Source organism: Streptomyces sioyaensis (assembly GCF_004122735.1).
GTDB lineage: Bacteria > Actinomycetota > Actinomycetes > Streptomycetales > Streptomycetaceae > Streptomyces > Streptomyces sioyaensis.
Window position 1 is genome coordinate 1 of sequence record NZ_SDIF01000010.1, and the last position, 115,343, is coordinate 115,343.

Consider the following 115,343-nt stretch of genomic DNA (forward strand, 5'->3'; position numbering starts at 1 on the left):
GGGCGTCGGTGGCCGGGGCGCCCGCACGGCTCCCCGCCGTCCCACCGCCCGCCTTCCCGCCGTCAGTGCCCCGACGTCGCCTTGAGACCGACGACCGCCACCAGCAGCAGACCGATGAAGAAGATCCGGGCCGCGGTCACCGGCTCGCCGAGCAGCGTCATACCGGCCACCGCCGCACCGGCCGCCCCGATGCCGACCCACACGCCGTAGGCGGTACCGATCGGCAGGGTCCGGGCCGCGTACGAGAGCAGCAGCATGCTGGCGACGATGCCCGCGCCGGTGCCCACACTGGGCCACAGCCGGGTGAACCCGTCGGTGAACCGCAGGCCGACCGACCAGCCGACCTCCAGCAGACCGGCGACCAGAAGCAGGATCCATGCCATGACGGCACCTCCGTGAAAAGAGCTTCAACAGGGGTGCGTCGTCTTGTCCTGACCCGGTACGGCGCGTCTCGTCGGGTATGTCCCGACGTTAGCAAAGCGCAGCACGGCGGGCGGTGACCGAGGTCACCGCCCGCCGCCGCCCCGCTTCAGGGGCCCTGCCGGAACTACGGGAGCACAGAGACGGAATCAGAGATACAGCCCGGTCGCGTCCTCCGCGCCCTCCAGGCGCTCCGCGGCCACCGCATGCAGATCGCGCTCGCGCATCAGCACGTACGCCACGCCGCGCACCTCGACCTCGGCCCGGTCCTCCGGGTCGTACAGCACCCGGTCGCCCACCTCGACGGTCCGCACGTTCTGCCCGACCGCGACCACCTCGGCCCAGGCCAGGCGACGGCCGACCGCCGCGGTCGCGGGAATGACGATGCCCCCCGACGAGCGGCGCTCGCCCTCGGGGATGTCCGTCCGGACCAGCACACGGTCGTGCAGCATCCGGATCGGCAGCTTGTCGTGGGTGTCCTTGGTGTTATTCGGGCTCACGGCATGACCGTACCTGCCCGGCGCCGTCCGTCCCGCACCACGGGCGCCGCGGAGGCGCTCCGGTCGGCGTCCGCCGGACGGGGCCTACCGGCGCCGCCGCGTGCGCAGGACCAGCAGGCCGACCACGGCCACCCCGATCATCGCCACCGGAACGACCCGCTCCAGCCGCGGCGTCCCGTTCTCCGACACCAGCTGCGCCCGCACGTCCGACACCGCGCGATTGGCGGCCACATAGGCCCGCCCCGCCGTGCGGTCCACGGCCTCCGCCGCCTTCGCCTTCGCCTCATCCATGATCGTCTTCGGGTGCAGCCGCACACCGATCTCGTCGAGCGTGACGGCGAGCTCCTGCCGCCTGCGGACGATATCCGCCTCGATCTGCGCCGGGGTCCTGGCTTCCGCCACCGCGCTGCCTCCGTCGTCTCGCGCCGATGCGTACGGGGGTCGGGCACGGGGCCCCGTACGGAACCGGCCACATCGCTGACTGCCGATTCGTGATGGACAGTCTGTCAGCTCCCACCCCTGGGTGCCCCACAGCACCCCCGTTTCGCGCCGCCCGGACTCCCGGGCCCGCACCGTCCGGCGGGGCTGGCTAATGTCGGAGCGTACGGATCCATGCCTGAGGAGAGACATGAGCGAGCGACTCCAGCCCGGCGACACCGCCCCCGCCTTCACCCTCCCCGACGCGGACGGCAAGCAGGTCTCGCTCGCCGACCACCGGGGCCGCAAGGTCATCGTGTACTTCTACCCGGCCGCCCTGACCCCCGGCTGCACCAAGCAGGCCTGCGACTTCACCGACAACCTCGACTTCCTCGCCGGCCACGGCTACGACGTCATCGGCGTCTCCCCCGACAAGCCGGAGAAGCTCGCCAAGTTCCGCGACAAGGAGGACCTGAAGGTCACCCTGCTCGGCGACCCGGACAAGACCGTGCTGACGGCCTACGGCGCCTTCGGCGAGAAGAAGCTCTACGGCAAGACCGTCACCGGCGTCATCCGCTCCACCGTCGTCATCGACGAGGACGGCACGGTCGAGCGCGCCCTCTACAACGTCAAGGCCACCGGCCACGTCGCCAAGATCATCAAGGATCTGGGGCTGTAGGCACCACACCCGGCCGGGGCCGGCCGGGGGACGCGGGCCCCGGCCCCGGGCCTCACGGACTCCCTCACGGATCGGTCGGGCACACCCTGCCCGCCCGCTCGGGCAGCTCCAGCACGGCCTCGGCGCCGCCCTCCGCGGCGGCGCCGAAGTCCAGCCGCGCGCCCAGCACTTGAGCCTGCCCGGCCGCGATCGTCAGCCCCAGACCGTGCCCCGTCCCGCGCTCCGGCGCCGCCGTACGGAACCGCCGCGGCCCCTCCGCACACAGCTCCGCCGGATAGCCCGGACCGTGATCGCGCACCACGATCCGCGCACCCGCCACCACCACCTCGATCGGCGGCTTTCCGTGCTTGGCCGCGTTCGCCAGCAGATTCACCAGCACCCGCTCCACCCGGCGCCGGTCGGTCTCCACGATCCGCGGCTCGCCCTCCACGGTCACCGACACCTCGTCGGCCTCGTCGACCCCTCGCTGCCGCGCCGCCCGCTGCACGATCCCGCGCACCAGCGACGGCAGCTCACAGGCGTCCAGATCCGCCCGCTCCACCCCCGCGTCGAGCCGGGAGACCTCCAGCAGATCCTCCACCAGCCGCCGCATCGCCTGCGCCCGGTCCCGCACCAGCTCCACCGCCCGCGGCTGCGGCAGCAGCTCCGCCGCCGCCACCAGACCGGCCACCGGCGTCCGCAGCTCATGCGCCACGTCCGCGGTGAACTCCCGCTCCGCCTCCACCCGCGCCGCCAGCGACATCGCCATGTGGTGCACGCTGCGGCCCAACTCGGCCACCTCGTCACGCCCCTGACTGGCCAGCGCGTCCGCGTCCGGCTCCGCACCCGCCGCGATCCGCCGCGCCGCCGCCGCACTCAGCCGCAGCCGCCGCGACAGCCGCTGCGACACGAACCACGACACCACCGCCATCAGCACGACCGTGCCGCACCCCGAGATCAACAGCGCCCGGTCCAGCGACTGCTGCGACGGATCGTCGTCCGGATACGGCGCCGACACCGACAGCGACCGCAGCGGGCCGCTCCCGTCGCCGTCACCGACCCCGGTCGCCGCCCACACCCGCGGGTCCTCACCGCCGCTGACATACGTCCCCGACTTCTTCTTGAACACCGCCTCACGCAACGGCGACGGCAGCGTCCCGTCGTCCAGCTTCGCGCCCAGCGCCAGCGTGCCGTCCCGCTCGTAGATCTGCAGCGCCGAACTGAGCCGGTCGTCCTGATACGCCCGCGCCGACCGCTCCCGCTCCAGATCCGCTATGTGGTGCACGGAAAACCCGAGCACCACCACGGCCAGAGCCGTCATACAGGAAATGGCCAGGGCGATCCGGCCTCGAATGCCCATCACGCGAGGTTGTACATCTCCGTCGTGTCCCCGAGCGGCGTCGAGCCCTCGTACGTCACCTCCAGGCTGGTGAAGGCCAGCCCGCCGTCGACCCGCTTCGGACCGTAGAGACGGAAGGTCGCCGGGAACCCGGTGTCCGTCTCCGCTCCGGCGGCGGTCTTCTCCACCTGCACCACACCGACCCCCAACGCGTCCTTCGCGCCGTACTTCTTCCAGCTGATCTCGGTCGCCACCATCCCGACATCCGTGCAGGTCAGCGTAATCACCCGCGGCTTGACCTCGGGCGCACCGATGCCGCAGTCACGCACGGTCGGCAGACCGTCCGAGGGCTTGCCGTCCTCCTTCACGTCCTGCACCGCCGCCGACGTCTTCGGCGCGGCATCCACCGCCGACGCCCGGTCCGAGGTCTGGCCGAGCCACACCCCGCCGGCCGCCAGCGCCGTCACCACGGCAAAGGCCACCAGCGCCGTACGCCCCCGACCCCACCGGGGCCCTCCGCGGTCCGTCATCACGATCTCCTCCCGAGGACCAGGCCCCGTACCCCCACCAGCAAACACGAATGCCGCGCCCGGCGCTGCCACTCTTCCGTCCCCTGGACACAAGCTGATTGCCCGAACACGGCGGTGACCGCGCGGCTGTGTACCAGTCCTGTAACAAGCCCTGTGAAACCCCTGGCGTGCCCCCGTGACGGCACTTCCGACCTCACACCGCGGTGCCCCGTACGGCGCAGCCGCGCGTGACGTACCTCGCTTCGTCCCGCCAGAGTGGTTTGATCCGCGCGCGATTGTGCAGGCGCACCTGTCGTATCCCGCGCGCGCCCGCGCGCTGACAGACCGAGAGGACCGCCTCGTGCCGACCGGCAGCACTGACGCCGCTCCCGACCAGGACCGGGAAGCGCGCAAGCGCCACCGGGTGCTCTTCCGTGCCGTCGCCCGGCGCAAGAACCCCAGACTGCGGCGCACCGACATCACCGTCACCGACGAACGCGTCGTCCGGCGCGCCGTGAAGGCGGCCGCGCTCGGCAACGCCATGGAGTGGTTCGACTTCGGGATCTACAGCTATCTCGCGGTCACCATCGGCAAGGTGTTCTTCCCCGGCGGCAGCGACACCACCAGCCTGCTGTCGTCCTTCGCGACCTTCGCCGTGGCCTTCCTCGTACGCCCCCTCGGCGGCGCCTACTTCGGCCCCCTCGGCGACCGCATCGGCCGCAAGAAGGTCCTCGCCCTCACCATGATCATGATGGCGCTGGGCACCCTGTGCATCGGGCTGATCCCGTCCTACGCCGCCATCGGCTTCTGGTCCCCCGCCCTGCTCATCCTCTTCCGCCTGGTCCAGGGCTTCTCCACCGGCGGTGAGTACGGCGGCGCCTCCACCTTCATCGCCGAATACGCCCCCGACAAGAAGCGCGGCTACTTCGGCAGCTTCCTGGAGATGGGCACCCTCATCGGCTACACCGGCGCCGCCGGCATCGTGCTGCTGCTCAACACCACCCTCGGCGACGACGCCATGCTCAACTGGGGCTGGCGCCTGCCCTTCCTGATCGCCGGCCCGCTCGGCCTGGTGGGTCTCTACCTCCGGGTCAAGCTCGACGAGACCCCGGCCTTCCAGAAGTTCGAGGCCGCGCACACCCACAGCGCCACCGGCTCCGCCGTCGAGGCCGAGGCCGAGTTCTCCCACCTCTCCGAGAACGCCCCGAAGAAGAAGATCAGCGAGATCTTCGCCCAGCAGTGGCCCACCCTCATCCTCTGCATCGCCCTGGTCGGTGCCTACAACATCGCCGACTACATGCTGCTGTCGTACATGCCGACCTACCTGACGGACACCCTCCACTACGAGGAGACCCACGGCCTGCTGATCCTCCTGGGCACCATGGTCGCCCTGATGTGCGTCCTCAGCACCGTCGGCAAGCTCAACGACCGCTACGGCCGCAAGCCCCTGCTGATGGCCGGCATGGCCGGCTTCTTCGTCCTGGCGATCCCGTCCTTCCTCCTGGTCAAGCAGGGCAGCATCCCCGCCGTCTGCGGCGGCATGGCCCTCCTCGGCCTCTCCCTGGTCTGCCTCCTGGGCACCATGTCCGCCGCCCTCCCCGCCCTCTTCCCCACCAACGTCCGCTACGGCTCCCTCTCCATCGGCTACAACCTGGCCGTCTCCCTCTTCGGCGGTACCACCCCCCTGGTGATCACCGCCCTGATGGACGCCTTCGGCCAGAACGTCATGGTGCCCGCCTACTACACGATGGGCGCCGCCCTCGTCGGCGTCATCGCCGTCGCCTGCATGAAGGAAACCGCCCAGCAGCCCCTCGAAGGCTCCCCACCCTCCGTGGCCACCAAGGAGGAAGCCGTCGAACTCATCACGTCCCAGACGGCGGAGCCGCGCTTCTGATCTGCGGGCCGTTGGACGAGCAGGGCCTCGGGGATTCCTTCCCCGAGGCCCTTTGCTCTTGCTCCATAACCCGCCGTAACCGCCCCCGCGTTCGATCGTTGTTCAGTTCGAGAGAGCGCACGGGGTGGGCCTGGTGCGCGGGACGGGGAAGCATGCCGGTCAAGTACACCCGCGAGCGGCTCGCGGAGGCAGCGCGGGCATCGTTGTCGTACGACGAAGCCGTGCGACGGCTCGGCGGCACACCAACACCGGGCAGCAGACGGTACCTACGCGCCAAGCTCCTCGAAGCAGGCATCGACACCACCCACTTCACGCCCGCCGGCGTACGCCACACCGAGGCGAGACTCCGCGAACTGGTGGCCTGCTCGCACAGCGTCGCCGAGGTCGTGCGCCGTCTTGGCATCAATCCGGTCGGCGGCAATCAGGCACACATCGGCCGCCGCATCGCCGAACTGCGCATCGACATCTCCCATTTCACGCCCATGCCTCGACGGAATTTCAACGCCGCCGGACGCCATGGTCTGATTCTGGGGTCGCCGTCCGACGGGCGCGTCGGGAGGCGGCGCCTTCGTCGGGAATTACTGCGGCTGGCAGTGCCAGAACGGTGCGCGATGTGCCACGTGGGCACAGAATGGCACGGCAAGCCGTTACACCTTGAAGTCGACCATCTCAACGGCAATTGGTGGGACAATCGTCCGGACAACTTACGTTTCCTGTGCCCCAACTGCCATGCGGTGACAGATACTTACCGTGGCCGCAAGCCTCGGCGGAAGTGACGTATCGGCCATGACCCAGCGCATCTCATACACCAGCGAGTTGCTCGCCCATACGGCAGCCGCCTCAACCAGTCTGGTCGACATGCTGCGCAGACTCGGCACTCCTGTGGGTAGCGGTCCTCACCGGTATCTACGCGACCGGCTGAAGCACTACGGCATCGACACCGCGCACTTCGTCGACGAACCGCTTCCACGTCGTCAGCACCGTTCATACACAGAAGCCCTGCTGAGAGAGGCCGCCGCTCAGTCCCACAGCATCCGGCAAATGTTGGACTACATGGAGGTTCCGCCGTACGACAGCGCATACACCCACCTCCGCAGGAAGCTGGATCAATTCGGCATCGACACATCGCATTTCACAGGCCGCAGAAACGGCTCTCTCCTGCTCCCGCGCGACGAACTGGCAGAGGCCGTAGCAGCCTCGCGGAGCATTGCAGATGTCCTCAGGCGTCTCGCGCAGGCCGACAACGGAACATCCCGGAGAGTCGTGAAACGGAGCATCGAGGCGTACGGCCTCTCGACAGCGCACTTCACCGGCCAGGGACACGGGCGTGGCCATCCCTCCCCGAACCGCAAATCGGCGGACGATATCTTGCGGCGACTCGATCCAGGATCGCGGCGGGAAAGGACCGTGATGCTGCGCCGCGCACTCGACGAGCTGGGCGTACCCCGTCAGTGCGCCGTGTGCGGACTAGGGGACACCTGGCAGGGCAGGCGGCTCGTCCTGGAGATCGACCACATCAACGGTGACCGTCTGGACAATCGCCTGGAGAACCTGCGCTACCTGTGCCCCTCCTGTCATAGCCAGACCAGGACGTTCTCCCGGGGATCGCTGCATATGACCATCCCCTCACAGCCGCGCAGTCCTGCACAGTAGAGTGGGCGCCGCGGGCCCGTACCCCAGCTGGCCAGAGGGCGCCGGTTTAGGTCCGGTGTGTCGTGGGTTCGAGTCCCACCGGGCCCATTTGCGCATACGGCCTCCCCTGTCCATGGACGGGGGAGGCCGTTCTGCTGCGTGGGCCTCAGCCCAACAACTCCCGCACCACCGGTGCCAGTGCCCGGAAGGCCTTGCCGCGGTGGCTGATGGCGTTCTTCTCGTCGGGGGTCAGTTCGGCGCAGGTGCGGGTGTCGCCGAGGGGCTGGAGGATCGGGTCGTAGCCGAAGCCGCCGGTGCCGGTGGGGGTGTGGCGCAGGGTGCCGTCGAGGGTGCCCTCGACGACGCGCTGGGTGCCGTCGGGGAGGGCCAGGGCCGCGGCGCAGGCGAAGTGGGCGGTGCGGTGGTCGTCGGCGATGTCGGCGAGCTGGGCGAGGAGCAGATCGAGGTTGGCGCGGTCGTCGCCGTGCCGGCCGGCCCAGCGGGCGGAGAAGATGCCGGGGGCGCCGCCGAGGACGTCGACGCAGAGGCCGGAGTCGTCGGCGACGGCCGGGTGACCGGTGGCCTGGGCGAGGGCATGGGCCTTGAGCAGGGCGTTCTCGGCGAAGGTGACGCCGGTTTCCTTGACGTCCGGGACGTCGGGGTAGGCGTCGGCGCCGACGAGTTCGACGCGGAGCTCGGCCGCGTCGAGGATGGCGCGGAGCTCGTTGATCTTGCCGGCGTTGCGGGTGGCGAGGATCAGGCGCTGGGGTGCGGGCTCAGGGCCGGTGTGAGGCTGCATGGGCAGTGATTATCCCGGTGTGCAGATCCCGGCCATGTGCCCGGCCCCGTCGGTGACCGGCCGGGTATCGGGGGCCTGGTGGCGGTCGAGGGCCCGGCGGGCGTCCGGTGTCCTTGTTCACACGGCCTCCGAGGTCAGGAGCGCGAACCGGCCGGGCCGCCAGGCCTCAGGCCGTCAGGCCTCACGCCGTCAGGCCTCACGCCGTCAGGCCTCAGGCTGCCAGGCCTCACGCCGTCACGCCGTCAGACGAGGCCGGTCTGGGTGAGCAGCATCGCGAGGACGAGGACGAGGGTCCAGCCGAGGAGGTGCTCCAGGAGCGGGGAGTCTCCCTGGGGCCCGCCGGTGCGGGCGCGGGGCGCGGTCGCGGCAGTTGTGGGCATGGGTCCACAGTGCCCGCGCCGGGGCGACTTTCCCAGAGAGGGAGCTCCCGTGAGAAAAGGGTCACAGGGGAAGCGGGTCGCAGGGGGCGGGTGCGGGCCCTCCCCTCCCCCCTGCGGCCGTGCTTCAGAGCGTGCGGGCCAGCGCTTCCCGCTGGGTGGCGTCGAGCGTGGCGCAGCCGGCGACGGCGAGGTCGAGGAGGGCGTTGAGCTCGTCGCGGGCGAAGGGCTCGGCCTCGGCGGTGCCCTGGACCTCGACGAAGCGGCCGTCGCCGGTGCAGACGACGTTCATGTCGGTTTCGGCGCGGACGTCCTCTTCGTAGCAGAGGTCGAGGAGCGGGGTGCCGTCGACGATGCCGACGCTGACGGCGGAGACGGTGCCGGTGAGGGGCTTGCGGCCGTGGCGGATGAGCTTTTTGCCCTGGGCCCAGGTGATGGCGTCGGCGAGGGCGACATAGGCCCCGGTGATGGCGGCGGTGCGGGTGCCGCCGTCGGCCTGGAGGACGTCGCAGTCCAGGACGATGGTGTTCTCGCCGAGGGCCTTGTAGTCGATGACGGCGCGCAGCGAGCGGCCGATGAGGCGGCTGATCTCGTGGGTGCGGCCGCCGATCTTGCCGCGTACGGATTCGCGGTCGCCGCGGGTGTTGGTGGAGCGGGGCAGCATCGAGTATTCGGCGGTGACCCAGCCTTCGCCGGTGCCCTTGCGCCAGCGGGGGACGCCTTCGGTGACGGATGCGGTGCAGAAGACTTTGGTGTCGCCGAAGGAGATGAGGACGGAGCCTTCGGCGTGCTTGCTCCAGCCGCGTTCGATGGTGACCGGGCGGAGTTGTTCGGGGGTGCGGCCGTCGATGCGAGACATGGCGTAGACCCTATCGGCAACGCGAGGGCCCCACTCCGGGCGGTGGATCCGTCCGGTGCGGGGCCTTCGGGGGAGGCGCGCTGAGCGGGGCTCAGGTCCTCACATCAGGTCTTCGATCTCGGCGGCGATGGGGTCGGCGTCGGTGCCGATGACGACCTGGATCGCGGTGCCCATCTTGACGACGCCGTGGGCGCCCGCGGCCTTGAGGGCGGCCTCGTCGACGAGGGAGGGGTCGACGACCTCGGTGCGGAGGCGGGTGATGCAGCCCTCGACCTCTTCGATGTTGTCGAGTCCGCCGAGCCCGGCGACGATCTTCTCAGCCTTGCTGGCCATGTCCACTCCTGCTTGTCTCGGCCGCCGACGGTTCCGCCGGGCGGTTTCACACCGTAACGCACGTTCGGCCCAACTATGTGGGCGTTTGTCCGCTGTGTAACGAAGGATGGCGATCACCGGAGTGCGCACCGGACAGCCCGGACGGACCTGCCGGAACGCACCCACAAGTGGTCTACACCACCAGTATGCGGCAAGCACCAGGGCGGTTGTCGACGGGCCGACTGCCGGGAGGACACCGATGAGTTCGAACGCAGCGGCGGCGGCACCGAAGAGGAACTGGGGAGCGCACCTCTTCCAGGGGCTGCAGAAGATGGGGCGCAGTCTGCAGTTGCCGATTGCCGTACTGCCCGCTGCGGGCATTCTCAACCGTCTCGGACAGCCGGATGTGTTCGGCGCGGACGGGCTGGGCTGGGACGCGGTCGGCAAGGTCTTCGCGGCCGCGGGCGGCGCCCTGCTGGATTCGGGGCTCGGGCTGCCGCTGCTGTTCTGCATCGGTGTGGCCATCGGTATGGCCAAGAAGTCGGACGGGTCGACGGCACTCGCGGCGGTGGCCGGATTCCTCGTCTACTTCTCGGTGCTGCACGCGTTCCCGGCGGGCTGCTCCGCGGGCCAGACGTACTCCCAGGCGGGCCTGTGGAGCGGGGTGTGCGTCGACAAGACCAATACGGTGACGCAGGCCGCCTACCAGAACCCCGGGGTGTTCGGCGGCATCGTCATGGGGTTTCTGTCCGCCTGGCTCTGGCAGCGCTTCCACCGGGTGAAGCTGGTGGACTGGCTGGGGTTCTTCAACGGCCGCCGGCTGGTCCCGATCATCATGGCCTTCGTCGGGCTGGTCTTCGCGGTCCTGTGTCTGTTCGTCTGGCAGCCGATCGGTGCGGCGCTGACGAGCTTCAGCGAGTGGCTGTCGGCGCTGGGGTCGTGGGGCGCGGGGCTCTTCGGCGTCGCGAACCGTGCGCTGCTGGTGGTCGGCCTGCACCAGTTCCTGAACACCTTCGTCTGGTTCCAGTTCGGCAGCTTCACGAAGCCGGACGGCACGGTCGTGCACGGCGATATCAACCGGTTCCTGGCGGGTGACCCGACGGCGGGGCAGTTCACCACGGGGTTCTTCCCGATCATGATGTTCGCGCTGCCGGCCGCGGCGCTGGCGATCGCGCACTGCGCCAAGCCGCACCGCCGCAAGGAGATCGCCGGCATGATGCTGTCGGTCGGCCTGACCTCGTTCGTGACGGGCGTGACCGAGCCGATCGAGTACTCGTTCCTGTTCGTCGCGCCGGTGCTGTACGTGATCCATGCCGTGCTGACGGGTGTGTCGATGGCGGTGAGCTGGGGTCTGGGCGTGCACGACAGCTTCAGCTTCTCGGCGGGCCTGATCGACTACGTCATCAACTGGGGGCTGGCGACCAAGCCCTGGCTGATCATTCCCATCGGCCTGTGTTTCGCGCTGGTCTATTACGCCCTCTTCCGCTTCGTGATCACGAAGTTCAATCTGTCGACGCCCGGCCGGGAGCCGGATGAGGTGGGGGACGCGATGGAGCGGGAGAACGTGAAGTAGGGGCCGGCCGGGGTCACCCGGGGAGGCGAGCGAAGAGCACGTAAGGGCCAGGAACCCCATCCGGTCGTCAACTTTCCTGGAAGCGGCGGGAGTTGCGCGGGTGCGCCCCCGGCTGCCCGGCCCGTCCCGACGTACCGAACGGCCCGAACGAGCCCGAACGGCCCGGAGCCGGTACCGCTGCCCCGTCCCGTCCTGGTGCGTCACAGTGCGGCGGACGCCGCTGCCGTCACCCGCAGCCCGCCGACACCCCGGCCGTTACCGGTATTGCGGGCGCTTCACGGGGATTCCGTTGCGGCGAACCACCGTGTAAGAATGGTCTAAACCACTGACCGGTATAGACCAGGAGACCAGTGGCCCCCCACCGAGTCCCCGCCTCACCAGGAGGAATCCGATGAGTTCGGCCACCGCGACAGCGGCCCCCGAGAAGAAAGGCCGCGGCGCCGGCGCCATGGCAGTGGCCCAACGCATCGGCCGCAGCCTGATGCTACCGATCGCCACCCTGCCCGCGGCCGCGCTGATGGTGCGGCTCGGCCAGCCGGACATGCTCGGCCGGGATGCGTTCCCCGCGTTCCTGAACAAGATCGCCGAGTTCATGGCCGCCGGTGGCGGCGCCCTGCTCGACAACATGCCGATGCTCTTCGCCGTGGGCATCGCGATCGGCTTCGCGAAGAAGTCCGACGGCTCCACCGCCCTGGCCGCGGTCGTCGGCTACCTGGTCTTCAGCAAGGTCCTCGGCACCTTCCCGGACAGCAACCTCCCCACCGTCCAGAAGATCGTCGACGGCAAGATAACCGATGCCGCCCCGCCGGTGGACGCGGGAGTGCTGGGCGGCGTCGTGATGGGCATCGTGGTCGCGCTGCTCTACCAGCGCTACAGCCGCAAGAAGCTTCCCGACTGGCTCGGCTTCTTCGGCGGCCGCCGCCTCGTGCCGATCCTCGCCGCCTTTGCCGGCCTGATCATCGGCATCGTCTTCGGCTACATCTGGCCCGTGCTCGGCGCCGGTCTGCACAGCTTCGGCGCCTGGCTCGTCGGCTCGGGCGCGGTGGGCGCCGGTATCTTCGGTGTCGCCAACCGTGCCCTGATCCCGGTCGGCATGCACCACCTGCTGAACTCCTTCCCGTGGTTCCAGGCCGGTGACTACCACGGCAAGCACGGCGATATCGCCCGCTTCCTGGCCCATGACCCCTCGGCCGGACAGTTCATGACCGGCTTCTTCCCGATCATGATGTTCGCGCTGCCGGCCGCCTGCCTGGCGATCGTGCACTGCGCCCGGCCGGAGCGCCGCAAGGTCGTCGGCGGCATGATGCTCTCCATCGCGCTGACCGCCTTCGTCACCGGCGTCACCGAGCCGATCGAGTTCACCTTCATGTTCATCGCCCCGGTGCTGTACGCCATCCACGCGGTGCTCACCGGTGTTTCGATGGCGCTGACCTGGGCCCTGGGGATGAAGGACGGATTCGGCTTCTCGGCCGGCGCGATCGACTTCCTGCTGAACCTCGGTATCGCCACCAAGCCGTGGCTGCTCGCCCTGACGGGGCTGGTCTTCGCGGCGCTGTACTACGCGGTGTTCCGGTTCGCGATCATCAAGTTCAATCTCCCGACCCCCGGACGCGAGTCCGAGGAGGAGATCGCCGCGGAGGACAAGGCCCAGTACAAGGGCTGACCCCGGCAGTTCCACAGCGCAACGGTGAGGGCCCCCGGAGACCGTACGGTTTCCGGGGGCCCTCGCCGCGCTTCGTGGAATTCCCTGCGCTTCGTGTTGCCTGGTCGTCGAATTCCCGGCGTCGTGAAATGCGGCGACATCGTGAAATGCCCGGCGTCGTGGAATTCCCGCGAGGGGCCCCGCCCGCTTCAGATCTCGTAGATCGCGCCGGCCTTGGCGACCTCGACCGGCCCGTCGTAGACCTTCTGGGCGTCGCGGATGCTGATGTCCGGGTCGGTCCACGGCGGGATGTGGGTCAGCACCAGCCGCCCCGCGCCGGCCCGCCGGGCGGCCTCGCCGGCCTCCCGCCCGTTGAGGTGCAGATCCGGGATGTCTTCCTTGCCGTAGGTGAAGGACGCCTCGCACAGGAAGAAGTCGGTGCCCGCGGCGAGGATCTCCAGCGCGTCGCAGGGTCCGGTGTCCCCGGAGTACGTCAGCGACCTGCCGCCGTGTTCGACCCGGACGCCGAAGGCCTCCACGGGGTGGCTGACCCGCTCCGTACGGATCGTGAACGGCCCGATGGTGAAGGTGCCCGGAGACAGGGTGCGGAAGTCGAAGACCTCGCTCATCGCGCCGTCGTACGGCAGATCGGCGTGCGCCACGGTCAGCCGGCGCTCGGTTCCGGCCGGGCCGTAGACCGGCATCGGCGCGCACCGTCCGCCGTCCGGACGGTAGTAGCGCACGACGAAATAGCCGCACAGGTCGATGCAGTGGTCGGCATGCAGGTGCGACAGGAGTACGGCATCCAGGTCATAGAGGCCGGTGTGGCGCTGCAGCTCACCCAGGGCGCCGTTGCCCATGTCGAGGAGCAGCCTGAAGCCGTCGGCCTCCAGGAGGTAGCTCGAACAGGCCGATTCCATCGAAGGGAACGACCCCGAGCATCCGACGACAGTGAGCTTCATACGGGCGTGAACCTCCGTGGGCGGGGGCGGCGGTCAGGCGCCTCCCTTCGCTCTCGCGCGGTGGAGAGCTTGAGGAAGGATCCATGCGGGGCTTCCCGGCGGGCCCTGCCGGGTTTTGCCGGGTCCTTGGCAGTCTGTGCGGTGCCCACGAGCGTAAGGCGCAATGGGGGCTGTGGCTCCTCCAGCGGGGCGAGCTGTGGGCGGAATCACCAGTCCGGGCTGACGCCCCGTACGCCCGTACGCAGTGGCCGCTGTCACTGCCCCGTCCACCGTCCGCCGTCCCCCGGCTACCGGCCACCGCGGGTGCCCGGGATCACCGGGGCACCTGGGGGCTCGCACGCGTTCCGGCACGCCCGGGATGTCGCCCGTCACCCGGCGTGCCGCGTCCCCGCTCCGCGGGCCTGTCCGACCCTGACCCGTCGGACAGGCCCAGGGGCCTCGTCGGACACGCCCAGGGGCCCTACGCCCAGAGCTGCCCGTGGAGCGTTTCGATCGCCGCTTCGGTGGACTCGGCGGTGTACACGCCCGTGGAGAGGTACTTCCAGCCGCCGTCGGCGACGACGAAGACGATGTCGGCGCTCTCCCCCGCCTTGACGGCCTTCTTGGCGACGCCGATCGCGGCATGCAGTGCCGCGCCGGTGGAGACGCCCGCGAAAATGCCTTCCTCGGCGAGGAGTTCGCGGGTGCGGCGGACCGCGTCCTCGGAGCCGACCGAGAAGCGGGTGGTGAGCACGGACTCGTCGTAGAGCTCGGGGATGAAGCCCTCGTCGAGGTTGCGCAGACCGTAGACCACGTCGTCATAGCGCGGCTCGGCGGCGACGATCTGGACGCCCGGGACGTGCTCGCGCAGGTACCGGCCGACGCCCATCAGGGTGCCGGTGGTGCCCAGACCGGCCACGAAATGGGTGACGGAGGGGAGGTCGGCGAGGATCTCGGGGCCGGTGGTGGCGTAGTGCGCACCGGCGTTGTCGGGGTTGCCGTACTGGTAGAGCATCACCCAGTCGGGGTGCTCGGTGGCCAGCTCCTTGGCGACCCGTACGGCCGTGTTGGAGCCGCCCGCCGCGGGCGAGGAGATGATCTCCGCGCCCCACATGGCGAGCAGCTCCCGCCGCTCGGACGAGGTGTTCTCCGGCATCACGCACACGATGCGGTAGCCCTTGAGCTTGGCCGCCATGGCGAGCGAGATGCCGGTGTTGCCGCTGGTGGGCTCCAGGATGGTGCAGCCGGGGGTGAGCCGGCCGTCCTTCTCGGCCTGCTCGACCATGTGCAGCGCGGGCCGGTCCTTGATCGAACCCGTGGGGTTGCGGTCCTCCAGCTTCGCCCAGATACGGACGTCGTCGGAGGGCGAGAGGCGCGGAAGGCGGACGAGAGGGGTGTTCCCGACCGCCGCCAGCGGGGAGTCGTACCGCACGTCAGACCAGCCCAACCCGTCGCCCGACCGCCACCCCGGCCGGACGCGGCTGCGCCGCGGCAGATCCACCCGCCACCGCCGGGAGGATCGTCACGTTGTCGCCGTCGGCGAGCTTGGTGGAGATGCCTTCCAGGAAGCGGACGTCTTCGTCGTTGAGGTAGACGTTCACGAAGCGACGCAGCTGCTCGCCCTCGACGAGGCGCTCACGGATGCCGGTGTGCCGGCTCTCCAGGTCGCTGAAGAGGTCGGCGAGGGTCTCTCCGCTGCCCTCGACGGCCTTCTGGCCGTCGGTGTAGGTGCGCAGGATGGTCGGGATTCGGACCTCGATGGCCATGGAGTGCTCCAGTCGGAGTGCGGGGTGGGGGCTGTGCTCCCGGGTGCACGGCGTACGGCGTGCCGGGAGGGCGTCGGGTGACGCGGGAAGTGCGGGGTGCCGAGACGCGCGCCGCGCCCGGGGCAGGCCGGGTCAGGCGGCGGCGCAGCGCGGACAGATCGCGCTGGAAAGGCGGCACAGATCGACGTGCAGCCGTGCGGCTCCGCAGCCGAACGCGCCCAGCAGAGCAGATGCGGAGCGACGCGTGGCGAGCGGAGCGAGCAGCAGCATGCCCGGCCTCTTTTCGCTCACGTCAGGGTCAACCATGCGGTCATCGTATCGATTCCCGGTCCGGGTATTGGAACCTCGTCCCATGATGCGGACGATTGGTGTACGCCAGGTGGGACGCGCTCAGGCGTACGCCGCCACGACCTCGACCTCTTCCTCGGTCACCGTGCCGTCGACGATACGGAACGACCGGAACTGGAACGGCCCGGCATCGTCGGTGTCAGCGGTGGATACCAGGACATAGTGGGCAGCCGGCTCGTTGGCGTAGGAGATGTCGGTGCGCGAGGGGTAGGCCTCGGTGGCGGTGTGCGAGTGGTAGATGATCACCGGCTCCTCGTCCCGGTCGTCCATCTCCCGGTAGAGCTTGAGCAGGTCGGCGGAGTCGAATTCGTAGAACGTGGGCGAGCGGGCGGCGTTCAGCATCGGGATGAACCGCTCGGGGCGGCCGCTGCCGGCCGGGCCCGCGACCACGCCGCAGGCCTCGTCGGGGTGGTCCTGCCGGGAGTGCTCGACGATCTGGTCGTACAGGGCCTTGGTGAGGGTCAGCATGGCGCCAAGGATAAGAGGAGCCCGCGGAGCCCTCGGCCGAGGGTGGCGGCGGGCGACGGACAGGCAGCGGGCCCGTACGTACCGAAGACTGGTACGTACGGGCCCGCATGCTGGACCGACGGGGGTTTACCCGTTCCTTCCGGGGTGCTGCCTCAGCTCTTGGCGTCCTCGCCGGGGGCCTCCTGGGCCGCCGTGCCGGCCGCCAGGCCGGCGTCCCGCCGCTTGATGCAGAGGTAGCCGACGCCCAGGATCAGCGCCCAGAGGGGAGCCGCGTAGAGCGAGATCCGGGCGTCCGGGTCGGCGCCCATCATCACGATCACCATGGCGATGAAGGCCAGCGCGAAGATCGAGGTGTACGGGCTGCCGGGGGCCTTGAACTCGGACTCCGGCAGCTCACCGCGGTTCGCCTTGGCGCGGTAGCGCAGCTGCGAGGCCAGGATGACGATCCACGCCCACATACCGGAGATGGTGGCGAAGGAGACGACGTAGTTGAACGCGTCACCGGGCCACTGGTAGTTGATGTAGACGCCGAACAGCATCATCGCGACCGAGACGCCGGTGCCCCAGGTGGGCAGGCCGTTCTTGCTGAGCTTGGTGAAGAACTTCGGGCCCTGGCCGTTGAGCGCGAGGTCGCGCAGCATGCGGCCGGTGGAGTACATACCGGAGTTGGCCGAGGAGAGCGCGGCGGTCAGCACGACGAAGTTGACGATGCCGGCACCGGCCGGCAGGCCGATCTGCTGGAAGGCGGCCACGAAGGGGCTGACGCCCGGCTTGAAGACCGTCCAGCTGACGACGGACAGGATGATGATCAGCGCACCGATGTAGAAGAGGCCGATCCGCCACGGCACGGTGTTGATCGCCTTGGGCAGGACCTTCTTCGGGTCGGTCGCCTCGCCCGCGGTGACACCGACGAGCTCGACGGCGAGGAAGGCGAACATCACGATCTGCAGCGTCATCAGCGTGCCGCCGATGCCCTTGGGGAAGAAGCCGCCGTGGGACCACAGGTTGGTGAAGGACGCGGTGTCACCGGCGTTGGAGAAGCCGAGGGTGATCACGCCGAGGCCGATCAGGATCATGCCGACGATCGCGGTGACCTTGACCATCGAGAACCAGAATTCCAGCTCACCGAAGATCTTCACGGAGATCAGGTTGATACCGAAGAGCGCGACGGTGAAGACCAGCGCTGCGGCCCATTGCGGTATGCCCTTGTTCCAGTACTGCACGTACGTGGCCGCGGCGGTCACTTCGGTGATACCGGTGACGACCCAGAACAGCCAGTACGTCCAGCCGGTCACGAAGCCGACGAAGGGGCCGAGGAATTCCCGCGCGTACTCCGAGAAGGAGCCGGAGACGGGCCGGTACATGAGCAGTTCGCCCAGGGCCCGCATGATGAAGAAGATGACCAGACCGACGATGGCGTAGGCGAGGATGATGCTCGGCCCGGCCATCGAGATCGCTTTACCGGCCCCGAGGAAGAGACCCGTGCCGATGGCGCCGCCGATGGCGATCATCTGGATCTGACGGTTTCCCAGTCCCCGCTGATAGCCCTCTTCGGGGGCCTGATCAGCTGCCTCGTTGCCGTCGTGCTGCTTGTCGACCTGCACAGAGGTCATGTGTGGTGCGCCTTTCTCCATACCGACCCGGTCTGTCCGGATCGGGTCCCGATCCCCCCGGATGGAGTCCTGCACGCCGACGGTCGGCCGGCCGAGCGCTCCCGCAGCGACAGGGGTGGCGTCACTCACGGCAGGTCGTGAACATCTAACACGACGCCCAGAAGATCGCCTAGGGATGGCGTGAACCGCACCACGAGGAAAAGGGGACAAACCCAGCAAGTGACCGCAACTCGCCGGGTGGTGGTGATGCGATCGTTATGCGGATTTGAGCATCCGCTGAGCGAACAGTGCGTGAACTACCGGGGAGATATGCCCGGATTTCACCCCATCAGTGACTCGACCAGAGTCTCCTGGAGGCCGCCGAGCCAGAGGTAGGCCATCACCATCGGCTTGCGAGGATCACTGTCCGGCAGCCGCAGCAGCTCGCCGCCGTCCTCCTCATCGGTCACTTCAAGCCGCGTCCCGATGGCCAGCCTGAGGTCGTTGAGGGCCCCCAGCCACTGCCGGCACTCCTCGGGCTTCAGCCGCAGCTCGGCGCTGCCGCCGCCGGTCGGTGCCAGCGTGTCCAGCGCGCGGATCAGCGCGAGGGCGTCCTCGCGCTTGCGGGAGCGCAGGTCGTTCTCGGTGTAGCGGCGGAATTCGGCGGAGGCGGCGCGGACGTCGTCGTCGGGGACGAGGTCGGGGCCGCCGTAGGCGTCGGGGAAGAGCCGGGCCAGGACCGGGTCGGCGGGCGGTTCGCTGGGTCCGTCGTTGAAGATCGACGCCAGCAGGTCGTCACCCTCGCGCTCCCCGGTCTCCTCGCCCGGGCCGATCAGCTCCATCAGCTGGACGGCGAGGCTTCGCAGGATGGAGATCTCGACCTCGTCGAGGGGGACCGATGCACCGCCGTCGGGCAGCGGCTCGAAGTGCCCGGTCATCGGCGGTCCTGCTGAAGGGTCGCCCACAGGCCGTAGCCGTGCATGGCCTGCACGTCGCGCTCCATTTCCTCGCGGCTGCCGCTGGAGACCACCGCGCGCCCCTTGTGATGGACGTCGAGCATCAACTGGTGTGCCTTGTCCTTGGAGTAGCCGAAGTACGTCTGGAAGACGTAGGAGACATAGCTCATGAGGTTGACGGGGTCGTTGTGGACGATCGTGACCCACGGGAGGTCGGGCTCGGGGACCTCGAAGGGAGCCTCGCTCGACTCGGGACGCTCGGTCTCGACCGGGACACTGAGGGTGCAGTGGTGCGGCCGGAGCGTGTTCGTGGGTGACGGGTGGGCGCTCACAGGCCCCATGCTGCCACCCGGGGACCTGCGACGCACAAATGCCCCTCGCGCGGGCCGCGTCGGCGGCCCGCGGTCGCCCGCCGACAGGGGTCCCGGGAGGCCCGCACCCCACTATCGTCAAAGTGACGAGTATTGGGGGTAGCATCATCTCCATGAACACAGCAGACCTGGGGCTGCCGGTGGCCGTGCCGTCGACTGCGCTCTTCACCGACCAGTACGAACTCACCATGCTGCAGGCCGCGTTGCGGTCCGGCACCGCGGACCGGCGCTCGGTCTTCGAGGTCTTCACCCGCCGGCTGCCCGAGGGCCGCCGGTACGGCGTGGTGGGCGGCACCGGCCGGGTGCTGGACGCGGTGGAGAACTTCCGCTTCGACGAAACGATCCTCGGCTTTCTGCGCGAGCGCGGCATCCTCGACGAGCCGACCCTCGACCGGCTGGCCGGCTTCCGCTTCCGCGGCGACATCTGGGGCTACCCGGAGGGCGAGGTCTACTTCCCCGGCTCCCCCGTCATGCGGGTCGAGGGCACCTTCGCCGAGGCGGTGCTGCTGGAGACGGTGATCCTCTCGATCCTCAACCACGATTCGGCGGTGGCCGCGGCCGCCTCCCGGATGGCGGTGGCGGCCGGCGACCGCCCGCTGATGGAGATGGGCGCCCGCCGTACCCACGAGCTGGCGGCGGTGGCCGCGGCCCGGGCCGCCTACGTCGGCGGCTTCCACACCACCTCCGACCTGGCCGCCGGCTTCCGGTACAACATCCCCACCGTCGGCACCAGCGCCCACGCCTTCACCCTGCTGCACGACACCGAGCGGGACGCCTTCACCGCCCAGGTCGACACCCTCGGCAGCGGCACGACCCTGCTCGTGGACACCTTCGACGTCGCCGAGGCGGTGCGCACCGCCGTGCAGGTGGCCGGGCCCGGCCTCGGTGCCGTACGGATCGACTCCGGCGATCTGCTGCTGATCGCCCACCGGGTGCGCCAGCAGCTGGACGAGCTGGGCGCCACCAAGACCAAGATCGTGGTCACCAGCGATCTGGACGAGTACGCCATCGCCTCGCTGGCCGCCGCCCCGGTGGACGCCTACGGCGTCGGCACCCAGCTGGTGACCGGCAGCGGGCACCCGACCTGCTCGATGGTCTACAAGCTGGTCGCCCGCGCCGACAGCGACGAGCCGGGGGCCCCGCTGCGGCCGGTGGCGAAGAAGTCGATGGGCGCCAAGAGCTCGCTCGGCGGCCGCAAGTGGGCGGCGCGCCGGCTGGACGCGGAGGGTGTCGCCGAGGCCGAGGTCATCGGCACCGGGCCGGTCCCGGCGGAGCTGGCGGAACGGCAGCTGCTGGTGCCGCTGGTGAGCGGCGGCACCGTGGTGGCCCGCGAGCCGCTGGACGCCGCCCGCGACCGGCACATCGCCGCCCGCGACCAGCTGCCGCTGTCGGCGACCCAGCTCTCCCGGGGCGAGGCCGTACTGCCCACCGAATACGTCTGACCGCGGGCGTCCGGGCCGCCCGCGACGGAGCGCCGGCGGCCGCGGTGCGCCGGGGCGGCGGCCCGGCTCCGCCCCACTCCCGCAATCCCCCGCCAGTGGCTACCCTCGGTCACACCACCACACCACACTCCGGGCCGGTCCCCCGATTCCCAGCCGGAAGGCACGCACCATGCACCGGGCATTGATCGTCGTTGATGTGCAGAACGACTTCTGTGAGGGCGGCAGCCTCGCGGTGGCGGGGGGTGCGGATGTCGCGGCGGCCATCACCGATCTGGTGGGCCAGGCGGCCGGCGGCTGCTACCGCTACGTCGTGGCCACCCGTGATCACCACATCGACCCGGGCGACCACTTCTCCGACCACCCGGACTACGAGCGCTCCTGGCCGGTGCACTGTGTGGCCGGCACGGAGGGCAGCGGCTTCCACCCCAATTTCGCCCCGGCGCTCGCCTCGGGCGCGATCGACGCGGTCTTCGACAAGGGCACCCACTCCGGGGCGTACAGCGGCTTCGAGGGCCGGGACGAGAACGGCACCCCGCTCGCGGACTGGCTGCACCGGCACGACGTGACCGAGGTCGACGTGGTCGGCCTCGCCACCGACCACTGCGTACGCGCCACCGCCCTGGACGCGGTCCGCGCCGGGCTGCGCACCCACGTCCTGCTGGATCTGACGGCCGGCGTGGCCGCGCACACCACCGAGCGGGCGCTGGCGGAGCTGCGCGCGGCGGGCGCCGAGCTGACCGGGAAGCCGGTGGTCCTCGGCGGCTGACACCCACCGGGGCGGTGCCCCGGCGGGTGTCGCAGCGGGTGTCACGGCGGCCCTCCGCGGGCGCCCTCCGGGCCGCGCGCCCTACCCCGCGGCCCGGTAGTCGGCGGCGGGCGCCGGGGGGATCTGTGGTCGCATCAGCGCCCGTATCGGGTGCCACGACTCGGTGTCGTCCTCCGGGGTCTCGCGCCAGACCACCCCGTCGGGGTGGTGCAGGACGGCCGTGATCTCGTCGGGCGTGGGCGGCTCGGTGTTGCCGCGCAGGTAGACCCTGCGCAGCCCGAGGTTGCGCAGCCTGGTCAGGGCGCGCTGGCGATTCACCGCATGGACCAGCACCCGGACCCGGCACCCGCAGTCGTACGGGCCGGGCCGCGGGCCGTGCGCCGGCCTGGGCAGTGAGAGGGCGACCACCACGCTCCCTCCAGGGAGCCTGATGTAACCGCCACCGGACTTGGTCATTTCTCCCCCGTGAGACTTCGCGTCAACAAGGAACTGTAGAACGCATCTAAACGCTAATCGGCCGCCGCCCGCTAGGGGGCAACGGCCGAATAGCGTCTGACCTGCTATTTTACCTTTTACTTACCTGCCGGACCCACCTGAATCGTCACCGTGGAGCCGTCCCGGGCCTCCTTGAGGATCTTGATCCGGGTGTTGGTGTCAGGAACGATCACGCCACCGGTCGGGTTGGTCTTGTCGTAGTAGACCCCGTGCCGGTCGTCGAAGAGCGTGACGCCCTTCTTCGACGCGATCTTGACCGGCGTGCCGTCCCGGTGGAGGGTCAGCGCGTCGGTCGGGAACCGCGTGAAGGTCGAGTCGTAGCTCTGGAAGCGGTTGCGCATCAGCTTGCCGTCGGCCCAGTGCTCGGCCTTGGGGTGCGCGTCGACCGGCAGGATCTGCCCGTAGCCGGGGTGCTGGCCGACGTTGTTGTCCGGCTGCGAGGTGTCCCACAGCCAGATCAGCACACCGTTCTGGTACGGGAAGTGCTCCACCCAGTCCGGCTTGGCCGTGGTCCAGCCGAAGTTGTACGGGCCGACCTTGAGGGTCTTGTCGTACGACACGTACTGGCGGTTCTCGGCGATGTAGTACTGCGGGTAGTCCTTGGTGAAGGACGCACCGATCCGCGAGAAGCCCTTGCTGGTCCAGCCGTTGTCGCCGCTCTCGGCGTTGTCGCTGAACAGCGGCTTGCCGTCCGCGGTCACGCTGACGACGTCGGCCGCGAAGCCCTTGCCGTTGGTGCCGCCGTCGGTCTGGTAGCGGAAGCGCAGGTCGATCTTCTTGCCCGCGTAGGCGTCCAGCGGGTAGGCCAGGTCCTGGTAGGCGGCCACGGTGCCGGTCAGCGCGGGCTTGTCGCTGCCGTCGCGCGAAAGGGGCTTGCCGTTGGCGGTGCCGTCCAGCGCGGTCCAGTTGTTGCCGCCGTCGGTCGAGACCTCGGCGTAGAGGTAGTCGTAGTCCTTCTCGATGTCCCACCAGCCCTTGAGGCCCAGGGACGCCTTGGACTTGCCGGTGAGGTCCACCTGCCGGGTCAGGGTGTTCTTCAGGTCGTCGCCCCTGCCGCTCCACCACTGGTGGGAGCCCTCGGCGGGCTGCACGACGTCGGTCTTGACCTGCTTGGCGGGCAGCGTGACGACCACGGCCTGCTTGTTCTTGGTGTTGTACTCCGCGACGCCCAGCTTGTAGGAGGACTTGGACGCGGCCTTCGCCTTGCCGTAGTTGAGCCAGCCCAGCTGCAGCTTGTCCCAGGCGCTCATGTCGCCGGGCAGGTTGCCGATGCTGTCCTTGCCGGTGCCGAGCCAGGAGCCGCCCGACATCAGCGACCAGAAGTCCACGGAGGATTCGCCGGTGCCGGAGGTGTCGTACTCGTCCGGCAGGCCCAGGTCGTGACCGTACTCATGGGCGAAGACGCCGAGTCCGCCGTTCTCCGGCTGCATGGTGTAGTCGCCGACCCAGATCCCGGTGTCGCCGATCTGGGTGCCGCCCGCCTTGTTGGCACCCGGGCCGGTCTTGCCCGCGTCGGTGCCGTAGGCGTACCAGCGGTGTGCCCAGAGAGCGTCGGCCTTCTGGACGCCGCCGCCGGCGGACTCGTCCTCGCCGGCGTGCACGATCTGGAAGTGGTCGATGTAGCCGTCGGGCTCGTTGAAGTTGCCGTCGCCGTCGTGGTCGTAGCGGTCCCACTGGTCGTACTTGGCGAGGTCGGCCTTGATCTGGGCGTCGGTACGACCCTTGGCCTTCTGGTCCTTGGCCCACTGGTTGACGCCGTCGCGGATCAGGTCCCAGACGTTGTTGCAGTTGTGCTGGCCGCAGTAGTTGGAGCCGTAACGGGCCTCGTTCGAGTCGACCTTGACCCAGTCGGAGACCTCGCCGTTGACCGAGTAGCGGCCCGAGGACTGCTTCTCGTAGTACTTCGCCAGCGACTGCTTCTTCTTGTCGTGGGAGAAGTACAGGTCCTGGAAGTGCTTCTGGTTGAAGTCCTTCTGCCAGGCCGTGCTGTTGTCCTTGGCACGGTCCGGCTGGGCTATCTGGTTGTGCGCCGGGCCGGGGGCACCGCCGTACTTCTTCACCGGCGGCTGGGGGCCGTCGCCGTCCGGGTCGTACATCGTGGTGTTGTCGACCTTGTCGCCGAAGTCCACCAGGATCGTGAAGATCTTGTCGGTCTTCTTCCGGGCCAGCTCGACGTACTTGCTCTTGCCGAGCTTGACGACCGCGGAACCGCCCCGCTCGGTCGGCTTGGCGTCACCGGCGAGGACCTGCTGGAGGGCTTCCTTGCGCTCGGCCGCCTGCCGGTCGCTGAACGGGCCCTTGAGGTCGTGGGCCACGGTCCGCTCAGGGGCCGGGTCATGGCGCCTGGCGACGGGCGACGGACCCTGCGGGTCGGCCGAAGCCACCCCCGAAGACAAAGCGGCCGCCCCGATCGCAGCAATTGCCGTGGCCAGGGCGGCCGATCTGAACACCGTTCTCTGCTGTCTCACTTGGCGCTGTCCTCCCCTTAGACCGGTCACTGTTCGAGGGCATTCGACCGGAAGTACGGGGAAAAAGACAGATCTTGACTTGAGCACGACAGCGAAGTACGTTACTCGGTCCGCCAGTTGCGGCTATCGAACAGCGGACGGCGCCGCGGTGGCGGAGGTCACCTCACGCCACCACCGGGGCAGGGACCGGGCGTATATGCCCGCTGGGCATGCGCCCCCGCCGCCAGCTGGCATGACTCCACGCCCCCCGCGCGCCGCAGGCCGTTCCGTGCGCCCCTGTGCTTCGGAACCGTGGGTTAGGTCACGCTTACTTGGCGTTCCGCCCGGGCAGTCAGGACCGTAGGCTCCTTCGATGGCGCGTGCTTGACCGACACCCCCCTACCGACCCTCCGAGGACGGATTCCGCCATGCCTCGTCCGACTGCCGCACAGCTCGCCTACGGTTCGGCCACCGTCTTTTTCTCCACCCTCGCGATGCTGCTGCTGTCGCAGACGCAGACCGGGATCGGGATCGCGGTCATCGCCATCGCCGGACTCGGGCTCGGGCTGCTGGTCGCCATGACGGTGCCGATGCCCGAGGTGCCGCGGGTGGTCCGCCGGCGTGCCGGACGGGCCAAGTCGCCCGCCGTACCCGCCCCTTTGCGGGCCGTCCCGTCACCGTCCGGACGCATCCGGCGGGCGGGTTCCGCATCCCGTGGCGGCTGGGGGAAGGTCACCGAGCCGGCCGCGGCCGCCCGGGGCCGGCTCGGCGAGCACTCACGCTGACGGGGGCGGGGGCGGGGGCGGAGCCGGGGCCTGCTCCGTGGACACCACCACGGTCTTTGCCGCCTTGTCGTGCAGACACTGCTGATACGGCTTGTCCCAGGTGCACCACAAGACGTTGATCAGCCAGAAGACGAAGCCGCAGCAGGGCACGATCTCCGGCAGCGTGTAGACCGCGGCCCGGGTCCAGCCCGCCTGGGGCGTGGGGATCGAGCCGTTCGAGAGCATCGCCACCCGGATCTTCATCGCCATCTTGCCGAGGGTCTGCCCCCGGCTGCTGAGCATCAGCCCCTCGTAGATCAGATACGCCAGCATGGTGACGCCCGAGACCGTCCACTGCGCGCGGGCCTGGTCGCTGTCGGTACTGAAGTAGTTCACCCCGCCGACGATCACGGACATGATGATGCCCACCGGAACCCCGATGATGATCGCGTCGATGATGCGCGCGACGAGCCGGCGGCCGCGGTTGGCCAACGGCGGCATCCCGGCCAGCGGATCGGCCGGCTGCCCGTACTGCCCGCCGTAGGGATCGCCGGCATACGGGCCGCCCGGGTAGGGACCACTGCCGTAGGGACCACCGCCGTACGGGCCGCCTCCGGGGGGCGGGGTCCCGCCGGGAGGCGGCGGGGGCTGCTGGCCGCCCGGGGGTGGTGCGGCCCCCTCGCCGCCGCCCGAACCGTTGGCGTGGTTGTTGCGCGGGGAGCCGTTCTCGCGGGAAGAGCTGTTGCGGGGAGCGCCGCCCGCCGGGGGCTCCTGCGGCTTCTTCAGGAACGGCTCGTCCTCCGGCGGCTCACCGGCGCCGGGCCCGGGCTGGTCGGTACTCATGGCCCGAGTCGACCGCTTGTCGCGGCCCGCCGCATCCGGCGAAGTCCGTTCGGGGGACCGGCGCCCGCCGGACGGGAACGCCGCCGGCCGCACCCGGACCGCGCCGGCGCACGAGGACCGGCCACCCGGACGGCGGGCAGCCGGTCCCGCGCGCACGCTCAGCCGGACGCGACGAACGTCCGCGCCAGCTTGTCGTGCCAGCACTGGCGCCACGGCCGGTCGAACAGACACCAGGCGGCGTTCAGCACGCCGACCGCGAGGACGCCGAGCACGCCGTAGACGAACCAGCGCTTGAGCGCGGCGCCGAGGGTCGGGGTGTCGTGGCTCTCGATGTCGAGGACCCGGACCCCGCACAGCTTCTTGCCCAGGGTGCGGCCCCACTTGAGGGTCGGCAGCGCCTCGTAGAGCGCACCGCCGATCAGCAGCACGGCCAGGATCGTGGCGAAGACCGGGATGGTCGTGCCGTCGATGAGATAGACCGTCACCTGGCGGCCGGACTGCTTGGCGGCCTCGACCTTGGCGGCGATGTGGTCCGTGACGGTGCCCCACATGGGAACGGCCACCGCGGCGGTGACCGCGCCCAGCACCAAGGTGTCGATCAGCCGGGCCGCGAACCGGCGGCCGAGGCCCGCCGGGTGGCCCTGCGCCGCCTGGAGTGCTTCGTAGAAGGGGTCGGCGGCGGCCGGCGGCTTCCAGGGGATGACACCGTCGGCGTCGGCACCCTGCGGGCCGGACGCGGCCGACGCGGCACCGCCCTGCGCCGGGAAACCGGCCGCGGGCGCCTGCTGACCGGCCGCCTGCTGACCGGGCGGCTGCTGCGCCGGGGTCTGCGGGGCGGGCGCCTGCGGGGCCGCAGCCTGCGGGCGGGAGGCCTGCTGCTGCGGGGGCTGTTGCTGCGGTGCCGGGCGGTTCTGCTGCTGGGGTGCGCCGACGGAGGGGAGCGCCTGCGGGGACCCGGCACCGGGCGACGCGGAGGCCGTGCGGCCGGTGCCCGCGGCGCGGAACGTCATCGTCTCGTGGGCCTTGGCGGGCTCACCGGCGTCCGGCCGGACCGCGCGGATCGCGGTGGTGCCCTGGTCGCCGGAGCCCTTGCCGCGGCGGGCGGCCGGGTTCACCGCGCGGATGGCGACCGTCCCGTCGGACGGGGGCTTGGGGGCGGACGCCTCCGCGGCCTCCACACCGGCCGGTTCCGCGCGCTGCGGCGGCACCGCACCCCACGCGGGGGCGCCCGACGGGGTGCCGGGAGGCGCCTGCTCCGGCGAACCCCAGGAGACCCGGTGGTCGCTCTCGCCGGCGAACCCGGCCTGGCGCGAGGCGTCGGCCCCCCAGGCGGCGCCCGCTTCGGGGCCGGCGCCGTGCAGCCGGGCCGTGTCGTCCCAGTTCGCGGCGGGCGGGGCCGCGAGCTCGCCGCCGCGGCGGACGACCGGCAGCGCGGAGCCCCCGGCCGCGTCCTCCTCGTCGAAGAAGACCGGGCCGGTCTCCTCGACGGCGGGGGCCGCAGGCGGGGCCGCGCCGGGCGGCGGGGCGGGCATGGCCTCGCCGTCGGCCGGGGCCGGCCGGCTGGTGCCCGGCACCCATGCGGCACCGTTCCAGTACCGGATGTAGCCGGGGATGGACGGGTCCGGGTAGAAGCCTGGCGTGGGGCTACCGCCGGCGGATCCTGAGGTAGGGGCGCTCATGTCCGAAGTCCCGTATCTGTACTCGGCCTGTGGAATGTGGAGTGCAGTCTGCCGCAACGCGGCGTCCACATCTATCAGACCCCGGGTTGTGCGGTGCCCATGCCCGCCCACGACCACCTGGAAGAGGCGCGGGAAAAAAGTTGTACGAAGTCGCGTAATGGTCCGGCTCCCTGCGGCTCTCCTACCCTGCGGGCCGCGTTCCGGGCGTCCGCAGGGAACGAGGAAAGGCGGACGTCATGTACACCGTGGTGGAGCGAGAGCTGGAGTTGGTCCTGGTCCGATCGCCGGAGCGAAGCATTCCGGTGCCGGCCCGGCTGACGTACCGGACGGACGACCCCTACGCCGTCCATGTCACCTTCCACATCGGCTCGGACTCCCCGATCCGGTGGACCTTCGCCCGCGAACTGCTCGTCGAGGGCGTGTTCCGGCCGTGCGGTGACGGCGATGTGCGGGCCTGGCCGACCCGGGTGGACGGGCGCAGCCTGGTCTGCCTGGCGCTGGCTTCGCCGGACGGCGAGGCGCTGCTCCAGGCGCCGGCCGCGGCGGTCTCCGCATGGCTGGAGCGCACCCTGCGGGTGGTCCCGCCGGGGTCCGAGCAGCAGCATCTCGCGCTCGACAAGGGGCTGAGCGACCTGCTGGCCCTGGCGCCGGGGGACGAACTGCGGCCGGGCGGCGCCGCGTCGGAGGAGTCCCCGGACCCCGGGGCGGCGTGACGGGTGAGGTACGGGGACGCGACAGGTGCGGGCCGCCCGGCACCGCACCGCCCGGCGCCCGGCGGTCAGCCGCGGTACGCCTCCAGCAGCCGCAGCCAGACCTCGCTGATCGTCGGGTAGGAGGGCACCGCGTGCCACAGCCGCTCGACGGGGACCTCGCCGGCCACCGCGACCGTCGCGGAGTGCAGCAGCTCCGCGACGCCGTGGCCGACGAAGGTGGCGCCGAGCAGCACCTCGCGGTCCAGGTCGACGATGATCCGGGCCCGGCCGCGGTAGCCGTCCGCGTAGAGGTACGCCCCGGAGACGGCCGCCAGGTCTTGGTCGACCACCCGGACGCGGTAGCCGGCCCGCTCCGCCTCGGCGGCGCTCAGCCCCACCGCGGCGGCTTCCGGATCGCTGAAGACGACCTGGGGGACGGCGCGGATGTCCGCGGTGGCGGCGTGCGCGCCCCAGGGGTCGGACTCCAGGATCGGGACGCCCCGGGCGCGGGCGGAGATCGCGGCGCCGGCGATCCTGGCCTGGTACTTGCCCTGATGGGTCAGCAGGGCACGGTGGTTGACGTCGCCGACGCCGTAGAGCCAGCCGCCGGTCACCCCCTGCACCCGGCAGCTGTCGTCGACGTCCAGCCAGGAGCCGGGCCGCAGACCGACCGTCTCCAGACCGATGTCCTCGGTGCGCGGGGCCCGGCCGGTGGCGATCAGGAGCTCGTCGGCGACGATCTCCTCGCCGGAGTCGAGCACGACGGTGACCGGCCCGCCGGGTGCCTCCCGGCGCACCTCCCGCACCTCGACGCCGGTGCGCAGGAACGCGCCCGCCTCGGCCAGCGACTCGGCGACCAGATGGCCGGCGAACGGCTCCATCCGGGGCAGCAGCCCGTCACCGCGCACCAGCAGGGTCACCGACGCGCCCAGGGCCCGCCAGGCGGTGGCCATTTCGACGCCGACCACGCCGCCGCCGACCACCACCAGACGGCCCGGCACGGTCTTCGCGCTGGTCGCGTCGCGGCTGGTCCAGGGCCGGGCCTCGGCGAGGCCGGGAATGGGGGGCAGCACCGCGCGGCTGCCGGTGCACACCGCGACCGCATGGCGGGCGGTGAGCACCCGGCCGCCGTCGACGACGACCCGGCGGGGCCCGGCCAGCCGGCCCTGGCCGCGTACGAGGTCGACACCGGCCGAGTCCAGCCAGCGGACCTGGCCGTCGTCCTTCCAGTACGAGACGACGGCGTCACGGTGGCCGAGGACGGCGGGGGCGTCCAGGGGGCCGTCGGCCGCGTCCTTGAAGCCGGGGACCCGGCGCGCCTCGGAGCGGACGGTGACCGGGCGCAGCAGGGCCTTGCTGGGCACACAGGCCCAGTAGGAGCATTCGCCGCCGACCAGTTCGCTCTCCACGATCACCGCGCTCAGGCCGGCGGCGTGCGCCCGGTCGGCGACGTTCTCGCCGGTCGGCCCCGCGCCCAGCACGATCACGTCATACGCCTCATCGGCGGCGTTGGTCGCTTCGGTGGCTGCCATCGGCTCTCGCTTCCTGCGTGGGCATGAGGTGGCCCGGTGGGGCCCGACGGTCCTTCTGGCCATCCTCTGCCCAACTGGCCGTCAGCGCATCCGGCGTTCGACCGCTTCCTTGGCCTCGGCGAGCCCGGAGCCGGTGAGCTCGCGGTGCACCTTGATCGCCTGGATCTTCTTGCCCTGGGTCAGCAGCTCGTCGATCTCGGCCATCCGGGGGTCCTCCGGCTCCGCGATCCCGGCGTGTGCGAGCAGCAGGTCCGCCTTCTTCTCCAGCCGCTGGAGCCGGCGCTCCAGGGCCTTGGAACGGCGGTCGGTGGCCGAGGCCACCATGCCGATGGCGAGCACGAGCAGGGCTATTCCGGGGAGCAAGGAGTCCATGGCGGAAAATGTTACGAGGCCGGGGCACGTGCCATGGACACGGCGAGCTGAAAACGGCGTTGCGGGGGCGGGTCCCGCGCGGGTCGGCGACGTGCGTGACGCCGCGCGGCAACTCCGCGCCGGCCGGCCCCCGTTCGCGGGCCGGCCGTTCCTCGCTTCCGCCCGTTCCCCGGTGCCGGGCGCGCCGCCGTCGCCCCCGGTGCGCCCTTACCCGACGTGGACCGCGGTCCAGGCCTTCGCGACGGTCCGGTACTCGGTGCTGCCCTTGCCGTACAGGGCGGCCGCGGCCTTCAGGGTTCCGGCCCGGGCGCCCCTGTAGTCGGTGGTGGCGGTGAACTGGGTGGTCAGCGCCTTGTACCAGATGCGGGCGGCCTTGTCCCGGCCGATGCCGGTGACCTTCGAACCGTCGTAGGTGGGGCTGTGGTACGTGGTGCCGTTGATGACCTTTGTGCCGCTGCCTTCGGACAGGAGGTAGAAGAAGTGGTTGGCCACCCCGGCGGCAAGGTGGGGGTTGTCGAGGCGGCCGATGCCGGGCCGGTAGAAGTCGGGGGACTTGCCGTCCCTGGACGGCTTGTCCATGAAGCGAAGCGGCTTGCCGTCGCCGTAGTAGTTGGCCTTCTCGCCGATGAGGTAGTCGGGAGTGTCCGCCGGGATATCGGCCTGGAACTCCACCATCGTGCCGAAGATGTCCGAGGTCGCCTCGTTGAGCCCGCCGCCTTCGCCGCTGGAGGCGAGCCGGGCGGTGGCCTGGTTGAGGGAGTGCGTGTATTCGTGCGCGACGACGTCCAGCGTGGTGACCGGGTTCTTGCCGTCCTTGCCGTCGCCGAAGAACGAGCCGTTGTCGTCCGAATAGGCGTCGGCCGCATTTCTGCCGTAGTGGACGGTCATGACCGGGCCCTTGCCGTCACCGTGGACACCGCTGCGGCCGAAGGTGTTCTTGAAGTAGTCCCAGGCCTGCTCGGCGGCGAAGTGCGCGTCGACCGCCGCGGACTGGCGGTTTTTCATGGTGCCGTCGCCCCACACGTTGTCCTTGTCGGTGAGGGGTTGTGCGTTGTCGTCGGCGAAGAAGTCGTGGGTGGACAGGCCGCCTCGGGTGGGGTCGACCAGCTCGTAGGTCCCGTTGTGCTCCCGCGTGGTGAGGGTGACCGTGCCGACGCGTACGCCGTGGCCCACGCCGGTCCGGGCCGGGGAGGCCGCGGCGCTCGCGGTCTTCGCCGGGCCGCTCCCGCGGGGTGGGGCCTCGGCGCGGCCGGCGGCGGCCGCCACTCCTTGTACGGCGTGTACGGCGATCAGCGCCGCCGACACTCCCGCCACAGCCACCAGCGCCGGCTTCTTCCGCATCATGCGTGCCTCTCTCCTCAGGTGCTGTCCGCTGCCTCGTACGCTTCTGAAGAGTGCGGAAGGGGCAGGGGCGTGCCGCGGCATCGCGACGCTGTTGCAGAATCGGCAAATTCGCGAGACCGTCGGCGGGTCCGCGGAACGTGGTGCGGCCGCCCGGGACCCGGTCACCGAGCAGTGCGGCCCCGGGCACCGGCGGCAGGTCGGGCCAGAACGGCCGGGCGGGTCAGAACAGCTTGCCGGGGTTGAGGATGCCGAGCGGGTCGAAGACCTGCTTGATGCCGCGCTGCAACTCCACGCCGACCGGCCCCAGTTCGCGGGCCAGCCACTCCTTCTTCAGGACGCCGACGCCGTGCTCCCCGGTGATGGTGCCGCCCAGGTGAAGGCCGAGCGCCATGATGTCGTCGAAGGACGCGCGGGCCCGGCGCGACTCGTCCGGGTCGGCGGCGTCGAAGCAGACGGTGGGGTGGGTGTTGCCGTCGCCGGCATGGGCGCAGACGCCGATGGTCAGGTCGTACTTCTCCGCGATGGCGGCGGTGCCGTCGAGCATCTCGGCGAGGCGGGAGCGCGGTACGCAGACATCGTCGATCATGGTGGCGGAGGCGACCCGTTCCAGCGCGGTCAGGGTCAGCCGGCGGGCCTGCAGCAGCAGTTCGGACTCGGCGGCGGTCTCGGCGGGCACGACCTGGGTGGCACCCGCTGTGGTGCACAGCGCGCCGACGGCGGCGAGGTCGGCGGCCGGATCCGGGGTGTCGAAGGCGGCCAGCAGCAGCGCCTCGGTGCTGTCCGGGAGGCCCATCTGCGCCATGTCGTTGACCGCGCGGATGCTCGTACGGTCCATCAGTTCCAGCAGCGAGGGGGCGTGGCCGCGGGCCATGATCTCGCAGACCGCCGCGCAGGCGGCCGCGGTGGAGGCGAACTCGGCGGCCAGCACGAGCTGCCCGGGCGGCTGCGGCTTGAGGGCGAGGACGGCGCGGACGACGATGCCCAGGCTCCCCTCGGAGCCGACGAACAGCCGGGTGAGGTCGTAGCCCGCCACTCCCTTGGCGGTGCGGCGGCCGGTCGTCAACAGCCGCCCGTCGGCGAGGACGACGTCCAGGCCGAGGACGTACTCGGCGGTGACGCCGTATTTGACGCAGCACAGGCCGCCGGAGGCGGTGCCGATGTTGCCGCCGATCGAGCACTGTTCCCAACTGGAGGGATCGGGCGGGTAGCAGAGGCCGTGGGCGCCGACCGCGCGGGACAGCGCGGCGTTGATGACGCCGGGTTCGACGACCGCGATCCGGTCGACGGGGTTGATCTCAAGGATCCGGTCCATCTTGACCAGGGAGAGCACGAGGCAGCCGTCGGAGGCGTTGGCGGCGCCCGACAGTCCCGTGCGCGACCCCTGCGGGACGACCGGGACCCGCAGCTCCGTGGCCGTCCGCATGACGTGCTGGACCTCTTCGACGGTGCGCGGCAGGACGACCACGGCGGGCGTCCCGGCCTCGCAGAAGCTCGCCATGTCCGTGGCGTAGGAGCCGGTGACGTCCGGGTCGGTGAGGATCGCTTCATCCGGGAGGCCGGCGCGCAGCCGTGCGATGAGGTCCATACCCTCAAGCCTCGCATTCGTGGGCCGTACACGGAAGCGCGTGTACGGCCCACGGCGGCGTGCGGCGCATGCGGCTCAGAGGTTGCCGCGGCGCTCCTGCTCGCGCTCGATCGCCTCGAAGAGGGCCTTGAAGTTGCCCTTGCCGAACCCCATGGAGCCGTGCCGCTCGATCATCTCGAAGAACACGGTCGGCCGGTCCTGGACCGGCTTGGTGAAGATCTGCAGCAGATAGCCGTCCTCGTCGCGGTCGACAAGGATCTTCAGTTCCCGCAGCGTCTCCACCGGCACCCGGGTCTCGCCGGCCCACTCGCCGAGGGTGTCGTAGTAGGAGTCGGGGGTGTCCAGGAATTCCACACCGGAAGCGCGCATCGCCCGGACGCTGGCGACGATGTCGTTGGTGGCCAGCGCGATGTGCTGGACGCCCGGGCCGCCGTAGAACTCCAGGTACTCGTCGATCTGCGACTTCTTCTTCGCGATCGCGGGCTCGTTGATCGGGAACTTGACCTTGAGCGTGCCGTCGGCGACGACCTTCGACATCAGCGCGCTGTACTCGGTGGCGATGTCGTCGCCCACGAACTCCTTCATGTTGGTGAAGCCCATGACCTCGTTGTAGAAGGCCACCCACTCGTTCATCTTGCCGAGTTCGACGTTGCCGACGCAGTGGTCGATGGCCTGGAAGCGCCGCGGCCCGGTCTCCACCAGGGGCTCGGCGGCCACGAAGCCGGGCAGATAGGGGCCGTGGTAGCCGGTGCGCTCGACGAGGGTGTGCCGGGTCCTGCCGTACGTGGCGATGGCCGCCAGGACGACGGTGCCGTGCTCGTCCTCGACCGTGTGGGGCTTCTCCAGGCCGGTGGCGCCGTGCGCGACGGCGTGCTCGTAGGCGGCGCGGGCGTCCGGGACCTCGATGGCGAGGTCGATGACGCCGTCGCCGTGCGCCGCGACGTGGTCGGCGAGGAAGCGGCCCCATTCGGTCGTGGGCTTGATGACGGAGGTGAACACGAACCGGGCGCCGCCGGATTCGAGCACGTAACTCGCGGTCTCGCGGCTGCCGTTCTCCGGGCCGCGGTAGGCGACGCGCTTCATGCCGAAGGCGGTGGAGTAGTAGTGCGCGGCCTGCTTGGCGTTCCCGACGGCGAAGACGACCGCGTCCATCCCCTTGACCGGGAACGGGTCCGCCTGCCGGGCCGTGTCGGGGGTGACGGGCTGGGGGTGCATCGTGGTGTCTGCCATATCCGCAGAGTCCCTCCGATCCACAAGGTGCGCAATAGTTAGCGAATTTCCTGGGCATTATGCATAGCGAAGCGGCGGATCAGTCGGGCTATCTGTACATGATGACCATTGAAATCCAAGGAGCGGGCGATGGCGATCGATCATTTGGACGGGGAGCTGCTGGAGCTGCTCGCGCGCGAGCCGCGGATCGGGGTCCTGGAGGCCTCCCGGCGGCTGGGGGTGGCGCGCGGGACGGTGCAGGCCCGGCTCGACCGGCTTCAGGCGAATGGAGTGATCCGGGGCTTCGGACCGGAGGTGGACCCGGCCGCGATCGGCTATCCGGTGACCGCTTTCGCCACTCTTGAGATCAAACAGGGGCAAGGTAATGACGTACGTGCCCACTTGACGACCGTTCCCGAAGTGCTGGAGCTGCATACAACGACGGGACACGGGGACATGCTCTGCAGGCTCGTCGCTCGGTCGAACGCCGATCTACAGCGGGTGATCGACCGGGTTGTGGGCTTTGATGGGATCGTGCGGGCCTCAACGGCAATCGTCATGGAAAATCCGGTTCCGTTGCGGATCATCCCGCTGGTGAAACAGGCATCGGGAGACTGAACCGAGGAGACCGAGTGAGCTTCTGGGAGTACGTCGGCACCCGGCACGCCCAGCTGCTGACGGATACGTATCAGCACGCCAGCGCCGTCTTCCAGTGCATGGTGCTCGCCACCCTGCTGGGGGTCTTCATCGGCGTCGCGACCTACCGCAGCGAATGGGCGGGCAACCTCGCCACCACGTCCACCGCCACCATCCTGACCATTCCGTCCCTGGCCCTGATCGGTCTGCTGATCCCGATCGTCGGCCTGGGCGTCCCGCCCACGGTGATCGCCCTGACCCTGTACGGACTGCTGCCGGTGGTCCGCAACTGCATCGTCGGGCTGCGCGGGGTGGACCCGGCGCTGGTCGACGCGGCCCGGGGCATCGGGATGTCGCGCGGCGCCCAGCTCTTCCGCGTCGAACTGCCGCTGGCCTGGCCGCCCATCCTCACCGGCATCCGGGTGGCCACCCAGATGCTGATGGGCATCGCCGCCATCGCCGCCTTCGCCTCCGGCCCCGGCCTGGGAAATGAGATCTTCCGCGGGATCGCCTCGCTGGGCAGCGCCAACTCCCTCAACCAGGTGCTCTCCGGAACCCTCGGGATCGCCATCCTCGCCCTGCTCTTCGACGCCGCGTACGTCCTGATCGGACGCCTGACCATCTCCAGGGGGATCCGTGCCTGAGACGCCCGAGACCACCACCACCTCCGGCGCGAGCATCCGGCTGGAGAATCTGACGAAGGTCTATCCGGGGAGCTCCGCCCCCGCGGTGGACAACGTCAACCTGGAGGTCAAAGCCGGCGAGATCGTCATCCTCGTGGGGCCCTCCGGCTGCGGCAAGTCCACCTGCCTGAAGATGATCAACCGGCTGATCGAGCCGAGCTCCGGGCGGATCCGGATCGGCGACGAGGACGTCACCGACATGGATCCGGTCAAACTGCGCCGCACGATCGGCTACGCCATCCAGGCGTCCGGCCTCTTCCCGCACATGACGGTCGCCCAGAACATCGCGCTGGTCCCGAAGATGCTCGGCTGGTCCAAGACGAAGGTCAAGAACCGGGTCGAGGAGATGCTCGACCTGGTCGGCCTGGACCCGGGCGAGTTCCACGGGCGCTATCCGCGCCAGCTCTCCGGCGGTCAGCAGCAGCGCGTCGGAGTGGCTCGCGCGCTCGCCGCCGACCCGCCCGTCCTGCTGATGGACGAGCCGTTCGGCGCGGTCGACCCGATCACCCGCGACCACCTCCAGGACGAGCTGATCCGGCTCCAGCACGAGCTGCACAAGACCATCTGCTTCGTCACCCACGACTTCGACGAGGCCATCAAGATCGGCGACCGTATCGCGGTGCTCCGCGAGCGCTCGCACATCGCCCAGTTCGACACCCCCGAGGCCATCCTCACCAACCCGGCCGACGACTTCGTCTCCGGCTTCGTGGGCGCCGGAGCGGCACTCAAGCGGCTGAATCTGACCCGCGTACGGGACGTGGGCGTGGTCGACTTCCCCACCGCGAGCATGGACGACCCGCTGGAGTCCATCTTCGAGCGGCTGCGCTCCGGCCCCCACAACGATCTGCTGCTGCTGGACCACAACGGGCGCCCGTACAAATGGCTGCGCCGCGGCGATCTGTCCCTCGCCAAGGAGTCGCTGGCCCGGGCCGGCACCCTGGTGGCCGACACGGTGACCCGGGACGCGACGCTGCGCGACGCCCTGGAGGCGGTGCTCACCGACAACGCGGGCCGGGTCGCGGTCACCGGGCGGCGCGGTGAGTACACCGGCGTCGTCGACATGGTGACGCTGATGAACAACGTCCACGAACTGCTGGAGGCGGACCGCCTCGAAGCCATCGAGCAGCAGCACCGGCTCCGGGAGCAGCGGGCCCGGCAGACCCAGCTGGCCCAGGAGGGACTGGACGACGCGAGCGCCACCGAAGGCGGCCGGGCATGAGTCCCCGCGACGGGAGCAGCCCCGGCGAAACCGGCCCCCGCCACCGGCACCCCAGCGACCACGAGGCGCTGGCCTTCCGTGACGGGGTCGAGATGGAGGAGCGGGAGCTGGCGGCCGGTGAGGAGCCCGCCCCGTCCGCGCCGCCCGGTGCGCGCCGGATCAGCTGGCAGAAGTGGACCTTCATGCCGGCCTTCCTGGTCGTCGCGCTGCTCCTCACCTGGCTGTGGTTCCGCGGCGCCCGGCTGGACTCGATCGCCCACCAGGCGGTGGACAACGGCAAGGTGTGGCTGGCGCTGCAGCAGCACATCCAACTCACCGCGATCTCCACCTTCTTCGTACTGATCATCGCGATCCCGCTGGGCATCGCGCTGACCCGGGGCAAGCTGAGCCGGGCCACCCCGGTCGCGATGGCCTTCGCCAACCTCGGGCAGGCGGTACCGGCGCTGGGTCTGCTGGTCCTGCTGGTCATCTGGCTGGGTATCGGGGCCCGTTCGGCGATCGTCGGCATGGTCATCTACGCCGTGCTGCCGGTCCTCGCCAACACCATCGCCGGGCTGCGCGGTATCGACCCGACGCTGACCGAGGCGGCCCGCGGCATCGGCATGTCCGCGAGCGGGGTGCTGACCAAGGTCGAACTCCCCCTGGCCGTCCCGCTGATCCTGGCCGGCGTCCGCACCGCGCTGGTCCTGAACGTCGGCACCGCGACGCTGGCCACCTTCGGCGGAGGCGGCGGCCTCGGCGACCTGATCTCGGCGGGCATCGTCACCCAGCGGATGCCCGTCCTGATCCTCGGATCCGTGCTGACCGTGGCGCTCGCCCTGCTGGTCGAATGGCTGGCCTCGCTCGCCGAACTGCTGCTGCGGCCGCGGGGGCTGGAGGTGGGGGAATGACGACGCACCGTCGGCACCCGGCCGTCCGCCGCCCCGGACGGCGCCGGGCCCGCCCGGCCGCCGCACTGCTCGCCCTCGGCGCGCTCGCTGTCCTCGGCGGATGCGGCCTGGTCAGCGGCAGTGCGATGTCCGACACCGTGCTGCCCGGCCCGAAAGCCGACTACCCGGACCGCCCGCTCACCGGCGCGCATCTGACCGTGACCTCCAAGGAGTTCACCGAGCAGATCGTCCTGGGCCAGATGATGGGGCTGGTCTTCGAGGCGGCCGGCGCCCTGGTCATCGACAAGACCAGCATCCAGGGGTCGATCGGCGCGCGGGAGGCCGTCAAGACCGGCACCGCGGACGCCGCGTACGAGTACACCGGCACCGGCTGGATCACCTATCTCGGCCACACCAAGCCGATCGTCAACCCCCGGCAGCAGTGGAAGGCGGTCCGCGACGAGGACCGGAAGAACGGCATCGTCTGGCTGCCCGCGTCGACCCTGAACAACACCTACGCGCTGGCGCTGAACACCGCCAACCAGAAGAAGCTGGGCGTGCACACCCTCTCGGAGGTCGCGGCGCTGTCCCACAAGAACCCCGGCGCCGTGACGATGTGCGTGGAGAACGAGTTCGCCACCCGCAACGACGGCCTGCCGGGCATGGCGCGCGCGTACGGCATGAACGTGCCGTCCGCCAACATCCGCAAGATGACCGGTGGCGTCGTCTACACCGAGACGCAGAAGGGCACCTGTGCGCTGGGCGAGGTGTTCACCACCGACGGCCGGATCAAGGCGATGAATCTGCACGTCCTGGCCGACGACAAGCACTTCTTCCCCAACTACAACGTCGCCCCCGAGATCAACGCCAAGGCCCTGAAGAAGTACCCGGCCATGGCCGAGGTCCTGGCGCCGGTCACCAAGGCCCTCAACAACACCGTCGCCCAGGAGCTGAACCGCAAGGTCGACGTGGACGGCGAGGACCCGCACGAGGTCGCGAAGAACTGGCTGATCCAGGAGGGGTTCATCAAGGCGGGGTGATCAGCCGGCGGGGACAGGGGCGGAGCGCGGGCAGCACGACGGCCCGGTCCCGTCCGCGGCCCGGTCCCGTCCGCGGCTCAGCGGCCGCAGCTGGGAACCTTGCCCCCGGTCTGCAGCGCCTTCAGGGCCTGCACCGCACCGTCGAGCGTGGTGACCGGGATCAGCCGCATCCCCTTCGGCAGCTCCGCCTGTGCGTCCGTGCACTCCTTGCGCGGGACCAGGAAGACCGAGGCACCGTCGCGGTGCGCGGCCTGGGTCTTCAGCGGGACCCCGCCCACCGCGCCCACTGTGCCGCCGGCGGTGATGGTCCCGGTGCCGGCGATGGTGCGCCCGCCGGTGAGGTCCTTGCCCGCGCCGTCGCCGTTCAGCTTGTCGACGATGCCGAGCGCGAACATCAGCCCGGCGCTCGGCCCGCCGACGTCCGCGAGGCTCAGCTTGACCTTGATGTCCTTGGCGGACTTGCCGACCGCCCCGAGCGCGGCGCTGGTGGCGGAGTTCTGGGACTCCCGCATCTGCTGCGCGTTGTGCTCGGCGATCTCCTCGGTGTTGTTGCCCACCGGGTAGACCGCCTCGCGCGGCATCACGGCCTCGTCCGTACGGAACCAGCCCTTGATCATGTCCGGCAGATGGACGGAGGCGTCCGGGCCGGTGGCCACGATCGAGGTCATCCGCAGCTGCCCGCTCGTCTTCCGGGTGGCGGCACCGGTGATGGTGATCACCGGCTTGCCCTTGTCGTCACCGAGGACATTGGCCGTCATGCCCGGATAGGCGATCGAGTACGGCAACGGCGCGAACGCCGCGGTGACGAGGAGGGCGAGAACGAGGGCGCTGCAGACCGCCAGAGCGCGGGCACGTGAAGACACCCCGCCACCCTAATTGACACCTGCCTCACCAGGACGTTAAGGCGCTGCGACCTCACCACACAGCCACCGCGCCTTCACACCCCGCGGTCGGTCGCCGGACCGGCGTGCGCCGGGCCGCCTCAGCGCAGCGCCTCGGACACCTCGCGGGCCGCGTCGACCACCCGCGGTCCGATCCGTTCGGAGACCGTGTCGGCGAGCATCACCACGCCCACGCTCCCCTCGATGCCGCTCACCCCGAGCAGCGGTGCCGCGGCGCCGCTCGCCCCGGCCTCCAACTCCCCGTGTGTCAGGGCGAGTCCGGCGTCGTGGGTACGGCCCTGCCGGGCCTTGAGGATCGCCCGCCCGGCGGCCCCCCGGTCCAGCGGATGACGGAAGCCGGCCCGGTAGGCCACGTGGTAGTCGGTCCAGGTCGGCTCCACCACGGCGACGGCCAGCGCCTCCGTACCGTCGACCAGGGTGAGGTGCGCGGTGGCCCCCACGTCCTCGGCGAGCGCGCGCAGCGCGGGGAGTGCGGCCTCCCTGACCAGCGGATGCACCTGGCGGCCCAGGCGCAGCACGCCCAGCCCGACCCGGGCCCGGCCGCCGATGTCACGGCGTACCAGGGCGTGCTGCTCCAGCGTGGCCAGCAGGCGGTAGACCACGGTGCGGTTGACGCCGAGCTTGTTGGACAGCTCGGTGACGGTCAGCCCGTGGTCGGTGTCGGCGAGAAGTTTGAGGACACGCAGTCCTCTGTCGAGAGTCTGGGAGGTCTCTGCGGTCACGACGCCCCCTCCTGGGTGAGTGGCGGCGCTCCGACGCGACGCGCTGCGAGTCCCGGAACAGCGCGCGAGGGAGGCCGCCGGCCGCATGGCACCGGCTGCGCTCCGCGGCGGCGCTGCCACGGGGCGTGTAGGTGACCGGGACAGTAGCGATCCGGTCCGGTGAGCGGAAGAGTCCGTCCAGAATCCGGTCCCCCCTGCCCGGAATATCCCGATAGGTCCGTCCAGACCGTGCCCTGTGGTGTTTCAGCGATCGCTACGTGTGTTCCAGGGAGGGGTACGCGTGTTCACCGACCGATACGCAAGCGATACGCAGCGGCCACGGGAGCAACGCCGTGCCCTGCCCTGGACCCCGCGGAAACGGGGGTGAGCCGTCGCGCACCCGGAAAACGACCGTGGGCCGGCACCCCGCCACTGCGGAACACCGGCCCACGGGCCACGGGTCGGAAGGGTCGCGGCCCACCGACCACCAGCGGACTCACCGCATCCGCGTGGCCCACTCCCGTACCTTCTTGATCCGCTCGTTCAGCTGCCCGGCGGTGGCCTCCGCGCTCGGCGGGCCGCCGCACACCCGCCGCAGCTCGGTGTGGATCACGCCGTGCGGCTTCCCGCTCTGGTGGACATACGCCCCGACCAGCGTGTTCAGCTGCTTCCGCAACTCCAGCAGCTCCTTGTGCGTGACCACCGGCCGCCGCTCGGCCGGCAGTTCCAGCAGGTCGGCCTCCTCATCCGGCCGCTTCTTGCTGTGCGCGATCTGCCGGGCCTGCCGCTTCTGCAGCAGCATCTGCACCTGGTCGGGCTCCAGCAGCCCCGGGATGCCGAGGTAGTCCTGCTCCTCCTCGCTGCCCGCGTGGGCCTGCATCCCGAACTCGGCACCGTCGTAGAGCACCCGGTCGAAGACCGCCTCCGACTCCAGCGCCTCGAACGAGAACTGCTCCTGCTCGCCGGTGTCCTCGTCCTGCTCCTTGTTCGCCTCGTCCATCTCCTTCTCGGACTCGGCGTACGGGTCTTCCTCCCCGTCCTTCTTCGGCTTGTCGAGGACGTGGTCGCGCTCGACCTCCATCTCGTTGGCGAAGCCGAGCAGCATCGGGACGGTGGGAAGGAAGACCGAGGCGGTCTCGCCGCGCTTACGGGAGCGGACGAACCGGCCGACGGCCTGCGCGAAGAACAGCGGGGTCGAGATGGTGGTGGCGTACACCCCGACGGCCAGCCGCGGCACGTCGACGCCCTCGGACACCATCCGGACCGCGACCATCCAGCGGTCCTGGGAGTGCGAGAAGTCGTCGATGCGCTGCGAGGCACCGGAGTCGTCGGACAGCACGAGGGTGGCGCCCTCGCCGGTGATCTCCCGGATCAGCTTGGCGTACGCCCGCGCCTGCTCCTGGTCGGAGGCGATCACCAGCGCCCCGGCGTCCGGGATCGACTTGCGCACCTCGCTCAGCCGCTGGTCGGCGGCGCGCAGCACATTCGGCATCCACTCGCCGCGCGGATCGAGCGCCGTGCGCCAGGCCTGCGACACCGCGTCCTTGGTCATCGGCTCGCCGAGCCGGGCCGCGATCTCGTCGCCCGCCTTCGTCCGCCAGCGCATGTTGCCGCTGTAGGAGAGGAAGATGACCGGCCGGACGACGCCGTCGCCCAGCGCGTTGCCGTAGCCGTAGGTGTAGTCGGCCGAGGAACGCCGGATGCCGTCGTTCCCCTCCTCGTACGTCACGAACGGAATCGGGTTGGTGTCGGACCGGAAGGGGGTACCGGTCAGCGCCAGCCTCCGGGTGGCCGGCTCGAACGCCTCCAGGCACGCCTCGCCCCACGACTTCGAGTCACCGGCGTGGTGGATCTCGTCGAGGATCACCAGCGTCTTGCGCTGCTCGATGCGGTTGCGGTGCAGCATCGGCCGTACGCCCACACCGGCATAGGTGACCGCGACGCCGTGGTACTCGCGGCCCAGCGGCCCCGCGCTGTACTCGGGGTCGAGCTTGATGCCGATCCGGGCCGCCGCCTCCGCCCACTGCTTCTTCAGATGCTCGGTCGGCGCGACGACCGTCACCTGCTGCACGACGTGATGGTGCAGCAGCCACGACGCGAGCGTGAGCGCGAACGTCGTCTTGCCGGCTCCCGGCGTCGCGACGGCGAGGAAGTCTCTCGGCTGCGTCTGGATGTAGCGGTCCATGGCCGCCTGCTGCCAGGCGCGCAGCTTGTTCGCGGTACCCCAAGGGGCCCGTCCCGGAAAGGCCGGGGACAGGTGATGGTTATTGGTGGCGCTGGTGGTGGTAGTCACGGTCTCCGTCGGCTGAGGTCGGCGATCGGCAACCGCGTCAGCCTACCGGTGCTCCGGTTCACGCTCCGGGGGTACCGCACCGGGTCACCCTGGGGTGGGACCGAGCTCACATTCGTCCGCCGGCCGCGCCGGGTGGTCGTCGGCTCCGCGCCGTCACCCCTGCCCGGGCCGCAGCCGGCCCGCCACCCCGGCTCCGGCCACGGCCACCACCGCCATCGCCGCGAACACGGCCGCGAAGGCCGCCGGGTGGCTCGTCCCGCCGGCCCCGGCGGTGGCCGCGGGCCCGTCCGCCGCGATCGAGCCGCCGCCGAAGGCCACGAACAGCACCCCGCTGACGCCGACGAAGGTGACATTGCCCAGCGCGTCCGACATCTGTAGGGACGCGGAGTTGCTGCCCGCCTCCTCCGGGCGGGACAGCTTCAGCAACAGCACACCGCCGCTGGAGATGTTCAGGCCCATGCCGAAGCCGCCGACCGTCCACGCCGCCGCGACGATCCAGGACGGCACCCCGTCGAGCAGCGCCAGCGGCACCGTCACGATGGCCGCCGCCAGCAGCACCATGCCCAGCCCCATCAGCCGCTCCCGGTACGGCTCCAGCCGCGGCCGGCTCTGTGCGTACGAGCCGAGCGCCCAAGTCAGCCCGCCCCCGGTGAGGGAGAGGCCGGCCAGGGTGGCGGACAGCCCGCGCTGGGTCACCAGCATCAGCGGGACGAAGCTCTCGGCGGCGACCAGCGACCCGGCGGCCAGCCCGCGCATCAGCACCACGGTCGGCAGACCGCGCGCCGCCCGGAACGTGCCGCGGGGCAGCAGCCGCACGATGCCCGGTACCAGCAGGGCCAGTCCGGCGGCCGCGGGCAACAGCGCGAGCCAGACCGGGTGCTGGCCCGCGTACTGCAGCAGGCAGGCGCCCACCGCGACGGCCAGCGCGAGCAGACAGCGCCGGTTGCCCAGGATCTGCCGCACCCCGTTGCCCGGGCCCGGGCGGGTGCGCGGCAGCGTACGCAGCGCGGGCAGCATCACCGCGAGCGGCAGCAGAATCAGCACCGGGATGGAGAGGAACACCCAGCGCCAGCCGAGCTGTTCGGTGACGGTCCCGGCGACCAGCGGACCGACGATCACCGGCATCACCCAGGCCGCCGAGAACGCCGCCATGATCGAGGGGCGCAGCCGCTCGGGATAGGCGCGGCCGACGACCACATACAGCGAGACCACCACCAGTCCGCCGCCGATGCCCTGCACCCCGCGGCCCGCGAGGAACATCCCCATGCTCCGCGCACCGCCCGCGACCAGCAGCCCCACCCCGAACGCGGCGATCCCGGCGAACAGCGGCGCGAGCGGCCCGCGCCGGTCACTCCACTCCCCCGCCAGCGCCATCGCGAACAGGCTCGCCGTGAAGCAGGCCGAGAAGGCGAAGGCGTACAGACCGATGCCGTGCAGGGCGCGGGCGGCAACCGGCATCGCGGTGTTCACGGCAATCGCCTCGAAGGCAACCAACGAAACGACGGAAACGATGCCGAACGTCAGGCCCCGGTAGGCCCGGCCGAACACCCCGCCGCCGGAGACCTCCTGGTGGCGGGCGGACAGGGTGGGGTGGTGATCGGAGCCGCTGTCGCCGGCCGTTCCGGTCTCACTGGTCGTGCCGATGTCGCTGGTCATTCCCGTGCTACTGGTCGGGCCGATGTCGGTGGTGCTGCCGGTGCCGATATCGGTGGTGCTGCCGGTGTCGTGGGGGCGGTCAGCGGTCATCGGGCCAGCGTAAGAGCCATCCGGTGGCTGCGCCCCTGTCGGGGGACGGGAATCGGATCGGTCATCGGTCCTACGCCGCCCGACCCGCGCGGGTCATCCCACTCGGGTCTCCGCCTCTCCCCCTCCACCCCACGTCGGGCAAGCTGTCCGTATGCCGCACTTCCGCACGTATGACGACGCCGAGCTCCACTACCGCGTGCTCGGCCCGGCCGACTCGCCGCTGCCGCCCCTGGTCTGCCTGGCCGGCGGACCCGGTCGGGACGCCGCGTATCTGGGCGACCTCGGCGGGCTGGCCGCACACCGGCAGCTGATCATTCCGGACAGCCGTGGCACCGGCGCCTCCCCCGCCGCCGACGACCCCTCCCGTTACGCCTTCCCGCAACTCGCCGAGGACATCGAGGCGCTCCGCGCGCATCTGGCCCTGGAGCGCTTCGCACTGCTCGCACACGACGCGGGAGCTGCGGTCGCGCAGGCCTACGCGACACGACACCCACAGCGGCTGACCCGGCTGGTACTGGTCTGCCCCGGCTCCCGGCTCCAGGGCGAACTCCCCGACGACGCCCGGGAGATCTTCGAGGCACGGGCACACGAGGACTGGTGGCCGGAGGCCTCGGTGGCGGTGCAACAACTCACCGAGGCCTCCGACATGAGCGACGTACGGGAGCTGCTGTTCGCCGCGGCACCGCTCGCCTACGGCCGGTGGGACGAGCCGCAACGGGCCCATGCCGCCACGGAAGGCGCACAGTTGGGCCCGGTTCCACGGGCCGGCTTCTGGCAGGGCGTGGACGAGCAGCTGCGACGGGCACTGCTGTCCGGGCTGCGCGAAGTGACCTGCCCGGTGCTGGTGCTGACCGGTGACCGTGACGCGGTGGCCGGCATGCGAGCCGGCGAACTCGTGGCCGCGTCCTTCCCCCACGCGCGGGTACGCCCCCTGCACGAGGTGGGCCACTACCCATGGGTGGACGAACCCGACCTGTTCGCCCCGCTGGTAGCGGATTTCCTGCACACGACCTGACCATTCGCACACTCTGCGCATTCTGTGAACCCTGCATTGCCGCCCATTGCCCCGCATTGCCGCACGTTGCCCCGCATTGCAGCTCTGTGGCACCCGGCCCCACACCCTTGCCGCCCACCCGACCCCGCGGCCTACAGTCGGAACACACCGCAACCCGGCCGTGTGCCCGAGTGGTTCAGGGACTCGCCTGCAAAGCGAGTTACGTGGGTTCGAATCCCGCCACGGCCTCCATTCACCGCATGTCGCGTCAGGTCTCACCGGCCGATGCTCAGCGGCGCCACGAAGCGGTAGATGTCACCGGCCTCGCCGTCGTCCGTGGGGCGGCGTAGTTCGACGAGTGCCAGTGGGCGGTCGACGGGCTCGCCTGTGTCCGGGTCGAAGGCTATGTGGCCGCTGATGCCACGGACGCGGGATCTGCCGTTGGTCTGCTCCAGCATGGCCAGGACCATACGGGCGGTGACCTGGTGGGTGCCGTAGACGACGACGGCGTTCCGCGCGGCCTTGCCGATGGTGTACGTGGCGTCATGGCCGAGCATCGCCTGGCCGCTGGCGAGGGCGGTGGTGGGGCCGCCGACCTCTTCGCGGTAGACGCGGGCGAAGTCGGCGAACGGGCCGCTCGGGCCGTTCCCGGTGCCGCCGTAGACCTCCCTGGATATGGCGGGGTGGGTGAAGGCGGTGTAGTAGACCGTCAGTTGGCTGTACTTCCAGCGCTCGGCGAGCATCGCGAGCTCGGCACGGTGCTTGGCGCCTCCGGTGTCGAAGTAGACGCCCAGCGCGCTGGAGCCGGAGAGCACCGTCGTACGGCAGTGCCGGCCGCCCTCGCCGGCCGCCTCGATGAACCGGCGCAGCTCCCGCCCCCGGCCGGCGAAATACACCGCGTCCGGTGGCTTCGGGGAACCGCAGACCTTGTCGGCGACCAGGGACAGCGCGTTGCCCGCCGTCGTCTGCTCGCCCTCCCCGGAGCGGAAGGGGATGACCTCGTCCGCCACCGTCAGGCCGGTGCGCCGCGCCGCCGCGGAGAAGTCCTCGTAGAGGGAGGTGTTGTAGCTGTCCTGCTCGTTGCCGTCCCTGATCACCTGGACGCGGTAGCCGGGGTGCCTGCGCTGCTGTTCCTTGAGGTAGCCGGCGGCGGCCGCGGTCTGGTCGCGGTTGGGGAAGGAGACCCGGTAGAAGCCGGCCATACGGGAACTCAGTCCGTCGGCCGCCACTGTCGCACCGACCATCGGCAGCCCGGCGGCACGCAGCCGCTTGACGGCTCCGGCAGTGCGCTCGTTGCTCTGCCCGAATCCCGCCACGGCGACGAGGTGTTCCTTGTCCCGCATCGCGATGAGCTGGTCGACGACCTGGTTCCAGTGGCGGTCACCGCGGCCGGTGTTGGCGAGCAGCAGCCGTATCTTGGGGATCGTCGAGCGCTCGGCGTTCAGGGCGCGCTGCGCGAGGTAGGCGCCGCTGACGGCCTGCCGGGTGGCCTCCGGCCCCCGGTCGGTGGAACCGCCCGCCATGGCCTCGATGTAGGCGATGGCGACCGACCGCTCCCCGGACTTGGCCACCCTGGCGTTCTCGTCATGGATCTTGCTGCTGAGCCCCTTCATGTTCTCGAAGGCGTACGCGCCGTCCGTGACGCCCACACACTCGCCGCCGGCCACCTCACGGACGCCCTCGCCGCACCGGCCGGCCGTGTCGACGATCCGTACCACGGCCACCGCCACGAGCGCCGCCACCACCAGCGCCGAGACGATCCACAGCCCCCAGCGCCGCGGCGGCCTGGGCGGTTCGAAGAGACGGGTGCTCACAGCCACGGCTCCTTTCCGTACTGCTTCGTCTTCCGCAGCAGCGCCGAGGTCCACGGCACGCTGTCGGCGTGCACCGCCAGGGTGTGGAAGCGGGCCTGGATCTCGCCGTACAGCTCGGCCACCGGGTCGCCGAGCGGATCGCGGTAGGGATCGCCGATCCGGTCCGTACGGGGGTCGTCCGGCGGCTCGGGGCTGATCCAGACCGCCGCGAGCAGCCGGGTGATGGTCCGCAGCCGTTGGTCCACGGCTCCGTCGGCCAGGTGGTCCACCAGTCGTTCGTAGCGCTCCCACAGCGGCTGTTCGAGGGCCTCGCCGGTCTCGGCGAGCGGGGCCCGCCGCAACCGGCACAGCTCCGTGCACCACTCCTCCGGGGCGAGCCGGTCGAAGGCGTCGTCCAGATAGGCGGCAGCTGCCGCGAGCCCGCCGCCCGCCAGCGCGTGGTAGGCCGCGGTGGCCTCGTCCCCGGCGGCGGCCGCCCGGTCCCGCAAGGCGGCATGCACGGTACGCCGCCCGCGGACGCCGGACGCCCCCTCTACGCCTCCGGCCCCGCCCGCCGTCACGGCATCCGGTTCGGGGACCGCGGCGAGCCGGCGCAGCAGCAGAAGACGCAGCAGCGGGTGGGGAGTTTCCGTACGGCCGTCGTACTCCTCGTCGCCGCTGTCGAGATGCATGGTGCGCAGCACGTCCGTACAGAAATCGTTGAACTCCTCCTGGACGCGGGCGCCCGACTCGTCCCACAGCGCCCGGCCCGCCTGCGCCTGGGCCAGGTCGACGGCGGCCGCGGCGCGGGCCAGCGCCTGCGCCAGCTCGCCGCTCGCGTCGATCGGCAACAGCCGCTCCAGCAGGGCGTCGACGAGCTCCGAGGACGGTTGCAGGACCTGCCGCAGCCGCGCCTCCCAACCGGTCTCCGCCGGGCACTCCAGCAGGGCCGCCAGCAGCTGTGCGGTGCCCGCCGGATGGCCCCGGGTGAGTTCGTGCACCACCCAGCCCAGCCATTGCACGCCGTTGTCGGCGGCCGGCGCCGTCACCCGGCGGCCTGCCGACCGCAGCACCTCCTTGGCCTGCTGTTCGACCTCATGCCGGGCGAGATCGCGCAACCGGCCCACCACCAGCCCCTTGACGATCCGCTCGGGGACGAACTTCTCTTCCTCCGCGAGCCATTGGCCGGGCAGTGCCCCGGGGCGCCGCGGCCCGCCGAACGCGAAGCCCTCCAGCGCCGCCGGATAGCTGCCGGCCGTGGCGAGCACCAGCAGCGGATCGGGCGCCTGGGCCTTCCGCCGGGCGTCCAGCAGCGCTTTGAGGAAGTCGTTGCCCAGCGGGCTGTCGACGTTGTCCAGCAGCACCAGGCACTGCGTCGTACGCCGTTTGTCGCCGCCGCGTGAGCCGTACGCCTGCCGCAGGTCGTCCAGGAAGGCGTCGAAGAGCACCGCCTCGGCACGCTGCCGCTCGGCCGCCTCGCGGTCGCCGTAGCGCTGGTTGAGGTCGATCAGGAAGCCGTCGACGGAACCGGCGCCACGGCTGCGGCGCTGGATGCGCGCCAGCCGCCAGCGCACCCGCAGCCGCGCCCAGTGCCGCTGCCACTCCGGCAGCAGGGGGAGCGCGGCGGTCACCGCGGTCGGGGCGCCCAGGACCGTCGCGGCATAGGCGGCGAGGTGATTGATCACCTCCGAGCGGCTGCTCGGCGGCCCGATCAGCGCCGCTTCCATCTGCCGTACGGCGGCGTCCCGGTCGGCCGCTTCCACCCGTGCCGCGACCGCGATGGTCAGCAGCCCGAACGCCGGAAACCGCAGCCGGGCGAAGTCCTTCTTCTTCGCGTTGAGTTGGAAGACCAAAGCGGCCAGCACATCGATCGGCTTACGGCCCTCCTGTCCCAGCGCCGCCAGATCGAGGCGGGCCACCGGGGCCCGCCGGGCCCAGTCCGCCAGATGCCGCAGCACGGTCGTCTTGCCGCTGCCCCGCGGCCCCAGCAGCAGCGTGGCAGGCAACTCGGGCCGGCTGCCCGGCCTGCGTACCAATAACTCCTGGACGTAACGCTCCACGGCCCGGTCCCGACCGGACTCCCCCGCCCATTCCTGCGGCATCCCGCTCCCCCTCGGCCTCGCGCTCCCCGTACACCCTGCGATGCCGCGCTTCCCGCGACCCGCGCTCCTCACGCTCCGGCGGCGCTCACTCCGGCCGCCCCAGGATCCTCCAATCCCCGTGCGCCGCAAGCAGCTTTGGCCCATCAGGCCGCTTCTTTCCCCTCGCTTTCTCTTCCCTCGCCGGGCACCGCCTCACCCATCGGAAATCACTCTAAGTGACCCCACTGACAATTCCCGTGACGGAGGGTGCAATCGCAGGTCAGCGGCCCGGCCACTCGAAAACCGAGGAGGAGCGAGATCGGCCACCCGAAAAGCGAGGAGGGGTGAAAGAGGTCGCGGAAGGGGCGCGGCGACCATGCCCCTTCCACGAACGGACGCCATGGAGCGGGTGAGGCGGCGGAGCACGACGTGACCGTCATCGTCGTTGTCCCGTCGCACGAGACGTTGTCCGTGTCGCACCTGATCTTGTTCGGCTCGCGTGCCGGAGACGACGTCGCCTGGGACGCCGGCCGACACGGCACCGAGGGACCTCGAAGACCGGGCCACCAAGGTCCCGGCCAACGTCCGACCGCCGCCCCGCGCGGGCTCAGGGGGTGGGCAGGCCGCCCGGGCGGGCAGGGCGGCCGAAGCGAACCGGTACGCCGGGGGAGTACAGCACGCTGACCGGCGGCCCGGTCGGCGACGGCAGCCCGGCGGCGGTCACCAACTCATCCTCACAGTGCAGGAGTTCGGCCCGATGAAGGGGCCAGCGCGGGTGGGTATTGGGCAGATACACCGGTCGGTCGAAGAAGGCGTTGTGCATGCCCCAGCGGGCGGTCAGGAAGTGTTCGAGGGCAGTCGGCTCCTCGATCCGCTCGCCGATGCGCACCGCGATCCGACAGCGCGCCCCGCGCGGCCCCGGCCACCGTCGGCTGCTGGTGTAGCTGATGGTGTCCGCGTCACGGTGGATCGCCATCCTGGCCCACATGTAGGGCAGCCGGAAGGCGCTGCGGGCGACGGCCACCGGCAGCAGCCGCGAGGCCTCCAGCGAGCGGAACACCACGCCGCGTCGGCCGTGCCGGTCCACCGAGTAGAGCCGCACGTTGGTCTCGGGAAAGGTGCCGAGGTACGGGACACCCGGCACCCTGAACCAGCCCACCCGGTGCATCCGGAACGCCACCAGGCCGATGTAGGTGAGCCCGTCGTGGGTGTCGGGCACTGTTCCGGCCGGCAGCAACGGCGCCACGTCCGCGGGGTCGGCGGCCCAGTGCAGGAACGACAGGTCGAGCCAGGACTGGGTGAGCAGCGTGTCCGGAACCTCGTGCACCGGATCGGGCGTTATCGGCTCCGCAGGGACAGGGGAGAGCGACATCACGTCAGCATCGCACACGCCTTCGACCGCCGACAGGACCCCGGTCGGCTCGTCACACGCACGCACGCACGGACGAACCGAACCCGAAACCGGGCCACATACACCCGCCCACCCCCCGAAGGGGGGTGGGCGGCGGGGAAACAACCCCTGGCGAAACAACCCCTACGGCGGGGAAACAACCCCCGCGGCGGGAAATCAACCCCCTACTGGCGGGAACTCCCTCCTGGCGGCCCCCTACTGCTGCACCACCTGTGCCACCGCCGCCTGCGGACGGATCGGGAGGCGGCCGATGGGGCGGCCGGTGGCGGCGCGGACCGCGGAGGCCACGGCGGCCGGTGAGGTGACGACCGGGACGGCGCTGGCGGGCTTGGCGCCGAAGGGGGCGACCACGTCCCGCTCCTCGACGAGCTTGACGATGCGGATGTCCGGCGCGTCCAGGGCCGTCGGCAGGGCGTAGCCGGTCAGGTCGGGATGGCGGACCTGACCGCGGGTGGTCCGCAGGTTCTCCATCAGGGCGGCGCCCAGCCCCTGGGTGACACCGGCTTCGATACGGGCCCGCAGCTGGCGGGGGTTGAGCACCCGCCCCACGTCCTGGGCAACGGTCATCTCCACGACCCGGATGGTGCCGAGCTCGATGTCGACATCGGCGACACAGCGGATCGCGCAGAAGGCGAGACCGACGAACGCGTCGCCCTGACCGCTCTCGTCCAGCGGTTCGCTCGGATGCGGCCGGCACTGGGCGGTGGCCCACAGTTCCTTGCCGTCCAGCGCCTCGGCGACGGTGGTGCTGAGCACCCCGTCGTACGAGGTGATCTTGCCGTCGTTGATCTGCAGCAGCTCGGTGGACATGCCGAACTTGTGGGCCAGCGGCTGGAGGAGCTGCGTACGGACCATCTTCGCGGCGCGCTCGACGGCGCCTCCGGAGACCCAGGTGTGCCGGCCGTGGCAGGCCGGGCCGGCCGGCGGCTGGTCGGTGTCGACGGGCGCGACGTGCACCTCCTGGACGCCGAGCGTCTCCTGCACGATCTGCCGCGCCAGGGTGGAGAACCCCGAACCGGTCTCGACGGCGGCGCAGATGACGGTGGCGACCGAGCCGCTGACCTTGACGGTGGCGGTGGAGACCTCGTCGGTGCCCTCCGCACCGAGCATGTGCACCATGCCCAGCCCGTAGCCGACGCCGCGGCGCACCGCGCCCGGCTCCCCCGCGCCCTCGGGTCCGCCCGGCAGGAGCCACTCCGCTTCGGGTGCATCCTTGGGCAGCTCGGGAAGCGGCGCTTCCTTGACGGCATGCAGGAGTTCGGCCACCGGGGCCGGGCAGGTCACCGTCTGCCCCGTGGGGAGCAGGTCGCCGGTGGCCATGACGTTGCGCAGCCGGATCTCGTCGGGCTCCAGGCCCAGCCGGGCGGCCAGCTTGTCCATCTGGCCCTCGTAAGCGGCGCAGACCTGCATCGCACCCTCGCCGCGCACGTGGCCGGACGGCGGGTTGTTGGTGCGCACCGCCCAGCCGTCCACGACGGCGTGCGGGACGACGTACGGGCCGCAGGAGAAGGAGACGGCGGCGGCCAGGGCGTCGGCGGAGGTGTCCGCGTAGGCGCCGGCGTCCATCAGGATCTGTGCCTCCACCTTGACCAGGGTGCCGTCGGCGTCCGCGTGGTGGCGGTAGCGCAGCAGCGTGGGGTGGCGGTGGGCGTGCGTGAGGAAGGACTCCTCACGGGTGGCGGCAAGCTTGACGGGGCAGCCCGTACGCAGCGCCAACAGGCCGAGCGCGAGCGAGACTCCGGGGTCCTCGCGGTCGGCGGTGGCACCGGGGACGCCGGTCACCACGACCTTGACCTGTTCCGGCGCGAGACCGAAGGAGGCGGCCGCCAGGTCGCGGTCGGTGTGCGGGTCCGTGGAGGCGGTGTAGATCTCCACGCCGCCATCGGGGCGCGGCACCGCGAGCCCCGCCTCGGCCCCGATGGGCGCCGGGTCCTGCCGGCCGATCCGGTAGAGCCCCTCGACCATCACCTCGCCCACGGCGTCGGCGTCGCCGAAGCGGAGCGGGATGTGCCGGATGAGGTTGCCGTCCGGGTGCAGCGGCTCGGCCTCGAAGGCCAGCTGGGGGTCGGTGACCGCCTCCTGGACCTCGTATTCGACGGCGATGGCGGCGGCGGCCAGCCGGGCCGTGTCGGGGTGGTCGGCGGCCACCGCGGCGATCGGCTCGCCGTGGTGGCGGACCTCGTCCTTGGCGAAGACCGGGCGGTCGGCGTTGCCGCGGCCGTGCGCCGCGTCGCCGGGGACGTCCTCGTGGGTGACGATGACGCGTACGCCCGGCATCTCCACGGCGTGCTTGGTGTCGATGGACAGGATCCGTGCGCGCGGGTGCGGGGAGCGCAGCACCGCGGCCCACAGCAGCCCTTCGGCCCACAGGTCGGCGGCGTACGGGAAGGTGCCCTCGGTCTTCGCCGGCGCGTCCTCGGACGGCAGGGAGACACCCAGGCCGTGCGGCGGCGGCTCGTCGGGGATCTGGACGCCCGCCGCAGGGGTCGCGGTGACGGCACCCGCGCCGTCGGACGTGCCACTCATGCCGAAACCTCGCTTCGCTCGGCCTCGCATTCGCTCAGCGTGCACCTCTCCCTGCCACTCCCCCGGCCGCCGGCCGGGGGGACCCCCATGCTGCGCTCGCTCATGCGGAGCCTCCCGTGTGCGGATCCTGGTCGTGCGGGGCGTGGCCCATGGGGTCGGCGGGGCCCGCCTGGTGGGGAATACGGGCGGTGTCCGCCGGCGTCTCCCCGTCCGTCTCGCCCTCCGCGGTGTCGGCGGCCTCCGCGCGGGCCTTGACGACCTCCTCGACGGCGTCCAGTACACCCCGGTAGCCGGAGCAGCGGCAGAGGTTGCCGCACAGCGCCTTGCGGGTCTCCAGCTCGCTGGGGGCGTGGTTGCCCTCCAGGAGGTCGTGGACGGTCATGGCCATCCCCGGTACGCAGAAGCCGCACTGCACCGCACCGGAGGCGGCGAGCGCGCGCTGTACGTCGGAGGGCACGCCGTTCTCCGCGAGCCCCTCGACGGTACGGACCTCGCTGCCGGCCGTGGTGGCCGCGGGCACCAGGCAGGACGCCACCAGCCGGCCGTCCACCTGGACCGAGCACGCCCCGCACTCACCCTGCGAGCAGCCGTCCTTGGCGCCGGCCAGGCCGAGGCGCTCGCGCAGGACGTAGAGCAGTGATTCGCCGATCCAGGCGTCGGTGACAGGCCGGTCGATGCCGTTCACCCGCAACACGAAGGAGGCGGCGGGGTGTTCGTCGTGGCCGTCGAGGCCGGAGCCGGACACCGGGGCCGCGGCGACGGCGCCGGCGTCGGCGTCGGTGAGGGGCTCGATGCCGGCGAGGGACTCCCCGTCACCGGCGGTGCCGTCGGCAAAGCGGTCGGCGGCGCTGTCGGTGGTGCGGTCGTCCGTGCCGGCGGCGTCGTCGGCGTCCCTGCCGTCCTCCGGGCCCGCGAAGTCCTCCGCGCCCGCGAGGTCGTCGGGGTCCGCGGAGTCGTTGGTGCCGGCGAAGTCGTCTGGGTCCGGGTGCGCGTCGGGCTCGGTGTGCGCGCCGGGCCCGCTGGTCTCCCGCGGGGCGTCCGGCGCGGCACCCCCGTCGTCCGGCGCGGCGGACTCGGCCGGGGCGTCGGGGTGCGCGAATTCGTCTGAATCCGGCGGCTGTTCGCCGTCGGCTCCCGGGACCGGCCATCCGCGCGTGCCGGTCATGTCGGGCATGTTCGCCATCGCGTCGGACAGGTCGGCCGCCGCGTCCTGCCGCTCCGGCGCCGCGTCGTGCGAAGGCTGTGCCGCCTCGGTGGCCGGCGGCCACTGGGCCAGCGCATCGGCCGGCAGCGACCAGTGCCCGGTCGCCTCGCCGGCCGCGGGGTGCCGGCCGCCGCCCGTCGCGTACGGGTCGGCGCCGCCGGGCAGTTCGGGCTCGGCGCCGTGGCCGGAAAGACCGCGCTCGTGCGCGTACGGGTCGCCCGCGGGGACGCCGAAGGGGCCGTGCGCCTCCCCGTGCACCTCCCCGCCGTGCGCGGAATCCCGCGGCTGCGCGGGGGGCGCCTCCATCCCGCCCGCGGCGTCCGGCCCGGCGGTGAAGTTCCAGTGCCCGGTCCGGGCGGCCTCCTCGGCGTCCGCCGGGCTCGGGGCCCGGTCGTACGCGGCCGGGTATCCGCCGTCCTGGTAGCCGGCGGCAGCGCCGTGCCCCGTAGGACCCGGATGTCCCGGATGCCCGGGGTGACGCTGGTAGCCATGGACGCCCGGATAGCCGCCGGCATGCCCCGTATGCCCTGTGTGCCCCGTCAGTTCGTCGTCGCCGAGCAGATACTCGCCGGACTCCTCCGGTCCGTCGTCCGCCGCCGCGGGGATCGACCAGGTGCCGGTACCGCCCGCCTCCGGGCTGCCCGCCACGGGCCAGTCCACCCGCTCGCCCCACGGCGGGGCCGCCTCGGGGGTGCCGCTGTGGTACGCCACCGAGTGGCCCTGGTGGGGCGCCTGCTCGGCAGGGGCCGGGTATCCGGCGGACGGGTCGGCGTATCCGGCCGAGGGGTCCGCGAACGGCATCGTCCACTGGCCGGTGGCGGCCGGGTCGGCGCCCGCGTCCGGGACCGGTGGTGTGCCGGCGTGCGGGGTGAAGGAGGACGGCGGGGTGTAGCCGTGGCCGGGGGCCTCCAGGGGTTCGGCGCCCGGGGTGCCGTAACGGGGCGCCCGCCCTTGGTAGATCCCGCTGGTGAAGCCTTCCGGGAGCTGTACGAAGGCCGTTGCCTCCGATTCGTACTCGCCGCCCTGCGGCAGCGGCTGCCAGCCCTGTTCGGGGTGCGGCTGGTACGGATGGCGGTTGTCGGCGTCACTCATGCCGAGCCCTCACTTCGCTCGGCCCCGCATTCGCGAGGCGCGCACCCTTCGATGATGATCCCCCGGTCTCCGACGGAGGGGACCCCCATGCCGCGCTCACTCATGAGAGCGCCCTCCCCAGTGCGCGGCGGGCCAGGGCTGCCACCGTACGGCGCAGGTGCAGTGCGGCCGGCGGCAGGGTGGCCGGTTCCGAACCGTCCTCGGGCGGCGCCGGGTCCGGGATGCAGGCGGCGGCGACGTAGTCACCGAAGGCCGTCAGCGCCTCGGGGACCAGGCCGCGTTCACCGTCCCAGTCGATGAGCGAGGCCACCCACTGTTCGGCCTCCAGGGGGCGCAGCGGCATGGCGGCGACCGCGCCCACCGCGCAGCGCACCCCGCGCCGCGCCGGGTCCAGGACGAGCGCCACCGACGCGGTGGCGCGGCCGGGCCCGGTGCGGCCGGTGGCCTTGAGGAAGGTCTGCGGGGCGTGCAGCAGCGGCACCCGTACGAAGCCGACGAGTTCGCCGGGGCTGAGCATCTCGCGGCCGGCCAGGAGGTGGCTGACCGGAATCTCCCGGCGGCCGCCCCCGGGGCCGGCGATGATCACCGTGGCTTCGAGGGCGGCGAGCACCGGGAGGGTGTCCCCCGTGGGCGCGGAGGTCACGATGTTGCCGCCGAGGGTGCCGGCGTTGCGGATCTGCGGTGGGCCGGCCGCGCGGGCGGCCGCGGCCAGGCCGGGGATCAGGGCGGCGAAGTCGGGGCGTCCCATACGGGCGAGGGTCAGACCGGCACCGAGCAGCGCATGGCCGTCCAGGTACTGCCAGCCGCGCATCTCACTGATCCGGTTGAGACCCACCAGGGCTGCGGGTCTGAGGTGTCCGGCGTTGACCGCCGCCATGAGATCGGTGCCGCCCGCGACGGGCACGGCGGTGGGCATGGCGGTGAGCGCCGCCACCGCCTCGTCGAGCGAGGCCGGCAACGTCACCGTGTGCGACGCCTGCGGTGCGTGCGTGGTCAAGCCAGCTGCCCCTTCCCCGGTGTCCCGGCAGTTCCGCTCCGCCGTACGGTACGTGCTCACAGCCCGGACGTGGCAACTCTGGCACATCTTCCCGGGCCCTCGGCGCGAGGGTCCACGAAGCGGCGGTCGGTCCCGGGACAGGGTTCTCGTCCGGTTTCGTCCGCCACCGACGGTACGGGCACTGCGGTGTGGCACGTCGGCGGCGGCGTCCGGCAGGGTGCAGCGGGACGCGCCCGCCGGCACTGCGGTGCTCGGTACGGCGGTGCGGGGGGACCGCCGTACCGCACCACCGTCCCAGGGACCGGCCGCACGGGCGCCCTCCTTGCACCGGGGCTCACACGTTTGGGGGCGCCCCGTCGATCGGGCGTCCGAGCACTCCGGGCCGTTTCAGGGTGCGGACTTGGTCGTTGCCCGCGCCGCCGGGGCACCGAGCCCGCGGCGCTGTACGGGTACGAAGAAGACGACCGGCACGGGGCGGCCCTCACGACCGATGCTGCCATGGCGGGGCGCCTTCCGGCCCCTAACTGCCGTGGTGGCGGAGGGGGTTCGCCGAGGGGAGCCGCGGGGAGGTCAGGGACACCCTGCACGGGCCCAGAACGCCGAGGGGCCCCGGTCCACGAGGGACCCGGGCCCGTACCGAGGCGGGTTCGTCACCGCCGCACGACGCACTGCCGGACGGGCCGCGTCCGCAGCCCGTCACCGTCCTTGCGCCGCGCGCGCACGACCGGCCGTCGCCGGCCGGGAGTTACGGTCCGCGGTGGCTACTTCTTGCCGCCGTCCTTGCCGCCCTTGTCCTTGTCGCCGCCGGCGCCCATGGACTCGAAGATCTCCTTGCACATGGGGCAGACCGGGTACTTCTTCGGGTCGCGACCCGGGACCCAGACCTTCCCGCACAGCGCCACGACGGGCGTACCGTCGAGCGCACTCGCCATGATCTTGTCCTTCTGGACATAGTGGGCGAAGCGCTCGTGGTCGCCGTCGCCGTGCGACACCTGCGGTGTCGGCTCTACGAGGGTGCCCGTACCTGCCCCGCGCTCGGGCTCAACAGTGCTCATAACAGCCAAGGGTACTCACGCGCGCCACAAGCCGGGAGCGTCGGTCCGGTGCCGGTGCCGGGCCGGGCGCACGGCCCCGGGGCACGGCCGCTACGAGGCGACCGCCATACCGCCCCGGTCCCCGGCCGTCAGGCCGAGCCGCACGGCGAAGGCCAGCGCGGCATCCGGCCGGACGTCGTACCAGGAGTCCTTGTCGCAGACCGCGTCCAGCAGCGCCGCGATGTCCGCCGCCCCTACCGTGCGGGCCGCCGCGAGGGCGAGGAAGGCACGGACCGCCGCACCGGGGTCGACCTCCGTCTCCGCCCGTGCCACGAGGTCCTCGACGAGCTTGTCGATCGCGGCGTCACCGGGAGCCGCCCAGTTCATCGCCATCTCCAGGCCGTCGTCCGGCATCTTCGCGGGATAGGGCGCACGGGCCCAGCCGCCGTCCTGCCACCAGTAGACGAACCCGAGGAGATTGCCCTCGGCGTCCTCCCGCAGCCGCTCCCAGGGCAGCCACTCGGGGCCGCCGGCCAGGAAGTCGATCCGCCGGCCCCCGTCGTGGGTGTAGCTGCCGTCCGAGTCCTGGCCGCACAGCAGTGCCCGGCCGCCCTCGAACAGCTGCAGCCGCCACCAGTAGCTGCCGCCGTCGTTCCAGCACTGCAGGCCGTTGCGGCCCCAGCTGTATTCGTCCCCGTCGTCCGCGCCGGCGGCCACCACGGCCAGGGTCGCGGCGCGCGCCCACAGGCGCTCCGGATGGTCGAGGTCCTCGGGCACGCTCGGCCTCTGCATGGCGCTCTCCCCCGTTTGTCCGGCGCGGCCCCGCCGACGCGGCCGCACACCTCGCCTGTTACGTCCGAACCCTAGCGACGGGGTCCGACAATTCCCCATGCCGAAGCCGTCACAATAATCCAGTCGTCAACAAAATTCGGGCCCCCGCGCCGGATTGCGGGAAGCCGCCCGCCCGACGCCCGCCCGCACCCGGACGGGGCTCAGTTCAGCGACGGGTCGTCCGGATACGTGGCCACCATCGCCAGTTCGTTGCGCTGGCGGCGCAGCACCGCGCGCCACAGCTGCTCCGGATCGGGCGAGGAGACGTCGCCGGGCTCGGACTCGACCACGTACCAGGCGCCCTCGACGAGCTCGTCCTCCAGCTGGCCCGGGCCCCAGCCCGCGTACCCGGCGAAGATCCGCAGACTGCCCAGCACCGCCGCGAGGAGTTCCGGCGGGGCCTCCAGATCGACCAGGCCGATCGCGCCGTGCACCCTGCGCCAGCCCAGCGGCTCGTCACCCGATTGGACGTCCGCCCGGTCCGCGGCCGGGGCGGCCGGGGCACCGGCCGGCTCCGCGCCGTCACCGCCCGCCAGCGTGCTGCCGTCCACGGAGGGGATGCCGCCCTCGCCGGACAGCCCGCCGGGCACCACGGCCACCCCGAGCGCGGAGTCCAGCGACACCGGGCCGCCCTGGAAGACCACCCCCGGCTCGCCGGCCAGTGCGGCCCAGGGGGCGAGGATGTCCGCCACGCCGACCGGGGTGGGGCGGTTGAGGACCACGCCGAGGGAGCCCTCCTCGTCGTGGTCGAGGAGCAGCACCACCGCGCGGTCGAAGTTCGGATCGGCGAGCGCGGGTGTCGCGACGAGCAGCCGCCCTGTGAGCGAGGACACCTCGGTCATGGCCACATGATCCCGCACTTCTGCCCGGAGCGGGGAGTCAACGCCGAGGCCCGTGCGAGAGCAGGGCAGGGCGTACGGCGGCAGCACCGGCGCACGACTTCGGAACGGATAGCCCATTCAAGACATTCACCGGCAATTTCAGCCAAAGGTTGATTACAGATCAAAGGCGGAAGGTAGCGGAGCGTGTTGTGGCAAAGCCATTACACGCGCGAAGCCTGCACGGGCCTACGGACTCACCCCCGGCCGCCCTTACCATTTCAGCTTGGCCCCTGCCCGTCTCCAGGAACGCGAGATCCATGACCGTCTCTACTGACGACGTACTGCTTGTCCACGGCGGCACCCCGCTCGAGGGCGAGATCCGGGTTCGCGGCGCGAAGAACCTTGTACCGAAGGCCATGGTCGCCGCCCTCCTCGGCAGCGGCCCCAGCCGGCTGCGCAATGTGCCCGACATCCGCGACGTACGCGTGGTGCGCGGGCTGCTGCAGCTGCACGGCGTCACGGTGCGCCCGGGTGACGAGCCGGGGGAGCTGATCCTCGACCCGTCGCACGTCGAGAGCGCCAACGTCGCTGACATCGATGCCCACGCGGGCTCCTCACGGATCCCGATCCTGTTCTGCGGCCCGCTGCTGCACCGCCTCGGCCACGCCTTCATCCCTGGCCTGGGCGGCTGCGACATCGGTGGCCGCCCGGTGGACTTCCACTTCGACGTGCTGCGCCAGTTCGGCGCGACGATCGAGAAGCGCGCCGACGGGCAGTACCTGGAGGCCCCGCACCGGCTGCGCGGCACCAAGATCCGACTGCCGTACCCGTCGGTCGGCTCGACCGAACAGGTGCTGCTGACCGCCGTCCTGGCGGAGGGCGTCACCGAGCTGTCGAACGCCGCCGTGGAGCCGGAGATCGAGGACCTCATCTGCGTCCTGCAGAAGATGGGCGCGATCATCTCCATGGACACCGACCGGACGATCCGGATCACCGGTGTCGACAAACTCGACGGTTACACCCACCGCGCCCTCCCGGACCGCCTGGAGGCCGCCTCCTGGGCGTCCGCGGCGCTGGCCACCGAGGGCAACATCTTCGTCCGCGGCGCGCAGCAGCGGTCGATGATGACCTTCCTCAACACCTTCCGCAAGGTCGGTGGCGCCTTCGAGATCGGCGACGAGGGCATCCGCTTCTGGCACCCGGGCGGTTCGCTCAACGCCATCGCCCTGGAGACCGACGTCCACCCCGGCTTCCAGACCGACTGGCAGCAGCCGCTGGTCGTCGCGCTGACCCAGGCGTCCGGCCTGTCGATCGTGCACGAGACGGTGTACGAGTCCCGGCTCGGCTTCACCTCCGCGCTCAACCAGATGGGCGCGCACATCCAGCTGTACCGCGAGTGCCTGGGCGGCTCCGCCTGCCGCTTCGGCCAGCGCAACTTCCTGCACTCCGCGGTCGTCTCCGGACCGACCCGACTGCAGGGCTCCGACCTGGTCATCCCCGACCTGCGCGGCGGCTTCTCGTATCTGATCGCGGCGCTGGCGGCGCAGGGCACCTCCCGGGTGCACGGCATCGACCTGATCAACCGCGGCTACGAGAACTTCATGGAGAAGCTCGTGGAGCTGGGCGCCAAGGTCGAGCTCCCGAACGGCGCACTGCGCAGCAACTGACCACGGCACAGCGGTCTTCTCGACAGACGGCAGCGGGCCCCGGCGTACACCGCCGGGGCCCGCTGCCGTGCGGAGTCCCGCATGCCGCGGACAACTCGGCGGGCGCGGCGCACCGTTCGCGCCGTCCGTCCTCGCGGCCCCAGGTCTCACCCGTACGGCGGCCCCGTACGGGACCGGGACGGCACCGCCGAGGTCGCACGGACCGTCCGGCCGACAGCCCCAGGGGCGCCCCGGCGGCGCCGGTTGCGGGCCGCCGGCGCATCTCCGGGCGTACCGGGCGGCGTTTCCGGCCCCTGCGGGGCCCTGGCGGCCTCGCTGGGGGGCGTGCGCCCGGCGGACTTCCCGTTCGGTGCGGCCGGCCGTCTCCGGCCGTCCACCGGCCGCCCGTGCCGTGGGACGCGACAGGGCGGCCACCCCTGGAAGGGATGGCCGCCCTGGCGTGCCGTGCTGAGGGTCTTACTTACCCTTGGCGGCTTCCTTGAGCTTGGAGCCCGCGGAGACCTTCACGCTGTAGCCGGCCGGGATCTGGATCGGGTCGCCGGTCTGCGGGTTGCGCGCGGTGCGAGCGGCACGGTGGGTGCGCTCGAAGGTCAGGAAGCCGGGGATGGTGACCTTCTCGTCGCCCTTGGCGACGACCTCGCCGGTCACCTCGGCGAGGGCGGCCAGAACGGCGTCGGCGTCCTTGCGGGTCACCTCGGCGCGATCGGCCAGAGCGGCCACCAGCTCACTGCGGTTCATGTTTGTACTCCCGTGTTCTTCTTGCCAATGAGGCGTGAGATCGAAGCCGATGCTGCCAGGGTCCTCGGACAGTCCCCGGACCCGGGTCTGGTGCCAGACCCTCGCGCCCGATTACGCATCCTGCCCCTACCTGCGGCGGTAAAGCCAATCCGGCACCCAGGAGGGTCACACGAAAAGCGCCACTGCCTCGTTAGTGGTCACGCTCCGTATCAATCCCGCTCCGGGCCGGCCCCACAGGGCGGCGGTCGCTTGCTGCCCGCCACCCTATGGGCGGCTCAACGACGGTGTTCCAGCGACGCGCCGACTCAGACGCTCGTGGCAGCCGTCACAGCCGCTTCGCCGCTCTTCGCCGCGTTCCGGACCGCGTCGGCCACCGCGCCCGCGACCTTCTCGTTGAAGACGCTGGGGATGATGTAGTTCGGGTTGACCTCGTCCTCCAGGACGACGTCCGCGAGGGCACCGGCCGCGGCCAGCATCATCTCGGTGTTCACCGTACGGGAGTGGGCGTCGAGGAGGCCGCGGAAGACACCGGGGAACACCAGGACGTTGTTGATCTGGTTGGGGAAGTCGGAGCGGCCGGTGGCCACGACGGCGGCGGTCTGCCGGGCGATGACCGGGTCGACCTCCGGGTCGGGGTTGGCGAGCGCGAACACGATCGCGCCGTCGGCCATCTTCGCGACGTCGTCGCCGTCCAGGACGTTGGGCGCGGAGACGCCGATGAAGACGTCCGCGCCGACCACGGCCTCCTTGAGGGTGCCGGTGACGCCCTCGGGGTTGGTGTTGTCGGCGATCCAGCGCAGCGGCGAGTCCGGGTCGGCGTCGACCAGGTCCGTCCGGCCGGCGTGCACCACACCGTGGATGTCGGCGACGACGGCGTGCCGGACGCCGGCCGCGATCAGCAGCTTGAGGATGGCGGTACCGGCCGCGCCGGCGCCGGACATCACGACCCGGACGTCCTCGGCCTTCTTGCCGACGACGCGCAGCGCGTTGGTGAGCGCGGCGAGCACCACGATGGCGGTGCCGTGCTGGTCGTCGTGGAAGACCGGAATGTCCAGGGCCTCGCGCAGCCGCGCCTCGATCTCGAAGCAGCGGGGGGCGGAGATGTCCTCCAGGTTGATGCCGGCGAAGCCGGGGGCGATGGCCTTGACGATCTCCACGATGGCGTCGGTGTCCTGGGTGTCCAGGCACAGCGGCCAGGCGTCGATGCCGGCGAAGCGCTTGAAGAGGGCCGCCTTGCCCTCCATGACGGGCAGCGCGGCCTTGGGGCCGATGTTGCCTAGGCCGAGGACGGCGGAGCCGTCCGTGACGACCGCGACGCTGTTGCGCTTGATCGTCAGCCGGCGGGCGTCCTCGGGGTTGTCGGCGATGGCCTGGCAGACGCGGGCGACGCCGGGGGTGTACACCATCGACAGGTCGTCACGGTTGCGGATGGGGTGCTTCGACGACATCTCGATCTTGCCGCCGAGGTGCATCAGGAAGGTACGGTCGGAGACCTTGCCGAGCGAGACGCCCTCGATGCCGCGCAGCTTGGAGACGATCTCGTCCGCGTGCGCGGTGGACGACGCGGCGATGGTGACGTCGATCCGGAGTTTCTCGTGGCCGGATGCCGTCACGTCGAGGCCGGAGACCGAGCCGCCGGAGGACTCCACGGCCGTGGTGAGCTGGCTGACTGCGGTCCCGCTGGCAGGGACCTCCAGCCGAACCGTCATCGAGTACGAGACGCTTGGCGCCGTTGCCATGGCCGACTTCCTCTGCTTTCCCTGGTTCTCTCTCAGCGGCTCCGTGGCCCGGGGTACCCGGTCCGGAGCAATGTTGACCGATCGTCGCACCTACCAGCCGGTACGCGGTAACCAGCCGCGACTTTCGGAAAGGCGATTTCACCATACGAGACGCGATCAGCAGTGCGGAGCCCCCGGCGAGCGGCTCCGGGGAACGTTGCGGCAACGGTCATCCGCCCGTCGCCCGCCGTTCAGCCGGCACCGAACGACTGCGGGCGCCTCTCCCGCAGGAGAGACGCCCGTAGTCGACGATCAGGCGGCACCGACCCGCCATGCTCGCCTCGCGGCAAGTGGTCGCTCGTAGCGACGATGGTTGGGCCCGGGGGCTTGGATCGAGCCGGTGCCGTCACCCAGGCTAACAAACCATCCCCGGAAGCGAATCCCGTCCCGGGGGGCCGATCTGAAGACCCCTCGTACGGCGGTGCCCGGCGCCCGGCGGGGCCGCCGTACGGGTGCCGGGCGGGGCCGGTCGGGGTCAGTCCCGCAGCAGATCGGGCACCGCGGACGCGTCCGGCTCGTCCCGTTCGGCCGACAGCACGGTCAGCTGCTGGGTGGCCCGGGTCAGCGCCACGTACAGGACCCGCAGGCCGGCCGGGGACTCATCGGCGATCTCGGCCGGCGAGACCACGAGGGTGGCGTCGTACTCCAGCCCCTTGGCCTCCAGGGAGCCCAGCGCCACCACCCGGTCGCCGAGCGGGGCCAGCCAACTGCGGGCCTGCTCGCGGCGGTTCATGGCCACCACGACGCCGACCGTGCCGTCCACCTCGCCCAGCAGCCGCTCGGCCTCGGCGACCGTGGTCCGCGCCAGCGCCTCGTCGCCGGCCGGGCCGCCGCCGTCGGAGGTGAGCGCGAAGCGGGGTTCGAGGCCCGTGGAGCGGACCGCCTTCGGCGACTGCATACCGGGCATCGCCAGCGCCAGCACCCGGGACGCCAGGTCGGCGATCTCCGCGGGGTTGCGGTAGTTCACGGTGAGCGTGAAGCGGCGGCGCGGGCGGGTGCCGAGCGCCTCGTCGCGGGCGACGGCGGCCTCGTCCGGGTCGGACCACGAGGACTGCGCCGGGTCGCCGACCACGGTCCAGGTCGCGTGCCGGCCGCGGCGGCCGACCATCCGCCACTGCATCGGCGTCAGGTCCTGTGCCTCGTCGACGATGACGTGGGCGTAGTCGGTGCGCTCCTCCTCCAGCCGCTCGCGCCGGCTGCGGCCGCCGCCGCCGTTGCGGTCGACGTAGGTCGTGAGCTCCTCCAGGCCGGTCAGATGGTCCAGCGGATCGGCTTCGCGGGGGCGGGCCGGGCGCATCGGAGCGCCGAGGATCAGCTGGAGCTCGTCCAGCAGCGCGATGTCGTGCACCGACAGCGGGCCGTGTCCTTGCGCGTCCAGCCGCTGGAGGGAGCGGGCCAGTTGGCGTACCTCGCGCGGGTTGAGGGTCCGGCGTGCCCAGCGGCCCAGCAGCCGCTCGTCTGCCATCGCGGCCAGTACGCCGCGCGGGGTCAGCTCGGGCCACCAGGCGTCCAGGAACTCCTGGAAGTCGTGCTCGGTGGTGATGTCCTCGTCGAAGCCCTCGCGGGCCTCGGCGGCGAGTTCGGGGTCGGTGTAGCGGCGGGCGGCGCCGGACTTGGCCCACAGCGCGTCCAGGATCAGCCGGCGGGCGCGCGGGCGCAGCAGGTTGACCGGTGCGGTGCCGCCGAGCGCGGACTGCCGGATGGCGTGCAGCTCGTCGGCGTCCAGCTCGATCCGGCCGCCGAAGGCGACGACCCGCAGCCGGGCGGGGGCGGCCGCGGCGGGCCGCGGGGATCTGGAGCGGGTGCGGCGGGCGCGGCGGGTCTCCTGCGCGGCGCCGCTGTCCGGGGGCGGGGCGAAGAGGTCCTCCAGGGACAGCTGGCCGTCCTCGTCCGCCGCGGCGGCCGGGCCGGTGCCGTCCGGCGACGCCGCCGGAGCGGCCAGTTCCAGCGCCCCGCGGGCCGCCTTGCGCAGCAGCTTCTGCATCCGCGCTGAGCCCTTGATCCGGGCGACGGCCTGCGGGTCGTAGGCCGTCGCCTCGGCGCCCTCCACCAGCGAGCCCAGGGCCCGGATGGCGACCTGGCCCTCCTCGCCGAGGGAGGGCAGCACGCCTTCGGTGTACGCGACCAGCAGCGGCGTCGGGGAGACGATCAGGATGCCGCCCGCGTAGCGGCGGCGGTCCTGGTAGAGGAGGTAGGCGGCGCGGTGCAGGGCGACCGCGGTCTTGCCCGTGCCGGGCCCGCCCTCGACCTCGGTGACGGAGGCGGCGGGGGCCCGGATCACCATGTCCTGCTCGGCCTGGATGGAGGCCACGATGTCCCGCATGGTGTGGCTGCGGGCCCGGCCCAGCGCGGCCATCAGCGCACCGTCACCGATCGCCGGCAGCTCCCGGCCGGCCAGCGTCGCGGTGACCTCCGGGCGCATCAGGTCGTCCTCGACGCCGAGGACCTTGCGGCCCTTGGAGCGGATCACGCGCCGGCGGACGACCCGGCCGGGGGCGACCGGGGTGGCCCGGTAGAAGGGCGCGGCGGCCGGCGCCCGCCAGTCGATGACCAGCGGGGAGTAGTCCGCGTCGAGGACACCGAGGCGGCCGATGTGCAGCGTCTCGGCGATCTCGGCGCGGTTGTTCTCGATCGCGCCGTCGGCGGGCTCGACGGAGGTGAAGGCCCCGTCCGGGCCCTTCTTGCCGTCCTTGCCGAGGAGCAGGTCGATCCGGCCGAAGAGGAAGTCCTCGTACTCGGAATTCAGCCGGTGCAGATGGACGCCGGCCTGGAAGACCTGGGCGTCGCGCTCGGCGAGCGCGCCGGGCGTGCCGACCTGGCCGCGCTTGGCGGCGTCGTCCATCAGGAACTCGGCCTCGTGGATCTTCTCCTCAAGGCGCCGGTAGACGCGGTCCAGATGCGTCTGCTCGGACTCGATCTCACGGTCGCGAACGGAATCCGAAGCGTGATCCGGTGCGTGCGTGGCGTTGTGCGCGGCCACCCAGGCCCCCTTCTGCTGTGCGTAGGGCAGCCGTCAACCGTACGCGAACCGGGCATCATGCGCACCTGGTCAGAAGGACAAAGTCGGACGAGTTCGGTCGGAGGGCGACGCGGACCATGCCTCCGGTGGCGACGCGGACCGCGGCTCCGGGTGGGGCCGGTCGGGGGAGGTGGCGGCCCGGCGCGGGGCGGTGCGTGGCCGGCGCCCCGGGCCGCGGCGGGCCCAGGCGCCGGGGACGGGCCTCAGACGTTGACCTTCGCCAGCCGCTTGCCGTCCAGCGTGTTGATCTCGAAGTGGTCGATGTCGCCGCGGTTGAGGGCCGCGCCGCCCGCCGCGTACAGGGGCTCGCGGTTCCACTTCGCGGTGCTGCCCGGGATGCCGTATCCGCCCTTGGGGACGGCCCAGGTGGTGACGGTCTGCCGTTTGCCGTCCTTGCCGACGGCGACCAGATCGCAGGCGAGCGGCCCCTTGACGTTGGCGAGCTCAAGGACGACCTGGGTGCCCCAGGGCTTGGCGGCCATGGAGACGCCCGCCGACACCTTGGTGTCCGGGTCGACGGAGCTCACCTTCTCGCCCGCCGCGTACTGGGCCCGGACGGCGTTCGCCAGCGGCGGCGCCGGAGGGCTCTGCGGCGACTCCGTCCCCTTCAGGGCGAAGGTGGCGAGCGGGCCGCCGACGATCAGTACGACGGCCGCGGCGACCAGGAACAGCCGGCGCCGGGCGCGGCCGCGCCGGGTGGTGGTCACCACGTCCAGCAGCCCGTCCAGCATCGCCGGCCCGGGGACGGCGGTGATCGTCTGCGGGGTGGGGGCGGACTGCTTGAACTCCGCCATCAACGGCGTGAGCCGCATCAGCTGTTCGAGCTCGGCCGCACACCGGTCGCAGCCGACGAGATGCGCCTCGAACCGGTCCGCGTCGGCGGCGTCCAGGACGCCCAGGGCGTAAGCGCCGACGTCGGTGTGCCGGTCCGGCGGCATGGGCGGGGTCACTCCGTTACTCCTCGTTCTTCAAGCGAGAGCAGCGCGTAGAACACCCGGGACCGCACGGTCCCGGCCGGCACCCGCAGCACTTGTGCCGCCTCGCTGACCGTACGCTCCTTGAAGTACGTCTCGACGAGGGCCTCTCGGTGGGCCTTGCTCAGATCGCTCAGCGCCTCGGAGATCGTCATCAGCCGCAGCGCCCGGTCGATCACATCGGCGGCGGGCATCGTCTCCAGGGGCGTCGCGTCGACCTCCTGCGGCCGCGCCTGGCGGCTGCGGTGCCCGTCGATCACGATCCGCCGGGCGACGGTCACCAGCCAGGGCCGGATGGATCCGGTCGCCCGCTGCAACTGATCCGCGTTGCGCCAGGCACGGACCAGCGTCTCCTGCACCACGTCCTCCGCACGATGCCGGTCGCCCGCGACCAAGCGCAGGACGAAGGCGAGAAGCGGGCCCGCATGATCGTCATAGAGGGCTCGCATGAGCTCCTCGTCAGGTGTCGTCCTGTCTGCCACGACGGCATCCTTACGCACTCCAACTCCCGGGTCGATAGCCCAGATCGCCCAAGATCGCCGGGGACCGCGCCATGAATCGGACTTGCGGTGAGGAGTACGGACGGGCCGGGCGGGGTGTTCAGCGGCCGGCGGAATATTTTTCCCGGGCGACGACCGGCAGCCACCGGACCTGCCCGGACGCCAAAAACGTCAGCCCAAAACGGCATCCGTGTCACCACGTCACCAGCCTGGAGAAAGCGCTGCCTGCCGGGGTCTCCGCACTCCGGGATGTGTTACACAGGGCGTAATCAAAGGGGTATTTTGCAGCAGCTCAAGCTCGGAATCATGTCGCAGACCCGCAAAGAGAACGAGCACCGTCTGCCGATCCACCCAGCACACTTCGCACGCATCGACGCCGACCTCCGGCCCAACATCTCTCTGCAGACCGGTTACGGCGAGCACTTCGGTGTCCCGGACAGTCAACTCGCACCGTGGGTCGCCGGTTTCCGCCGACGCCAGGAGCTGATCGCGGAGTGTGACGTCATCCTGCTGGCCAAACCGCTGCACGAGGATGTGGCGGAGCTGCGGGACGGGCAGGTGCTGTGGGGGTGGCCGCACTGCGTGCAGGACGCGAAGGTCACACAGGCCGCCATCGACCGCAGGCTCACCGTGATCGCCTTCGAGGCGATGAACCACTGGACCCGGGAGGGCGCGTTCAACCTGCATGTCTTCCACAAGAACAACGAGCTGGCCGGCTACTCGTCGGTGCTGCACGCCATGCAGCTGACCGGTGCGACCGGTGACTACGGGCGCCGACGGCGTGCGGTGGTGATCGGCTTCGGCGCCACCGCCCGCGGCGCGGTCACCGCACTCAGCGCGCTGGGCGTTCACGAGGTGGACGTGCTGACTGCCCGCGGCGTCACCGCCGTCGGCTCACCGATCCACTCGGCGCGGATCGTGCACTTCGACCACGACGTGGCCGACGGCACGCTCGACCCGCGGCGCAGCAGCGTGGTCACCGAGGGCGGCCCTCAGCCGCTGGCCGAGTTCCTCGCCCGGCACGACATCATCGTCAACTGCGTGCTCCAGGACACCGCGGCGCCGCTGATGTTCCTGATAAAGGAGGACCTGCCGAAGCTCGCGCCCGGCACCCTGGTGATCGATGTCTCCTGCGACGAGGGCATGGGCTTCGCCTGGGCCCGGCCGACCACCTTCGACGACCCGATGTTCACCGTCGGCGACCACGTCCGCTACTACGGCGTGGACCACAGCCCGTCCTACCTGTGGGACGCGGCCACCTGGGAGAACAGCGAGGCGCTGATCCCGTTCCTGCGGCCGGTCCTCGAAGGACCGGCCGGCTGGGACGGTGACGGCACGATCCGCCGGGCGATCGAAATCCGCGGCGGCACCGTCCAGAACCCTGCGGTCCTGGCCTTCCAGCACCGCGCCGAGCAGTACCCGCACGCGCTGCTCTGAGCCGGCGCCGCCCGGTCGACGGCGTACCCGGTGCGGGTACGCCGTCGACCGGACGCTCCCGGCCCGCCGTCAGCCGTCACTCGTGTCCGCCGGACACGTGCCGACCGGTACGAGATCCCCACCCCCGCCGCACGCCAGCCCCGTGACCAGCAACGTCAGGTGGAAACCTGCTCAGTGGGCACGGGCCCCTGACCGGCGCTTCCGCCCTGCTCCCTGCGCACCGTCGTACGCCGGCGGTGCCGCGCCACCCGCTCCCGGTTGCCGCACACCTCGCTGGAGCACCAACGGCGGCGCCGGCCACGGGAGGTGTCCAGGTAGACCAGCGTGCAGCTCTCGCCCTCGCACTGCCGGAGCTGCCGGCGGGCCCCGGTGTCGGTCAGCAGCCCGATCGCGTCCCGGGCCACCGCGGCCAGCAGCCCGGCACAGTCGGGCGGGCCGGGGAGCGTACGGGCCAGGGCGCCGTCCGCGGTCCGTACGGCACATACGGCGGGCGGTACCCCGGCCCCGGCCGCGGAGTTGAGCAGCGCCAGATCGGCGTCGGCCGCCCGGCCCCGCAGCTCGTCGTGCACCACCCGGCGCAGCAGCTCCCGCAGCGCGCGGAAGCGGCCGAGCCAGCGGCCGTCGACACCGTCCAGCGGGGTGCCGTGCGGCACCAGGCCGGCGCCGACCAGCCAGGCCCGCAACTCCTCGGGGCCGGTGAGCCGTTCGGCGGGGGCGCCTTCTGCCGTGGCCGCCAGGTCCAGGCAGATCCGCCCGCAGTCGAACCGCAGGTCGCAATGCACCGCCATGTGCCTGTCACTCCTTAGGGACCACACACCTGTGCCCCCAGAGTGCCCGCCGCACGGTCCGGCCGGAACCCTCCGGAGTCAGCCACTCCGTGACGGGGCCGCACCTGGACACGACGAGTAGACCCTGCATGTATACATCTTGCGTATAGTGCGTGGTGGGTGAGCGGTGAGCCTTCGCCCTCCGCTCCGCCCGCCTTTTGCCTGCCCGTCCGCCCGCCTGCCCGTCTGTCCCGGTCCGTCTGCCTGTCGCCACGCCCTCAGCCACTCCAGGACATCGACATCTCGCCGGACATCCTGATCTCCGCGAAGCGGACCCTGACGACCTACGGGCTCCAGGACAAGCTGCCGCACTTGACGATCACCCAGGACCTGACGCTGGACTTCCTGCCGTCCGCCCATTTCGACATCGTCCATGCGCACAGCGTCTTCTCGCACTCGCCGGCCGAGGTCATCGACGAGTGCCTGGCCCACGTCGGCCGGATCCTGGCCCCCGGCGGCTTCTTCGACTTCACCTTCGACCGCACCGAGGGCACCGAGGGCACCGAACACCAGGTGCTGCACGAGGACTTCTACTACCGGACCGAGACCCTGCTGGAGCTGGCCCGCCGGCACGGCCTGGAGGCGCGCTTCATGGCGGACTGGGAGAAGCGGCCGCACGGCCAGTCCAAGATCCGTGTGAACAACCCGGCGTAGGGCGTAGGGCCTGTCGCCCCCGATCCGCCGGACCGCCCCAGCTCCGCGCGGCCGCTACTCCCCGCTGTACTTGTCCGTGTCCGCATGCGGGTCGAGCGACAGCCGGTAGCCGCGCTTGACCACCGTCTGGATCAGCTTGGGCGCGCCCAGCGCCACCCGCAGCCGGGCCATCGCGGTCTCCACCGCGTGCTCGTCGCTGCCCGCGCCCGGCAGGGCGCGCAGCAGGTCCGCGCGGGAGACCACCCAGCCGGGCCGGCGGGCCAGTGTGCGCAGCAGCGCCATCCCGGCCGGCGGCACCGGACGCAGCGCGCCGTCCACCACCACGGCGTGCCCGCGGATCTCCAGCCGCTGCCCGGCCACCGGCAACGGCCGTACCCGGGACGGGAGTTCGCGGCACAGCAGCTGCACGAGCGGGCCGAGCCGGAAGCGCTCCGGTTGCAGGGTGGGGATGTCCTCCGCCTCAAGAGGGATCGCGGTCACCGGTCCCACGCACACCGTCAGCACCTCCTGCCGCAGCGCGGCCAGCACCTCCTCGCGGATCCCGCGCTCCCCCGCCCGGCGCAGCAGCGACGCGGCGGCCGGCGCGCTGGTGAAGGTCACCGCGTCCAGGCCGCGCGCGAGCACCGCGTCCAGCAGCCGGTCGACCGGACCGATGTCCTCCGGCGGCATCCAGCGGTACACGGGGACGCCGATGACCTCCGCCCCGCCGGCCCGCAGCGCCTCGACGAACCCCGGCAGCGGCTCCCCGTGCAGCTGGACCGCCACCCGGCGCCCGGAGACGCCCTCCGCCAGCAGCCGGTCCAGCACCTCGGCCATCGACTCGGAGGCCGGGGACCACTTCTCGGTCAGCCCGGCGGCCCGGATCGCGCCGCGCACCTTGGGCCCGCGCGCCAGCAGCTCCACCCCGGTCAGCCGGTCCAGCAGCGCCTCGCCCAGCCCCCACCCCTCCGCGGCCTCCACCCAGCCGCGGAAGCCGATGGCGGTGGTGGCCACGACGACGTCCGGCGGGTGGCCGATGAGGTCCCGGGTCACCGCGAGCAGCTCGGTGTCGTCCGGGAGCGGGACGATGCGCAGGGCGGGCGCATGCAGCACCTGTGCGCCGCGCCGTTCCAGCAGGGCGCCCAGTTCCTCCGCCCGCCGGGCCGCCGTCACGCCGACGGTGAACCCGTCCAGCGGCCGGACGGCCGGTGCCGACGCCGACGCCGTCTGCTCCTGCTCACCGTGTTCCTGCTGCTGCTCGTACATGGTCGTCCCGCTTCGCCCAGAGTGGTGTGCTGCCGTCCGGCGCCCGTACCCGTACCGCCGCGGCTCGGGCGGCACACGGTGCCGAGTGCCCAGCGTGCCAACGGCACGTGACAGCTCCGGTCCTCCAGTATTTCCCCGCGGTTACGAGGCGTCGCGCGGGGGCGGCCGCGGGGACCTCCCTGCGGCCGCCCCCGCGCCCCGGACCGCCGCTCACACCTCCGCGTACACCGGGCGCGGCTCCCCGTCCGCGGCCGGGACCTGCGCCGTACGCCGCTCGCGCGCCGCGGGCCGCAGGTATACGGCCCAGGTCACCGCGCCGCACACCCCGTAACAGACCAGGAACGACACGAACGCGGGCGTGCCCGAGCCGGTCGTCAGGAACGACTGCCGGAAGGCGAGGTTGATGGCCAGCCCGCCGACCGCGCCCACCGCCCCGATCAGCCCCATCGCCGCGCCCGACAGCCGCCGCCCGTACGCCGCGGCCGCCTCCCCCGCCAGCCCGCGACCCAGCGCCAGGGCCTGGAAGATCCCCGGGATCATCTTGTACGTGGAACCGTTGCCGAGCCCCGACAGCACGAACAGCGAGATGAACCCGACGAGGAACACCGGCAGCGACTTCATCGCCGACGCCCCGATCACCACCCCGGTGGCCAGGGCCATCGCCGCGAAGGTGCCCAGCGTGATCCGGGCGCCGCCGAACCGGTCCGCCAGCCGCCCGCCGACCGGCCGGATCAGCGAGCCCAGCAGCGGCCCGATGAAGGTCAGCGACGCCGCCTGGAGTGGCGTGCGCGCGAACTGGCTCTGCAGCACCAGGCCGAAGGCGAAGCTGTAGCCGATGAACGACCCGAAGGTGCCGATGTAGAGGAGGGACATCACCCAGGTGTGCGGTTCCCGGGCGGCGTCGACGGCCGCGCCGGTGTCGTTCGTCACCGGCGCGAGATTGTCCATGAACAGCGCCGCGAGCACCGCCGCGAGCACGATCAGCGGCAGGTAGACGGCCAGCACAAGCCGTGGCTGCGCGGCCCCCGCCGTCCCGATCACCAGCAGCCCCAGCAGCTGGATCACCGGCACCCCGATGTTGCCGCCACCGGCGTTGAGCCCCAGTGCGTACCCCTTCTTCCGCAGCGGGAAGAAGGAGTTGATGTTCGTCATCGACGAGGCGAAGTTCCCGCCGCCGACCCCCGCGAGCGCCGCGACCAGCAGGAACGTGCTGTACGAGGTGCCCGGTTCGATCACCACCGCGGCCACCGAGGCCGGCACCAGCAGCAGCAGCGCGCTCAGCACCGTCCAGTTGCGGCCGCCGAACCGCGCCACCGCGAAGGTGTACGGCACCCGCAGCACCGCGCCCACCAGCGTCGGCATCGCCACCAGGAAGAACTTCCCGGCCGGGTCGATCCCGTACTCCGGCCCCATGAACAGCACCATCACCGACCACAGGCTCCAGACGGAGAACCCGATGTGCTCACAGAGCACGGAGAACACCAGGTTCCGCCGGGCGATCCGCTCCCCCGTCTCGGCCCAGAAGGTCTCGTCCTCGGGGTCCCAGTGCTCGATCCACCGCCCGCCGCGCCGCACACGGCCGTCGGTACGGCTGTCGCCACGGCTCTCGGCGGTCGTGTCATCGGGGCTGTTACTACGGGTCTCCGCGGCCTCGGCCGTCATCGCGCCTCCCAAGGGGTCAGGTCCTGCTCCCCGACGCTAGGGACGGCGGATTTCCGTACCGTGCCGCCCGGTGACGCGGACGAAACCTTGCACTCACGTGGTGGGGCGGGGGGTGGTGAGGCGGGGACCACTCCTCGACCGGACGGAAGGGGTCCCCCATCGAAGGGGATCCCCGCATTCCCGCGTCGACCGTCGCGCTGCGTAACTACGCTGCTCCACCAGTCGGACCCGTACTCCTGGTGAGTACGGGCGCACACACGGTCACAGACGTCCGACCACGGGGAGTGGAAGGCCATGCAGCCGCGAATGAAGCCCAGGAACCGGCACTCCGCAGCCATGGAAGTCATCGGCGCACAACTGGCGCTGTTCCGCATCAATGCCGGTCTCACCCAGCGTGGCCTCGGGGAACGGACCACTGCGTCCGAGGAGACCATCGCCTCCATCGAACAGGGCAGGCGCGCTCTGATGCCGCACCTCGCCTCCGAATTCGACCAACTCCTGCGCACGGGAGGGGCGCTGGCGGCGGGCGTCACGAAGCTGCCGCGGAAGGAGAAGTATCCGATCTGGGCGGAGGATTTCATCGCCTTTGAACAGGAGGCCGTCTCGCTCTCTTGGTACGAGCACGGTGTCCTCCCCGGCCTGCTCCAGACCGGGGACTACGCACTCGCCACGTTCCGCAGCAATATCCCGGGGCTCAGCGACGAGACCGTCGAGCAACGCGTCACCGCACGACTGGAGCGCCAGCAAATCCTGCACGGGAAAGGCGCAGTCACCGCCAGCTTCGTCTTCTCCGAAGCCATTGTGCGGAGCAACCTCGGGGGCCGCGAGGTCATGCGGGCCCAACTCGTCCACCTGCGGGAGTGCGCGGAACTCACCGGCGTATCGCTGCAGATCCTGCCGCTGAACCGCGAGCATCACGCCGGTCTCAACGGACCGTTCGTCCTGCTGGAAACCGCCGACCATCAGCACTTCGCCTATACCGAGGCGCAACGCAGCAGCGAGCTGACATCGGACCCCGATGAGGTCAGCATCCTCACCCAGAAATATGGAATGCTGCGAATGCAGGCCCTCAACGCCGAAGAGACCATGGGTCTGCTGGACCGGCTGCTAGGAGAGCGATGACCCATCTGACATGGTTCAAGTCCAGCTACAGCGGCGACGAAGGCGGCAACTGCCTCGAAGTGGCTTACGACTGGCACAAGTCCAGCTACAGCGGCGACGAAGGCGGGGCCTGCCTCGAAGTCGCCTACGACTGGCACAAGTCCAGCCACAGCAGCGACGAAGGCGGCAACTGCCTCGAAGTGGCCGCCCACCCCACCACCATCCACGTCCGCGACTCCAAGGACCCCCAGGGCCCGCACCTCGACTTCGCGCCGGGTGCCTGGGCCGCGTTCACCTCGTTCGCCGCACGCTCCGCTGCCGCCACAACTGCCCCGTAACCGGGGCTACTCGGCCGCTTCGTACGGCGCGCCCATCCATATCGAGGCCGCGCAGACGTTCATCGCCTGGCGCTTGCCCGCCTCGTCGCGGACCTCGACCGCCCGCCGGCCCGGGTAATCGCGCGGCGCGGACACCACGGCGACATCGTTGCTGATCATGAAGGGGTCCGACGCCGCGCCCTTGCGGCAGTCCTTGTAGCGCAGGCTGGTCACGACCGTCCCGCCGCGTCGCAGGTCTATCGGCATGATCCGGCCGTGCCCCTGGGCATCGGACTCCGGCCCCTTGCCGAGGTGGACCTCGAAGGCCGGGAACCCGCGGAACACACAGGGCTTGTCGCCCGTGTTGACGACGGACAGCCGGGCGTCGCGGTGCGGGGTGTGCGGCTTCTTCTTCAGGACGGTGAGCTTCCACCGCAGGCCCTTGGTGGTGCAGTTGGCGTGCAGGGCCGCCATCCGCGGAGAGCCGCAGCCGGTCAGGGCCAGGCCGGCCGTCACACTGAAGATCAGCGCGGCCGCCACCGTCGCAAGAAGTGAACGCCGTTGCACGGATTTCCCCTGTTCGTTGCTCACACACTTCCCTGCCGTTAAGGAAAGCTTCCGGGCGCCCGGGGTTGCCTGGGCCTGCCGTACGTTTTCGCTGCCTCTTACATCATGTCGGGGCGTCAGGCAGCGATGCCCATCGTCCGCGCGTCCGTCTCGGGGAGCCACCATGCGTCGTCGGGCGGCGCGAGCCAGCCGTGCCGCGCGGCCCGTTCGCGGGCGGCCGCCCGCAGGGCGTCCAGCCCCGGATGCCGCAGCCCCCGCCGCCACACCATCGAGACGGGCGACAGCGGTACCGGCTCCACGAGCGGCCGCAGCACCATCCCCGGCACCTCGATGAACTCCTCGCTCGCCAGCACCGACCACCCCCGCTTGCGCACCACCCGGACGAATTCCTGCGAGCCCTCGATCTCCGGGAACGGCGCGGCCATCGCGATGCCGCGCCCCTCGAAGAGCCGCGCGGCCAGCTCCGTCCACTCGGCGGTGCGCGGATTGCCGGCACCCGCGTAGAGCGTCTCGCCGGCCAGCCGCGCGAGCGGGACCACCGGCCGGGCGGCCAGCGGGTGTTCCTCGGGCAGCAGCACCGCCATCCGCTCCAGCCGGACCGGCTGATGGCTCAGCCGCGCCCGGACAGCGGCCGGCAGCGCGGCGATCCGGCCGAAGGAGACATCGAGCCGGCCGTCCGCCACCTCGGACGCCGCCCCCGCCAGCCCGCTGTGGAACCGGGCGACCAGCTCCACGCTGTCCGCCACCCGCTCCCGGGCCGCCGCCAGCAGCCGGTGCGCGGTGCCGACCGGGGCCCGCACGTCCACCAGCAGCGGCCGCTCGGGGGCCGGCCGGAACGCCGCGGCCAGCTCGTCGTGCGCGCTCAGCACCCGCCGCGCGTACGGCAACAACCGCTGCCCGTCCGGAGTCAGGGCGACCTGCCGGGTGCTGCGGACGAACAGCGTGGCGCCCACCTCCCGCTCCAGCCGCCGGATGTCGCGGCTGAGCGCCTGCTGGGCGACGTGCAGCCCGGCGGCGGCACGGGTGAAGTGCAGCGCCTCGGCGACGGCGGTGAACGCGCGGAGCAGGCGCGGATCGATGTCGTACGGCATCGGGCCATCCTGGCAGTGCCGCCGGGTGCCACCATCCGCCGCCCGCCACCAACCGCCTGCCGCCCGCCGCCCATTGACAACTCAGATGCGTCAATGGGCGCTGATCAGGTGTTGGACGGGCCCCGGGCGCGGCCGCGACCGTAGAGGCATGATCCTCTTCCTCGCCGCCCGGCCCGTGACCGCCCCGCCCGTACGCCCGGCCCCACGGCCCGTACGCCCCGCCCCGCGGCCCGTACGCCCGGCCACGCGGCGCAGCGGACTCCGCCTGCCGGCGCCCTACCGCCGGATCTTCGCCCACCCCGGCACCCGCGCCTTCACCGCCGCCAACCTCCTGGCCCGGCTGCCCATGGGCATGCTCAGCGTCAGCGCGGTGCTGATGATCGCGGGCTCGCGCGGCTCGTACGCGCTGGCCGGGGCGGTCACCGCGACCGGGCTGGCGGCAACGGCGCTGGCCGGGCCGTGGACCGCGCGGCTGATCGACCGGCACGGCCAGGCCCGTGCCGCCGTCCCGGCCACCGCACTCGCCGTCCTCGGCTCGCTCTCGCTGCTGCTCTGCGTCCACTACGGAGCACCCGACTGGACGCTCTTCGCCTCGTACGCCGCGACCGCCACCACCCCCAACACCGGCGGGCTCTCCCGTGCCCGCTGGGCCCATCTCCTCCGGGACGACCCGGCCGGCGGGTATCGCGGCCGGCTCCGCCACCGGCGGCTGGGCCGTGGAGCGGCTCACCGGGCCCGGCCTCGGGTATGCGGTCCCGGCCGCGGCCGCCGCCCTGGCGCTGTGCGCCTCGCTCCGGCACCGGGCGTGAGCGGGGCGGCACCCGGCGTGACCGTCCGTACACAAAGCAGCGGCCCGCGAGAATCTCACGGGCCGCTGCTCTACATGGGATGAGTGGAGATGGCGGGAATCGAACCCGCGTCCAACGGTGCAGAATCAGGGCTTCTCCGAGTGCAGTTCGCTGCGATTTTCTCGGCCCCGGAGATCACGCGAACAAGTCTCCGACGGGCTCAGTCACTGTTTGATTTCCTTCTGGGCCCCGTGACCGGACCTAGAAGTTTAGTTCCCTAGCTGATGCCAGGATCCGGGTCGGGAACATCCCCGGGCTGACACTTCGCAAGTCGCTACTTAGGCAGCGAGGGCGAAGGAATCGCGCTTGGTGTTGGCGATTATTGGTTGCGACATATGGTTAACGAGATCATTGCCGCTTCCTCGACTCGCTTCCCCTGCTTCGACATCCGCTGTCGAAACCGATCATCCCCATGTTGATTTATCAAGGTGGTGCCACACCCCTCGTGGGGTGCGGAGCCATCGTACGTGAACAACGCATGCCGTTGCCAGCGTATTCCGTGGCAGCGGCGACGGGGCCCGGGCCGCGGGGGCTCCTCAGGCCCGCTGCCGCCGCCGCGCCGCCGAGATCGCCCGGTCCGTCTCCCGGCGGTCCTGCTGCTCCCGCAGCGTCTGCCGCTTGTCGTACTCCTTCTTGCCCTTGGCCAGCGCGATCTCGACCTTCGCCCGGCCGTCCTTGAAATAGAGGGCCAGCGGCACGATGGTGTGCCCCGACTCCTGGCTCTTGGACTCCAGCTTGTCGATCTCGGCGCGGTGCATCAGCAGCTTCCGCTTGCGCCGGGCCGCGTGGTTCGTCCAGGTGCCCTGGGTGTATTCCGGGATATGTACGTTGTGCAGCCAGGCCTCATTGCCGTCGATCTGGACGAATCCGTCCACCAGCGAGGCCCGGCCCTGCCGCAGCGACTTCACCTCGGTGCCGGTCAGCACCAGGCCACACTCATAGGTGTCCAGAATGTGGTAGTCGTGCCGCGCCTTCTTGTGCTGCGCCACGAGCTTGCGCCCGGGATCCTTGCCCTTGTCCTTAGTCTGCTTGCTCATAGTGTCGCCATTTTCGCACTACGCACCGCCCCCGAGGCCACTCAATACCGTGCGGGCCCGTTTCTCGGCGCCGTGCCCGACGACCAGGTCGGGGGTGATCCCCGCGTCGTCGACGGTCCGGCCGGACGGGGTGCGGTAATGGCCGACGGTCAGCTCGGCGACCGAGCCGTCCGGCAGCCTGCTGGGCATCTGCACCGAGCCCTTGCCGAAGGTCGGGGAACCGACCACGACCGCCCGTCCGCGGTCCTGGAGCGCGCCGGCCAGCAGCTCGGCGGCGCTCATCGTGCCGCCGTCGACGAGGACGACCAGCGGCACCCGGGTGTTGCCGCCGCGCTCGGCGTACAGGGCCCGCTGGCTGCCGCGCACGTCGTAGGTCGCGACCAGGCCGCCGTCCAGGAAGGCGGAGGCGGTGGTGACGGCCTCGGTGACCAGACCGCCGGTGTTGCCGCGCAGATCGAGCAGCAGACCGTGCCGGGGGGAGGCGTGGCGCACCGCACGGCGGACCGCCTTACCGGTGCCCTTCGCGAACGCGCCGACCTTGACGCGGGTCGGGCCGTGGACCCCGTCGGGGTGATCGGTGACGACGTTGCGGGAGCTGAGCCGGGTGCGGTGGACGGTCGCGGTCCACCGGCGGGCGCCGCGCTGGAGGTCCAGCGAGACGGGGGTACCGGCAGCGGCGGCGGAGGCGCGGGAACCGTCGGGGGCCACCCCGCGCAGCCGGCTGACGACCTCGGTGACCGGGGTGTCCAGGGTGGGGTGCCCGTCGACGGCGCGCAGCCGGTCGCCGCGGGCGATACCGGCCCGGGCAGCGGGAGAATCGGACTGGACCCGGGACACCTCGATCCGCCCGTCGTCCGCCTGCCGCACCCAGAGCCCGACGCCGACATAGGCGCCGCCCAACTGCTCCTGGAAGTCCTCGAACTGGCCCGGTGTGTAGATCGCCGACCAGCGGTCGCCACTGCGGCTGACGACGTCAGCGGCGGCCTGGGCACCGGACTTGCCGTCCTCGACGGCCTCGGAGGCGGCGCGTTCGACGGCCTCACGGTCCGCGAAGGCGGAGGCCGGGGCGTGCGCCCGGGAGGCCTTGCCGTCCGGGGCGGTCGGTGCCGCGGCGCCGGCCGCCTCATCGCTCCAGGTGCCGGTCACGGCACCGGTGGCCAGCACACCGGCGAGGAACAACGTCAGGGCCGCCCCGCGGCGAATGCGGCGAGGCCGGTCGTACGAACACGGGCCCGACATGCCGGTGAGTCTAAGGGACAAAAGGGCGCCGTACGGCGAGTTGACCGTACGGCGCCCCTTGGCAAAGCTCACACCTTGAGGTACTTGCGCAACGCGAAGAACGCGGCGAGCGCGGGCATCAGCAGCCCGATCAGAAGGACCAGCGGGAGGACCGCGGCGACCGAGTCCCAGCCGATGAAGTTGATCACCTGGATCTTCTTCGCCAGCCAGTTGTTGACGAGGACGTACTTGCCGCCGACGATCAGCACGCAGGCGAAGGCGGCGCCCAGCAGCCCCGCAATGGCGGCCTCCAGGATGAACGGCATCTGGATGTAGAAGCTGGACGCTCCCACCAGCCGCATGATCCCCGTCTCCCGCCGACGGCTGAACGCCGACACCCGTACGGTGTTGACGATCAGCATCAGCGCAACGACCAGCATCAGCCCCATCACGACGAGGGCGGCGATGTTCATGCCGTTGAGGAGATTGAAGAGCGGTTCGACGGTGTCCCGTTGGTCCTGGACCTCCTGGACGCCGGGCCGCTCGGAGAACGCCGACTTGATGACCGCGAACTTCGTCGGGTCCTTGAGCTTGACGCGGAAGGACTCCGGCAGCTGGTCGGGCGTCACCAGTCCGGCGACGGGGGTGTCACCGAACTGCTCCTTGTAGTGCTTGTAGGCCTGGTCACTGGACTCGTACTGCACGTTCTGCACGAGCGGCAGCCGGTTCAGCTCGGCCTTGATGTCGTTCTTCTGCTGCTGGGTGGCCGCACCCTTGGCGCAGTTGGCACCGGAGTCGGCGTCGTTCTTGTTGCAGAAGAAGATCGAGACGTTGACCTTGTCGTACCAGTAGCCCTTCATCGTGCTGACCTGGTCGCGCATCAGCAGCGAGGCGCCGAACAGGCCCAGTGACAGGGCTACGGAGACGATGACGGCGAAGGTCATCGTGAGGTTTCGGCGGAGACCGACGCCGATCTCCGACAGGACGAACTGGGCGCGCATGGCGTCCTTTCAGTGCTGGTAGCCGTACACGCCGCGCGACTGGTCGCGTACGAGCCGGCCCTTTTCGAGTTCCATGACCCGCTTGCGCATCTGGTCGACGATCTGCTGGTCGTGGGTGGCCATGACCACCGTCGTACCGGTCCGGTTGATCCGGTCCAGCAGCTTCATGATGCCGACCGAGGTCTGCGGGTCGAGGTTGCCGGTGGGCTCGTCCGCGATGAGGAGCATCGGACGGTTGACGAAGGCCCGTGCGATGGCGACGCGCTGCTGCTCACCACCGGAGAGCTCGCCCGGCATACGGTCCTCTTTGCCGCCGAGGCCGACCAGTTCGAGGACCTCGGGCACCGTCTTGCGGATCTGGCCGCGCGGCTTGCCGATGACCTCAAGGGCGAAGGCGACATTTTCCCCGACGGTCTTGTTGGGGAGCAGCCGGAAGTCCTGGAAGACGGTCCCCACCTGGCGCCGCATCTGCGGAACCTTCCAGTTGGAGAGCTTGCCGAGGTCCTTGCCGAGCACGTGGACGTGGCCGTGGCTGGCCCGCTCCTCGCGCAGCAGCAGCCGCAGAAAGGTGGACTTTCCGGACCCGGAAGAGCCCACCAGGAAGACGAATTCGCCGCGCTCGATTTCGAGCGAGACATCCCTGAGTGCAGGACGGTTCTGCTTCGGGTAGGTCTTGGAGACGTTGTCGAATCGGATCACTGATGCACCACGGTCGACCTGGATAGCGGCACGGGTTGCCGAGTTGCGGCTCCCGTCGGTGTGCGTGACCATACGCGAACCTCACGGGGTGGTGCAGTCGGCGTGGAGGGTTGGTGCCTTTCCTCACGGCACCTACGGGACAAAAGGCGCACAATCCCGCGGCCCGGCAGCCGTGCACCGGCCGGGGCGCGCCGTTCCGTGGACGAGCTGGCACAGTGGAAGAGGGAACCAATGCGCCTTCCGGTGCGTTGGTGCAGTGGAGAAGGAGGTCGCATGACGTACGACCGACTGGTGTGCGCCAACTGCGCGGCCCCTGTGAGCGAGGGCCGCTGCCCCGTGTGCCGGGCGAGCAGAGAACGGCTTCAGCAGCAGGCGGGCGGTATCTTCGCCCAGCTCAGCCCCGCAGTGCTGGTGGCGCTGATGATCCTGCTGATCGCGCTGGGCGTCCTGCTCCACCAGGTCGCCTGAGACCGGTGTACGGCTGCCTGCCCGGCAGCCCGGACAACCGCCCGAATGGCGGCGGGACCACGAACGCCGAGGGGCCCGGGACGCTGCCGCGTCCCGGGCCCCTCCAGCTGTTCCGCGCCGGCATCAGGCCGCCGCGGCACCGCCGCCGTTCTTGTTGATCAGGCGGGGCAGCATACGGAAGCCCACGCCGCCCGCGATCATCGTCGCCGCACCGATGAGCAGGACGGTCGTGCCGGAGGAACCGGTCTCGGCCAGCTCCCCGCCCTTGGCCTGCTGCTTCGCCTGGCCGGGCGTGTCAGCGATCTGCTCCTTGCCCTGGCCGGGCTGCTCGATCGGCTTGGAGCCCTCGTTGTCGGTGCCGGTGCCGGTGGAGTCGCCGCCACCGCTGTTGCCGCCACCGCCGTTGCCGTGACCACCGGTGCTGTCGCCACCGGTGCTCTGGCCGCCACCCGTGCCGTGACCACCCGTGGTGTCACCGCCGGTCGTCTGGCCGCCCGTGCTGTGGCCACCCGTGGTGGAACCCGTGGTGTCACCGCCGGTCGTCTGGCCACCGGTGGTGGTGTCACCGCCCGTGGTGGAACCGGTGGTGGTACCCGTGGTGTCGCCACCGGTCGTGTCACCACCCGTGGTGGTGTCACCACCCGTAGTGGTGGAACCCGTGGTCTCGCCGCCGGTGGTGGTGTCACCGCCGATCTCACCGCCGGTGGTCGTGTCGCCACCGATCTCGCCGCCGGTGGCGTCGCCGCCGATCTCACCACCGGTGGCGTCGCCGCCACCGGTCGTACCGCTGCTGTCGCCGCCGGAGTCGCCTCCGCCGATGACGCCGCCGATGATGCCGCCGATGATGCCGCCGTCCTGGCCCGGGGTCTCACCCGGGCTGGCCGCGGAAGCCGCGCCGGCCGCGGTGAGCGACGCACCGGCCGCGATCACCGCACCGGCCGCAATGCGCGCTACGCGCAGCCGCGTCTTCTTCGTCATGTACTGCTACCCCCAGTAGCTGAACTCGTCATTGGAGCACCGCTGTACGGGGCGACGAGCCGATGGGGGTACGCGAGTCACGGCCGCAGCACAGCTGCCGGCCCCTCATCTCCCCGTTGCACCACGCGCCCCATGACATACGCATGCCGCGCTCACCCTTCCCAGTTCGACCATCATCGTCAAGGCCGAATAAAGTCCCGGCGTCCGAATTGGCAAGAGTTGGGCGGTACATGGACATACGACTGTGACCAAACCGCCACAGCAAAAACAACTGCCTCCCCGAGGGAGGCAGTTGTTCGATGCTCAGATCCGGGCCGGGCCCGTTACTTCTCCTGCTGCTTGCGCCAGCGGATCCCGGCCTCCAAGAAGCCGTCGATGTCGCCGTCCAGCACCGCGGTGGGGTTGCCGACCTCGAACTCCGTCCGCAGGTCCTTGACCATCTGGTACGGGTGCAGGACGTACGAACGCATCTGGTTGCCCCAGGAGTTGCCGCCGTCGCCCTTGAGTGCGTCCATCTTCGCCTGCTCCTCCTGGCGGCGGCGCTCAAGGAGCTTGGCCTGGAGGACGTTCATCGCGGTCGCCTTGTTCTGGATCTGCGAGCGCTCGTTCTGGCAGGAGACGACGATGCCGGTGGGGATGTGCGTCAGCCGGACCGCGGAGTCGGTGGTGTTGACGCCCTGGCCGCCGGGTCCTGAGGAGCGGTAGACGTCCACCCGCAGCTCGGACTCGTCGATCTCGATGTGGTCGGTCTGCTCGACGACGGGCAGCACCTCGACGCCGGCGAACGACGTCTGGCGGCGGCCCTGGTTGTCGAACGGCGAGATCCGCACCAGGCGGTGCGTGCCCTGCTCGACGGAGAGCGTGCCGTAGGCGTACGGCACCTGCACGGCGAAGGTGGTCGACTTGATGCCGGCCTCTTCCGCGTACGAGGTCTCGTAGAGCTCGGTCTTGTAGCCGTGCCGCTCGGCCCAGCGCAGATACATGCGCTGGAGCTTCTCGGCGAAGTCGGCGGCGTCCACGCCACCGGCCTCGGCGCGGATGTTGACGACCGCCTCACGGGAGTCGTACTCGCCGGACAGGAGGGTGCGGACCTCCATCTCCTCCACGGCCTTGCGGACCTCTGTCAGCTCGGCCTCGGCCTCGGCGCGGGTGTCCTCGTCGTCCTCGGCCTCGGCGAGCTCGAAGAGCACTTCGAGATCGTCGACGCGGCCGCGCAGCTGCTCGGCCCGGCGCAGCTGGCCCTGGAGGTACGACAGCCGGCTGGTGACCTTCTGGGCACTCTCCGGGTCGTCCCACAGGGACGGCGCCGCTGCCTGCTCCTCAAGCACGGCGACATCGGCCCTCATCTTGTCGAGGTCCAGCACGGCCTCGATCGACCCCATGGTCGAGGAGAGGGACTTCAGCTCTTCGGATACATCCACGACTGCCACGCACCCAGCCTAACGGCTGCCACCGTCCGCGTGACCCGGCCCCGACAGGTCGAACCTGCCGGGAGCCGCCCGCACCGGGCCGGGAAGGGGTGCCGCGCCGTCCGTCCGGCCGCTCACCGCCGGGCCCGGCGCGCCCCCGGCGCCGTCACGGGGCGTCGGGTCCGGACTGGTGGACGCCCGGTGTGGCGTCGCCCGCGTCGTCGTCGCCCGAGGCGAGCCAGCCGCCCAGGCCGGCCGCCACGACCAACGCGGCGGCGGCCGCGCCGAGCCTGATCCGGCGGCGGCGCACCGCCTCCGGCGAGGCGCGGTGCCGGGCCGAGCCCGCCCGGCGCTCGCCGGTGGCGCGCGGGGCGCGGGCGGTGCCGTGGGCGCCGCCCGCCAGCTCGTCCGGGCCCGGGACCCGCATGCTGGTGTGGGTGTCCCGGTTGGAGTCGGGGGCCGTGCCCTGGACGAGCGGGACGGCGCCCCGCGGCGGGGTGGCCTCGCCCGATGCCGCCGGCGGGGGGAACGCCTCGTCACGGGTCCCGGCGGCGCTCTCCGGGGCGTCCTCCGGCTGCTCGTCCTCCGGCTCGTCGATGTCCAGCGGCGGCATGCCCGCCAGAGAGGGCAGCAGCTCGCGCAGCCGGGCGGCGAGCTCGGGGGCGCGCAGCCGGGACGCCGGCGCCTTGGCCAGACACTGCAGCAGCAGCTGCCACAGCTCGTCGGGGATCCCGGGCAGCGGCGCCACGCTCTCGGTCACATGGCGGCGCAGGACCGCCCCGGGGTGGCCGCCGCCGAACGGCGTGAACCCGGCGAGCAGCTCGTACAGGACGGTCGCCAGGGCGTAGACGTCCACGGAGGCGCGGGGCGGCAGGCCCTCGATGATCTCCGGGGCGAGGTAGTCGGGGGTGCCGATGACCTTGGTCGAGCGCAGCGGGACGGTGCTCCCCCCGGCCGGGGTCTGGGGGAGGCGGCGCGGCACGTCGACGAGCCGGGCGATGCCGAAGTCGGTGAGCAGCGCGGGGTGCGCGCCGCCGGGGCCGAGCGGTCCCTGCATGTCCAGCAGGACGTTCTCGGGCTTGACGTCGCGGTGCACGATCCGGGCGGCGTGCGCGGCGGCGAGCCCGTCGGCGACGTCGGCGGCGATCGCGACGGCCGCCGCGGGGGCCAGCCGGCGCTCGCGCTCCAGCCGGGTGCGCAGGTCGGTGCCGCGTACGAGCTCCATGACCAGCGCCAGGTCGTTGCCGTCGACGACGAGGTCGCGGACGCCGACGACATGCGGGTCGGCCAGGCCCAGCAGAGCCGCCCGCTCCTGGACGAAGCGGCCGACGAGCTCCTGGTCGGCCGCGAGATCCTCACGCAACAGCTTGATGGCCACGGCCCCTTCGGGACCCTCGCCCAGCCATACCGTGCCGGCACTGCCGCGCCCCAGGATCTGGTGGGCGGTGTACCGGCTGCCGATCTTCCGTGCCAAGACTGCTCCGACGTGTCGGGCCCCCGAGCGTCCTGCGAGGGCTGAGGTTGGCGTCAAAGCTACGCGGATGCCAGGGGAGTTCGTGCCCCGTACGGCGGCAACCTTCACTTCTCCGGGCGAAATTGCCCGTCAGAAGTCGACAAATCCACTGAGTGGGTTCGGTGCCGCCCGCGGCATCCCCCGCGGGCGGCCGGCGTCAGCCGCCGAGTTTCTGCACGAAGTGCTGCACGCTGGTGAAGACGTGGCCGATCTGTGAGAAGAATCCCCTGGTCGTGCCGATCCACTCCTGGAGCGGGGTGAGCTCCCAGATCAGCCAGGCCGCCACGAACAGCAGAATGATCGTGAACAGACACCCCTTGAGGCAGCCCAGGCCCGGGATCTTCATCGGGTTGGCGCTGCGCGGGCGGGGCTCGCGCCGGGGCCGGGGCTCCCGGGCGGGCGGCCGCTGTGGTTCATAGCGCTGCGGCGGCGGCTCCTGACGGCGCTGCGGCGCCTGCGGCTGCTGCTGGTAGGGCGCCGGCTGCTGCCGGTAGGGGGGCTGCTGCGGCCGCTGGGGGGCGGGCTGGCGCTGCGGACGGCGGCGCAGCGGATCCTCGGTGGGATCCAGATACTGCACCTGGGTCTGCTCGTTGCGGTCGCGGGCGGCCCGCATCTGGGACTCCCACGGATGGGGCCCGTCGGGATTCTGCGGTCCGCCGGCCGGTGCGCCCATGGGCATCGGCGGCATCGCACGGGTCGGGTCGCCCTGCCCGCCGGGGGCGCCCTGGCCGCCCTGGCCGCCGGTGGACGGCAGCACGCTGGTCGCCGCGGCCGGGTCGTAGGAACCGGCACCGGACGGGAGCACCTGGGTGGGGTCGGCGTCGCCGCCGCCGGTCCCGCCGTCGCCGCCCGTCCCGGGGACGGTCGCGGGCGCGGGGTCGGGGGCGAGCAGCGCGGCCACGCCCAGCGCGGCCTCGGCCTGCGCCGGGGAGGCGTGCGGCCCGATGCCGGACGCGACGGCGCGCAGTGCCCGCGCGAGGTTCTCGGCACTGGGCCGCTCCTCGGGGCGCTTGCTCAGGCAGCGCTGTATCACCGTCCACAGCGGCTCGGGGAGCGTGCTGGGACGGCGCGGCTCCTCGCTGAGGTGACGGTGCAGCACCTCCAGGGCGGTCGCCCCGGCGAACGGCGGCCGGCCGGTGACGAGTTCGTACAGCAGGATCCCGGCGCCGTAGATGTCCACGGCGGAGGTCTGCGGGCGGCCCTCGGCGGACTCCGGGGCCACGTACGCGGGGGTCCCGACGAATTCATGAGTGCGGGTCAGGCCCGGGGAGTCGGCGAGGCGGGCGATGCCGAAGTCGGTCAGCATCGGGTGCATCTCGCCGCTGCCGTCCGACCCGGCGAGCAGGACGTTGGCGGGCTTGAGGTCGCGGTGCACCACGCCGTCGGCGTGGCTGGCGGCCAGCGCGTCGGCGATCTGGGCGGTGAGCAGGGCGGCGGCCACCGGGCTGAAGGGGCCGTTGTCGCGGAGGTAGCGGTGCAGGTCGGGGCCGTCGACCAGGTCCATGACCAGGGCCAGCAGATCGCCCTCGACGACGAGGTCGCGGGTGCGGACGATGTTGGGGTGGGCCAGGCGCAGCAGGACGGAGCGCTCCCGCAGGAAGCGCATCACCACGTCCGCGTCGTGCGCCAGCTCCTCCTTGAGGACCTTGATCGCGACCGTCTCACCGGGCTCTCCTGCCACGGCGGCCTCGGCGCCCGCCGTCTCCCGCTGGCGGGCACGCCAGACGGTGCCCGTGGCGCCGCGTCCCAGCGGTTCCTCGAGCAGGTACTTGCTGCCTACCGGCCGCACGTCATGCGCTCCCTGGTCGTGTGGTTCTCGTTGCCTGGCCCGCCGGATCGGATGGTTCGCCTCCGCACGGCCGTCCGACCCACTGTAGTGCCGTCGCACAATCTTTTCGGTCCGGACGGCCCGGTACAGGCTTGTGGGAAAGACGCACCTTCGCGGCGGATGGTTGCCCGCCGCCGCCGGCCGGTGCGCACACCGCCCGCACGTCCGGGCCGGGAACCGTTCCGAGCTGACCACGCCGGTCGAATTCCGGCCGGGCACGGCACGCAAGCAGGCACTTTTTCGCCCTTAGAAGACCAATCAAGATCACTGAACGGCGGTCGGCGGGCGTGTTGTCAGTGCCAGGTGCGAGGATGCACCCAGCACGATGCGGTGGGGGCGGGCGGTCTTTGTCGCGCCGTGCACTTGGGACTTGTCCGTGCCGACGTGCCCGGGTGCGGTGGGGGGATGAGCGGACCCCCTGCGGATCCCGGCAGAAGGGACCGTTGACGGCGATGCAGATCCGGCTGACCGTCCTCGGGCCGCGCAGCGGCCACACCACTCGGGCCTGCGACGTGCTCGTGACGGCCCCCGCCGGGACCGCGCTGGCGGCGGTGGCCGGCTCGCTCGCGGCCTCCGTGGCGGGCTCCGGTGCGGATGTCGGCGGCGCGGGCGGCAGCAGCGCCCCCGTGGTGCTGTATGCCGGGACCGAGCGGCTCGATCCGCAGCGGGCGGCGCTCGGCGAGCCCCCGCTGATCGACGGCGCGGTGCTCTCCCTCCAGAACCCCGGCCCCTCCCCGGCGCACGGCCTGCCGCACGGCTCCGCGCGGCTGCGCGTCGTCTCCGGCCCCGATGCCGGCGGCGTGCATCTGCTGCACGGCGGCCAGATCCGCATCGGCCGCTCCGCCGACGCCGATGTCCCGCTCGACGACCCCGATGTCTCCCGGCTGCACTGCGCCGTGACGGTCGGGCCCGACGGCGCGGTGACCGTGGCCGACCTGCGCTCCACGAACGGCACGGCCGTGGACGGCGCCGACCTCGGCGAACAGCCCGCGCCGCTGCGGCCCGGCGCGCTGCTGCGGATCGGCGAGTCCGCGCTGCGCCTGCAGTCCGCGCCCGGCGCCCCGGACCCGGCCCTGGCGACCGCGCCGGACGGCGAGGGACAGCTGCGGATCGCCCCGGGGGCGGCCGGCGCGAGCGCTTCCGCAGCAGGACCGGCGGCGGCCGGCGGAGGCGGAGGCCACGGAGCGGCACCGGGTCCGCAGGGAGCCACCGCCGCGGCCGGCGGGGCGTATGCGGGAGCCGGGTACGACCGCCCGGCAGCCGCCTCCGCTCCCGTACCGCCGACCCGCCCGGCGGCGGAGAAGGGGCGGCGGGACACCCCGCTGCGCGGCACCCCGGCCGGCGGCGACCAGTCGTGGCACGGCGCGCCGGACCCCGGCCCGGGCGCCTGGCGGGCTCCCGCGGCCGCCCCCTTCCCGGATCTCTCCGGCGGCCAGGTCTACGACCGCACCGACGACGGCGCCCGGACCGACGGCTTCGGCGCCCCGCGCGCCGACGGCTTCCCCGGCGGGGTGCAGGACCCCACGCACGGCGGGCAGCAGGCGCTCGTGCCGGCCGAGGAGTCCTCCCGTAAGGGCGGGCGGCGGGGCGGTATCGGCGCCTGGGCGCGGCGGCTGGCCGGCGGCCGGCCCGCCGTGGAGCGGCCCGAGACCCTCCCGGTGGCGTACCCGCCGGCCGGCGACCCGGCGGCCCCCGCGGACGACGCCGGGGAGACCTGGGCGGCGGACGAGGTGTCCGGGCCCGCCGCGGACGAGCGGTGGCCGGACGCCGCCGCGATCCTGCTCACCGCCCTGGGCCCGGGCCCCCGGCTCTGGGAGCGCGGCCCCGACCACCCCGACGCGCTGACCGTCCGGCTGGGAACGGCCGCCCGCAGCGGCGGCCGGGCCGCGGCGCCGGTGACCGTCGGGCTGCGCCGGGCCGGCTCGCTGGGGCTGGCCGGACCGCGGGCCCGGCTGACCGGGCTGGCCCGCTGCACCCTCGCCCAGCTCGCCGCGCTGCACTCCCCCGGCACCCTCGACATCGTGCTGATCAGCGCGGACCGGGCGCGCTCCGCCGAGGAGCGGGTGGCCGAATGGTCCTGGCTCGGCTGGCTGCCGCACGTCCGCCCGGCCCACGGCCAGGACTGCCGGCTGCTGCTGGCGTACGACAAGGAGCAGGCCGCGGCCCGTACGTCCGAGCTGGTGCGCCGGCTCGACGACGGCCCGCTGGGTCCCGGCTGGGCCGACGCCGGGCGAGCGGAGACCGCCGCCGCCGCGGCCCGCCATCAGGGCCCGTTCACCCTGGTGATCGTGGACGGCGACCCCGGCTCCGCCGCGCTGCGCGAGACCACCGCCCGGCTCGCGTCGGGCGGCCCGGCGGCCGGTATCCATCTGCTGTGTCTGGCCGAGACCCCGGCCGCCTCCCCCGCGTTCCCGCTGTCCGCGACGTACGAGGCGGCCCGGGCGGCGTCCCCCGCCTTCGGGGAGTGCGGGGCGGTCGCGGTGCTCAGCGGCGATGTCGCCACGGCGCTGCGCGTCGTCCAGCCGGGCTCCGGCCCCAATGGCACGGTCGCGACGGTGGACGCGGTCTCCGGTGCCTGGGCCGAGCGGTTCGCCCGGGCGCTGGCGCCGCTGCGCGAGGACGGTGCGCCGGCCGGGGGTGCCGCGGTTCCCCGTGCGGCCGTCCCGCTGCCGGATGCGGCGCGGCTGCTGGACGAGTTGGGGCTGGCCCGCGCCACCCCGGCGTCCCTGATGGCCCGTTGGGCCGCCGCGCTGGACACCGACCGGGCGGGCGCCGTCGCGGTGCTCGGCGCCGGTCCGCACGGCCCGCTGGGCGCCGATCTCGCCGCCGACGGCGCGCATCTGCTCGTGGCGGGCGCGACGGCCACCGGCAAGACCGAGCTGCTGCGGGCGCTGACGGCCTCGCTGGCGGCCGCCGACCGTCCGGACCTGCTGTCGCTGGTACTGGTGGACGGCGGGGGCAGCGAGCGCGGTGAGGGGCTGCGGGTGTGTACGGACCTGCCGCACGTCACGACGTATCTCGCGGCCTCGGAGCCGGTCCGGATGCGGGAGTTCGCCCAGGCGCTGTCCTCCGAGCTGAAGCGGCGCACGGAGATACTCGGCGGCACCCCGTTCGCCGAGTGGCGCAGCCGGCATCTGCCGGCGCCGCGGGTCGTCGCCCCGCGGCGGACGACCGAGGGCACCAGCGGATCGGCGGCCGGTGACGCGGACCCGTCGACGACCGGGACGCTGCGGCTGCGGGCGCGCAGCGGGGCACCCGCGGCGGACGGTGCGCCGGCGGCGGTGCCGATGCCGCGGCTGTTCGTGCTGGTCGACGACTTCGACGCGCTGGTGGCGCCGGCGCTGGGCAGCATGGGCCGGCCGGCCGCCGGTTCGGTCGTGCGGGCCCTGGAGGCGGTGGCCCGGGACGGGGCGGCGCTCGGGGTCCATCTGATAGCCGCGACCGGCCATCCGGACCGTACGGCCGAGACGGCGACGAGTGAACGGGCCGGTCTGCGGGTGCAGTTGGGCGCCTCCGACGGTGCGTCCGAGCCGGTGCCCCCCGGCCGCGGCCGGCTGCACCGCGTGGCGGACGGCTCCTCGACGCCGTTCCAGGCGGGCCGGGTGACCGGGCGGATACCCCGGACGTCCACCCTCCGGCCGACGGTCGTCCCCCTGGAGTGGGCGCGGATGGGCGACCCGCCGGCCCGGCGGCCGCTGCGCGAGCTGGGCAACGGTCCGACGGACCTGGCGCTGCTGGCCAGCGCGCTCCAGCGGGCCGCACAGTCCTCGGGTGCCGCGGCCGCCCCACCCCTACTGTGAGCCCCGACCTGCCGTGAAACCCGACCGCCGTCCGTAACACCACCGTCACGAAAGGTCAGTTGACGCGGAACGCGGTATTGCGGACCCCGCGGCCGGGGCGTAGGACTGTCGCACACCGACCCGCACGACGAGGCGCAGCGCGACACCGCACCACCGCTCGGCACGACGCGAACGGCACCGCAGGGACGCCGCGGCACGACGTGACACGGCGCTCCCTTCGCACCCGGCACGGCAGGCGCAGCGACAAGGGGGCTACGGGGATGCGCAGACGACTCGACCGCACGGCGCTCGGCACCACGACCGCGGTGGCCGCGACCGCGGCGCTCGCCCTGGCGCTGGCCGCCTGCGGCAGCGGCGGCGGCACGGACCACGCGGACGGCGGCGGCACGGGCCGCGGCACCGCCCCCACCGTCCGACTCCCGCACCTCGACGGCCAGAAGGTGCAGGTGACCGCGGTCTGGACGGGGCCGGAGCGGGAGAACTTCGGCAAGGTGCTGGACGAGTTCGAAAAGCGCACCGGGGCCACGGTCGACTTCGTGCCCAGCGGCGACGACATGGCCGGTTTCGTCGGCTCCAAGATCGCCGGTGGCGGACCGCCGGACGTCGCGATGCTCCCCCAGGTCGGTGTGCTCCACGAGTTCGCGCGGAAGGGCTGGCTCAAGCCGCTCGGCGCGGATGCCAAGGCGCAGCTCACCAGGAACTACGCCAAGGGCTGGCAGGACCTCGGCGCGCACCGAGGCACGCCGTACGGCGTCTACTTCAAGGCCAGCAACAAGTCGTTGGTCTGGTACAACGCCCGGGCCTTCGACAACGCCGGCGTCAAGGAGCCGACGACCTGGCGGGAGTTCCTCACGACGGCGCGGACGCTGGCCGACTCGGGCGTCGAGCCGGTCTCGGTGGGCGGCGCGGACGGCTGGACGCTGACCGACTGGTTCGAGAACGTCTACCTCTCGCAGGCGGGACCACAGAAGTACGACCAGCTCGCGCGGCACAAGCTCAAGTGGACCGACCCGTCCGTCACCCGGGCGCTGACCACACTCGGCGGGCTCTTCGGCCACAAGGATCTGCTCGCCGGCGGTAACTCCGGTGCCCTGCAGACGGACTTCCCGACGTCGGTGACCCGGACCTTCAGCGGCGGCGGTGCCCCCAAGGCCGCGATGGTCTCCTCGGCCGACTTCGCCGCCGCCACCATCAGCCAGACCAAGGCCCGGATCGGCACGGACGCCAAGGTCTTCCCGTTCCCCGCGGTGGGCGCGAAGTCCCCGGTGGTGACCGGCGGCGATGTGGCAGTGGCCCTCAAGGACACCAAGGCCTCGCAGGCGCTGCTGACGTTCCTGGCGTCGACGGACGCCGCCAGGATCTGGGCGCGGGCCGGCGGGTTCCTCTCGCCCAACAAGGCGCTCGACCAGGCCGCGTACGCCAATGACGTGCTGCGCACGATCGCCAAGGCGCTGATCGCGGCGGGCGACGACTTCCGCTTCGACATGTCCGACCAGGCGCCCGCCTCCTTCGGCGGCAAGCCGGGCCAGGGCGAGTGGAAGGACCTGCAGGACTTCCTGAAGAACCCCAAGGACGTCGCGGGCGTCCAGAGCCGGCTGGAGAAGGACGCCGCCCGGTCGTTCGGGCACTGACGCCGACCACCTCGACCGGGACCGGGGGACCGTCACGATGAGCGACGCACAGGTCGGCAAGGTCAGCAGCGGGCACGGCGGGAGGCCCGACGGCGGGCGGTCCAGCAGCGGGCGGCCCCGTAGCGGGCGGCCGCGCGTGCCGGGCACCCGGCCGTGGATCGCCGCGGGGTTCCTGCTGCCGGCCCTGCTGCTGCTCGGGGCGCTGGTCGCCTACCCCATCGGCTTCTCCGTCCAGCGGAGCCTGTTCGACGCCTCCGGCAAGGGGTTCGTGGGGCTGGGCAACTACGGCGCGATGTTCTCGGACGACGGCATCCGTACGGCGCTGAAGAACAACGTCGTGTGGGTCGTGGTGGCGCCGACGGTCTCGACGGTGCTGGGGCTGGTCTTCGCGGTGCTGACCGAGCGGATCCGCTGGGGCACCGCCTTCAAGCTGATCGTGTTCATGCCGATGGCGATCTCCATGCTGGCGGCCGGCATCATCTTCCGGCTGGTCTACGACCAGGACCCGCAGCGCGGTGTCGCCAACGCGGTGTGGGTCGGCGTCCATGACACGTTCGCCGACCCGGCGCCGTTCCCGGGCGCCAAGCCGCGGCCCGGGTCCGGCCTCGCGCCGTCCGGCGACGGCGGGTTCACCACGCGCTCGGCCGTCCGTGCGGGAGCCCCGGTCCCGCTGCCGCTGGTCGCCGTCCAGCCGGGCGATGTGCGCGACGCCCGGCCCGCGGCCGCCGCCCGGCCCCGGCCGGGAGCGATCACCGGCACCGTGTGGCTGGACTTCACCCGCGGTGGCGGCGGCCGCCCGAACGTCCTCGACGGCAACGAGAAGGGGCTGGCCGGGCTGACGATCGAGGCGGTCGAGGGCGGCCGGGTGGTCGCCTCGGCGACGACGGCGGCCGACGGCACCTTCTCGCTGCCCGGCGAGCGGGCCGCGGGCGCCCGGCTCCGGCTGCCCGCGGCCGACTTCGCCGAGGCCTACCGCGGCGTCGACTGGCTCGGCCCGGCACTGGTCACCCCGGCCATCATCGGCTCCTACGTCTGGATGTGGGCCGGTTTCGCCATGGTCCTGATCGCGGCGGGGCTGGCGGGCGTCCCGCGTGAGCTGCTGGAGGCGGCGCGGGTGGACGGCGCCGGGGAGTGGCAGGTCTTCCGCCGGATCACCGTGCCGCTGCTGGCCCCGGTCCTGCTGGTCGTGCTGGTCACCCTCATGATCAATGTGCTGAAGATCTTCGACCTGGTCTACATCATCGCGCCGGGCTCCAGCCTCCGGTCCGCCAATGTGCTGGCGCTCCAGCTCTTCCAGTCGTCGTTCGGCACGGATGTCGACGAGGGGCTGGGCAGCGCGATCGCCGTCTTCCTGCTGCTGCTCGTGCTGCCGGTGATGTACGTCAACCTCCGGCGCATACGGAAGGAGCGTCGCCGATGACGACCGCCGACGGAGTCGTACCGGCCGAGCGGCGCCGCGCGGCCGGTCCGGTACGCGCCCGGCAGCCGCTCACGGCCCGGATCGCGGCGCGGGCCGGCGGCGGGGCGCTGCGGATCTTCCTGATCCTGGTCGCGCTGTTCTGGCTGATGCCCTCCGTGGGGCTGCTGCTGTCCTCGCTGCGCGGCCCGCGGCAGATCGCCGAGTCCGGCTGGTGGCGGGTCTTCGCCCAGCCTGCCCAGCTCACCTGGGACAACTACAGCCAGCTGCTGTCCAACGGCAAGGTGATGGGCTCGCTGCTGACCACGGCGGCGATCACCGTGCCGTCGACGGTGCTGGTCGTCGTCATCGGAGCGCTGGCCGGCCATGCCTTCGCCTGGCTGGACTTCCCCGGCCGCGACGGCTGGTTCCTGGTGGTGGTCGGGCTGCTGGTGGTGCCGGTGCAGGTGGCGCTGATCCCGGTGGCCAAGCTGTTCGGCGCGGTGGGGCTCTTCGAGACGACGGCCGGGGTGATCCTTTTCCATACGGCCTTCGGGCTGCCGTTCGCGGTGTTCCTGCTGCGGAACTTCTTCGCCGAGATCCCGCGTGAGCTGCTGGAGGCGGCCCGGCTGGACGGGGCGGGCGAGCTGCGGCTGTTCACCCACGTCGTGCTGCCGCTGGGCGGTCCGGCGATCGCCTCGCTGGGGATCTTCCAGTTCCTGTGGGTGTGGAACGACATGCTGGTCGCGCTGATCTTCGCGGACAGCGGCCATCCGCCGATCACCGTCGCCCTGCAACAGGAGGTGCGGCAGTTCGGCAACAACATCGATGTGCTGGCACCCGGAGCGTTCCTGTCGATGGTGGTGCCGCTGATCGTCTTCTTCGCCTTCCAGCGCCAGTTCGTCTCCGGAGTGATGGCCGGCGCGGTGAAGTGAGACCGCGGGAGACGGGGCGGGGAACCGCACGCCATCTCCTGTTCACCTTCCTCCCCCTACGATGCGGGTCCCGTGAAGCGCATGGTGTGACCCGGCTTCGTCATGGAGACTGCCGGAGCGGCGCGCGCACGACTCTCGCACCGAGCGGTGGCGCCCCCGGCCCGGCAGGGCCGCGCCCGTGCGCAGCGGCCGCGACACCCGGGTACGCCCCGGACCGCGGAGACAACCACAACAGGCAGCACCGAGCAGCACCCGCATATCCACGGCGGACAGGCGCCGGAACATACCGCCCGCATCCCCCTCACCTACGTGTCGTCATTCGTCCTACGTTCCCGACCGTCTGGAGACGGACCGCACATGACTGCCCCCATCGCAGAGAGTGCCGCACTGCCGCGCCCCACCCGGCTGTCCGAGGTCAAGGGCTGGTTCTTCACCGCCGACCAGCTGATGTTCGACTGGTTCCTGGCACACCAGCAGAAGCAATCCGAGCCGGGCGATCTGCTCGAACTGGGCGCGTACATGGGCAAGAGCGCGATCTTCCTCGGCGCCCGGCTGCGCGCCGGCGAGCGCTTCACGGTCTGCGATCTCTTCGACTCCCCCGCCGAGGACGCCTCCAACTCCAAGGAGATGAAGAAGTCCTACGCGACCCTGACGCGGCGGGCCTTCGAGGCCAACTACCGGGCGTTCCATGAGGAGTTGCCCACCATCGTCCAGGGCCTCAGCTCGGTCGTCACCGACCACGTCGACGAGGGTTCGGTGCGCTTCGCCCACATCGACGCCTCACACCTCTACGAGCATGTGCACGGCGACATCCTCGCGGTGCGCACGCTGCTCACCCCGCACGGCGTCGTGGTGATGGACGACTACCGCGCCGAGCACTGCCCCGGGGTGGCCGCCGCCACCTGGCAGGCCGTCGCGAACGAGGGGCTGCGCCCCATCTGCATCACCGGCACCAAGTTCTACGGGACCTGGGGCGACCCCGAGCCGCTCCAGAAGGCGCTGCTGGAGTGGATAGCGGCCCGCGGCGACATCTGGCACGAGGTGCAGTTCGTCAACGACGCCCCGCTGATCCGGCTGAGCGCCAAGGGCGCCAGGGAACCCGCCCAGCCGGCCTCGCGACACCGGTCCGCGGGCGCCTCCGCCCCGCGGCCGGCACAGTCCCCGGCGGCCTCCGCGGCCCGCCCGGCCCCGCGCCCGCCGCTCCCGACGCGCGGCACGGTGCGGCGGCTGGCCCTGGACGTCCTGCCGCCGATCGTCACCCGCGCCCTGGTGAAGGCCCGCAAGCGGGCCCGCGGACGCTGAGGCGCCGGGCCGGGCCGGAGCGCCCCGGCCCGGCCCGCCCTACCGCGGCACCTGCCCCACCAGGACGAACACATTGGACCGCAGCAGCATCCCGGCCGGGCGCGGCAGCGGATGGGAGTACGTCCGCCGCACCGCCAGGCCGGCGGAGGCGGCGAAGGCACGCAGCAGCGCGAAGTCGGTGAAACGCACCGGGGTGGGGCCGGCCCGGTGCCCGGCCTCCTGCGCGGTGATCAGCAGCACCCCGCCGCCCGGCCGGACATAGCGGACGTAGGCCCGCAGCAAGCTCTCGACCTGCTCGTCGTCCAGATGCTCCAGGACGTGCGCGGTCAGCAGCGCGTCGAAGGCGCCGGGCCTGGCGTGCGCGCTGGCCAGGAACGTCTCGGCCGTATAGGCGGTCAGCCCGCGGGCCCGGCAGCGCTCGACGGACTGCGGGTCGTGGTCCACCCCGACGCTGCCGGGCGCGCAGCCGGCGAGGGTGTCGCCGTCGCCGCAGCCGATCTCCAGCACCCGGCCGGTGCCGATCCGCCGCAGCTGGCTGCGGAACGGGGACCGGGCGGGCAGCAGCCGCGCCGGGCCGCCGCGGCCCCGGTCGGCCGGCAGCCGCGCGGTGGAGGCGGACGGCGCGGTCCCCGCGGGGCGAAGGGGGCGCGCGGGCCGGGTGTCACCGCCCGGCGGCCCGGCGTCGAGGCTGTCGGTGGCGGCGGAGCTGTCGGTTCGGCCGGGCATCAGGACGCGGTCACCTTCCCTGAGGAATCGGGGCGCACGGGGCGCCGGCAAGCTGTGAACGGGTCTACGGCATCGAACGCGGCCCGGCACTACGGCGCGCCGACCTTTGCGCACGGAACGTCATCGAGGGAACACGCACCGCCGACGGCGGCTCTCACCCTTTCAGCGCAGAAGCGGTGACCGTGCCGCCACCCGCGAGTTGAACGGACCGGTCTTGTGCATCACCCGTCCGGAAAGGCTTGGTCCACGTATGAAGCCTCGGCTCACCGTCGTCATCCCGGTCCATCGCACCGAGGGATCCGAGCGGAATCTGGAGGAGTGCCTGGAGTCGGTCGCGGCACAGACGCTGACCGCGCTGGATGTGGTGATGGTGGACGGCCCGCCCGCGCAAGGCGGCGAGGACGCCCCCGCACCGGGCACGCCCGCGGCCCTGGCCCGCCGCTTCGCCGAGCGGGACCCGCGGTTCCGGATCGTCCACCACCCCGGCGGCGACCCGGCCCCCGGCTGTGGCGCGGTCCGCAACACCGGTGTCCGGCACGCCTATCCGCACACCGCGTACCTGGCCTTTCTCGACGCCGACGATGTGCTGCTGCCGCGCGCGTACGAGGACCTCACCGGCCTCCTGGACAAGTCCGGTGCGGACCTGGCGACCGGCAACGTCTACCGGCTCGGCGCGGGCGGCCGCAGTCAGTCCGCACACCATCCGGCCGGCCGCGAGACCGTACTGCGCACCCACATCAGCGAGGACCTCACGCTGCTGGCCGACCACTTCGCCCGCAACAAGGTCTTCCGCCGCACCTTCTGGGACACCCACGAACTCGCCTTTCCCGAGGGGGAGTTCTGCCATGACGCGGCGGCGACACTGCCCGCGCACTTCCTCGCCGACGCGGTCGATGTGCTGCATGAGCACGTCTGCTACTGGCGGCTGCCGGAAGGGCCCGACCGGCACCGGCGGCCCGATGCCCGGGGCGTGCGGGACCGGTTCGCGGTGGTGGCCGGCATCCGGCGCTTCCTCGGCGACCCGACCCGCCCCCGGCTCGCCGCCCACCGGCGGGACTACGACCGGGCCCAGCTCACCGACGGGCTGCTCGACCTGGTCGACGCGCTGCCCGGGGCCACGCCCGAGTACCGCACCGCGTTCCTGGACTGCGCCCGCGACTTCCTCTCCGGCGTCGATCCGCGGCTGTTCCCGACGCTCCCCGTGGAGCTGCGGATGCGCTGGTACCTGATCCGCACCGGACGGCTGACCGATCTGCTCGCCCTGCTCACCCATGAGGCCCGCAATCCGGCCGGGTTCACCGTCGCCGGGCCGCCGCTGCGCAAGCGGGCGGTGCTGCCGCTGACGCCGCCGCTGGAGCTGCCGCCGGGCGTGACCCGCCTGGCGGGCGCCGACTTCCCGGTACGCGCCCGGGTCGTGGCGGCGACGTGGCAGGACGGCGTGCTGGTGCTGCGCGGCCACGCCCATATCCGCAATCTGGACGCCGCGGCCCGGCACAGCTACCTCAGGACGGCGGTGCTGTCGTGCGGGCGGCGGCGGGTGCTGCTGCCGCTGCGGCCGGTCCTGATGCCGGAGGCGACCACCGAGTCCGGTCAGGAGCTGCACTGTTACGACTGGTCGGGCTTCGAGGTACGGCTCGACCCGGCCCGGCTGCGCAGGGGCGGGCGCTGGGAGGAGGGCGAGTGGACGGTCGGGGTGCTGCTGGCGTCGGCCGGCGTGCTGCGGACCGCGCCGCTGGGCGCGCCCGAGACCGGCTCCGGCGCCGCCCCGTGCACCCACGAGGTGGCCGCGGACGGCGCGGACGGCGCCGTACGGATCACGCCCCGGTACGCGGACGGGCAGCTGCGGCTGTCGGTGGCCCGGCGTACCCGGTGGCTGGCCGGCCGGCACGCGGCGGCGGCCGGCACCCTGGACCTGACCGTCACCGCGCCCGGCCGGCCGCCCGCCGCGCTGCGGGTGACCCACCAGGGAACCGGCACGGTGGTGTCGTTCCCGGTGGAGACGGAGCCGCCGAGCGAGCCGGACCCCGAGCAGGCGGCCGCCGCGCCCCCCGCGTCCGGCGCCGCGCGCTGCTCCCCCGCCCCCCGGCTGACCTACCGGATCCGTCTCGACGCCCTGGCCGCCGCGCGCCCCACCCGGGACGGGGCGCCGCGGGCCGTCCCGCCGGCGCACACCGAGAGCTGGGTGCCCGAACTGGTCCTGCCCGGCGGCGGCACCGACCCGATCGCCTGCGACCCCTGGCTCGCCCCCCTCGCCTGCCCGCTCCCGCACGGCCGCGAGCTGATCGTCGCGGCCACCCCGGCCGGCGACCTCGTGCTGCACGACCGCATCCCGCAGCCGTACCTGGACCGGGCGCTGTGGCGTCCGGACGGCACCCTGCTGCTGGCGGGCCGGCTGCCGGACGCCGCGCCGCACACCACCGAACTGGTCCTCAAACACGGGGCGCACGCCACCGAGCTGGCCTTCCCCACCACCCACGACGACGGCCGCTTCCACTGCGCGCTGCCGCTGGGCGCGCTGCCCTCGCTCGCCGGGACGGTGCCGCTGCGCGAGGGCCGCTGGACGCTGCACCTGCGCGAACAGGGCGCGCCCGGCTCCCCGTTGGACGCCCCGGTCCGCTGCGCACCGACCGTCCTGGACGGGCTGCCGGCCGCCCGTACGGTCCGCGGCAAGCCGCTCGCCCTCGACCGGCACCGGCACGACGAGGCCCTGGTCACGGCGGGGCCCGCGCTGCCCGCCCCCGACCGCGGCCCCTACCGCCGCCGGATGCTGCGCGAACAGCACTATGCGCTGCACCGCTCCCGCCCGCTGCGCGACACCGTCCTCTACAGCAGCTTCGGCGGCCGCGCGTACGGGGACTCGCCCCGCGCGGTGCACGAGGAGCTGGTCCGCCGGGACATGGACGTCGAGCACCTGTGGGCGGTGCGCGACGCCCAGACCGCGGTGCCGGAGACGGCCCGGGCGGTGATCGTGGGCAGCGCCGAGTGGCACGGCGCGCTGGCGCACAGCCGCTGGGTGGTCGCCAACACCCATCTGCCCCGGTGGTTCACCCGGCGCGGCGGCCAGCGCATCATCCAGACCTGGCACGGCACCCCGCTCAAGCGGATCGGCGCCGACCTGGCCGGGACCCTGTGCGCGGGCCTGGCCCATCTGGCGCCGCGGCCGCGGGTGAGCCGGCAGTGGAGCGTGCTGCTGTCGCCCAACGCCCACAGCACCCCGGTGCTGCGCGCCGCGCTCGGCTACTCCGGCCGGCTGCTGGAGACCGGGCTGCCGCGTACCGACGCCTTCTTCGCCGCCGACCGCGACCGGATCGCGGCCGCGGTGCGCGAGCGGCTGGGCATCGAGCCCGGCCGGAAGGTCGTGCTGTACGCGCCGACCCCGCGCGACGACCTGGCCTACGACGCGGGCCACCACCGGCTGCATCTGCCGCTCGACCTGGAGCTGGCCCGGCAGGAGCTGGCGGACGACCACGTCCTGCTGGTCCGCGGCCATCCGCTGGTCGCCGACCGGCTGCCCGCCCACCACGCGCCCTTCGCCCTCGACGTCTCCGCCCACCCCGACGCCACCGAGCTGCTGCTGGCCGCGGACGTGCTGGTCACCGACTACTCCTCGCTGGCCGCCGACTTCGCCAACACCGGCCGCCCGATGCTCTTCCTCACCCCCGATCTGCCGCACTACCGCGACACCCTGCGCGGCTTCACCCTCGACTTCGAGGCGCGGGTACCGGGTCCGCTGCTCACCTCCACCGGTGAACTGATCGACGCGCTGGGCGACTTGGAGGCGATCGCCGCGGCGGGGGCGGAGGCGTACGCGGACTTCCGGGAGACGTTCTGCCACCGGGACGACGGCGGGGCGGCGGGCCGGGTCGCCGATCTGATGGAGCGCTGAGGCGGGCCGGTCCGCCGCAAGGTGATGGCGGCTGGATCGACATCGTGCGGCGCTCGCGTCGTTACAGCATGTGCAGGTGCTCTTACGGGCCATGCACACCCAACCCCTGACTTCCCGCCGGGTAAGAAGACGGCAAGAGGGCGGGAAAAGCGGAGCGGCGGGTGCAACCGCTCGACGGGATTCGACCTCTCAACCATCGGAAATGGGTTCGGAACCCGCTCGCGCCAAGAGATGCTGTCGACACGAAATGTAGATTCAGTGACTGTGAAAGAAGCCCTTGAGCCACTGCCGGCCGGGCCCAACATCACGCCATCCGCGCAGGTCAGCATCGTTGTCATCGCCTTCAACGATGTCGGCCACGTCTGCGACGCGGTGCGCTCCGCGCTCGCGCAGGGGAATCCTGGCGAAACGGTCACCGAAGTGATCGCGGTGAACGACGCCTCCACCGACGGCACCGGCGCCGCCCTGGACGACCTCGCCCGCACCGAACCGCGCCTCCGCGTCCTGCACCGCGAGCGGAACAGCGGCGGCTGCGGCACCCCGCGCAACGATGGGCTGCGCGCCGCCACCGGGCGCTTCGTGATGTTCCTGGACAGCGACGATGTGCTGCCCCCGGGCGCGGCCCGGGCGCTGCTGGCCGCCGCACTTCAGCACGACGCCCCGGTCGCGGCCGGCGCCTGCGTACGCCGTGAGCTGCCCGCGCACCGCGACATCCCCTGGCAGCCCGCCCTCTACCGCGAGCCGGCCGTGCACGACTCCGCCGAAACCAGCCCGCAGCTGGTCCGCGACACGCTGTGCGTCAACAAGCTCTACGACCGGGCGTTCCTGGACGAGCACGCCGTCACCTTCCCCGAGGGCCGCTTCACGTACGAGGACTTCGTCTTCACCGCGCGGGTGCTGGCCGCCGACCCGCGGATCGTGACCATCCCCGACAGCGTCTACATCTGGCACGTGCGCCGCTCGGCCGCCAAACAGTCGATCTCGCTGGACCGCAACGACGTCGCCAACTGGCAGGCCCGGATCGCGGCGCACCGCGCCAGCGTGCAGATCTTCAAGGACGCCGGCCTCAAGGCGCTGGCGCACGCCGCGCACACCAAGTTCCTCGACCACGACCTGCGGATGTACGTCCGCGAGCTGCACACCCGCGGCGCCGACTACCGCGCCGAGTGGTGGAGCCTGACCCGCGACTATTTGGCCAATTTCGACGAGGTCGATCTGCGCGCGGCCCGCGCCCCGGCCCGCTGGCTGGCCCGCGTCGTGCTGGCCTCCCCCGCCCCGCGGGACCTGGACCGCCTCACCCAGCTGGCGGCCCGCCCCGGCCGGCTGCTGCCGCCGTACGCGGAGGCCGACGGCCGTCCGGTGTGGTCCCCGGACCTGCCCGAGGTCGAGCTGGACGCGGTCGGCACCAAGCCGACGCACCGGCTGCCGGTGACCATCGACGCCGAACCCTCCGTCACCGGCCGCGGTGTGCTCCGGCTGCGCATACACGATCTGTACGGGCGGCTGGCCGCGTCCGAACCGCAGAGCATCGACATCGAGCTGCACCGGCGCCGCGACGAGCAGCGCGGCCCGGTCCACACCGCCTCGCTCACCCGGGCCGCCCCGACCGCCCCCGGCTCCACGGCCAGCTGGACCGCCGAGGTCACGCTGGACCTCGCCGCGCTGGTCGAACCGGACGGGCAGGGCGCCGACCCCGAGCCCTGGGACCTGATGGCGCAGGTCAGCTGCGCGAACGGGGCCGGTTTCCGCGCCTCGCTGCGGGCCAAGGGACCGGGGCTGCGCCGCCGGGTGCTGCCCAGCCGGCAGCATCTCGTCCTGCTGGTGCAGCCGTACGCGACGACCGGCGGAGCGCTGTCGCTCCGGGTCGCCTCGGGTGTGCGCAGCGTATGGCGGATCGCCGCCCGGCGGCTGCGCCGCTGACCGCCGCGGCCCGAACCTCTTTCCTGTCCGACCCCGACCCTAGGATTGACCCATGTCTTACTTGATCACGGGTGGTGCCGGATACATCGGCTCCCATGTCGTACGGGCCCTGCGCCAGGCGGGCGAGTCGGTCGTCGTGCTCGACGACCTGACGACGGGCGTGGCCGCCCGGATCCCGGAGGGCGTCCCGCTGGTCGTGGGCTCCACCCTGGACCGCGCGCTGCTCGACGAGACGATCGACCGGCACGGCATCACCGATGTCGTGCATCTGGCCGCCAAGAAGCAGGTCGGCGAGTCCGTCGAGATGCCGCTGCTCTACTACCGCGAGAACGTCCACGGTCTGCAGACGCTGCTGGAGGCGATGGCCGCGGGCGGCGTCGGCCGCTTCGTCTTCTCCTCCTCGGCCGCGGTCTACGGCATGCCCGATGTCGACCTGGTCACCGAGGACACCCCCTGCGTGCCGATCAACCCGTACGGCGAGACGAAGCTCGTCGGCGAGTGGATGGCCCGTGCGGTGGGCGCGGCGCACGGCATCAGCACCGCCTGCCTGCGCTACTTCAACGTCGCCGGCGCGGCCACCCCCGAGCTGGCCGACACGGGGGTCTTCAACATCGTCCCGATGGTCTTCGAGCGGCTCACCGAGGGCACCGCGCCGCGCATCTTCGGCGATGACTACGACACCCCCGACGGCACCTGCATCCGCGACTACATCCACGTCGCCGACCTCGCCGAGGCCCATGTGGCGGCCGCCCGCAAGCTCGCCGAGCCGGGCCCGGTGCGCGATCTGACGCTCAACATCGGCCGCGGCGAGGGCGTCTCGGTGCGCGAGATGATCGACCTGATCACCGAGATCACCGGCCACGCCGACGTCACCGCCGAGGTCACCCCCCGCCGCGCGGGCGACCCGGCCCGGGTGGTCGCGGCCGCCGACCGGATCACCGCCGAGCTGGGCTGGAAGGCCCACCACGATGTCCGCGACATGATCACCTCGGCCTGGGCGGGCTGGCAGCACCACCACCCGCAGGCCTGACCGGAGCCCGGCCACCGACGCCCCGCCGACCCGCACGGACCCGGCGGGGCGCGGCTCTGCGCACGGGCGGATCCGTACGGGCACGGCGGGGCCCGGCCGGCCCGCAGGGGTCACGGCCCGGCCATCCGCCTCAGTGCAGCGGGTGCGAGGTCCGGCCGGACGCCTCGTCGATCTCGTCGTGCGCCTTGGTCAGCAGCTTCATCGCCAGCTCGTTGAGTGCTCTGGCCCCCGCGACCTCCTCGCCGACCCTCGGCTGATTCGAATCGGCGGGGTGGCGGCTGGCGTAGCCATGGGACCGCACCTCGGTCCCGTCGGAGAGCCGGACCAGGGCCGCGGCGCGAGTGCGGTGGGTGTCCTCGTCGAATTCCAGCTCGACATGCCATCCAACAGCGGTCTGCAGCATCACGATCACCTCCGGAACCCCTGTTTCCAGCGTGCGCCTGCCGCCCCGCGTGTGCACGGCGTGCCGCACGGCGGCCTGAGCCGGAAGCCGGGCCCGCCCACCCCGTACACCCCGCCCGCCCCGTCGTTCACCCGCGGAGCCTGCGCGCGAGCCGCGTCCGGAAGCTGGTGTCGGGCACGTTGAGGGTCAGCGGTATCGGGCCGTCGGGCGGGGCGTCGGCGGGGTGGACCGGTAGTTCGCGGCGGAGGGGGCCCGCGGTCACCCGCAGGGCCACCCGCCAGGTGCCCGGGGGGCCGGTGCGGAGCAGGGAGCGCACGGTGTAGTGGTCGCCGGCGTTCCGGGTGGCCGTGGTGCGCAAGGCCACCGTGCGGGTCGCGTCGCGGAGGATCAGCTGGAGCTCGGCGTCGGCGGGGCAGCCGGGCAGGGTGAGGTGCGCGGTGAGGGTGGCGCGTCCGGAGCGGGTGCAGTCCGCGGTGCCCCGCAGGTCCGCGCCGAGCGGCCGGCTCGTTCCGTCCAGGTCGAGGTTCAGATGGCCGTGCGGCCTGGAGCGGAAGAGGGCGGCGACGGCGGGGCCCGCGGCGCCCCGGCCGACGATCCGCGGGGCGAAGTCCGGGTGGCCCGTCTCGTCCGCCGGGTGCTCCGGGACCAGCCAGGCCTCGCGGCGCAGCGCGGGCCCGGCGGCGCCGCCGGTGCCGTGCGCGGTGAGTGCGATCTTGAAGCCCCAGGTGCCGCCGGGAAGCGGGCCGCCGTCCGCGGCGGTCGCCGGGTCGACGGCGGCCCGCCACGCGCCGTCCTGGTAGCGGGCCGGGACGCGGTGGGTGGTGCCTCCGCGGCGCAGGTGGATCTCGACGGTGTCGCCGCCGAGCGGCGAAAGGGCCGCGGTGCCCCGCAGGTGCAGGACGCCGCCCACCCAGTGCAGGTGGACCAGCCGCTGGCGCAGCGCCACCCGGTCGGTGAGGTCGTAGCAGGCGTCGGGGAGGGCGCGCTGCGGATCGCGGAAGTACGGATAGCCGGCGTAGACCCGCCCGTCGTCGTCGAGGTGCGGCGGGCCCGGCCGGGAGCCGGTGTCGGCCCGGACGACGGCGGTCAGCTCGTCGTCGAGCCCGGCGCGCAGGCAGTGGGCGCGCAGCCGCAGGGCGGGCGGCAGGGCGGCCAGCACCCGGTCGGTGAGGTAGCGCTCGACGAGCGGGCGGGCGGCGGCGGCCATCGCCCGCCGGCCGGCCCCGTCGCGGCCGAGGTAGGGGGCCCCGAAGGGCATGAGTATCTCGCCGTGGAAGTGCCGGACCATCAGCTTGTCGCGGTCGGCGCCGGGCGGGACCTCGGCGGCGACCTGGTCGAGAACGGTGCCGATGTAGGCGAGGTACTCGCACCAGTCGATGTCCTGGCGGGTGGCGTTGCTGTTGTCGTCGCGTCCGTGCAGGTAGTAACAGGTGCGTTCGGCGAAGACGGAGACGACCTCGGCGCGCAGCAGCGCGGTGATGCCGAAGGGGAGGTCCTCGGCCAGCAGCCGGCCCTCGACGAAGCGCAGGCGGTGCTGTTCGAGGAAGGCCCGGCGGAAGAGCTTGTAGGCGGCCAGCGACCAGTAGACCGGGGAGTCGAAGACGGAGACCGCCGCGCTGGTGGTGCGCAGGTCGACGGGGGCCCCGCGGCCGTCGGCGCCGGCTATCCGGCCGTAGACGACGTCCGAGCCGCTCTTCTGGGCCGTGCGGGTGAGCCAGAACAGCGCCTCGGTGTCGAGGCGGTCGTCGGAGTCGAGGAAGAAGACGTAATCGCCGGTGGCGAGGTCCAGCCCGGCGTTGCGCGGCCGGCCGGCGCCGCCGGAGGCCTCCTGGCGCAGCACCGTCAGGTTGGGGTGGCTGCGGGCCTGCTCGAACAGCCATTCCGCACTGCCGTCCGTGGAGCCGTCGTCGACCGCGATCACCTCTATCTGCCGCTGGTCCAGCGTCTGGGCGAAGACGGAGCCGAGGCTGCGGTCGAGGTATCGCCGGGTGTTGTGCACCGGCATGATCACCGAGACGGTCGGCGCCGCGGCATCCGGCCCGGTGGGGACCGCGGCCGCGAGGTCGTCTGAGACGGGCACCCGTGCCCTCCGTTCATTTCTGCAATCCCCCGAAAGACCCGGCGGCGCAGCCAGGCAAAAGGGACTATCTAGACATATAACGTGGGGTGAACGTTCGCCGATCGTGGAGGAGTGCCGGTGGCTCCGACGCCCGCCACCCCACAAGAGGCGGTCCGGCCCCTGGAGGTTGCCCGTCCCGTTCCCGGAAGGGAACGCCCGGCGGCGGCGCGCGGGGCCCTCGGGCGGCTGACGGCACCCGGGCTCGCGGCGGCCCTGGCCATGGGCGCGTACTGCCTCGGGCTCGCCCTCTACGGCAGCTACCCCTTCGGTCCGCACTCCCGCGCCGTCAACGACCTGGGCAATCAGTTCGTGCCGTTCCACGCCCGGCTGTGGGACCTGATGCACGGCACCACCAGCGGCGATCTGTTCTTCAACTGGGGCAGCGGCTACGGCGTCCCGTTCCTCGCCGACTTCTTCAGCTATCTGATGAACCCCTTCTCCTGGCTCGTCGGACTCTTCCCGCGCGGGCTGGTCGACCTCCCGGTCTTCCTGGTCACCCTGCTCAGCATCGGCCTGGGCAGCGCGCTGATGACCGTCTTCCTCGGCCGGCTGAAGCCGGGCTCCGGCACGCTGCGGGCGCTGCTGTCGGTGGGGTACGGACTGTGCGCCTGGGTGCTGAACGACGGTTTCGCCGACCCCATGTGGATGTGGGGCCTGGTCGCGCTGCCGCTGACCGGTATCGCCGCGGACTGGTGCCTGCGCCGCACCCGCTGGGTGGCCGGCACCCTGCTGGTCGCCCTCGCCTGGGCGGGCAACTTCTACACGGCGGCGATGGCCACCCTGGCGACGGCGCTGGTCCTGGGCCTGCGGCTGCTGACGGCCACCCGGATGCCGCGCCGCGACCGCCTGCGGGCGGCGGGCCGCGCCGTCTCGATGGCACTGACCGGCATCCTGCTCACCGCGCCCGTCCTGACCGTCACCTTCCTGGCCGGCCGCGCCGCCCAGCCCGCCCCCGCGGTGTCGTACACCGGCGGGCCGCCCCTGCTCCACCAGGTGTCGCAGCTGCTGCCCGGCGGCCACGACTCGACGCCGGCCCCGAACCTCTTCATCGGGGTCCCCGGGCTGCTGCTGGTGGCGGCCTTCCCGTTCGTGCGCGCGGTGCCGCCGCGGGTGCGCCTGGGCTGGTCCGCGCTGGCGGCGGGTGTCGCCGTCTCGTTCGTCCGGGAGCCGACGATCCTGCTCTGGCACGGCTTCGCGCTGCCCAACGGCAGCCCCTACCGTGCCGCCTTCGTGCTCAGCGGGATCCTCGTGATGATCTCCTGGCTCGCGCTGGCGCACCGCCCGCGGCCCGGCGAACTCGCCGCGGGCGCCGGGCTGGTCGCCGCGCTGGCCTGGCTCTGCCGGCACCAGGCCGCGGTCGGCACCGCCACCTGGGTCCTGGTGGCCGGCGGCGGCGCCGTGACCCTCCTGGCGCTGACCGCGCGCACCGCGGGTGGCCGCACCCGGGCCGCGGCCACCGCCGCGCTGACCGGCACCGTCCTGCTCGGCTCGGCGTACACGGCGTTCTCGGTGACCGCGGCGCGGGACCGGATCCCGTGGTTCCGGCCCAAGATCACGCTGGCCGGGCCGTCGCTGGCGGCCCGGGGCGAACTGGCCGCCCGCACCGACTGGCCCCGCTCCCGCACCGATCCGGGGCCGCACGAGTTCGCCAACAACGACCCGTTGTTGCTCGGCGGCGAGGGCGGCGCGTACTACAGCAGCTACGTGCCCGCGGCCACCGCCCGCACCCTGCAACGCCTGGGCGCCGGGTGGTACATCAGGGGCCGCCACACGCTCAGCTTCGAGGACCCGGCGGGCCAGGCGATCATGGGCGTGAGCAGCTCGCTGTCCCCGGTGTGGGAAAGCCGCACCCGCTACCGCACGCACCGCGCGCACCCGGCCCCGCTGCTGACCGTACGGAGCACGCTCCCTGGCCCGGGCGCCGGGGAGACGGTGTTCGCCCGTCAGGAGCGGGTGCTGGGTGCGGCCGTCTACGAGGTGCCGGCCCTGCGGCCGACCGCGGGCGCGCCCGCGGTGCCCGACCGTGACGGCTGGCTGCTGCGCCCGGCACGGCCGCCCGCCGCACGGCACCCGGCGGCGGGCCCGAACGGCCCCGGGACCACCTTCACGGCGCACTGCGCCCCGGGCAGCACCGCGGTGTGGTCGGCGCCGTGGTTCGCCGGGCGGGTCAGCGGGCTGGGCGGGCACAGCAAGGCGATCGGCAGCGCCGATGTCACCGCCAATCCGGTGCGGGAGCTGGGCCGGGTGCCCGCGGACGGCACGGTGTCGGTGCGCTTCACCGGCCGGGGCCCGCAGCACGTCCCCGGGCACGCCGTCGGCTGTCTGTCCCGGCGCGGGCTGACGGCGGCGGTGGACGCGCTGCGCGCCAGGGGCCCGGTGGAACTGACCGCCGGCGGCCACCGCCTGACGGCCCGGCTGCGGCCGGGCAGCAGGGGCAGCGCGGTGCTGGCGATGCCGGCGGTCGCGGGCTGGGGCTGTGCGGTGGACGGCGGACCCCGCCGCGCGCCGCGCTCGTTCGCCGGCCTGCTGGCCGTCCCGCTGGGCTCCGGGGCCTCCCGGCTGTCGTGTTCCTACGAGCCGCCGGGCCTGCGGACGGGGCTGGCGGCGAGCGCCGCGGCGGCGCTGGCGGTCGCCGCGGTGGCGGCGGCCGGGGCGGTCCGCGGCCGCCGGCGCGGCACACCAGCCCGCCCCTCACCTCGTGACATCGCACCGGATCCGTAGCCCGGGGACGGCGTCCGCACCGCCCCCTGCCCCCGGCGAAAAGGCCTGCTCATGAAGCTCTCCATCGTCGTCCCCTGCTACAACGAAGAGGCCGTCCTGAGCCGCTTCGACGACACGATCCGCGCGGTCCTCGCCGCGCTCGCCGTCGAGTACGAACTCTGTTACGTCGACGACGGCAGTTCCGACGGCACCCTGGCCCGGCTGCGCAGCCTCGCCCAGCAGCACCGCGGCACCACCCGCTATCTCTCCTTCAGCCGTAACTTCGGCAAGGAGCCCGCCATACTGGCCGGCCTGCGGGCGGCCGACGGCGACGCGGTGATCCTCATGGACGCCGATCTGCAGCATCCGCCCGAGCTCATCGAGAAGATGCTCGACCTCTACCAACTCGGCCACGACCAGGTCGTCGCCAAGCGCACCCGGCACGGCGACCGGCCGGTGCGGACCGCGCTGAGCAGGCTCTACTACCGCGCCGTCAACAGGTGGGTGGATGTCGAACTCACCGATGGCGTGGGCGACTTCCGGCTGCTGTCCCGTACGGCCGTGGACGCGCTGCTCTCGCTGCCGGAGTACAACCGCTTCTCCAAGGGCCTGTTCTCCTGGATCGGTTTCGACACGGTCACCTTCGACTACCGCAACGCCGCCCGGGAGGCGGGCGAGACCAAGTGGCACGTCGGCTCGCTGGTCAACTACGGCATCGACGGCATGCTGTCCTTCAACTCCCGCCCGCTGCGGCTGGCCATCTACGCCGGGCTCACCCTGGCCTCGCTCGCCGCCCTCTACACCCTGTGGATCATCGGCGCGGCCCTCGTCGGCGGGGTCACCGCGCCGGGCTATGTGACGCTGGTGGCCATCATCGTCGGCCTGGGCGGGCTGCAGATGGTGATGCTCGGGCTGATCGGCGAGTACATCGGACGGATCTACTACGAGGCCAAGCGGCGGCCGCACTTCCTGATCAAGGAGAGCAACACCGCCGTCCCCGCGCCCACGCCCGCGGACGCCACCCGGGCCGGCTCCCGGGCCGGCTCCCGGGCCGGCTGATGCGCGGGCTGCCGACGCCCGTCCCCTGGGGCCGGATGGTGCGCTTCGCCACCGTCGGCGGGGTCAACACCCTCACGTTCTACGCCTGTTACCTGCCGCTGCGGCGGATGCTGCCGTACTTCGCGGCCTACACCGGCGCCTTTGCGCTGAGCATGGTCTGCTCGTTCCTCCTGAACACCTACTTCACCTACCGCACCCGGCCGACCTGGAAGAAGTTCCTGCTCTTCCCGCTCACGCAGGTCACCAACTATGCGGCGCAGAGCGTGGGGCTGGTGCTGCTGGTGAGCTGGTGCGGGCTGAACACCGCGGTGGCGCCGCTGGCGGCGGCGCTGGCCGCCCTCCCGTTCACCTTTCTGGTCTCCCAGCGCATCCTGCGCCCGCCCGCTCAGCCCGATCCGCCGCCGGCCCGCTCCGGCGGACCCGTCTAGGGGCTGTCGTTTGGATCAGGCCGGATCAGGGAGCGGGGTCTGGTGTCGTGCATCGCAAGGCGGAGGAGGGAGTCAGGGCGGAGCCCTGGCGACCGACGACAACGCGGCGAGGTGCGGTGCCAGACCCCGCGAGCCCGGCCTGATCCAAACGACAGCCCCTAAGCCCGCCACCCCCCGAACAGCGCACGCTGCCCGACCGAGGTCTGGCGGGCCGTGTACAGCCTGCCGTCGGTGCCCAGCGCGACCACCACCGCGCGCCCGGCGACGTCCTGGGCGACGCCGGCCGCCGCCGAATGCGCCACCCTGCCCCGCTGCCAGGGCCCGGGGGCGTCCTGGGCCATCGCCATCCGCACGTCGCCGGCATCATCACGGGCCGCGAGCACCATCCGGCCGGCCCCGCCGACCGGCGCCGCCGCCACCCGCCCGTACCCGCCGACCGCCGCACACCGCGCCGACACCCGCCAGCCGCCGATCATCCGCGGCCGCTCGGCGATCAGCACCTGGGCGGTGGCCGACCGGCGGAAGACGGCCCGCACCACGCCGTCGGCCAGCGGGACGAGGCTGACCGGGCCGGCCGGCTGCGGCAGCCCGGTGGCCGCGGCCGGCCGCGGCGGCCCCCCGGCCTCCTTGGACACCCAGTGCTCCACGGTCCCGGCGCTCGGCGCGGCCAGATGGATCAGCCCGGCGGAGTCCACGCAGGCGTCCAGCCCGTCGATGATCCGCGGGGACGCCAGCAGCGTGCTGACCGTGCCCTCCAGCCGCTGCCACGGCGAGAAGCCCCGCCCGGGCAGGCCGCTGCGGTGCGCGATGTTGCCGTCCCAGGTCCGGACGAAGACGTGCACCGTGCCGTCCGGGGTGGCCACCGCCGCCGGGAAGCCGATCTCCAGCGATCTGACCGGGTCCGCGTCCGGGGAGCCCAGCGACTCCCAGCGCGCGAACGCGGGCACCCCGTCCGGGCCGGTGCCGGTCTGCGGTGCGGTCAGCAGCTCCCGGTGGTGGTCGGTGTGCCGGCCCGGCAGCACGGTGCGGGAGGCGAACAGCTGGAGCGTGCCGTCCGGGCGGCGCACCACATGGAGCTGCCCCTGCAACAGCGCACCGCCGACCGGTACCGGCGCGCCGAAGCTGCCGCTGCCCGGCCGGGTCTCGGCCCAGCAGTACGCCCGGCCGCCCAGGACCGCGAAGGCCGCGAGCCGGCCGTCCTGCGCCGGGCGGAGCCAGGCGTTGGAACCGGGCGCCCGCAGCCGGGTGCTGCGGGTCCAGTTGCGGGACCCGCCGTAAAGCGCCGAGCCGCCCACCTTGCGGTCGCCGCAGCCGGCCGGGTCGCCACAGGCGCGGTGGTCGGCCCAGCCGTAGACCGACAGCAGCGCGGCCTTGCGGCGGGCGGTGGCCGGGTCGAGGTCGTGGGGCAGCACTCCGGCCTCGTAGCCGAGGTAGTGCTCCACGATCGGGGGCCGCCCGCGGTCGGCGTACGCCGCCAGCGCGGCCTGCGCGAAGTAGGCGGAAGCGGTGTGGTCCTGATGGTCGTAGTAGCGCAGCCCGGCCAGCCGGGGATCGTGATCCGGGGTGGCCGGCGGCCGCTTCCGCGCGTGCACCGCGTTCGGGTCCAGGGTCCGTACGACCGTGGGCCGGACCCGGTCGAGCACCGCCACCAGGGTCCGGATGACCTGGTCGCGGGTGTAGTGGAACTGCCGCCGCACGGGGGTGCCGTCGGGACGCAGCGTGGGGAGGGTGGCGGCGGCCCCGAGCCACAGGCCGCGCAGGCTGACCGTGCGGGCCTGCCAGACGGCCCGGGACTCCACCAGTTCCAGGAAGATCAGCTGGTGCTGCGGGGCGTCGTGCAGCGTCTGGATCTCCGCCTCGAAGCCGGGGAGCAGGGAGAGGGCCGCGACGTCCCAGCGGGCGGCCGGGCTGCCGGTGACCATCGCGGCGTGCGCGGCCCGCAGTCCGTTGGCCCGCGCGCGGGCGAAGGCGGCCCGGTCCACCGGGACCCGCTCGGGGTCGGGGGCCCGCAGGCTGACGTTGTGGCCGTCCGCCTCGCCGCCCGTGAGGCAGACGGTGACCGAGCGCGCGCCGCCGCGCAGGGACTGCTCCAGGTCGGGGTTCATGAAGTACAGGCCGTCGTCGGCGTGCGCGACGATGTGCACGAAGGACTGGCCGGCCGGGTCCACCAGGGAGCGGCCGGGGCCCGCCGGTCCGGCCGTACGGGAGGCGTCGTCCGACAGCCGGGCCCAGACCGCGGCGCCCGCCGTCGCGGCGAACAGCCCGCCGCCGGCGACCTGAAGCAGCCGGCGGCGGGACAGCAGGGGCAAGGGCACGGGTGACACACCCTCAGTATTCGGTCACCGGGGAGTTCCTGCCTGCCCGACAATTCACCACTTCCTCGGACGTGTGACCGGGCCCACAGAACATTCAGATTACGGAGAACAACCTTTTTGGGTGAACGAGAGTCGTACGGCTGACAACGCACGAGACCCCTTTGGGGAGATTTCTGCGTTCTGTACTCAGCTCATTACGAGGAGTAGCACCGCATGTCCGAGACAGGCCTTGACGCCGTACCCCGGTTCAGCATCATCGTCCCCGTGTTCCGCGTGCAGGGCTTCCTGCGCGCGTGCATGGACTCGGTGCTGGCCCAGGAGTTCACGGACTTCGAGCTCATCGCCGTCGACGACTGCTCCCCCGACCACAGCGGCGCCATCCTGGACGAGTACGCCGCCCGCGACGACCGCGTCCAGGTGCTCCACCTCCCGGAGAACGCCGGTCTGGGCCCGGCCCGCAACGCCGGCCTGGAGAAGGTCCGCGGCGACTACGTCCTCTTCCTCGACAGCGACGACACCCTCGTACCCGGCGCGCTCGGCGCCCTGGCGGACCGGCTGGCCGCCACCGGGGACCCCGAGATCCTGATCTTCGACTACGCCCGGACCTACTGGGACGGCTCCACCCGGCGCAATGCCCTCTCCGGGCTGCTCGACGAGTCCGGTGCCCCCGCCTTTTCGCTGGCCGAGCGCCCCCAGCTGCTCGATCTGCTGCAGATCGTCTGGAACAAGGCCTACCGCCGCGACTTCATCGAGGAGCACGGCTTCACCTTCCCCCCGGGCTACTACGAGGACGCCCCCTGGACCTTCTGCACCCTGATCACCGCACGGCGGATCGCGGTCCTGGACCGGGTCGCGCTGCACTACCGCCAGCGCCGGCAGGGCGGCAACATCCTGCGCACCACCAGCCGCAAGCACTTCGACGTCTTCGACCAGTACGCCCGGGTCTTCGCCTACCTGGACGCGCACCCCGAGCTGTCGCGCTGGCGCCCGGACATGTTCCGCAAGATGGTCGACCACTATCTGACCGTCCTGGACAAGCCCGGCCGGCTGCCGCGGAACGCCACCGCCGAGTTCTTCCACCGCGCCGCCCGCGACTACCGCCTGCGGATACCGGCCGGCTTCGTCCGCCCCACCGGCATGGCCGGCGGCAAGTACGCGCTGCTCGCCAAGGACGCCTACCCGGCACTGGCCGGCCTCAAGGCCGTCGGCAAGGTGCGGCGCACGGTACGCAAGCACGCCGGCAAGCGGGTCCGGCAGGCCAAGCGCAAGGCGATGGACCTGCGCTACCAGGCGCTGCTGCGGCAGCCGCTGGACGACAACCTCGCCGTCTACTCCGCGTACTGGAACCGGCGGCCGGCCTGCAACCCGCTGGCGGTCTACGAGAAGGCCAAGGAGCTGGCGCCCGGGATCCACGGCGTCTGGGTCGTCAAGAAGCAGCTCGCCGAGGCCGGCGAGATCCCGGCCGGCATCGACCACGTCGTGCTGAACTCCCCGCGCTACTGGGAGGTGATGGCCCGCGCCAAGTACCTCGTCAACAACGTCAACTTCGCGGACGGCGTGGTCAAGCGCGAGGGCCAGATCCATCTGCAGACCCACCACGGCACCCCGCTGAAGTCGATGGGCACCGACCAGAAGCGCTACCCGGCCGCGGCCAAGGGCATGAGCTTCCGCAAGCTGCTGGCCCGCGCCGACCGCTGGGAC

At 72.1% G+C, this 115,343-nt stretch carries 94 protein-coding genes, 2 tRNA genes, 1 other RNA gene, 2 pseudogenes and 1 riboswitch (1 of these 100 running past the window's edge); of the genes and pseudogenes, 37 read left to right on the forward strand and 62 right to left on the reverse strand.

Going from position 1 to position 115,343, the window contains the following annotated elements:
* Positions 1–62 precede the first annotated feature (62 nt).
* From EST54_RS05500 to EST54_RS05510, 3 genes are all read right to left on the reverse strand, one after another.
* Positions 63–383: a DMT family transporter gene (locus EST54_RS05500; protein WP_129245616.1), complete on the reverse strand. Its 321-nt coding sequence runs from the start codon at positions 381–383 to the stop codon at positions 63–65.
* 32 nt (positions 384–415) lie between these two features.
* Positions 416–475, reverse strand: a riboswitch (guanidine-III (ykkC-III) riboswitch).
* Positions 476–569: 94 nt separating this feature from the next.
* Positions 570–872 (reverse strand): GroES family chaperonin, encoded by a 303-nt coding sequence (locus tag EST54_RS05505; RefSeq protein WP_048828920.1) that lies wholly within the window; start codon positions 870–872, stop codon positions 570–572.
* A gap of 132 nt (positions 873–1,004) precedes the next feature.
* Positions 1,005–1,322 carry a DUF3618 domain-containing protein gene (locus tag EST54_RS05510; protein ID WP_129245618.1) on the reverse strand — a complete coding sequence of 106 codons (318 nt, stop codon included), beginning with the start codon at positions 1,320–1,322 and terminating at the stop codon, positions 1,005–1,007.
* Between the two features lie 226 nt (positions 1,323–1,548).
* On the opposite strand from EST54_RS05510, the gene bcp reads away from it, so the two are divergent.
* The gene (gene bcp, locus EST54_RS05515) at positions 1,549–2,016 is read left to right on the forward strand and encodes a thioredoxin-dependent thiol peroxidase (RefSeq protein WP_129245620.1); all 468 of its coding nucleotides are present in this window, start codon (positions 1,549–1,551) and stop codon (positions 2,014–2,016) included.
* 64 nt (positions 2,017–2,080) lie between these two features.
* Here bcp and EST54_RS05520 read toward each other — a convergent pair whose 3' ends face one another.
* A complete protein-coding gene (locus tag EST54_RS05520; RefSeq protein WP_129245622.1) occupies positions 2,081–3,355 on the reverse strand; it encodes a sensor histidine kinase in 1,275 nt (424 codons plus the stop codon).
* Complete coding sequence (locus EST54_RS05525; RefSeq protein ID WP_129245624.1) at positions 3,355–3,864, reverse strand: hypothetical protein; 510 nt, start codon at positions 3,862–3,864, stop codon at positions 3,355–3,357. The genes EST54_RS05520 and EST54_RS05525 overlap by 1 nt, the downstream gene beginning before the upstream one ends.
* 340 nt (positions 3,865–4,204) lie before the next feature.
* Here EST54_RS05525 and EST54_RS05530 point away from each other — a divergent pair, with 340 nt between their 5' ends.
* From EST54_RS05530 to EST54_RS05545, 4 genes are all read left to right on the forward strand, one after another.
* Positions 4,205–5,737 (forward strand): MFS transporter, encoded by a 1,533-nt coding sequence (locus tag EST54_RS05530; RefSeq protein ID WP_129245626.1) that lies wholly within the window; start codon positions 4,205–4,207, stop codon positions 5,735–5,737.
* 152 nt (positions 5,738–5,889) lie between these two features.
* Positions 5,890–6,513 carry an HNH endonuclease gene (locus EST54_RS34005; RefSeq protein ID WP_154074008.1) on the forward strand — a complete coding sequence of 208 codons (624 nt, stop codon included), beginning with the start codon at positions 5,890–5,892 and terminating at the stop codon, positions 6,511–6,513.
* Positions 6,514–6,523: 10 nt separating this feature from the next.
* A complete protein-coding gene (locus EST54_RS05540; RefSeq protein WP_129245630.1) occupies positions 6,524–7,390 on the forward strand; it encodes an HNH endonuclease signature motif containing protein in 867 nt (288 codons plus the stop codon).
* 12 nt (positions 7,391–7,402) lie between these two features.
* Positions 7,403–7,477, forward strand: a tRNA-Leu gene (locus EST54_RS05545).
* 58 nt (positions 7,478–7,535) lie between these two features.
* On the opposite strand, the gene rdgB is transcribed toward EST54_RS05545, so the two are convergent.
* From rdgB to EST54_RS35820, 4 genes are all read right to left on the reverse strand, one after another.
* On the reverse strand, positions 7,536–8,168 hold the full coding sequence (rdgB, locus tag EST54_RS05550; protein ID WP_129245633.1) for an RdgB/HAM1 family non-canonical purine NTP pyrophosphatase: 633 nt from the start codon (positions 8,166–8,168) through the stop codon (positions 7,536–7,538).
* A 242-nt stretch (positions 8,169–8,410) separates the two neighbouring features.
* On the reverse strand, positions 8,411–8,548 hold the full coding sequence (locus EST54_RS05555; protein WP_107452761.1) for an SCO1431 family membrane protein: 138 nt from the start codon (positions 8,546–8,548) through the stop codon (positions 8,411–8,413).
* A 124-nt stretch (positions 8,549–8,672) separates the two neighbouring features.
* The gene (gene rph / locus EST54_RS05560; RefSeq protein ID WP_129245634.1) at positions 8,673–9,404 is read right to left on the reverse strand and encodes a ribonuclease PH; all 732 of its coding nucleotides are present in this window, start codon (positions 9,402–9,404) and stop codon (positions 8,673–8,675) included.
* A gap of 99 nt (positions 9,405–9,503) precedes the next feature.
* Positions 9,504–9,935, reverse strand: a complete 432-nt coding sequence (locus tag EST54_RS35820) for a PTS glucose/sucrose transporter subunit IIB (RefSeq protein ID WP_275543261.1) — start codon at positions 9,933–9,935, stop codon at positions 9,504–9,506.
* A gap of 40 nt (positions 9,936–9,975) precedes the next feature.
* Between EST54_RS35820 and EST54_RS05570 the strand changes: the two genes are divergently transcribed.
* Complete coding sequence (locus EST54_RS05570; RefSeq protein ID WP_129245636.1) at positions 9,976–11,289, forward strand: PTS transporter subunit EIIC; 1,314 nt, start codon at positions 9,976–9,978, stop codon at positions 11,287–11,289.
* Between the two features lie 391 nt (positions 11,290–11,680).
* The gene (locus EST54_RS05575) at positions 11,681–12,952 is read left to right on the forward strand and encodes a PTS transporter subunit EIIC (RefSeq protein ID WP_129245638.1); all 1,272 of its coding nucleotides are present in this window, start codon (positions 11,681–11,683) and stop codon (positions 12,950–12,952) included.
* A gap of 188 nt (positions 12,953–13,140) precedes the next feature.
* Here EST54_RS05575 and EST54_RS05580 read toward each other — a convergent pair whose 3' ends face one another.
* The 8 genes from EST54_RS05580 to clpS form a co-directional block, all read right to left on the reverse strand.
* A complete protein-coding gene (locus EST54_RS05580) occupies positions 13,141–13,893 on the reverse strand; it encodes an MBL fold metallo-hydrolase (RefSeq protein WP_093483429.1) in 753 nt (250 codons plus the stop codon).
* 460 nt (positions 13,894–14,353) lie between these two features.
* The gene (locus EST54_RS05585; RefSeq protein ID WP_129245640.1) at positions 14,354–15,304 is read right to left on the reverse strand and encodes a PLP-dependent cysteine synthase family protein; all 951 of its coding nucleotides are present in this window, start codon (positions 15,302–15,304) and stop codon (positions 14,354–14,356) included.
* A gap of 1 nt (position 15,305) precedes the next feature.
* Positions 15,306–15,638: a MoaD/ThiS family protein gene (locus EST54_RS05590; protein WP_129245642.1), complete on the reverse strand. Its 333-nt coding sequence runs from the start codon at positions 15,636–15,638 to the stop codon at positions 15,306–15,308.
* A gap of 132 nt (positions 15,639–15,770) precedes the next feature.
* Positions 15,771–15,944 (reverse strand): putative leader peptide, encoded by a 174-nt coding sequence (locus EST54_RS05595; RefSeq protein ID WP_329150806.1) that lies wholly within the window; start codon positions 15,942–15,944, stop codon positions 15,771–15,773.
* Positions 15,945–16,028: 84 nt separating this feature from the next.
* Positions 16,029–16,454, reverse strand: a complete 426-nt coding sequence (locus EST54_RS05600) for a Mov34/MPN/PAD-1 family protein (RefSeq protein WP_129245644.1) — start codon at positions 16,452–16,454, stop codon at positions 16,029–16,031.
* A 152-nt stretch (positions 16,455–16,606) separates the two neighbouring features.
* Positions 16,607–18,067: an amino acid permease gene (locus tag EST54_RS05605; RefSeq protein ID WP_129245646.1), complete on the reverse strand. Its 1,461-nt coding sequence runs from the start codon at positions 18,065–18,067 to the stop codon at positions 16,607–16,609.
* Between the two features lie 320 nt (positions 18,068–18,387).
* The gene (locus EST54_RS05610) at positions 18,388–18,984 is read right to left on the reverse strand and encodes a DUF2017 domain-containing protein (RefSeq protein WP_129245648.1); all 597 of its coding nucleotides are present in this window, start codon (positions 18,982–18,984) and stop codon (positions 18,388–18,390) included.
* Entirely contained in the window at positions 18,981–19,334 is a 354-nt protein-coding gene (gene clpS / locus EST54_RS05615) for an ATP-dependent Clp protease adapter ClpS (RefSeq protein ID WP_129245651.1), read from the reverse strand. Before clpS ends, EST54_RS05610 begins: the two co-directional genes overlap by 4 nt.
* A gap of 152 nt (positions 19,335–19,486) precedes the next feature.
* Here clpS and EST54_RS05620 point away from each other — a divergent pair, with 152 nt between their 5' ends.
* Both EST54_RS05620 and EST54_RS05625 read left to right on the forward strand, forming a co-directional pair.
* Entirely contained in the window at positions 19,487–20,815 is a 1,329-nt protein-coding gene (locus EST54_RS05620; protein ID WP_129245653.1) for a nicotinate phosphoribosyltransferase, read from the forward strand.
* Positions 20,816–20,984: 169 nt separating this feature from the next.
* A complete protein-coding gene (locus EST54_RS05625) occupies positions 20,985–21,581 on the forward strand; it encodes an isochorismatase family protein (RefSeq protein ID WP_129245655.1) in 597 nt (198 codons plus the stop codon).
* 81 nt (positions 21,582–21,662) lie between these two features.
* Here the strand turns inward: EST54_RS05625 and EST54_RS05630 are convergent, their stop codons facing one another.
* Together EST54_RS05630 and EST54_RS05635 are read right to left on the reverse strand one after the other, a co-directional pair.
* Positions 21,663–22,037, reverse strand: a complete 375-nt coding sequence (locus EST54_RS05630) for a hypothetical protein (protein WP_129245656.1) — start codon at positions 22,035–22,037, stop codon at positions 21,663–21,665.
* A 116-nt stretch (positions 22,038–22,153) separates the two neighbouring features.
* Positions 22,154–24,544, reverse strand: a complete 2,391-nt coding sequence (locus tag EST54_RS05635; protein ID WP_129245658.1) for an immune inhibitor A domain-containing protein — start codon at positions 24,542–24,544, stop codon at positions 22,154–22,156.
* A 407-nt stretch (positions 24,545–24,951) separates the two neighbouring features.
* On the opposite strand from EST54_RS05635, the gene EST54_RS05640 reads away from it, so the two are divergent.
* Complete coding sequence (locus EST54_RS05640) at positions 24,952–25,308, forward strand: hypothetical protein (protein ID WP_129245660.1); 357 nt, start codon at positions 24,952–24,954, stop codon at positions 25,306–25,308.
* Here EST54_RS05640 and EST54_RS34525 read toward each other — a convergent pair.
* Both EST54_RS34525 and EST54_RS05650 read right to left on the reverse strand, forming a co-directional pair.
* A complete protein-coding gene (locus tag EST54_RS34525; RefSeq protein WP_167511489.1) occupies positions 25,300–26,130 on the reverse strand; it encodes an RDD family protein in 831 nt (276 codons plus the stop codon). The genes EST54_RS05640 and EST54_RS34525 overlap by 9 nt on opposite strands.
* A gap of 158 nt (positions 26,131–26,288) precedes the next feature.
* Entirely contained in the window at positions 26,289–27,809 is a 1,521-nt protein-coding gene (locus EST54_RS05650) for an RDD family protein (RefSeq protein ID WP_129245662.1), read from the reverse strand.
* A 236-nt stretch (positions 27,810–28,045) separates the two neighbouring features.
* Between EST54_RS05650 and EST54_RS05655 the strand changes: the two genes are divergently transcribed.
* Entirely contained in the window at positions 28,046–28,522 is a 477-nt protein-coding gene (locus EST54_RS05655; RefSeq protein ID WP_129245665.1) for an SsgA family sporulation/cell division regulator, read from the forward strand.
* A 65-nt stretch (positions 28,523–28,587) separates the two neighbouring features.
* Here the strand turns inward: EST54_RS05655 and EST54_RS05660 are convergent, their stop codons facing one another.
* The 5 genes from EST54_RS05660 to hppD form a co-directional block, all read right to left on the reverse strand.
* On the reverse strand, positions 28,588–30,033 hold the full coding sequence (locus EST54_RS05660; protein WP_129245667.1) for a dihydrolipoyl dehydrogenase family protein: 1,446 nt from the start codon (positions 30,031–30,033) through the stop codon (positions 28,588–28,590).
* 81 nt (positions 30,034–30,114) lie between these two features.
* Complete coding sequence (locus EST54_RS05665; RefSeq protein ID WP_129245668.1) at positions 30,115–30,405, reverse strand: ribosomal protein L7/L12; 291 nt, start codon at positions 30,403–30,405, stop codon at positions 30,115–30,117.
* 207 nt (positions 30,406–30,612) lie between these two features.
* Complete coding sequence (locus EST54_RS05670) at positions 30,613–31,749, reverse strand: M4 family metallopeptidase (protein ID WP_129245670.1); 1,137 nt, start codon at positions 31,747–31,749, stop codon at positions 30,613–30,615.
* A 220-nt stretch (positions 31,750–31,969) separates the two neighbouring features.
* Positions 31,970–33,334: an FAD-binding oxidoreductase gene (locus EST54_RS05675; RefSeq protein ID WP_129245672.1), complete on the reverse strand. Its 1,365-nt coding sequence runs from the start codon at positions 33,332–33,334 to the stop codon at positions 31,970–31,972.
* A gap of 75 nt (positions 33,335–33,409) precedes the next feature.
* Complete coding sequence (hppD, locus tag EST54_RS05680; RefSeq protein ID WP_129245674.1) at positions 33,410–34,564, reverse strand: 4-hydroxyphenylpyruvate dioxygenase; 1,155 nt, start codon at positions 34,562–34,564, stop codon at positions 33,410–33,412.
* Positions 34,565–34,693: 129 nt separating this feature from the next.
* Between hppD and EST54_RS05685 the strand changes: the two genes are divergently transcribed.
* The 5 genes from EST54_RS05685 to EST54_RS05705 are packed head-to-tail and all read left to right on the forward strand — an operon-like array spanning position 34,694 to position 38,990.
* A complete protein-coding gene (locus EST54_RS05685) occupies positions 34,694–35,161 on the forward strand; it encodes an Lrp/AsnC family transcriptional regulator (RefSeq protein WP_129245676.1) in 468 nt (155 codons plus the stop codon).
* A 14-nt stretch (positions 35,162–35,175) separates the two neighbouring features.
* Positions 35,176–35,823, forward strand: coding sequence for an ABC transporter permease (locus EST54_RS05690; RefSeq protein WP_129245678.1), 648 nt, complete (start codon positions 35,176–35,178; stop codon positions 35,821–35,823).
* Entirely contained in the window at positions 35,816–37,081 is a 1,266-nt protein-coding gene (locus tag EST54_RS05695) for a betaine/proline/choline family ABC transporter ATP-binding protein (RefSeq protein WP_129245680.1), read from the forward strand. Before EST54_RS05690 ends, EST54_RS05695 begins: the two co-directional genes overlap by 8 nt.
* The gene (locus tag EST54_RS05700; protein WP_129245682.1) at positions 37,078–37,971 is read left to right on the forward strand and encodes an ABC transporter permease; all 894 of its coding nucleotides are present in this window, start codon (positions 37,078–37,080) and stop codon (positions 37,969–37,971) included. The genes EST54_RS05695 and EST54_RS05700 overlap by 4 nt, the downstream gene beginning before the upstream one ends.
* Positions 37,968–38,990, forward strand: coding sequence for a glycine betaine ABC transporter substrate-binding protein (locus EST54_RS05705; protein ID WP_239013244.1), 1,023 nt, complete (start codon positions 37,968–37,970; stop codon positions 38,988–38,990). Before EST54_RS05700 ends, EST54_RS05705 begins: the two co-directional genes overlap by 4 nt.
* Before the next feature lie 77 nt (positions 38,991–39,067).
* Here the strand turns inward: EST54_RS05705 and EST54_RS05710 are convergent, their stop codons facing one another.
* From EST54_RS05710 to EST54_RS05725, 4 genes are all read right to left on the reverse strand, one after another.
* Positions 39,068–39,853: a S16 family serine protease gene (locus EST54_RS05710; RefSeq protein ID WP_129245684.1), complete on the reverse strand. Its 786-nt coding sequence runs from the start codon at positions 39,851–39,853 to the stop codon at positions 39,068–39,070.
* 119 nt (positions 39,854–39,972) lie between these two features.
* Entirely contained in the window at positions 39,973–40,614 is a 642-nt protein-coding gene (locus tag EST54_RS05715) for an IclR family transcriptional regulator (RefSeq protein WP_006605329.1), read from the reverse strand.
* Between the two features lie 475 nt (positions 40,615–41,089).
* The gene (locus EST54_RS05720) at positions 41,090–42,886 is read right to left on the reverse strand and encodes a DEAD/DEAH box helicase (RefSeq protein WP_129245686.1); all 1,797 of its coding nucleotides are present in this window, start codon (positions 42,884–42,886) and stop codon (positions 41,090–41,092) included.
* Between the two features lie 153 nt (positions 42,887–43,039).
* Positions 43,040–44,632: an MFS transporter gene (locus EST54_RS05725; RefSeq protein ID WP_129245688.1), complete on the reverse strand. Its 1,593-nt coding sequence runs from the start codon at positions 44,630–44,632 to the stop codon at positions 43,040–43,042.
* Positions 44,633–44,783: 151 nt separating this feature from the next.
* Here EST54_RS05725 and EST54_RS05730 point away from each other — a divergent pair, with 151 nt between their 5' ends.
* Together EST54_RS05730 and EST54_RS05735 are read left to right on the forward strand one after the other, a co-directional pair.
* Positions 44,784–45,647, forward strand: a complete 864-nt coding sequence (locus tag EST54_RS05730) for an alpha/beta fold hydrolase (protein ID WP_129245689.1) — start codon at positions 44,784–44,786, stop codon at positions 45,645–45,647.
* A gap of 156 nt (positions 45,648–45,803) precedes the next feature.
* Positions 45,804–45,878 (forward strand) — tRNA-Cys (locus EST54_RS05735).
* A 23-nt stretch (positions 45,879–45,901) separates the two neighbouring features.
* On the opposite strand, the gene EST54_RS05740 is transcribed toward EST54_RS05735, so the two are convergent.
* The 9 genes from EST54_RS05740 to EST54_RS05780 all read right to left on the reverse strand — a co-directional run bounded on the left by EST54_RS05740 (position 45,902) and on the right by EST54_RS05780 (position 59,437).
* Positions 45,902–47,440 (reverse strand): ABC transporter substrate-binding protein, encoded by a 1,539-nt coding sequence (locus EST54_RS05740; RefSeq protein WP_129245691.1) that lies wholly within the window; start codon positions 47,438–47,440, stop codon positions 45,902–45,904.
* Complete coding sequence (locus tag EST54_RS05745) at positions 47,437–49,521, reverse strand: ATP-binding protein (protein WP_129245693.1); 2,085 nt, start codon at positions 49,519–49,521, stop codon at positions 47,437–47,439. Before EST54_RS05745 ends, EST54_RS05740 begins: the two co-directional genes overlap by 4 nt.
* A gap of 586 nt (positions 49,522–50,107) precedes the next feature.
* Positions 50,108–50,872, reverse strand: a complete 765-nt coding sequence (locus EST54_RS05750; RefSeq protein WP_129245695.1) for a YqjF family protein — start codon at positions 50,870–50,872, stop codon at positions 50,108–50,110.
* Positions 50,873–51,106: 234 nt separating this feature from the next.
* Positions 51,107–53,437 (reverse strand): xanthine dehydrogenase family protein molybdopterin-binding subunit, encoded by a 2,331-nt coding sequence (locus EST54_RS05755; protein ID WP_129245697.1) that lies wholly within the window; start codon positions 53,435–53,437, stop codon positions 51,107–51,109.
* 100 nt (positions 53,438–53,537) lie between these two features.
* Positions 53,538–55,733, reverse strand: a complete 2,196-nt coding sequence (locus EST54_RS35825) for a 2Fe-2S iron-sulfur cluster-binding protein (protein WP_129245699.1) — start codon at positions 55,731–55,733, stop codon at positions 53,538–53,540.
* Positions 55,734–55,833: 100 nt separating this feature from the next.
* On the reverse strand, positions 55,834–56,730 hold the full coding sequence (locus tag EST54_RS05765) for an FAD binding domain-containing protein (protein ID WP_129245701.1): 897 nt from the start codon (positions 56,728–56,730) through the stop codon (positions 55,834–55,836).
* Between the two features lie 761 nt (positions 56,731–57,491).
* Positions 57,492–57,785, reverse strand: coding sequence for a DUF3039 domain-containing protein (locus EST54_RS05770; protein ID WP_078568732.1), 294 nt, complete (start codon positions 57,783–57,785; stop codon positions 57,492–57,494).
* A gap of 90 nt (positions 57,786–57,875) precedes the next feature.
* On the reverse strand, positions 57,876–58,556 hold the full coding sequence (locus EST54_RS05775; RefSeq protein ID WP_129245702.1) for a hypothetical protein: 681 nt from the start codon (positions 58,554–58,556) through the stop codon (positions 57,876–57,878).
* Positions 58,557–58,756: 200 nt separating this feature from the next.
* The gene (locus EST54_RS05780) at positions 58,757–59,437 is read right to left on the reverse strand and encodes a YqgE/AlgH family protein (protein ID WP_129245704.1); all 681 of its coding nucleotides are present in this window, start codon (positions 59,435–59,437) and stop codon (positions 58,757–58,759) included.
* A gap of 296 nt (positions 59,438–59,733) precedes the next feature.
* Here EST54_RS05780 and murA point away from each other — a divergent pair, with 296 nt between their 5' ends.
* Positions 59,734–61,083, forward strand: a complete 1,350-nt coding sequence (gene murA / locus EST54_RS05785; RefSeq protein WP_129245706.1) for a UDP-N-acetylglucosamine 1-carboxyvinyltransferase — start codon at positions 59,734–59,736, stop codon at positions 61,081–61,083.
* Positions 61,084–61,539: 456 nt separating this feature from the next.
* On the opposite strand, the gene EST54_RS05790 is transcribed toward murA, so the two are convergent.
* The 5 genes from EST54_RS05790 to EST54_RS05810 form a co-directional block, all read right to left on the reverse strand.
* Positions 61,540–61,821 (reverse strand): HU family DNA-binding protein, encoded by a 282-nt coding sequence (locus EST54_RS05790; RefSeq protein WP_006605312.1) that lies wholly within the window; start codon positions 61,819–61,821, stop codon positions 61,540–61,542.
* 305 nt (positions 61,822–62,126) lie between these two features.
* Positions 62,127–63,560: an NAD-dependent malic enzyme gene (locus EST54_RS05795; protein ID WP_129245708.1), complete on the reverse strand. Its 1,434-nt coding sequence runs from the start codon at positions 63,558–63,560 to the stop codon at positions 62,127–62,129.
* 514 nt (positions 63,561–64,074) lie between these two features.
* On the reverse strand, positions 64,075–66,579 hold the full coding sequence (locus EST54_RS05800; RefSeq protein ID WP_129245710.1) for a HelD family protein: 2,505 nt from the start codon (positions 66,577–66,579) through the stop codon (positions 64,075–64,077).
* Positions 66,580–66,821: 242 nt separating this feature from the next.
* The gene (locus EST54_RS05805) at positions 66,822–67,568 is read right to left on the reverse strand and encodes an anti-sigma factor family protein (protein WP_129245712.1); all 747 of its coding nucleotides are present in this window, start codon (positions 67,566–67,568) and stop codon (positions 66,822–66,824) included.
* A complete protein-coding gene (locus EST54_RS05810) occupies positions 67,565–68,092 on the reverse strand; it encodes a sigma-70 family RNA polymerase sigma factor (RefSeq protein WP_129245714.1) in 528 nt (175 codons plus the stop codon). The genes EST54_RS05805 and EST54_RS05810 overlap by 4 nt, the downstream gene beginning before the upstream one ends.
* 282 nt (positions 68,093–68,374) lie before the next feature.
* Between EST54_RS05810 and EST54_RS05815 the strand changes: the two genes are divergently transcribed.
* Positions 68,375–69,529: a N(5)-(carboxyethyl)ornithine synthase gene (locus tag EST54_RS05815; RefSeq protein ID WP_129245716.1), complete on the forward strand. Its 1,155-nt coding sequence runs from the start codon at positions 68,375–68,377 to the stop codon at positions 69,527–69,529.
* Between the two features lie 155 nt (positions 69,530–69,684).
* Here the strand turns inward: EST54_RS05815 and EST54_RS05820 are convergent, their stop codons facing one another.
* On the reverse strand, positions 69,685–70,317 hold the full coding sequence (locus EST54_RS05820) for a CGNR zinc finger domain-containing protein (RefSeq protein WP_129245718.1): 633 nt from the start codon (positions 70,315–70,317) through the stop codon (positions 69,685–69,687).
* Positions 70,318–70,590: 273 nt separating this feature from the next.
* On the opposite strand from EST54_RS05820, the pseudogene EST54_RS05825 reads away from it, so the two are divergent.
* Positions 70,591–71,010 (forward strand): annotated as a pseudogene (locus EST54_RS05825) (methyltransferase); the annotation flags it as partial.
* A 54-nt stretch (positions 71,011–71,064) separates the two neighbouring features.
* Here the strand turns inward: EST54_RS05825 and EST54_RS05830 are convergent.
* Both EST54_RS05830 and EST54_RS05835 read right to left on the reverse strand, forming a co-directional pair.
* Complete coding sequence (locus EST54_RS05830) at positions 71,065–72,255, reverse strand: uroporphyrinogen-III synthase (RefSeq protein ID WP_129245719.1); 1,191 nt, start codon at positions 72,253–72,255, stop codon at positions 71,065–71,067.
* Positions 72,256–72,465: 210 nt separating this feature from the next.
* Positions 72,466–73,917, reverse strand: coding sequence for a nitrate/nitrite transporter (locus EST54_RS05835; protein ID WP_239013243.1), 1,452 nt, complete (start codon positions 73,915–73,917; stop codon positions 72,466–72,468).
* A 336-nt stretch (positions 73,918–74,253) separates the two neighbouring features.
* On the opposite strand from EST54_RS05835, the gene EST54_RS05840 reads away from it, so the two are divergent.
* Both EST54_RS05840 and EST54_RS05845 read left to right on the forward strand, forming a co-directional pair.
* A complete protein-coding gene (locus EST54_RS05840; RefSeq protein WP_129245721.1) occupies positions 74,254–75,039 on the forward strand; it encodes a helix-turn-helix domain-containing protein in 786 nt (261 codons plus the stop codon).
* Positions 75,036–75,356 (forward strand): DUF397 domain-containing protein, encoded by a 321-nt coding sequence (locus tag EST54_RS05845; protein ID WP_129245723.1) that lies wholly within the window; start codon positions 75,036–75,038, stop codon positions 75,354–75,356. Before EST54_RS05840 ends, EST54_RS05845 begins: the two co-directional genes overlap by 4 nt.
* Positions 75,357–75,362: 6 nt before the next feature.
* Here EST54_RS05845 and EST54_RS05850 read toward each other — a convergent pair whose 3' ends face one another.
* The gene (locus EST54_RS05850) at positions 75,363–75,926 is read right to left on the reverse strand and encodes a DUF4232 domain-containing protein (RefSeq protein ID WP_244942446.1); all 564 of its coding nucleotides are present in this window, start codon (positions 75,924–75,926) and stop codon (positions 75,363–75,365) included.
* Between the two features lie 92 nt (positions 75,927–76,018).
* A complete protein-coding gene (locus tag EST54_RS05855; RefSeq protein WP_129245725.1) occupies positions 76,019–76,993 on the reverse strand; it encodes a LysR family transcriptional regulator in 975 nt (324 codons plus the stop codon).
* Positions 76,994–77,141: 148 nt separating this feature from the next.
* Between EST54_RS05855 and EST54_RS05860 the strand changes: the two are divergent.
* Positions 77,142–77,669: pseudogene (locus tag EST54_RS05860) on the forward strand (MFS transporter); the annotation flags it as partial.
* Positions 77,670–77,883: 214 nt separating this feature from the next.
* Here the strand turns inward: EST54_RS05860 and ssrA are convergent.
* The 5 genes from ssrA to ftsE all read right to left on the reverse strand — a co-directional run bounded on the left by ssrA (position 77,884) and on the right by ftsE (position 81,796).
* Positions 77,884–78,253, reverse strand: a transfer-messenger RNA (tmRNA) gene (gene ssrA, locus EST54_RS05865).
* Between the two features lie 124 nt (positions 78,254–78,377).
* Positions 78,378–78,878 carry an SsrA-binding protein SmpB gene (smpB, locus tag EST54_RS05870; RefSeq protein ID WP_129245727.1) on the reverse strand — a complete coding sequence of 167 codons (501 nt, stop codon included), beginning with the start codon at positions 78,876–78,878 and terminating at the stop codon, positions 78,378–78,380.
* Between the two features lie 18 nt (positions 78,879–78,896).
* Positions 78,897–80,117, reverse strand: a complete 1,221-nt coding sequence (locus EST54_RS05875) for a S41 family peptidase (protein WP_129245729.1) — start codon at positions 80,115–80,117, stop codon at positions 78,897–78,899.
* Between the two features lie 68 nt (positions 80,118–80,185).
* Complete coding sequence (gene ftsX, locus EST54_RS05880; protein WP_129245731.1) at positions 80,186–81,097, reverse strand: permease-like cell division protein FtsX; 912 nt, start codon at positions 81,095–81,097, stop codon at positions 80,186–80,188.
* 9 nt (positions 81,098–81,106) lie between these two features.
* On the reverse strand, positions 81,107–81,796 hold the full coding sequence (ftsE, locus tag EST54_RS05885; RefSeq protein ID WP_018091242.1) for a cell division ATP-binding protein FtsE: 690 nt from the start codon (positions 81,794–81,796) through the stop codon (positions 81,107–81,109).
* A 273-nt stretch (positions 81,797–82,069) separates the two neighbouring features.
* Here ftsE and EST54_RS05890 point away from each other — a divergent pair, with 273 nt between their 5' ends.
* Positions 82,070–82,264 carry a hypothetical protein gene (locus EST54_RS05890; RefSeq protein WP_129245732.1) on the forward strand — a complete coding sequence of 65 codons (195 nt, stop codon included), beginning with the start codon at positions 82,070–82,072 and terminating at the stop codon, positions 82,262–82,264.
* 123 nt (positions 82,265–82,387) lie between these two features.
* Here EST54_RS05890 and EST54_RS05895 read toward each other — a convergent pair whose 3' ends face one another.
* The 4 genes from EST54_RS05895 to EST54_RS05910 all read right to left on the reverse strand — a co-directional run bounded on the left by EST54_RS05895 (position 82,388) and on the right by EST54_RS05910 (position 87,953).
* Positions 82,388–83,242: a hypothetical protein gene (locus EST54_RS05895; RefSeq protein WP_129245735.1), complete on the reverse strand. Its 855-nt coding sequence runs from the start codon at positions 83,240–83,242 to the stop codon at positions 82,388–82,390.
* A gap of 323 nt (positions 83,243–83,565) precedes the next feature.
* Positions 83,566–84,672: a peptide chain release factor 2 gene (gene prfB, locus EST54_RS05900; protein ID WP_129245737.1), complete on the reverse strand. Its 1,107-nt coding sequence runs from the start codon at positions 84,670–84,672 to the stop codon at positions 83,566–83,568.
* A 145-nt stretch (positions 84,673–84,817) separates the two neighbouring features.
* Positions 84,818–86,125, reverse strand: coding sequence for a serine/threonine protein kinase (locus tag EST54_RS05905; protein WP_129245739.1), 1,308 nt, complete (start codon positions 86,123–86,125; stop codon positions 84,818–84,820).
* A gap of 196 nt (positions 86,126–86,321) precedes the next feature.
* The gene (locus tag EST54_RS05910; protein WP_129245742.1) at positions 86,322–87,953 is read right to left on the reverse strand and encodes a serine/threonine-protein kinase; all 1,632 of its coding nucleotides are present in this window, start codon (positions 87,951–87,953) and stop codon (positions 86,322–86,324) included.
* Between the two features lie 491 nt (positions 87,954–88,444).
* Between EST54_RS05910 and EST54_RS05915 the strand changes: the two genes are divergently transcribed.
* From EST54_RS05915 to EST54_RS05935, 5 genes are all read left to right on the forward strand, one after another.
* Entirely contained in the window at positions 88,445–91,792 is a 3,348-nt protein-coding gene (locus EST54_RS05915; RefSeq protein WP_129245782.1) for an FtsK/SpoIIIE domain-containing protein, read from the forward strand.
* Positions 91,793–92,052: 260 nt separating this feature from the next.
* Positions 92,053–93,423 carry an ABC transporter substrate-binding protein gene (locus EST54_RS05920; RefSeq protein WP_174857396.1) on the forward strand — a complete coding sequence of 457 codons (1,371 nt, stop codon included), beginning with the start codon at positions 92,053–92,055 and terminating at the stop codon, positions 93,421–93,423.
* Positions 93,424–93,460: 37 nt separating this feature from the next.
* Positions 93,461–94,843, forward strand: coding sequence for a carbohydrate ABC transporter permease (locus EST54_RS05925; RefSeq protein WP_239013242.1), 1,383 nt, complete (start codon positions 93,461–93,463; stop codon positions 94,841–94,843).
* Positions 94,840–95,754 carry a carbohydrate ABC transporter permease gene (locus tag EST54_RS05930; protein WP_129245744.1) on the forward strand — a complete coding sequence of 305 codons (915 nt, stop codon included), beginning with the start codon at positions 94,840–94,842 and terminating at the stop codon, positions 95,752–95,754. Before EST54_RS05925 ends, EST54_RS05930 begins: the two co-directional genes overlap by 4 nt.
* A gap of 357 nt (positions 95,755–96,111) precedes the next feature.
* Positions 96,112–97,056 (forward strand): class I SAM-dependent methyltransferase, encoded by a 945-nt coding sequence (locus EST54_RS05935; RefSeq protein WP_129245746.1) that lies wholly within the window; start codon positions 96,112–96,114, stop codon positions 97,054–97,056.
* Positions 97,057–97,095: 39 nt separating this feature from the next.
* On the opposite strand, the gene EST54_RS05940 is transcribed toward EST54_RS05935, so the two are convergent.
* On the reverse strand, positions 97,096–97,782 hold the full coding sequence (locus EST54_RS05940) for a class I SAM-dependent methyltransferase (protein WP_129245747.1): 687 nt from the start codon (positions 97,780–97,782) through the stop codon (positions 97,096–97,098).
* Positions 97,783–98,032: 250 nt separating this feature from the next.
* Between EST54_RS05940 and EST54_RS05945 the strand changes: the two genes are divergently transcribed.
* The 3 genes from EST54_RS05945 to galE all read left to right on the forward strand — a co-directional run bounded on the left by EST54_RS05945 (position 98,033) and on the right by galE (position 104,618).
* On the forward strand, positions 98,033–101,668 hold the full coding sequence (locus tag EST54_RS05945; RefSeq protein ID WP_129245749.1) for a bifunctional glycosyltransferase/CDP-glycerol:glycerophosphate glycerophosphotransferase: 3,636 nt from the start codon (positions 98,033–98,035) through the stop codon (positions 101,666–101,668).
* Between the two features lie 264 nt (positions 101,669–101,932).
* Entirely contained in the window at positions 101,933–103,588 is a 1,656-nt protein-coding gene (locus tag EST54_RS05950) for a glycosyltransferase family 2 protein (protein ID WP_129245751.1), read from the forward strand.
* Positions 103,589–103,640: 52 nt separating this feature from the next.
* A complete protein-coding gene (gene galE, locus EST54_RS05955) occupies positions 103,641–104,618 on the forward strand; it encodes a UDP-glucose 4-epimerase GalE (RefSeq protein WP_129245753.1) in 978 nt (325 codons plus the stop codon).
* 130 nt (positions 104,619–104,748) lie between these two features.
* Here galE and EST54_RS05960 read toward each other — a convergent pair whose 3' ends face one another.
* Together EST54_RS05960 and EST54_RS05965 are read right to left on the reverse strand one after the other, a co-directional pair.
* Positions 104,749–105,021 (reverse strand): DUF1876 domain-containing protein, encoded by a 273-nt coding sequence (locus EST54_RS05960; RefSeq protein ID WP_174857397.1) that lies wholly within the window; start codon positions 105,019–105,021, stop codon positions 104,749–104,751.
* A 127-nt stretch (positions 105,022–105,148) separates the two neighbouring features.
* Complete coding sequence (locus EST54_RS05965) at positions 105,149–107,101, reverse strand: glycosyltransferase family 2 protein (RefSeq protein WP_129245757.1); 1,953 nt, start codon at positions 107,099–107,101, stop codon at positions 105,149–105,151.
* Positions 107,102–107,218: 117 nt separating this feature from the next.
* Here EST54_RS05965 and EST54_RS05970 point away from each other — a divergent pair, with 117 nt between their 5' ends.
* From EST54_RS05970 to EST54_RS05980, 3 genes are read left to right on the forward strand one after another with little or no spacing between them, the layout of a single operon-like run.
* Positions 107,219–109,861 carry a YfhO family protein gene (locus tag EST54_RS05970; protein WP_129245759.1) on the forward strand — a complete coding sequence of 881 codons (2,643 nt, stop codon included), beginning with the start codon at positions 107,219–107,221 and terminating at the stop codon, positions 109,859–109,861.
* 51 nt (positions 109,862–109,912) lie between these two features.
* Positions 109,913–110,899: a glycosyltransferase family 2 protein gene (locus tag EST54_RS05975; protein WP_129245761.1), complete on the forward strand. Its 987-nt coding sequence runs from the start codon at positions 109,913–109,915 to the stop codon at positions 110,897–110,899.
* Positions 110,899–111,327 carry a GtrA family protein gene (locus EST54_RS05980; RefSeq protein ID WP_129245762.1) on the forward strand — a complete coding sequence of 143 codons (429 nt, stop codon included), beginning with the start codon at positions 110,899–110,901 and terminating at the stop codon, positions 111,325–111,327. Before EST54_RS05975 ends, EST54_RS05980 begins: the two co-directional genes overlap by 1 nt.
* A gap of 158 nt (positions 111,328–111,485) precedes the next feature.
* Here EST54_RS05980 and EST54_RS05985 read toward each other — a convergent pair whose 3' ends face one another.
* Positions 111,486–113,642 (reverse strand): PIG-L family deacetylase, encoded by a 2,157-nt coding sequence (locus EST54_RS05985; protein WP_129245765.1) that lies wholly within the window; start codon positions 113,640–113,642, stop codon positions 111,486–111,488.
* Between the two features lie 213 nt (positions 113,643–113,855).
* On the opposite strand from EST54_RS05985, the gene EST54_RS05990 reads away from it, so the two are divergent.
* On the forward strand, positions 113,856–115,343 hold the 5' portion of the coding sequence (locus EST54_RS05990) for a bifunctional glycosyltransferase/CDP-glycerol:glycerophosphate glycerophosphotransferase (protein WP_129245767.1). Its footprint extends 933 nt past the window's final position; only the first 1,488 of its 2,421 coding nucleotides appear in the window; it begins with the start codon at positions 113,856–113,858; the stop codon falls past the right edge of the window.

Coding starts and splice junctions, on each gene's coding strand:
- EST54_RS05500 (WP_129245616.1), bottom strand. CDS start 383: ATGGCATGGATCCTGCTTCTGGTCGCCGGTCTGCTGGAGGTCGGCTGG.
- EST54_RS05505 (WP_048828920.1), bottom strand. CDS start 872: ATGCTGCACGACCGTGTGCTGGTCCGGACGGACATCCCCGAGGGCGAG.
- bcp (WP_129245620.1), top strand. CDS start 1,549: ATGAGCGAGCGACTCCAGCCCGGCGACACCGCCCCCGCCTTCACCCTC.
- EST54_RS05520 (WP_129245622.1), bottom strand. CDS start 3,355: ATGGGCATTCGAGGCCGGATCGCCCTGGCCATTTCCTGTATGACGGCT.
- EST54_RS05525 (WP_129245624.1), bottom strand. CDS start 3,864: ATGACGGACCGCGGAGGGCCCCGGTGGGGTCGGGGGCGTACGGCGCTG.
- EST54_RS34005 (WP_154074008.1), top strand. CDS start 5,890: ATGCCGGTCAAGTACACCCGCGAGCGGCTCGCGGAGGCAGCGCGGGCA.
- EST54_RS05540 (WP_129245630.1), top strand. CDS start 6,524: ATGACCCAGCGCATCTCATACACCAGCGAGTTGCTCGCCCATACGGCA.
- rdgB (WP_129245633.1), bottom strand. CDS start 8,168: ATGCAGCCTCACACCGGCCCTGAGCCCGCACCCCAGCGCCTGATCCTC.
- EST54_RS05555 (WP_107452761.1), bottom strand. CDS start 8,548: ATGCCCACAACTGCCGCGACCGCGCCCCGCGCCCGCACCGGCGGGCCC.
- rph (WP_129245634.1), bottom strand. CDS start 9,404: ATGTCTCGCATCGACGGCCGCACCCCCGAACAACTCCGCCCGGTCACC.
- EST54_RS05570 (WP_129245636.1), top strand. CDS start 9,976: ATGAGTTCGAACGCAGCGGCGGCGGCACCGAAGAGGAACTGGGGAGCG.
- EST54_RS05575 (WP_129245638.1), top strand. CDS start 11,681: ATGAGTTCGGCCACCGCGACAGCGGCCCCCGAGAAGAAAGGCCGCGGC.
- EST54_RS05580 (WP_093483429.1), bottom strand. CDS start 13,893: ATGAAGCTCACTGTCGTCGGATGCTCGGGGTCGTTCCCTTCGATGGAA.
- EST54_RS05590 (WP_129245642.1), bottom strand. CDS start 15,638: ATGGCCATCGAGGTCCGAATCCCGACCATCCTGCGCACCTACACCGAC.
- EST54_RS05595 (WP_329150806.1), bottom strand. CDS start 15,944: ATGGTTGACCCTGACGTGAGCGAAAAGAGGCCGGGCATGCTGCTGCTC.
- EST54_RS05600 (WP_129245644.1), bottom strand. CDS start 16,454: ATGCTGACCCTCACCAAGGCCCTGTACGACCAGATCGTCGAGCACTCC.
- EST54_RS05605 (WP_129245646.1), bottom strand. CDS start 18,067: ATGACCTCTGTGCAGGTCGACAAGCAGCACGACGGCAACGAGGCAGCT.
- EST54_RS05610 (WP_129245648.1), bottom strand. CDS start 18,984: ATGACCGGGCACTTCGAGCCGCTGCCCGACGGCGGTGCATCGGTCCCC.
- EST54_RS05620 (WP_129245653.1), top strand. CDS start 19,487: ATGAACACAGCAGACCTGGGGCTGCCGGTGGCCGTGCCGTCGACTGCG.
- EST54_RS05625 (WP_129245655.1), top strand. CDS start 20,985: ATGCACCGGGCATTGATCGTCGTTGATGTGCAGAACGACTTCTGTGAG.
- EST54_RS05630 (WP_129245656.1), bottom strand. CDS start 22,037: ATGACCAAGTCCGGTGGCGGTTACATCAGGCTCCCTGGAGGGAGCGTG.
- EST54_RS05640 (WP_129245660.1), top strand. CDS start 24,952: ATGCCTCGTCCGACTGCCGCACAGCTCGCCTACGGTTCGGCCACCGTC.
- EST54_RS34525 (WP_167511489.1), bottom strand. CDS start 26,130: ATGAGTACCGACCAGCCCGGGCCCGGCGCCGGTGAGCCGCCGGAGGAC.
- EST54_RS05650 (WP_129245662.1), bottom strand. CDS start 27,809: ATGAGCGCCCCTACCTCAGGATCCGCCGGCGGTAGCCCCACGCCAGGC.
- EST54_RS05655 (WP_129245665.1), top strand. CDS start 28,046: ATGTACACCGTGGTGGAGCGAGAGCTGGAGTTGGTCCTGGTCCGATCG.
- EST54_RS05660 (WP_129245667.1), bottom strand. CDS start 30,033: ATGGCAGCCACCGAAGCGACCAACGCCGCCGATGAGGCGTATGACGTG.
- EST54_RS05665 (WP_129245668.1), bottom strand. CDS start 30,405: ATGGACTCCTTGCTCCCCGGAATAGCCCTGCTCGTGCTCGCCATCGGC.
- EST54_RS05670 (WP_129245670.1), bottom strand. CDS start 31,749: ATGATGCGGAAGAAGCCGGCGCTGGTGGCTGTGGCGGGAGTGTCGGCG.
- EST54_RS05675 (WP_129245672.1), bottom strand. CDS start 33,334: ATGGACCTCATCGCACGGCTGCGCGCCGGCCTCCCGGATGAAGCGATC.
- hppD (WP_129245674.1), bottom strand. CDS start 34,564: ATGGCAGACACCACGATGCACCCCCAGCCCGTCACCCCCGACACGGCC.
- EST54_RS05685 (WP_129245676.1), top strand. CDS start 34,694: ATGGCGATCGATCATTTGGACGGGGAGCTGCTGGAGCTGCTCGCGCGC.
- EST54_RS05700 (WP_129245682.1), top strand. CDS start 37,078: ATGAGTCCCCGCGACGGGAGCAGCCCCGGCGAAACCGGCCCCCGCCAC.
- EST54_RS05705 (WP_239013244.1), top strand. CDS start 37,968: ATGACGACGCACCGTCGGCACCCGGCCGTCCGCCGCCCCGGACGGCGC.
- EST54_RS05725 (WP_129245688.1), bottom strand. CDS start 44,632: ATGACCGCTGACCGCCCCCACGACACCGGCAGCACCACCGATATCGGC.
- EST54_RS05730 (WP_129245689.1), top strand. CDS start 44,784: ATGCCGCACTTCCGCACGTATGACGACGCCGAGCTCCACTACCGCGTG.
- EST54_RS05745 (WP_129245693.1), bottom strand. CDS start 49,521: ATGCCGCAGGAATGGGCGGGGGAGTCCGGTCGGGACCGGGCCGTGGAG.
- EST54_RS05750 (WP_129245695.1), bottom strand. CDS start 50,872: ATGTCGCTCTCCCCTGTCCCTGCGGAGCCGATAACGCCCGATCCGGTG.
- EST54_RS05755 (WP_129245697.1), bottom strand. CDS start 53,437: ATGAGTGGCACGTCCGACGGCGCGGGTGCCGTCACCGCGACCCCTGCG.
- EST54_RS35825 (WP_129245699.1), bottom strand. CDS start 55,733: ATGAGTGACGCCGACAACCGCCATCCGTACCAGCCGCACCCCGAACAG.
- EST54_RS05770 (WP_078568732.1), bottom strand. CDS start 57,785: ATGAGCACTGTTGAGCCCGAGCGCGGGGCAGGTACGGGCACCCTCGTA.
- EST54_RS05775 (WP_129245702.1), bottom strand. CDS start 58,556: ATGCAGAGGCCGAGCGTGCCCGAGGACCTCGACCATCCGGAGCGCCTG.
- EST54_RS05780 (WP_129245704.1), bottom strand. CDS start 59,437: ATGACCGAGGTGTCCTCGCTCACAGGGCGGCTGCTCGTCGCGACACCC.
- murA (WP_129245706.1), top strand. CDS start 59,734: ATGACCGTCTCTACTGACGACGTACTGCTTGTCCACGGCGGCACCCCG.
- EST54_RS05790 (WP_006605312.1), bottom strand. CDS start 61,821: ATGAACCGCAGTGAGCTGGTGGCCGCTCTGGCCGATCGCGCCGAGGTG.
- EST54_RS05795 (WP_129245708.1), bottom strand. CDS start 63,560: ATGGCAACGGCGCCAAGCGTCTCGTACTCGATGACGGTTCGGCTGGAG.
- EST54_RS05820 (WP_129245718.1), bottom strand. CDS start 70,317: ATGGCGGTGCATTGCGACCTGCGGTTCGACTGCGGGCGGATCTGCCTG.
- EST54_RS05830 (WP_129245719.1), bottom strand. CDS start 72,255: ATGTACGAGCAGCAGCAGGAACACGGTGAGCAGGAGCAGACGGCGTCG.
- EST54_RS05835 (WP_239013243.1), bottom strand. CDS start 73,917: ATGACGGCCGAGGCCGCGGAGACCCGTAGTAACAGCCCCGATGACACG.
- EST54_RS05840 (WP_129245721.1), top strand. CDS start 74,254: ATGGAAGTCATCGGCGCACAACTGGCGCTGTTCCGCATCAATGCCGGT.
- EST54_RS05845 (WP_129245723.1), top strand. CDS start 75,036: ATGACCCATCTGACATGGTTCAAGTCCAGCTACAGCGGCGACGAAGGC.
- EST54_RS05855 (WP_129245725.1), bottom strand. CDS start 76,993: ATGCCGTACGACATCGATCCGCGCCTGCTCCGCGCGTTCACCGCCGTC.
- smpB (WP_129245727.1), bottom strand. CDS start 78,878: ATGAGCAAGCAGACTAAGGACAAGGGCAAGGATCCCGGGCGCAAGCTC.
- EST54_RS05875 (WP_129245729.1), bottom strand. CDS start 80,117: ATGTCGGGCCCGTGTTCGTACGACCGGCCTCGCCGCATTCGCCGCGGG.
- ftsX (WP_129245731.1), bottom strand. CDS start 81,097: ATGCGCGCCCAGTTCGTCCTGTCGGAGATCGGCGTCGGTCTCCGCCGA.
- EST54_RS05890 (WP_129245732.1), top strand. CDS start 82,070: ATGACGTACGACCGACTGGTGTGCGCCAACTGCGCGGCCCCTGTGAGC.
- EST54_RS05895 (WP_129245735.1), bottom strand. CDS start 83,242: ATGACGAAGAAGACGCGGCTGCGCGTAGCGCGCATTGCGGCCGGTGCG.
- EST54_RS05915 (WP_129245782.1), top strand. CDS start 88,445: ATGCAGATCCGGCTGACCGTCCTCGGGCCGCGCAGCGGCCACACCACT.
- EST54_RS05920 (WP_174857396.1), top strand. CDS start 92,053: ATGCGCAGACGACTCGACCGCACGGCGCTCGGCACCACGACCGCGGTG.
- EST54_RS05925 (WP_239013242.1), top strand. CDS start 93,461: ATGAGCGACGCACAGGTCGGCAAGGTCAGCAGCGGGCACGGCGGGAGG.
- EST54_RS05930 (WP_129245744.1), top strand. CDS start 94,840: ATGACGACCGCCGACGGAGTCGTACCGGCCGAGCGGCGCCGCGCGGCC.
- EST54_RS05935 (WP_129245746.1), top strand. CDS start 96,112: ATGACTGCCCCCATCGCAGAGAGTGCCGCACTGCCGCGCCCCACCCGG.
- EST54_RS05940 (WP_129245747.1), bottom strand. CDS start 97,782: ATGCCCGGCCGAACCGACAGCTCCGCCGCCACCGACAGCCTCGACGCC.
- EST54_RS05945 (WP_129245749.1), top strand. CDS start 98,033: ATGAAGCCTCGGCTCACCGTCGTCATCCCGGTCCATCGCACCGAGGGA.
- galE (WP_129245753.1), top strand. CDS start 103,641: ATGTCTTACTTGATCACGGGTGGTGCCGGATACATCGGCTCCCATGTC.
- EST54_RS05960 (WP_174857397.1), bottom strand. CDS start 105,021: ATGCTGCAGACCGCTGTTGGATGGCATGTCGAGCTGGAATTCGACGAG.
- EST54_RS05975 (WP_129245761.1), top strand. CDS start 109,913: ATGAAGCTCTCCATCGTCGTCCCCTGCTACAACGAAGAGGCCGTCCTG.
- EST54_RS05980 (WP_129245762.1), top strand. CDS start 110,899: ATGCGCGGGCTGCCGACGCCCGTCCCCTGGGGCCGGATGGTGCGCTTC.